This is a genomic window from Nocardia sp. KT25-26, from assembly GCF_056627695.1.
On the sequence record NZ_CM152813.1, the window covers coordinates 4,183,086 to 4,296,925 of the forward strand.

General features: G+C 68.9%; 105 protein-coding genes, 1 tRNA gene and 1 other RNA gene (2 of these 107 cut by a window edge). 53 read left to right on the forward strand and 54 right to left on the reverse strand.

Annotated elements, in window-relative coordinates:
* Together AC1HFH_RS19060 and AC1HFH_RS19065 are read left to right on the forward strand one after the other, a co-directional pair.
* On the forward strand, positions 1-1,701 hold the 3' portion of the coding sequence (locus tag AC1HFH_RS19060) for a hypothetical protein (RefSeq protein ID WP_480244146.1). It extends 1,014 nt beyond the left edge of the window; the window shows 1,701 of its 2,715 coding nt (coding positions 1,015-2,715); its start codon lies beyond the left edge, outside the window; its stop codon occupies positions 1,699-1,701.
* Positions 1,698-3,197 (forward strand): AAA family ATPase, encoded by a 1,500-nt coding sequence (locus tag AC1HFH_RS19065; RefSeq protein WP_480244147.1) that lies wholly within the window; start codon positions 1,698-1,700, stop codon positions 3,195-3,197. The genes AC1HFH_RS19060 and AC1HFH_RS19065 overlap by 4 nt, the downstream gene beginning before the upstream one ends.
* A 404-nt stretch (positions 3,198-3,601) precedes the next feature.
* On the opposite strand, the gene AC1HFH_RS19070 is transcribed toward AC1HFH_RS19065, so the two are convergent.
* Positions 3,602-4,759 (reverse strand): helix-turn-helix domain-containing protein, encoded by a 1,158-nt coding sequence (locus AC1HFH_RS19070; RefSeq protein WP_480244148.1) that lies wholly within the window; start codon positions 4,757-4,759, stop codon positions 3,602-3,604.
* A gap of 345 nt (positions 4,760-5,104) precedes the next feature.
* Between AC1HFH_RS19070 and AC1HFH_RS19075 the strand changes: the two genes are divergently transcribed.
* Together AC1HFH_RS19075 and AC1HFH_RS19080 are read left to right on the forward strand one after the other, a co-directional pair.
* Positions 5,105-5,647 (forward strand): DUF3558 family protein, encoded by a 543-nt coding sequence (locus AC1HFH_RS19075; RefSeq protein ID WP_480244149.1) that lies wholly within the window; start codon positions 5,105-5,107, stop codon positions 5,645-5,647.
* A 45-nt stretch (positions 5,648-5,692) separates the two neighbouring features.
* Complete coding sequence (locus AC1HFH_RS19080) at positions 5,693-6,196, forward strand: hypothetical protein (RefSeq protein WP_480244150.1); 504 nt, start codon at positions 5,693-5,695, stop codon at positions 6,194-6,196.
* A 209-nt stretch (positions 6,197-6,405) separates the two neighbouring features.
* On the opposite strand, the gene AC1HFH_RS19085 is transcribed toward AC1HFH_RS19080, so the two are convergent.
* The 4 genes from AC1HFH_RS19085 to AC1HFH_RS19100 all read right to left on the reverse strand — a co-directional run bounded on the left by AC1HFH_RS19085 (position 6,406) and on the right by AC1HFH_RS19100 (position 10,777).
* Positions 6,406-6,669 carry a hypothetical protein gene (locus AC1HFH_RS19085; protein WP_480244151.1) on the reverse strand — a complete coding sequence of 88 codons (264 nt, stop codon included), beginning with the start codon at positions 6,667-6,669 and terminating at the stop codon, positions 6,406-6,408.
* A 39-nt stretch (positions 6,670-6,708) separates the two neighbouring features.
* The gene (locus tag AC1HFH_RS19090) at positions 6,709-7,248 is read right to left on the reverse strand and encodes a hypothetical protein (RefSeq protein WP_480244152.1); all 540 of its coding nucleotides are present in this window, start codon (positions 7,246-7,248) and stop codon (positions 6,709-6,711) included.
* 255 nt (positions 7,249-7,503) lie between these two features.
* Entirely contained in the window at positions 7,504-7,743 is a 240-nt protein-coding gene (locus AC1HFH_RS19095) for a hypothetical protein (RefSeq protein WP_480244153.1), read from the reverse strand.
* 196 nt (positions 7,744-7,939) lie between these two features.
* Positions 7,940-10,777 carry a tetratricopeptide repeat protein gene (locus tag AC1HFH_RS19100; RefSeq protein WP_480244154.1) on the reverse strand — a complete coding sequence of 946 codons (2,838 nt, stop codon included), beginning with the start codon at positions 10,775-10,777 and terminating at the stop codon, positions 7,940-7,942.
* A 246-nt stretch (positions 10,778-11,023) separates the two neighbouring features.
* On the opposite strand from AC1HFH_RS19100, the gene AC1HFH_RS19105 reads away from it, so the two are divergent.
* Entirely contained in the window at positions 11,024-11,269 is a 246-nt protein-coding gene (locus AC1HFH_RS19105; protein WP_480244155.1) for a hypothetical protein, read from the forward strand.
* 274 nt (positions 11,270-11,543) lie between these two features.
* Here AC1HFH_RS19105 and AC1HFH_RS19110 read toward each other — a convergent pair whose 3' ends face one another.
* Complete coding sequence (locus tag AC1HFH_RS19110) at positions 11,544-11,891, reverse strand: hypothetical protein (RefSeq protein ID WP_480244156.1); 348 nt, start codon at positions 11,889-11,891, stop codon at positions 11,544-11,546.
* A 284-nt stretch (positions 11,892-12,175) separates the two neighbouring features.
* Here AC1HFH_RS19110 and AC1HFH_RS19115 point away from each other — a divergent pair, with 284 nt between their 5' ends.
* Both AC1HFH_RS19115 and AC1HFH_RS19120 read left to right on the forward strand, forming a co-directional pair.
* Complete coding sequence (locus AC1HFH_RS19115) at positions 12,176-13,069, forward strand: NAD(P)H-dependent flavin oxidoreductase (protein ID WP_480244157.1); 894 nt, start codon at positions 12,176-12,178, stop codon at positions 13,067-13,069.
* A 134-nt stretch (positions 13,070-13,203) separates the two neighbouring features.
* The gene (locus tag AC1HFH_RS19120; RefSeq protein WP_480244158.1) at positions 13,204-13,593 is read left to right on the forward strand and encodes a hypothetical protein; all 390 of its coding nucleotides are present in this window, start codon (positions 13,204-13,206) and stop codon (positions 13,591-13,593) included.
* Between the two features lie 61 nt (positions 13,594-13,654).
* Here the strand turns inward: AC1HFH_RS19120 and AC1HFH_RS19125 are convergent, their stop codons facing one another.
* Positions 13,655-13,993: a rhodanese-like domain-containing protein gene (locus AC1HFH_RS19125; RefSeq protein ID WP_480244159.1), complete on the reverse strand. Its 339-nt coding sequence runs from the start codon at positions 13,991-13,993 to the stop codon at positions 13,655-13,657.
* 87 nt (positions 13,994-14,080) lie between these two features.
* Here AC1HFH_RS19125 and AC1HFH_RS19130 point away from each other — a divergent pair, with 87 nt between their 5' ends.
* Positions 14,081-14,599 (forward strand): MarR family winged helix-turn-helix transcriptional regulator, encoded by a 519-nt coding sequence (locus AC1HFH_RS19130; protein ID WP_480244160.1) that lies wholly within the window; start codon positions 14,081-14,083, stop codon positions 14,597-14,599.
* Positions 14,600-14,612: 13 nt separating this feature from the next.
* On the opposite strand, the gene AC1HFH_RS19135 is transcribed toward AC1HFH_RS19130, so the two are convergent.
* The 3 genes from AC1HFH_RS19135 to AC1HFH_RS19145 all read right to left on the reverse strand — a co-directional run bounded on the left by AC1HFH_RS19135 (position 14,613) and on the right by AC1HFH_RS19145 (position 17,311).
* A complete protein-coding gene (locus AC1HFH_RS19135) occupies positions 14,613-15,461 on the reverse strand; it encodes a hypothetical protein (RefSeq protein ID WP_480244161.1) in 849 nt (282 codons plus the stop codon).
* A gap of 25 nt (positions 15,462-15,486) precedes the next feature.
* Complete coding sequence (locus tag AC1HFH_RS19140; protein ID WP_480244162.1) at positions 15,487-15,801, reverse strand: type VII secretion target; 315 nt, start codon at positions 15,799-15,801, stop codon at positions 15,487-15,489.
* Between the two features lie 151 nt (positions 15,802-15,952).
* Positions 15,953-17,311: a TerD family protein gene (locus tag AC1HFH_RS19145; RefSeq protein WP_480244163.1), complete on the reverse strand. Its 1,359-nt coding sequence runs from the start codon at positions 17,309-17,311 to the stop codon at positions 15,953-15,955.
* 160 nt (positions 17,312-17,471) lie between these two features.
* Here AC1HFH_RS19145 and AC1HFH_RS19150 point away from each other — a divergent pair, with 160 nt between their 5' ends.
* Positions 17,472-19,064 (forward strand): AMP-binding protein, encoded by a 1,593-nt coding sequence (locus AC1HFH_RS19150; RefSeq protein ID WP_480244164.1) that lies wholly within the window; start codon positions 17,472-17,474, stop codon positions 19,062-19,064.
* On the opposite strand, the gene AC1HFH_RS19155 is transcribed toward AC1HFH_RS19150, so the two are convergent.
* Positions 19,057-19,887, reverse strand: coding sequence for a helix-turn-helix transcriptional regulator (locus AC1HFH_RS19155; protein ID WP_480244165.1), 831 nt, complete (start codon positions 19,885-19,887; stop codon positions 19,057-19,059). The two genes, AC1HFH_RS19150 and AC1HFH_RS19155, sit on opposite strands and share 8 nt — an antisense overlap.
* A 100-nt stretch (positions 19,888-19,987) precedes the next feature.
* On the opposite strand from AC1HFH_RS19155, the gene AC1HFH_RS19160 reads away from it, so the two are divergent.
* Positions 19,988-20,530, forward strand: coding sequence for a YceI family protein (locus AC1HFH_RS19160; protein ID WP_480244166.1), 543 nt, complete (start codon positions 19,988-19,990; stop codon positions 20,528-20,530).
* A gap of 360 nt (positions 20,531-20,890) precedes the next feature.
* Here the strand turns inward: AC1HFH_RS19160 and AC1HFH_RS19165 are convergent, their stop codons facing one another.
* The 4 genes from AC1HFH_RS19165 to AC1HFH_RS19180 all read right to left on the reverse strand — a co-directional run bounded on the left by AC1HFH_RS19165 (position 20,891) and on the right by AC1HFH_RS19180 (position 25,679).
* Positions 20,891-23,428 carry a GmrSD restriction endonuclease domain-containing protein gene (locus AC1HFH_RS19165; protein WP_480244167.1) on the reverse strand — a complete coding sequence of 846 codons (2,538 nt, stop codon included), beginning with the start codon at positions 23,426-23,428 and terminating at the stop codon, positions 20,891-20,893.
* A gap of 100 nt (positions 23,429-23,528) precedes the next feature.
* Positions 23,529-24,845, reverse strand: coding sequence for a hypothetical protein (locus AC1HFH_RS19170; protein ID WP_480244168.1), 1,317 nt, complete (start codon positions 24,843-24,845; stop codon positions 23,529-23,531).
* 113 nt (positions 24,846-24,958) lie between these two features.
* Positions 24,959-25,414 carry a PTS sugar transporter subunit IIA gene (locus AC1HFH_RS19175; RefSeq protein ID WP_480244169.1) on the reverse strand — a complete coding sequence of 152 codons (456 nt, stop codon included), beginning with the start codon at positions 25,412-25,414 and terminating at the stop codon, positions 24,959-24,961.
* A 34-nt stretch (positions 25,415-25,448) separates the two neighbouring features.
* Entirely contained in the window at positions 25,449-25,679 is a 231-nt protein-coding gene (locus tag AC1HFH_RS19180) for a PTS sugar transporter subunit IIB (RefSeq protein ID WP_480244170.1), read from the reverse strand.
* 172 nt (positions 25,680-25,851) lie between these two features.
* Between AC1HFH_RS19180 and AC1HFH_RS19185 the strand changes: the two genes are divergently transcribed.
* From AC1HFH_RS19185 to nagB, 5 genes are all read left to right on the forward strand, one after another.
* Positions 25,852-27,195, forward strand: a complete 1,344-nt coding sequence (locus AC1HFH_RS19185) for a PTS transporter subunit EIIC (protein WP_480244171.1) — start codon at positions 25,852-25,854, stop codon at positions 27,193-27,195.
* 3 nt (positions 27,196-27,198) lie between these two features.
* Positions 27,199-27,468 carry an HPr family phosphocarrier protein gene (locus tag AC1HFH_RS19190; protein WP_480244172.1) on the forward strand — a complete coding sequence of 90 codons (270 nt, stop codon included), beginning with the start codon at positions 27,199-27,201 and terminating at the stop codon, positions 27,466-27,468.
* Entirely contained in the window at positions 27,468-29,132 is a 1,665-nt protein-coding gene (ptsP, locus tag AC1HFH_RS19195; protein WP_480244173.1) for a phosphoenolpyruvate--protein phosphotransferase, read from the forward strand. Before AC1HFH_RS19190 ends, ptsP begins: the two co-directional genes overlap by 1 nt.
* A gap of 166 nt (positions 29,133-29,298) precedes the next feature.
* Positions 29,299-30,489 carry an N-acetylglucosamine-6-phosphate deacetylase gene (locus AC1HFH_RS19200; protein WP_480244174.1) on the forward strand — a complete coding sequence of 397 codons (1,191 nt, stop codon included), beginning with the start codon at positions 29,299-29,301 and terminating at the stop codon, positions 30,487-30,489.
* Positions 30,477-31,256 carry a glucosamine-6-phosphate deaminase gene (nagB, locus tag AC1HFH_RS19205; protein WP_480244175.1) on the forward strand — a complete coding sequence of 260 codons (780 nt, stop codon included), beginning with the start codon at positions 30,477-30,479 and terminating at the stop codon, positions 31,254-31,256. Before AC1HFH_RS19200 ends, nagB begins: the two co-directional genes overlap by 13 nt.
* A gap of 369 nt (positions 31,257-31,625) precedes the next feature.
* Here nagB and AC1HFH_RS19210 read toward each other — a convergent pair whose 3' ends face one another.
* Together AC1HFH_RS19210 and AC1HFH_RS19215 are read right to left on the reverse strand one after the other, a co-directional pair.
* Complete coding sequence (locus AC1HFH_RS19210; RefSeq protein WP_480244176.1) at positions 31,626-32,288, reverse strand: HD domain-containing protein; 663 nt, start codon at positions 32,286-32,288, stop codon at positions 31,626-31,628.
* A 181-nt stretch (positions 32,289-32,469) separates the two neighbouring features.
* A complete protein-coding gene (locus AC1HFH_RS19215; RefSeq protein WP_480244177.1) occupies positions 32,470-33,129 on the reverse strand; it encodes a class I SAM-dependent methyltransferase in 660 nt (219 codons plus the stop codon).
* A gap of 101 nt (positions 33,130-33,230) precedes the next feature.
* On the opposite strand from AC1HFH_RS19215, the gene AC1HFH_RS19220 reads away from it, so the two are divergent.
* The 7 genes from AC1HFH_RS19220 to mmsB all read left to right on the forward strand — a co-directional run bounded on the left by AC1HFH_RS19220 (position 33,231) and on the right by mmsB (position 41,103).
* A complete protein-coding gene (locus AC1HFH_RS19220; RefSeq protein WP_480244178.1) occupies positions 33,231-33,779 on the forward strand; it encodes a TetR/AcrR family transcriptional regulator in 549 nt (182 codons plus the stop codon).
* A gap of 162 nt (positions 33,780-33,941) precedes the next feature.
* Positions 33,942-34,646 carry a hypothetical protein gene (locus AC1HFH_RS19225; RefSeq protein WP_480244179.1) on the forward strand — a complete coding sequence of 235 codons (705 nt, stop codon included), beginning with the start codon at positions 33,942-33,944 and terminating at the stop codon, positions 34,644-34,646.
* Positions 34,647-34,813: 167 nt separating this feature from the next.
* Positions 34,814-36,115 carry a hemolysin family protein gene (locus AC1HFH_RS19230; protein WP_480244180.1) on the forward strand — a complete coding sequence of 434 codons (1,302 nt, stop codon included), beginning with the start codon at positions 34,814-34,816 and terminating at the stop codon, positions 36,113-36,115.
* Between the two features lie 372 nt (positions 36,116-36,487).
* A complete protein-coding gene (locus AC1HFH_RS19235; RefSeq protein ID WP_480244181.1) occupies positions 36,488-38,011 on the forward strand; it encodes a CoA-acylating methylmalonate-semialdehyde dehydrogenase in 1,524 nt (507 codons plus the stop codon).
* Positions 38,012-38,015: 4 nt separating this feature from the next.
* Positions 38,016-39,155, forward strand: coding sequence for an acyl-CoA dehydrogenase family protein (locus tag AC1HFH_RS19240; RefSeq protein WP_480244183.1), 1,140 nt, complete (start codon positions 38,016-38,018; stop codon positions 39,153-39,155).
* Positions 39,152-40,225: an enoyl-CoA hydratase/isomerase family protein gene (locus AC1HFH_RS19245; protein WP_480244184.1), complete on the forward strand. Its 1,074-nt coding sequence runs from the start codon at positions 39,152-39,154 to the stop codon at positions 40,223-40,225. Before AC1HFH_RS19240 ends, AC1HFH_RS19245 begins: the two co-directional genes overlap by 4 nt.
* A complete protein-coding gene (gene mmsB / locus AC1HFH_RS19250) occupies positions 40,222-41,103 on the forward strand; it encodes a 3-hydroxyisobutyrate dehydrogenase (RefSeq protein WP_480244185.1) in 882 nt (293 codons plus the stop codon). The genes AC1HFH_RS19245 and mmsB overlap by 4 nt, the downstream gene beginning before the upstream one ends.
* A 22-nt stretch (positions 41,104-41,125) precedes the next feature.
* Here mmsB and AC1HFH_RS19255 read toward each other — a convergent pair whose 3' ends face one another.
* Positions 41,126-41,425: a hypothetical protein gene (locus AC1HFH_RS19255; RefSeq protein ID WP_480244186.1), complete on the reverse strand. Its 300-nt coding sequence runs from the start codon at positions 41,423-41,425 to the stop codon at positions 41,126-41,128.
* A 9-nt stretch (positions 41,426-41,434) separates the two neighbouring features.
* Positions 41,435-42,325: an NAD-dependent epimerase/dehydratase family protein gene (locus AC1HFH_RS19260; protein ID WP_480244187.1), complete on the reverse strand. Its 891-nt coding sequence runs from the start codon at positions 42,323-42,325 to the stop codon at positions 41,435-41,437.
* A gap of 84 nt (positions 42,326-42,409) precedes the next feature.
* Here AC1HFH_RS19260 and AC1HFH_RS19265 point away from each other — a divergent pair, with 84 nt between their 5' ends.
* Positions 42,410-43,069: a TetR/AcrR family transcriptional regulator gene (locus AC1HFH_RS19265; RefSeq protein WP_480244188.1), complete on the forward strand. Its 660-nt coding sequence runs from the start codon at positions 42,410-42,412 to the stop codon at positions 43,067-43,069.
* An 80-nt stretch (positions 43,070-43,149) separates the two neighbouring features.
* Positions 43,150-43,623: a DUF1772 domain-containing protein gene (locus AC1HFH_RS19270; protein ID WP_480244189.1), complete on the forward strand. Its 474-nt coding sequence runs from the start codon at positions 43,150-43,152 to the stop codon at positions 43,621-43,623.
* Positions 43,624-43,628: 5 nt separating this feature from the next.
* Here AC1HFH_RS19270 and AC1HFH_RS19275 read toward each other — a convergent pair whose 3' ends face one another.
* The 4 genes from AC1HFH_RS19275 to AC1HFH_RS19290 all read right to left on the reverse strand — a co-directional run bounded on the left by AC1HFH_RS19275 (position 43,629) and on the right by AC1HFH_RS19290 (position 46,895).
* Complete coding sequence (locus AC1HFH_RS19275) at positions 43,629-44,546, reverse strand: NAD(P)-dependent oxidoreductase (protein WP_480244190.1); 918 nt, start codon at positions 44,544-44,546, stop codon at positions 43,629-43,631.
* Positions 44,543-45,265: an SDR family NAD(P)-dependent oxidoreductase gene (locus AC1HFH_RS19280; protein ID WP_480244191.1), complete on the reverse strand. Its 723-nt coding sequence runs from the start codon at positions 45,263-45,265 to the stop codon at positions 44,543-44,545. Before AC1HFH_RS19280 ends, AC1HFH_RS19275 begins: the two co-directional genes overlap by 4 nt.
* Before the next feature lie 28 nt (positions 45,266-45,293).
* Complete coding sequence (locus AC1HFH_RS19285) at positions 45,294-46,253, reverse strand: LysR substrate-binding domain-containing protein (protein ID WP_480244192.1); 960 nt, start codon at positions 46,251-46,253, stop codon at positions 45,294-45,296.
* 84 nt (positions 46,254-46,337) lie between these two features.
* Positions 46,338-46,895 (reverse strand): TetR/AcrR family transcriptional regulator, encoded by a 558-nt coding sequence (locus tag AC1HFH_RS19290; protein WP_480244193.1) that lies wholly within the window; start codon positions 46,893-46,895, stop codon positions 46,338-46,340.
* 39 nt (positions 46,896-46,934) lie between these two features.
* Between AC1HFH_RS19290 and AC1HFH_RS19295 the strand changes: the two genes are divergently transcribed.
* Positions 46,935-47,285 (forward strand): darcynin family protein, encoded by a 351-nt coding sequence (locus AC1HFH_RS19295; protein WP_480244194.1) that lies wholly within the window; start codon positions 46,935-46,937, stop codon positions 47,283-47,285.
* Positions 47,282-48,031 (forward strand): SDR family oxidoreductase, encoded by a 750-nt coding sequence (locus tag AC1HFH_RS19300; protein WP_480244195.1) that lies wholly within the window; start codon positions 47,282-47,284, stop codon positions 48,029-48,031. The genes AC1HFH_RS19295 and AC1HFH_RS19300 overlap by 4 nt, the downstream gene beginning before the upstream one ends.
* Before the next feature lie 48 nt (positions 48,032-48,079).
* Here the strand turns inward: AC1HFH_RS19300 and AC1HFH_RS19305 are convergent, their stop codons facing one another.
* From AC1HFH_RS19305 to glnA (AC1HFH_RS19320), 4 genes are all read right to left on the reverse strand, one after another.
* Complete coding sequence (locus AC1HFH_RS19305) at positions 48,080-48,541, reverse strand: DUF1254 domain-containing protein (protein WP_480244196.1); 462 nt, start codon at positions 48,539-48,541, stop codon at positions 48,080-48,082.
* A 178-nt stretch (positions 48,542-48,719) separates the two neighbouring features.
* The gene (locus tag AC1HFH_RS19310; RefSeq protein WP_480244197.1) at positions 48,720-49,049 is read right to left on the reverse strand and encodes a DNA-binding protein; all 330 of its coding nucleotides are present in this window, start codon (positions 49,047-49,049) and stop codon (positions 48,720-48,722) included.
* A 95-nt stretch (positions 49,050-49,144) separates the two neighbouring features.
* Complete coding sequence (locus tag AC1HFH_RS19315; protein ID WP_480244198.1) at positions 49,145-49,429, reverse strand: hypothetical protein; 285 nt, start codon at positions 49,427-49,429, stop codon at positions 49,145-49,147.
* Positions 49,430-49,609: 180 nt separating this feature from the next.
* Positions 49,610-51,046: a type I glutamate--ammonia ligase gene (gene glnA, locus AC1HFH_RS19320; protein ID WP_480244199.1), complete on the reverse strand. Its 1,437-nt coding sequence runs from the start codon at positions 51,044-51,046 to the stop codon at positions 49,610-49,612.
* Between the two features lie 289 nt (positions 51,047-51,335).
* On the opposite strand from glnA (AC1HFH_RS19320), the gene AC1HFH_RS19325 reads away from it, so the two are divergent.
* Both AC1HFH_RS19325 and AC1HFH_RS19330 read left to right on the forward strand, forming a co-directional pair.
* Positions 51,336-51,791, forward strand: a complete 456-nt coding sequence (locus AC1HFH_RS19325) for an RDD family protein (protein WP_480244200.1) — start codon at positions 51,336-51,338, stop codon at positions 51,789-51,791.
* Positions 51,792-51,828: 37 nt separating this feature from the next.
* Complete coding sequence (locus AC1HFH_RS19330) at positions 51,829-52,221, forward strand: YrdB family protein (protein WP_480244201.1); 393 nt, start codon at positions 51,829-51,831, stop codon at positions 52,219-52,221.
* A gap of 10 nt (positions 52,222-52,231) precedes the next feature.
* Here the strand turns inward: AC1HFH_RS19330 and AC1HFH_RS19335 are convergent, their stop codons facing one another.
* The gene (locus AC1HFH_RS19335; RefSeq protein ID WP_480244202.1) at positions 52,232-52,975 is read right to left on the reverse strand and encodes a DUF4191 domain-containing protein; all 744 of its coding nucleotides are present in this window, start codon (positions 52,973-52,975) and stop codon (positions 52,232-52,234) included.
* Positions 52,976-53,020: 45 nt separating this feature from the next.
* On the opposite strand from AC1HFH_RS19335, the gene AC1HFH_RS19340 reads away from it, so the two are divergent.
* Entirely contained in the window at positions 53,021-54,466 is a 1,446-nt protein-coding gene (locus tag AC1HFH_RS19340; protein WP_480244203.1) for a M20/M25/M40 family metallo-hydrolase, read from the forward strand.
* 9 nt (positions 54,467-54,475) lie between these two features.
* Entirely contained in the window at positions 54,476-54,943 is a 468-nt protein-coding gene (locus tag AC1HFH_RS19345) for a 6,7-dimethyl-8-ribityllumazine synthase (RefSeq protein ID WP_480244204.1), read from the forward strand.
* Between the two features lie 108 nt (positions 54,944-55,051).
* On the opposite strand, the gene AC1HFH_RS19350 is transcribed toward AC1HFH_RS19345, so the two are convergent.
* Together AC1HFH_RS19350 and AC1HFH_RS19355 are read right to left on the reverse strand one after the other, a co-directional pair.
* Complete coding sequence (locus tag AC1HFH_RS19350; RefSeq protein WP_480244205.1) at positions 55,052-56,503, reverse strand: neutral zinc metallopeptidase; 1,452 nt, start codon at positions 56,501-56,503, stop codon at positions 55,052-55,054.
* Positions 56,504-56,589: 86 nt separating this feature from the next.
* Entirely contained in the window at positions 56,590-57,537 is a 948-nt protein-coding gene (locus AC1HFH_RS19355; protein WP_480244206.1) for an endonuclease/exonuclease/phosphatase family protein, read from the reverse strand.
* 88 nt (positions 57,538-57,625) lie between these two features.
* Here AC1HFH_RS19355 and AC1HFH_RS19360 point away from each other — a divergent pair, with 88 nt between their 5' ends.
* The gene (locus tag AC1HFH_RS19360; protein WP_480244207.1) at positions 57,626-58,033 is read left to right on the forward strand and encodes a hypothetical protein; all 408 of its coding nucleotides are present in this window, start codon (positions 57,626-57,628) and stop codon (positions 58,031-58,033) included.
* Here AC1HFH_RS19360 and AC1HFH_RS19365 read toward each other — a convergent pair.
* The 3 genes from AC1HFH_RS19365 to AC1HFH_RS19375 all read right to left on the reverse strand — a co-directional run bounded on the left by AC1HFH_RS19365 (position 57,976) and on the right by AC1HFH_RS19375 (position 63,922).
* Positions 57,976-60,987 carry a bifunctional [glutamine synthetase] adenylyltransferase/[glutamine synthetase]-adenylyl-L-tyrosine phosphorylase gene (locus tag AC1HFH_RS19365; RefSeq protein ID WP_480244208.1) on the reverse strand — a complete coding sequence of 1,004 codons (3,012 nt, stop codon included), beginning with the start codon at positions 60,985-60,987 and terminating at the stop codon, positions 57,976-57,978. The genes AC1HFH_RS19360 and AC1HFH_RS19365 overlap by 58 nt on opposite strands.
* A 41-nt stretch (positions 60,988-61,028) precedes the next feature.
* Positions 61,029-62,369 (reverse strand): type I glutamate--ammonia ligase, encoded by a 1,341-nt coding sequence (glnA, locus tag AC1HFH_RS19370; RefSeq protein ID WP_480244209.1) that lies wholly within the window; start codon positions 62,367-62,369, stop codon positions 61,029-61,031.
* A gap of 77 nt (positions 62,370-62,446) precedes the next feature.
* Positions 62,447-63,922 (reverse strand): alpha/beta fold hydrolase, encoded by a 1,476-nt coding sequence (locus AC1HFH_RS19375; protein WP_480247902.1) that lies wholly within the window; start codon positions 63,920-63,922, stop codon positions 62,447-62,449.
* A 244-nt stretch (positions 63,923-64,166) separates the two neighbouring features.
* Between AC1HFH_RS19375 and panB the strand changes: the two genes are divergently transcribed.
* The 4 genes from panB (at position 64,167) to AC1HFH_RS19395 (ending at position 67,366) form a co-directional block, all read left to right on the forward strand.
* Positions 64,167-64,988, forward strand: a complete 822-nt coding sequence (gene panB / locus AC1HFH_RS19380; RefSeq protein WP_480244210.1) for a 3-methyl-2-oxobutanoate hydroxymethyltransferase — start codon at positions 64,167-64,169, stop codon at positions 64,986-64,988.
* A 100-nt stretch (positions 64,989-65,088) separates the two neighbouring features.
* On the forward strand, positions 65,089-65,556 hold the full coding sequence (locus AC1HFH_RS19385) for a hypothetical protein (protein WP_480244211.1): 468 nt from the start codon (positions 65,089-65,091) through the stop codon (positions 65,554-65,556).
* Positions 65,556-66,518 carry a prolyl aminopeptidase gene (gene pip / locus AC1HFH_RS19390; protein WP_480244212.1) on the forward strand — a complete coding sequence of 321 codons (963 nt, stop codon included), beginning with the start codon at positions 65,556-65,558 and terminating at the stop codon, positions 66,516-66,518. Before AC1HFH_RS19385 ends, pip begins: the two co-directional genes overlap by 1 nt.
* A gap of 2 nt (positions 66,519-66,520) precedes the next feature.
* A complete protein-coding gene (locus tag AC1HFH_RS19395) occupies positions 66,521-67,366 on the forward strand; it encodes a CHAD domain-containing protein (protein ID WP_480244213.1) in 846 nt (281 codons plus the stop codon).
* Between the two features lie 137 nt (positions 67,367-67,503).
* On the opposite strand, the gene AC1HFH_RS19400 is transcribed toward AC1HFH_RS19395, so the two are convergent.
* Positions 67,504-67,872, reverse strand: a complete 369-nt coding sequence (locus tag AC1HFH_RS19400; protein WP_480244214.1) for a hypothetical protein — start codon at positions 67,870-67,872, stop codon at positions 67,504-67,506.
* A gap of 225 nt (positions 67,873-68,097) precedes the next feature.
* Here AC1HFH_RS19400 and AC1HFH_RS19405 point away from each other — a divergent pair, with 225 nt between their 5' ends.
* Together AC1HFH_RS19405 and AC1HFH_RS19410 are read left to right on the forward strand one after the other, a co-directional pair.
* A complete protein-coding gene (locus tag AC1HFH_RS19405; RefSeq protein WP_480244215.1) occupies positions 68,098-68,430 on the forward strand; it encodes a hypothetical protein in 333 nt (110 codons plus the stop codon).
* 4 nt (positions 68,431-68,434) lie between these two features.
* The gene (locus tag AC1HFH_RS19410) at positions 68,435-69,883 is read left to right on the forward strand and encodes an RNB domain-containing ribonuclease (RefSeq protein ID WP_480244216.1); all 1,449 of its coding nucleotides are present in this window, start codon (positions 68,435-68,437) and stop codon (positions 69,881-69,883) included.
* Positions 69,884-70,122: 239 nt separating this feature from the next.
* On the opposite strand, the gene rnpB is transcribed toward AC1HFH_RS19410, so the two are convergent.
* Positions 70,123-70,537, reverse strand: an RNA gene (gene rnpB / locus AC1HFH_RS19415) — RNase P RNA component class A.
* A gap of 36 nt (positions 70,538-70,573) precedes the next feature.
* Between rnpB and AC1HFH_RS19420 the strand changes: the two genes are divergently transcribed.
* The 3 genes from AC1HFH_RS19420 (at position 70,574) to AC1HFH_RS19430 (ending at position 73,393) form a co-directional block, all read left to right on the forward strand.
* Positions 70,574-71,461, forward strand: a complete 888-nt coding sequence (locus tag AC1HFH_RS19420) for an alpha/beta hydrolase (protein WP_480244217.1) — start codon at positions 70,574-70,576, stop codon at positions 71,459-71,461.
* Positions 71,462-71,517: 56 nt separating this feature from the next.
* Entirely contained in the window at positions 71,518-72,777 is a 1,260-nt protein-coding gene (locus AC1HFH_RS19425; protein WP_480244218.1) for a TMEM143 family protein, read from the forward strand.
* A gap of 64 nt (positions 72,778-72,841) precedes the next feature.
* Positions 72,842-73,393, forward strand: a complete 552-nt coding sequence (locus tag AC1HFH_RS19430; protein WP_480244219.1) for an NUDIX domain-containing protein — start codon at positions 72,842-72,844, stop codon at positions 73,391-73,393.
* A gap of 54 nt (positions 73,394-73,447) precedes the next feature.
* On the opposite strand, the gene AC1HFH_RS19435 is transcribed toward AC1HFH_RS19430, so the two are convergent.
* The 7 genes from AC1HFH_RS19435 to cobC all read right to left on the reverse strand — a co-directional run bounded on the left by AC1HFH_RS19435 (position 73,448) and on the right by cobC (position 88,794).
* Positions 73,448-74,137 (reverse strand): S1 family peptidase, encoded by a 690-nt coding sequence (locus tag AC1HFH_RS19435; RefSeq protein ID WP_480244220.1) that lies wholly within the window; start codon positions 74,135-74,137, stop codon positions 73,448-73,450.
* Positions 74,138-74,237: 100 nt separating this feature from the next.
* The gene (locus AC1HFH_RS19440) at positions 74,238-81,506 is read right to left on the reverse strand and encodes an amino acid adenylation domain-containing protein (protein WP_480244221.1); all 7,269 of its coding nucleotides are present in this window, start codon (positions 81,504-81,506) and stop codon (positions 74,238-74,240) included.
* A gap of 166 nt (positions 81,507-81,672) precedes the next feature.
* Complete coding sequence (locus AC1HFH_RS19445) at positions 81,673-84,144, reverse strand: FAD-dependent monooxygenase (protein ID WP_480244222.1); 2,472 nt, start codon at positions 84,142-84,144, stop codon at positions 81,673-81,675.
* 368 nt (positions 84,145-84,512) lie between these two features.
* Positions 84,513-85,688, reverse strand: coding sequence for a bifunctional RNase H/acid phosphatase (locus AC1HFH_RS19450; protein ID WP_480244223.1), 1,176 nt, complete (start codon positions 85,686-85,688; stop codon positions 84,513-84,515).
* 4 nt (positions 85,689-85,692) lie between these two features.
* Entirely contained in the window at positions 85,693-86,430 is a 738-nt protein-coding gene (locus tag AC1HFH_RS19455) for a zinc ribbon domain-containing protein (protein WP_480244224.1), read from the reverse strand.
* Between the two features lie 65 nt (positions 86,431-86,495).
* Positions 86,496-87,617, reverse strand: a complete 1,122-nt coding sequence (locus AC1HFH_RS19460; RefSeq protein ID WP_480247903.1) for a Nif3-like dinuclear metal center hexameric protein — start codon at positions 87,615-87,617, stop codon at positions 86,496-86,498.
* Positions 87,618-87,702: 85 nt separating this feature from the next.
* Entirely contained in the window at positions 87,703-88,794 is a 1,092-nt protein-coding gene (gene cobC / locus AC1HFH_RS19465) for an Rv2231c family histidinol phosphate aminotransferase CobC (RefSeq protein ID WP_480244225.1), read from the reverse strand.
* A 125-nt stretch (positions 88,795-88,919) separates the two neighbouring features.
* On the opposite strand from cobC, the gene AC1HFH_RS19470 reads away from it, so the two are divergent.
* Positions 88,920-89,354 carry an arsenate reductase/protein-tyrosine-phosphatase family protein gene (locus AC1HFH_RS19470; protein ID WP_480247904.1) on the forward strand — a complete coding sequence of 145 codons (435 nt, stop codon included), beginning with the start codon at positions 88,920-88,922 and terminating at the stop codon, positions 89,352-89,354.
* On the forward strand, positions 89,354-90,283 hold the full coding sequence (locus tag AC1HFH_RS19475) for an SURF1 family cytochrome oxidase biogenesis protein (RefSeq protein WP_480244226.1): 930 nt from the start codon (positions 89,354-89,356) through the stop codon (positions 90,281-90,283). The genes AC1HFH_RS19470 and AC1HFH_RS19475 overlap by 1 nt, the downstream gene beginning before the upstream one ends.
* 375 nt (positions 90,284-90,658) lie before the next feature.
* On the opposite strand, the gene AC1HFH_RS19480 is transcribed toward AC1HFH_RS19475, so the two are convergent.
* Positions 90,659-91,591: a cobalamin biosynthesis protein gene (locus tag AC1HFH_RS19480; protein WP_480244227.1), complete on the reverse strand. Its 933-nt coding sequence runs from the start codon at positions 91,589-91,591 to the stop codon at positions 90,659-90,661.
* A 96-nt stretch (positions 91,592-91,687) separates the two neighbouring features.
* Between AC1HFH_RS19480 and sigJ the strand changes: the two genes are divergently transcribed.
* A complete protein-coding gene (gene sigJ, locus AC1HFH_RS19485) occupies positions 91,688-92,635 on the forward strand; it encodes an RNA polymerase sigma factor SigJ (protein WP_480244228.1) in 948 nt (315 codons plus the stop codon).
* Between the two features lie 38 nt (positions 92,636-92,673).
* Here the strand turns inward: sigJ and ald are convergent, their stop codons facing one another.
* Positions 92,674-93,780, reverse strand: coding sequence for an alanine dehydrogenase (gene ald / locus AC1HFH_RS19490; protein ID WP_480244229.1), 1,107 nt, complete (start codon positions 93,778-93,780; stop codon positions 92,674-92,676).
* A gap of 77 nt (positions 93,781-93,857) precedes the next feature.
* Here ald and AC1HFH_RS19495 point away from each other — a divergent pair, with 77 nt between their 5' ends.
* From AC1HFH_RS19495 to AC1HFH_RS19505, 3 genes are all read left to right on the forward strand, one after another.
* Entirely contained in the window at positions 93,858-94,373 is a 516-nt protein-coding gene (locus AC1HFH_RS19495; protein ID WP_480244230.1) for a gamma carbonic anhydrase family protein, read from the forward strand.
* A 123-nt stretch (positions 94,374-94,496) separates the two neighbouring features.
* Positions 94,497-94,682, forward strand: coding sequence for a hypothetical protein (locus tag AC1HFH_RS19500; protein ID WP_480244231.1), 186 nt, complete (start codon positions 94,497-94,499; stop codon positions 94,680-94,682).
* 83 nt (positions 94,683-94,765) lie between these two features.
* On the forward strand, positions 94,766-95,407 hold the full coding sequence (locus AC1HFH_RS19505; RefSeq protein ID WP_480244232.1) for a TetR/AcrR family transcriptional regulator: 642 nt from the start codon (positions 94,766-94,768) through the stop codon (positions 95,405-95,407).
* Here the strand turns inward: AC1HFH_RS19505 and AC1HFH_RS19510 are convergent.
* The 8 genes from AC1HFH_RS19510 to aceE all read right to left on the reverse strand — a co-directional run bounded on the left by AC1HFH_RS19510 (position 95,386) and on the right by aceE (position 106,463).
* Positions 95,386-97,203 (reverse strand): Eco57I restriction-modification methylase domain-containing protein, encoded by a 1,818-nt coding sequence (locus AC1HFH_RS19510; RefSeq protein WP_480244233.1) that lies wholly within the window; start codon positions 97,201-97,203, stop codon positions 95,386-95,388. The two genes, AC1HFH_RS19505 and AC1HFH_RS19510, sit on opposite strands and share 22 nt — an antisense overlap.
* A gap of 286 nt (positions 97,204-97,489) precedes the next feature.
* Positions 97,490-97,954, reverse strand: a complete 465-nt coding sequence (locus AC1HFH_RS19515) for a winged helix-turn-helix transcriptional regulator (RefSeq protein ID WP_480244234.1) — start codon at positions 97,952-97,954, stop codon at positions 97,490-97,492.
* A 106-nt stretch (positions 97,955-98,060) separates the two neighbouring features.
* Positions 98,061-99,506: an acyl-CoA carboxylase subunit beta gene (locus AC1HFH_RS19520; RefSeq protein WP_480244235.1), complete on the reverse strand. Its 1,446-nt coding sequence runs from the start codon at positions 99,504-99,506 to the stop codon at positions 98,061-98,063.
* Positions 99,507-99,633: 127 nt separating this feature from the next.
* Positions 99,634-100,830, reverse strand: a complete 1,197-nt coding sequence (locus AC1HFH_RS19525) for a KasA/KasB family beta-ketoacyl-ACP synthase (RefSeq protein WP_480247905.1) — start codon at positions 100,828-100,830, stop codon at positions 99,634-99,636.
* Positions 100,831-100,893: 63 nt separating this feature from the next.
* Positions 100,894-101,199, reverse strand: coding sequence for a meromycolate extension acyl carrier protein AcpM (gene acpM / locus AC1HFH_RS19530; protein ID WP_480244236.1), 306 nt, complete (start codon positions 101,197-101,199; stop codon positions 100,894-100,896).
* Between the two features lie 85 nt (positions 101,200-101,284).
* Positions 101,285-102,199, reverse strand: a complete 915-nt coding sequence (locus AC1HFH_RS19535) for an ACP S-malonyltransferase (RefSeq protein WP_480244237.1) — start codon at positions 102,197-102,199, stop codon at positions 101,285-101,287.
* A 128-nt stretch (positions 102,200-102,327) separates the two neighbouring features.
* Positions 102,328-103,629 (reverse strand): PucR family transcriptional regulator, encoded by a 1,302-nt coding sequence (locus tag AC1HFH_RS19540; protein ID WP_480247906.1) that lies wholly within the window; start codon positions 103,627-103,629, stop codon positions 102,328-102,330.
* A gap of 44 nt (positions 103,630-103,673) precedes the next feature.
* Positions 103,674-106,463, reverse strand: a complete 2,790-nt coding sequence (aceE, locus tag AC1HFH_RS19545) for a pyruvate dehydrogenase (acetyl-transferring), homodimeric type (protein WP_480247907.1) — start codon at positions 106,461-106,463, stop codon at positions 103,674-103,676.
* Between the two features lie 357 nt (positions 106,464-106,820).
* Between aceE and AC1HFH_RS19550 the strand changes: the two genes are divergently transcribed.
* The 4 genes from AC1HFH_RS19550 to AC1HFH_RS19565 all read left to right on the forward strand — a co-directional run bounded on the left by AC1HFH_RS19550 (position 106,821) and on the right by AC1HFH_RS19565 (position 108,500).
* Complete coding sequence (locus tag AC1HFH_RS19550; protein ID WP_480244238.1) at positions 106,821-107,345, forward strand: hypothetical protein; 525 nt, start codon at positions 106,821-106,823, stop codon at positions 107,343-107,345.
* A 136-nt stretch (positions 107,346-107,481) separates the two neighbouring features.
* Positions 107,482-107,904 (forward strand): DUF3052 domain-containing protein, encoded by a 423-nt coding sequence (locus AC1HFH_RS19555; RefSeq protein WP_480247908.1) that lies wholly within the window; start codon positions 107,482-107,484, stop codon positions 107,902-107,904.
* A 27-nt stretch (positions 107,905-107,931) separates the two neighbouring features.
* The gene (locus AC1HFH_RS19560; protein WP_480244239.1) at positions 107,932-108,396 is read left to right on the forward strand and encodes a peroxiredoxin; all 465 of its coding nucleotides are present in this window, start codon (positions 107,932-107,934) and stop codon (positions 108,394-108,396) included.
* A 32-nt stretch (positions 108,397-108,428) separates the two neighbouring features.
* A tRNA-Val gene (locus AC1HFH_RS19565) sits at positions 108,429-108,500 on the forward strand.
* A 323-nt stretch (positions 108,501-108,823) separates the two neighbouring features.
* Here the strand turns inward: AC1HFH_RS19565 and AC1HFH_RS19570 are convergent.
* The gene (locus AC1HFH_RS19570; RefSeq protein WP_480244240.1) at positions 108,824-109,468 is read right to left on the reverse strand and encodes a TetR/AcrR family transcriptional regulator; all 645 of its coding nucleotides are present in this window, start codon (positions 109,466-109,468) and stop codon (positions 108,824-108,826) included.
* 87 nt (positions 109,469-109,555) lie between these two features.
* On the opposite strand from AC1HFH_RS19570, the gene AC1HFH_RS19575 reads away from it, so the two are divergent.
* Positions 109,556-110,638, forward strand: a complete 1,083-nt coding sequence (locus tag AC1HFH_RS19575) for an epoxide hydrolase family protein (protein WP_480244241.1) — start codon at positions 109,556-109,558, stop codon at positions 110,636-110,638.
* Positions 110,639-110,686: 48 nt separating this feature from the next.
* On the opposite strand, the gene AC1HFH_RS19580 is transcribed toward AC1HFH_RS19575, so the two are convergent.
* Positions 110,687-111,847 carry an alpha/beta fold hydrolase gene (locus tag AC1HFH_RS19580; RefSeq protein ID WP_480244242.1) on the reverse strand — a complete coding sequence of 387 codons (1,161 nt, stop codon included), beginning with the start codon at positions 111,845-111,847 and terminating at the stop codon, positions 110,687-110,689.
* A 245-nt stretch (positions 111,848-112,092) separates the two neighbouring features.
* Here AC1HFH_RS19580 and AC1HFH_RS19585 point away from each other — a divergent pair, with 245 nt between their 5' ends.
* Together AC1HFH_RS19585 and AC1HFH_RS19590 are read left to right on the forward strand one after the other, a co-directional pair.
* Positions 112,093-112,581: a hypothetical protein gene (locus tag AC1HFH_RS19585; RefSeq protein WP_480244243.1), complete on the forward strand. Its 489-nt coding sequence runs from the start codon at positions 112,093-112,095 to the stop codon at positions 112,579-112,581.
* Between the two features lie 20 nt (positions 112,582-112,601).
* Positions 112,602-113,840, forward strand: partial view of a hypothetical protein gene (locus tag AC1HFH_RS19590; protein WP_480244244.1) — the 5' portion only. It continues 120 nt past the right edge of the window; 1,239 of the gene's 1,359 nt are visible here — the first part of the coding sequence; it begins with the start codon at positions 112,602-112,604; its stop codon lies beyond the right edge, outside the window.

Here is a 113,840-nt window from a genome sequence, read left to right on the forward strand (position 1 = left end):
GGGGTGGCCCAGCCGACGGGCCAGCGGCGGATCGACCCGGCGGGGCTGCCCGGCACGATCAATGTGGTGGTGGCCAAGTCCGATACAGCCGCGCTCGGGATCCACGGCATCGCGTTGCAACGGGTCACGATGCAGGGAAGGGAGCCGTGGCAGCTCACTGTCTTCCGGGACCGTCAGTCGTCGCCACAGACTCGCCGGGAGGTGATGCGGCTGCTCGGGGTGCAGCTCCGGGCGGCCATGGACGAGCAGATCGCGGTGGACCCGACGGCGCCGGACCCGGTGCATCTGGTGGTTCCGGACCCGACGACGGCCGATGTACTCGCCTCGATCGCCGACAATCTGGCCGGCATCGAACTGAGCCGGCTGCGGTGGGAGCACGATCGCACGCAGGGCCGCACCCCGCTGACCTTCGACGGCGAACCGGCGGAGATCCCGGAGGCACTTCCGGCCACCACCCGCACCGCGGTGTCGTTCCTGCTCGAGGAGGACCGGGCGCGAGCACTCGAGCTGCGCGCACCGGTGGTCGATATTCGGGAAGCGTTGGCACGCCATTTCGTCGCCGGTGGCCCAGCCGTGGCGGCCGGCCGTTTGGACTATTTGCTGGGGTGGGCGGAATCGGGTGGCGCACACCGGCTGAACCCCGACGAGTTCGAAGACCGGATCGAGGCATGCGTGCACACCCCCGGCGCCCGGTTGACAAGCCGGCAGTCGGATGCCATCTATGCCGCCCTTGTCGGAACAGACGGGCAGCCCGCCGACCCGGCAGCCTACGAGGCGCTGGTCACCGAGGAACTGCGCTACAAATGCTCGGTACTCGAACGCGCCCTGGACGTGCTCGACTCCGTGCCGGATTCGATACTGCGTCCCGTGCACCGGGTGATCGAAGGTGATGCGCAGCAGGTGTGGCGTCGGCGACTCACCCTGCACGCCTCGGACCTCGTCCGATTCGGCCGCACCTACCGGCATTGGCGCAATTCCTTGGTTCCGGTGATCGAGAGCGATGGAAAGTGCCGGGACCAACTACTGGTGCTGGGGAATCCCCAGGTTGCCGCCGATCGTGCCGCGGCCGCCGGCGAACGTGCTGTTGCCGAGGCGACCGTGGTGCAGGTCGACCCGATCGTGCTGAATGTCCGGTCTCGGCGGATCGGCGAGGACACGCGGATCGTACTGCTGCATATCAACGACGATCCCTGTGTCGAACACCCGGATATCGAGCTCGCCGTGCAGAAGGGCAGCTTCAAGTTCACCGGGCTGGCGATCGGACCATTGGCAGGCTCCGACGACTCCGACCGCACATTCAGGTGGACGCCGGCATGTGAGCCAACACTTTCGGTCGGCGATCGGCTGGTGATCTCAGACTTCGAGTGGTTCTCCAGCAACAAGGGGAACAAGGCCCTCAATGTGGTGCGGCCGAAGGCCGACCAGATCTCGGCCCCCAAGCCCGACTGCGAACCCGGCTCCTACACCGACGACCCCGAGACACACCAGTACTGTTGTCGGCCACACGAAGACTCGGAGGCCGACTGGGCGGATCGCCTCGCCGAACGTCGTGCCAACGGCGAACTCAATCCGCAGGTGTGGCCCCCGGTCGTGGATGCGGACGCATTCGAGGTGACGCCGTCCGGTGCACCCACAGCAGCGTCCGCCGCACAGCCGGCGACGACCGTGCCCGACACCGTGACGATGGACGATCTCGAATGACACTCGAATTCACCCCGCCGCGCCGACAACTCACCGATCGGGTGCACCATGCCCGTGCCGCGGCAGGCAACGCGGCGGTCGCGGACGAGGCGATCGGGGTGCTGCGCGACGCCCTGACCGGACACGCGGAAATCGATCGGATCCTGCTCAAAGCGGCGGCCGGTGCGGGCAAGTCGTTCATCTTGCGGCAACTGGTCACCGAGGCCGTCACGGGCCCAGGCTGCGCGCGCGTCGCGGTCGTCGCTTTCACCAACAAACAGATCCACCCGCTGGCCAAATCGCTCGGCAGCAAGCTCGGCAAAGATCGAGTGTGCCTGTTCGTCTCCAAGGAGCGGGTGAACGATGTACCCAGCGATGCCGCCGAACACACGACCGTCGCCACCACCACATCCGACATTCCGCCCGAATGCGCGGTTGTCGTGTCCACGTCACACAAGCTCGGGGCGATCGGCGAGGCCAACCGGATGCGTACTCATTTCGGTCCTGCCGCGCACGAAGATTTCGTCTTCGATGTGCTGTTCGTCGACGAGGCATGGCAGCTGCCGCATCACCTGTTCGCGAAGGTCGCGAACGTCGCACCGATCACGGTCGGCGTCGGCGATGTCGGGCAGCTGCCGCCGCTGGAGGTCGGCACGAATCCGTGGCGCGGCGACCCCGGATACAACCCGTACCGGGCCTGGCCCACCGCCTACGACGGCGACGAACGCACCTGGTCGAAGGAGCTTCCTGCCGTGTGGCGGCCGACCGCCGAGCACCTGGATCTGTGGCGGGCGTTCTATCCCGAATGGGGTGAACTCCACTGTGTCGCTGCCCCTGGCGACCGGCGCCTGGTCGTCGGCAACGAACTGCCTACGCAGATCGCGCAGATCTGGGAACAGGTCGGAACCGGGGTGCCGACCCTGCTCGAGATCGCCGGCCTGCCGGAGCCCGAAGCCGCCGACGTCGACCTACCACTGATGCAAGCGATCGAATCGCTGCTCGACGGTCTCTTCTCGGCCGGTTTCGCACTCGAACACGCTGACTACGACAGCACCGGGACACCCACCGGGGCCGTGCACACACGCCGACCGGGCCACAGCCAGGGCGATCCACTACTCACGATCCTGGCGACCCGCAACCAAGCCGTCGACGACGCAACCGACCTCGTGGCGCGACTACGCACCGAATACGCACTCGACGACACCGATCTCGTGGCATCGACGGTGGATTCCTGGCAGGGACAGACGAACGGGATCACCGTTGCCGTGCACCCACTCAACTCGGCCGTCGCCCTCGACGAGTTCAACTCCGCCTTCGGTCGACTGGCAGTCACCTGTACCCGCGCCACCCACGGCCTGCTGATGGTGACCCGGCCCGGGCTCGACCAGCTCCTCGGTGAGTCCCCGGCCCGACCCGGAACCCCGTTCGGCGAACCCGGAAACCGGCAGCTGCCCCGGCAGACCCATCAACGCATCGTCGGAACCTTCGCTCGCGCGACGTTGAATCTGCGGCAATAGGCTGGGCGTACCACATCCTTCCAACGGAACGAAGGTGGGCGCCAAACCTGTGCGGGGCATCGTGACACCCATCAACGGGAACGTACACACCCACGATCTGGATCTGTGCCGCGAACATTCCCTCCTGTCCGTTACCTGCACCCGGGCTCGGGAGCTGCAGGTCAGCTGGCACGGACCGCAGAGTCCATTTCTCACCGCAGGATCTCGGACAACTAGCAGGTTCCCCGACTTCAGGCACCGTGAACTCTGCCGAATAATACTCTGCGCCTCACGTTCCCAGTGTCTGGGATGCGGCAGCTGCCGACCACCGGCACTCCGAGGCCGATCGGACGTACACGTGAAACTTTGCAGTTCTTTCGCCCCACGGCGGTCGGTGATGGTCGACCAGACTATCTCTGCCGGGTTCACCGGGCGGCTCGGGCGTTCGCCACCAGCCATGCATCCAATTCGGCACGGCTCGGCGGACTGTCCATTCCACGTTCGAGCGCCCGCGAGAGATCCTTGTCATCATCCGGTTCCGGGAAATCGATCTCATCGATGGACACACCCAGCGCCGTCGCAAGATACTCTGGCGAGATCTCACCGTCTTCCACACGTTGTTCGAGAGCATCGATCAATGTCGACGGAACGGCTCGTGCCGATGCACCCTGCTGCCGAACAATCATTTCCTTACGGGAAACCGACGAATCGATTTCGCGAGATGCACGCTCGCGCAGTGCCACCGGAGTCGTTTCCTGCAACACTGAAGCCACCTCGGCGGAGGGAGTTATTTTCAGTCTGTCCAGGCGGTTCCGCAGGGCTACAGTGGAAACTCCGGTATCCCATAAGAATTGGGCGACACTGCAGGCATCCATGGCCAACCAATCCTGGTCGCGGACATGCGATTCCGGCAACAACAGTTCCGCCGCGAAATCGTCGGCCGGCAACTCCTCCGATTCTCCGGGGTGCCGACCTCCACTGTGGTGCCCCAACGCCAGGTGAGCAAGTTCATGCGCCAGGGACCAGTTGCTCCGGAACCAGTTCGGTGTGGTTGCGAGCATGATCACCGAACGGTCACCGATCTTCAGCGAATAGTCGGTCGACAACTTCGGTAGGCGAATGATGTCGATACCCAGCTCCGTCTCGACAGCCGCACTGAACCTCGGAACGAACCCTTCCCCCAGCACCCTGCGCAGCTCCCCCGGACTGTCCGACAGGTCGGCACTGGGTGGCGGCCCATCCGGAAACGCCGCGTGATAGGCACCGGTCACCTGCGCGAGGTATTTCTCGTCGCGATCCCGCCCCGGGTTGGCATGCACGCCACGCCCCCCATCCCACACGTGCCGGGCAGCCACCGTGACCCGCCGTGGATCGGGTTCACCGGTGATGAGCCAGTGCAGGTCGGCACCGATCTCATCCGAAATACGCGCAAGCTCGTGGGACGAGAAGCCTCGCTGGCCGTTCAACGCCCGAGACAGCGCATCGGGCTTCATCCCAGCCTGCTCAGCGAGACCACGCTGAGTCATGCCGTCCGGCATCCGCGACCGGATCCGCTGACCGACTGCCGCCAACTGCTCATCCATGTGAATCAGCTTACCTGCAGAGTTGGGAAATTCCCAACGATCGGGAGGGGTGGTCGTCGGCGTTCACCTGCCAAGGTCGTGAACACTCACCGGACACGGGTGCCGCGGCGATGCCAGCCGGGACAGCGTTGGAACGGGGACCGCACCAAGGCCACCCAGGCGAGCCGCCCGCCTATGTTCACACCTGGGCTCCACTCCGGCACAGCACCGGCTCGCATAAGCGCCGAGATGCCGGGGAACAGCACCACCGAGGGAGCTGCGGTAGGCTCCTCGGCAGTCGGGCGGGGGATCCCGCTGTTCGATGGAAGCGGGGAGAGACTTCACATGCTGCGAAGGTCCGGATTGGTGGCAGGCGTCCTCGCCGTAGGAGCGTTGATACTCGGCGGGTGCGGAGACGACACCCGGGACGCGGATCCGGCGGCCGGTCAGGCAACGACGACCGACGTGCCACTGCCTACCGGGTTCGACGGGTGCGATCTGCCACAGCAGGTGATCGATGCCGAGAACCTGAAGATGGGGCGGGTGGACGACAATTGGAACACTCCCGGCGTCCCCCGCAAGTGGAAAGGGTGTTCCTGGATTCAATCGTCCGGGTTCAGTACCACCATCACGGTGACTACGGTCACGCTACCGATGATTCGGGAGTCCGATCGGTGGGTCTTGGGGGAAGAACTGACGATGGACGGCCGGCCCGCACTCACCTACTGGATGCCCTCCCAGGGCGATGGCGCTGAGGGATGCGCACTCAATGTCGAGATGGTGGGGGGCTCCATGGAGGTGTCGGTCACCAATACTCCATCCAGCCGAGTGTCGGCGGGCCGGCACTCCTGCGATATCGCAAAGAACCTGGGAGAGATGCTGGCGCCGACGATTGCTGACGGCCGCTGACTCGACATCGGAAAGACTGACCTCGGAGAAAACAGAGTAGCTACAATGGCAGACGATACACCTCTGGCCGGGCTCATCGCCGAAGCCGCGAACGGCCAATTATCGGTCGGGTTCAGTAGCGACGTCATGGTCAACGCGGCGGAGTTCGCCTACATCGAGCGGGATTGTCAGGCATTCATCGACGAGATTCAGAAGATGCAAGAGGTCGCACAACAGATCTCCCGCCGTGAGAACTGGGGACTGGGCGAACTCGTGGAAGGCTTGACCTCCGCGGAAGTGCTCGTCGGCCGATTCCGAAGCAAGGCGATGAACACTGGCTCACGATTCGATTCGGACAACAACGTTTTCGACATCCTGGAGCAGCACAAAGCCATCCTCGAAGACCTCAAAACCCTCCACCACACGATCGCCCAACGATACCGCGAACAGGACGAAGCCTTCGCCGCCGAGTACGACCGCCTGATGGCAGACATGCCGGAGAGCCGGATATCCACCGGCAGCGGCCCGATCCAGTCCGGAATCACCACTGTCGGTTTGGGGCAGCCGTGAACACGGAGCCGAAGCGCTAAAGCACGGGCACCATCACCATCTCGAGCGTGCTGTATCGAACTGCCCCGATATGGTGAATTGTAGTCGATTATCAAGCCGTTCCTGCCGGGCGAATCCAGCAGGAGAACAAGACCCCGCCCGCCACGGTGGACCGCTCCGAAACCGGCTCCGAACTCCACGTGATGCATACTGGCGGATTCGTCAGATCGTCAATCGCCGCTGAACCACAGGTACCCATGACGATCGATCGCATCCTGCGCCGCATCCTTCAGAACTTCCACAACCTCGACTTCCTGGTCGTTCCGCATTGTCATGCACGATAGTTCGTCCAGAAACAGGTGGAGCTGGAAAGAATTGAACATGGTATCTGCATAGGCGTGAATCTCACCCAGCATTGTCCCGGCAGGCGCTTCCAGGACCATCTCCGAGAGGACTGTCGCGACCTCGTGGACTATTTTCACCCGCTCATGCATCTGATTCTGAACAATTATCGACACCCCCATTTGTACCCCCTAGGGAAGCGGGAACATATCCACCTTCTGCACAATCGACTCGATATACCCTCGCTGCGAGTCACAGCTGGCACCCGAGGTGTCTCCTACTGAAACGTCGGTGCGCCTGGGGTCGATTCCGATGGTGACGTAGGCATCGCGGAAGTAGCTGACAGCGGTGCATCGGCCACTCCGTTCCTCCGTGACAAGAATATCGCGTCCTGCAACACTCGAGAGCTTGCGCACTTCGCGTAGTCCACCCTGCTCGTCGATCCGACTCTCGGGCACTCCGACCAACCCGATGGTCACCGACCAGAGGACTCCATCACCCCATTTGCACCGATGTGAATCCGCATCGTATTCTTTTACGGGAGAAACCGAGTCACCTTCCTCGGAGCGAACAGCTGCCGCCTGCTCTACCTCATCGACAGTTGACAGTGCACAGACATCGACTTCTCTCCAACTCTTATCGGCACTTTCATCCGAGGTGCAACTGCTTACAAAGGCAGCACTTGCCGCAAGAGTTGCTGCCACACAGAACGGGATCGTCCTGCTTCCCACCGCTCATCTCCTTCAGGTCCCGTGTATGTGCTGGACGAGGCATCGACGACCGCTGGCCCGAATCCGCTCGAACGTGTCTCGACCTCGGTAGACCCCCACGGGGTCGGACCTATGTTCCAGTCGACCTCGAGGACGAAAGCCAACCTACCGAGTGGGCGGCGACCGCCCCGATCTTGCCCACCTGGAGGCGGATTCATGCCGCTTGCCGGGCCGAATAGATTCTTTCGCCAACCGGTTCGGTGCCGAACCGCTCTGTCACCCCGGCATCGCATCCTTGACCGGCTTGTCCTGCACATAGTCCGACAGACACATCAGTTCGACCATGCTGACCCGGTCGTCGTTCATCTCCGGATCGTCGCCGTAGATCGCCACGATCACCTGCAGCTGACTTTCCTCGTCGAGGTCACTGAACTCACCGCAGGTCACGGCCAGCGGGTCGTCGAGGGTGGTGGGTGTCGGCCGGGTTGTGGCGGCCGGAGCCGTAGTGGCCGACACCGACGCGGTGGTCGATGCCGGTTCCTGAGCCGAATCTGCTTCCTCTGCCGAACAACCGCCCATCACGGCGGCTGTCAGGCCGAGGAAGCACAGTCGAGCGATGCGTATCAAGGGAACCCCCCATTTGTCTGCACAGTCTGTGTCCGTTCGCAGCATATATCGGTGTGCAGGACGGTGGCCCGGTGAGACCTTCGCCTCACCGATCCAACTCGTCCAGCATCCGCCGAACCCGGTCGGCCAGCGGCACACCGATCTCGCTGTAATGCCGGTGCGCAACCAGCAGTTCGTTGCGGGCGGTGGTGTTACGCCCGCGGGCGGCCCAGATCCGGGCGGTGGCGCGGTGGGCGTCGGCGATGCCGTAGGGGTGGGCTACTTTCTCGGCGATTTCGCGGGATCTGCGGTACCAGTCGAGGGCGTGGTCGTCGCGGCCGCGGATGCGTTCGAGGTGACCGAGGACGCGGTAGGTGTTGATCCGGCCGAGGGAGACGTTGCTGCGGTCGAAGATGATGCGGGCGTTCCAGTAGCAGCCTTCGGCTTTGTCGTAGCGGCGGTCGGCTTGTTCGACCTTGCCGAGGCCCCACAGGGACCAGGCTTCGCCGTAGCGGTCGTAGAAGCGCTGGGCCAGGTGCAGGGCGTCCTGGTAGTAGCCGCGGGCTGCGGCGGTGTCGCCGACGAGCCGGGCGACGTGGCCGAGGCCGCGCAGGGCGTCGCCTTCGTTGATCGGGTCGTTGGCGAGGCGGGCGGATCGGAGGGCGGCGGCGTAGCTGAGCTGGGCGGTGCGGAGGCTGCCCATGCGGCGGACGACTTCACCTCGGCCCCAATGGGCGTTGGATTGCCGGCGCCGGTCGCCGAGGTCGCGGGCGATGCGCAGGGTGGTTTCGAATTCCGCTACGGCTTCGGGGTATCGGCATTGCAGCCGGCGGACGTGGCCGAGACCTTTGCGGGCGTCGCATTCGCTGTCGCGGAAGCCGTGGTCGGTGGCCAGGCGCAGGGCTTCGGAGTAGTAGGACTCGGAGTCCTGGTGCTCGCCGAGCAGCCAGGCGTTCTGGCCGAGGTCGCAGAGCGCTTCGGCGATGCCGCGCGGGTTGTCGTCGGCTTCGGCGAGGTCGCGGGCTTCGGTGAACGTGGTCCGGGCGGTTTCGAAATGTCCGGTGATCTGGTCGATTCGGCCGATGGCGAGCACGGCGGCGACGCGGCGCCGACCGTCGGTGAGGGCTGCCGCCTGGTCTCGGACGAGTTCGTGTAATCGGCGGGCATCCGACCAGGTGCCGCGGCGTCCCGATGCGGCGGCCAGGATTTCGGCGAGTTCGGCAGCGGCGGTCGAGGGCGGGGACGCTTCCAGGCAGGCCACCAGGTTGGTGTGCTCGTTGTCGAGCCACGCCGTCGCGGCGCTGATGGTGCCGGCGGTGGCGGCGCTGTGCGGCCGTTCGACGGGTTCGCTGGGTTCGGCACCGTCGAGGGTGTCGAGGCCGAGCAGCCGGACGGTTGCAAGGTAGTGGTCGATGAGGCGCTGCAGGCGTTCGGGGAAATCGGCGGCGGAATCGGTGAGTTCGGCGTGCCGGCGGGCGCACAGCCGGGTGACCTCGTGGGTCAGGTATCGGTTCGGGTCACGTTCCGAACGTTCCAGGATTCCGGCTTCGAACAACTGCAGCAGCGCGTTCTCTGCGGTGCTGCGGGAGATTTCCAGCAGGATCGACAGGACGTCGGCGGTGATCTCCGGGCCCGGGAATCGGCCGACGGTGTGCAGGACCCGGTGTTCGAGTTCGTCTTCGATCCCCTGGTAGCTGAGTTCGAATGCGGCGAACAGGGATTTACCCTCGGCGGCGAACTGGCCGAGAATCGAGGCCGCGGCGGTCTCGGCGCCACCGGCGGCGACATCACGGCGGAATTCGGCGATGCGGCGCTCGATTTCCTCCGCCACCCTCGGAAGCCGACCGGCACCGAGGTAGGAGAGCTGACCGGCAATGAGTTTGATGGCGAGGGGCAGGTAGCCGACAGCGGCGACGATACCGGCCGCCGATTCGCGGTCGTATTCTTCACGCAGACAGGCCAGTCCGGTGAGCATGTCCTCGGCCTCGGCGGGTTCGAGGGGTTTCAGGGAGATCGGCTCGGCGTGCCCCAGGGCGGGCAGCGGTTTGCGGCTGGTGACGATCACCATCGACCTGGAGCGCCGCGGCAGCAGTAACCGGACCTGGTCGCTGTCGCGGACATTGTCGAGGACGATCAGTTTGCGTTTCTCGCTGAGCAGCAGTTGCCAGCGGTGGGCCCGGTCGTGCAGTGTGCCGGGGATCGGGTGGCCGGCGGGGTCGGCTTCGAGGAGTTCCTCCAGCAGGTCGGCGGGGTCGCGCGGGTCCCGCCAGTTGGAGTAGCCGTGCAGGTCGAGCCAGACGACACCGTCCGGGAACAGGCGGCCGTACTTGGTGACGACATGCCGGGCGAGGGCACTCTTGCCGATCCCGGGCGGCCCGTGCACGACCTGGACGGACCTCTTGGACGATGCGCTGAGTTCACCGATCCGGGTCCGGATCGCATCGAGCAGGGCTTCGCGACCGACGAATTCGTCGACCTCGACCGGGATTCCACGGCCGATCGGCGCCCGGGTGACGGCGGGCCGGTGCAGGCTGTGCACGGCTTCCGCGTATTCGAGGCGTTCGACGGGTTTCATGGCAGCCAGATCCTTGGCGTCGATCAGGCGGTACCAGAGGGTGCCGTAGATGGCGGCCAGATTGCGCAGAGTTTCGACCGAAGGCTTGCGGGCGCTCGCCGGGCCCGGCCAGCGCTCATAGGCCGAGATCAACCGGCCGGTCATCAGGAAATCGGCGCCCGGGTCGCGGAGGTTGTACCGGTCGGCAGCCTTGTCCTGGCTCAGTTCGTTGGCGAGCCGCCAGGCTGCGCGTGGCCGGCAGCCGTTCTGGCGCAGTTCGCCGGCCATGGCTTCGACCAAGGCCTCCCCGGTCAGGCCCGCTTCCCGAAGCAGTGCCAACAGTTCGCGCCGAGCGTCGGCGCTGAGATCGCATTCCGCCACCGTGATCACCCCCGTACTGCTGGATTCCAGAGTAGCGAGCGCCGGCACCGGCGGGCGGGGATCGACGAGAAACGGTCCGGAAGCTTGTGGTGGAATTTTCCGAAGCTCGGGCATCTGCCGAGGTAGCTGCCGGTTTCACGTGGGGAGAACCCGACGAATCAATCCGTCTGAACACAGGGATGTTTCGCCGACGATGGCGGTTCATGCTGGTGGTGTCGGCAAGATCCACGCCGACCGGCACGAGAGGTGACAACGATGTTCATTCTACCGATCAACCAGCGATCGTTCGGTCACGGCGCCCTCGGAATCCTGTTCATGGTGGTTCTGGCCATCATGGTCATCGTCGGATTCGAGGTCCTGGACGTCGGTTCGTACGACACAGATCTGTTCGCGCCGGAGCGAGCGTACCCGACCGCCCCGGCACCCGATCCGCACCCGGCCGGGTGCGTGATGTTCTGCCCGGCCGCACCCACACCGGCCGAGACCGAGGCTCTGGTCTGACCCGCAGACTTCACCGGGATGTGCTGCGCAGCCCAGGGTTTCCCTCGCATCGCATCCCGGACCTGCCGGTCCGGTCCGCACCCAGTGGTCACTGCCGATGTTCACTCGGACACACCCCGACCGACGACGGGTTTCCCTCGCTTCGGGTCGCGCCGCGGTACGCAGTGCCGTCGGCTCCTGGACTGCGCTACTCGCACACTATCGGAGCAGAATGCGCAGATTCGCACACCGACGGCACGATAGTGTGCGAATAGCGCAACCCGGGGCCGGTCCCCTACGCTTTTGAACGCCCTGACTTGGACTTCCCCGCCCGCATCATCACCTTCGCCGAGAGATCCGGCCACGGTGGCCGGCGCAGCAGGGTCAGCGTGGCGAGGGTCGCGGCGACCAGGCCGATGGTCTGGCCCATCAGGGCGACGCGGGTGCTGTCGACGGCGGGGGTCCAGCTGGCCTGGCCGTCCTTGATGACGAAAACACCCACCGAGCGGAAACTGTTACCGGTGCGGCCGACGCTGGTGACACAGATGACTGCGGAGCCGTCGGGCATCACCTCCGGCTCGCTGTAGACGAGTGCCGGGTCCGCTACCTGCACGAGCTGTGTCAATCGTTCCGAAACAGTCATGGGATCCCCGTTCCTCTTCGGCTGGAACATCACATTACGGGCAGGGAGCGCGCGCGGGAAGTACTCGGCGATCAGGTTTCGCCTGCCGATTCCGACCGACCCAGCGGTAATGAGCTGCGGTTTCCTGGCGATCGGTATTGCATACCGGCCGCCGAGTCGGCTCGCACGCCGTCATGGCACAGGGCGCAATCCTGTCCCGATGCCCGGCCCGGTCGTTTTCGCTGTCCCGGGCGCAACGCGCCACAATGTGATCGCGCCGATTTCGAGAACACGGAGGTCCGCCGATGCCGACGCAGTTGTCGACCGAATGGTCTCGGGCGATGGGCCTGCGGCTGCCCGTCGTGAACGCGCCGATGGGCGGTGCCGCCGGTGGCCGGCTCGCGGCGGCGGTGACCGCGGCGGGCGGACTCGGCATGATCGGGATGGGGAGTGCGGGCTCGGCCGAGGCCCTGCAGCGAGAGCTGGAACATGTGCGCAGGATCCCCGGTCGCTTCGGGATCGGCCTGGTCGACTGGGTGGTCCGGCGCCGGCCGGACCTGTTCGAGCTCGCCCTCGAAGCCCGGCCGCTGCTGCTGTCGGTGAGTTTCGGGGATGATCCGCGTTGGGTGTCGCGGGCGCACGACGCGGGCATCCTCACCACCACTCAGGTGTACGACGCGGACGGGGCCCGGCGCGCCCAGGACACGGGAATCGACGTGCTCGTCGCGCGCGGCCGGGAAGGTGGTGGCCACGGCGCCGACCGGATGTCGACGCTGCCGCTGCTCGACGCCGTGCTGGACTGTGCGACGGTGCCGGTGCTGGCGGCGGGCGGGATCGGTTCGCCGCGCACCATGGCGGCGGTGCTGGCGGCAGGCGCCTCAGGCGCCTGGTTGGGCACCTGCCTGGCCGCGGCAACCGAATCGCTGCTCAGCGAGGAAGCCCGGCAGGCAATGCTGGGCGCGGACGGGACGGACACCATCGTCACGACGGCGTTCGACGAGGCCATGAGCTTGCCTTGGCCCGCGCAGTACCCGGCTCGGGTGCTGTCCGAGGAGCCCGGGCAGTCGCCGGCGATCCCAGGGGCCGAGGGCCCTGTTCCGTCCCCGGTAGACGCCGGGCAGGGGGTCGGCCTGGTCACCCGGGTCGAATCGGCCGCCGAGATTCTTGCCCGCCTGTGCGATGGAGTCCGGTCCGAATAGCCGCCCATGCGTTCCGGCACGTCCCAAACCCGACCGCTACTCTGCGGTACCCCTACAGATGCGCCGTCGATGCCGAATTCCGGGACTTCTCACCGATACTGGGACCCGCAATATCCGAAGATTGGAGCAAGAACGTGCGTATCCCAGGCCTTCTCGGGGCAGCAGCCGGTGCTGTCGCCGCGGCGGCATTCCTCCTCCCTGCTCAGGCCGGTGCCGACCCGGTGAACGACATGCTGTGCCAGAGCGGGTCCAGCCAGTTCTGCGCCCCGGCGCCCGCACCTGCACCGGCACCTGCCCCGGCGCCCGAGCCCGCCCCGGCACCGGCGCCCGCACCTGAGCCGGAACCGGCCCCGCAGGCGGGGTGCCACCCGTCCTACGACCCGTGCCTGCCGATCGTCAGCGATGTGGACTGCGAAGGCGGCAGCGGAAACGGACCGGTCTACACCGGTCCCGTGCGGGTGATCGGCCCGGACGAGTACGGCTTGGACAACGACGGCGACGGATACGGCTGCGAGAACAGCTGAGCCGTCGACAGCACGCGGGCCCCGCCGGACAGCCCCCGACGGGGCCCGCGTCGTCGAAATCTCAGACAGCAGGCTGCCCGGATTCGATCGGCAGCCCGGCCGCCGCCCAGTCGGCAATCCCTTCGCGGTACTTCCGCACGTTGACGTAGCCCAGTGCGGTCAGTGCGGTGGCGACCTGTTCACTGTTCCCGCAGGCGGCGTTGGCACAGTAGGTGACGATCGCGGCTGCCTTGTCCGGCAGCAGTTCCGCCGCGCGAACCGGAACGTCCTCGGCGACCAGGTTCATTGCGCCGGGCAGATGCTGCTTCGCGAAGTACTCCGGCCCCAGCGTATCCAGTACGGTCACCTCCCCTGCATCCAGTGCGGCGGACAGTTCCTGGCGAGTGATGAGCTCGGTCATTGCTTTCCCTTCCTCGGGCACACTTTTATGTGCGTGCGCACGCTATTATATGTGTGCACGCGCACACAACCAGTAGGATCGGCAGATGTGACCGAGGAGAACCATCGGCGGCGGGCCGCGAGCAGCGCCTGGGCGGCCCTCATCCGCACGCACGCCACCCTGGTACCGCAACTGGACAACGACCTGCGCCGCACCACCGGACTCCCCCTGGCCTGGTACGACGTGCTGCTCGAACTCGACGGCGTCGACCCACTGCGCATGTCCGACCTCGGCGACCGCGTCGTCCTCAGCCGCACCCGGGTGAGCCGGCTGGTCACCGATATGGCGGCGGCCGGCCTGGTCACCCGGCAGGCCAACCCGGACGACGGCCGGTCGGCTTTCGTCGCCATCACCGACGAGGGGCGGCGGCAGCTTCGAGAAGCCGTGCCCAGCTATCTCGCCGGGATCGGCCACCGATTCGCGGATCGGCTCACCACCGGGGAGCTCGATACTCTCGCAGGCCTACTGCACAAGACACTCGGGCCCACCGACCTCGACGTTCCGGACGCACCTGGGAGGGCGCCCGCTCGCACCCGGCACGGTAGGACATCACCGCGCAGAAAGTAGCTTCGGCATCAGGTCAGGGGTACTCCGTCGCCGGTTCCGCACGATAGAACCCGTCGATGAGGTCCTTGAAAACGACCGCCCAGGTCTTGAGGTCCTTCACGACTGCGAAAAGATCCTTCATCAGTTTGCTTACCCGGTTAACCACGTCGGCGATCTTGATGGTCGCCTGAGTCATCACGAGCGGGGTCGCAGCGCCGACAGTGCAAGCCAATTCGAAGGTCCAAGCGATCATGGCGCCGGCCAGCGCCGACAGCAGATCGCGGACAGCGGTTCGCACGCCATTCACTACCTCGGCCATCTTCTCGGTGGCGACCGCCGCACCGTACGCCGCGCCTGCCGCAGCGTCCGCCTGGCCGATGAGTGTGTCGGCCTTTGCTCGGTACGCAGTCGCTGCCGCACCTTCCCAGCCGGTGATCTCGTTCTGGACGGCTTTGGCGAGATCGTCACGCACCCCGAGCATTTGGGTCTGAATGTTCTCCCAGGATGCGGCATAGGCCTTCACCATGGCCGGATTTCCGGTCACCGATTCGAGCGCTTGCCGGGCGGGCTCGACATGCTCGAGCATCCACGAGGCAATCTGGCCACTGACGTAGGAGAGTGGGTCGCTCATCGCCGAGGCGACGTCGAGCGAACCCGCAATCGCCCCGAGGATGACCAGGTTCATGTCCCCCTTGGCAAGCCCTTCTCCCATCTCCCATCCGGCTTCGAATGCCGTGATGCCGGTCATGAACCCCAAGCCGTCGGCCGATGGGTTTCCGGTGTTGGTGATGAACCAATCGTCGGTGCCGTTCTGGTACGCGTTGCGGTGATCGGTGCCGGTGTCGACCAGCGTGTTTTCGGTGCTCGGATCGTCGAATCCCATGGGTCATCCCTCCTTCGACGCCGGGCTACTGCGCGCCGTCCACGTCGCGTGTGGTGCTGTCCAGCTTCCGCGCCCAGTCGTCGTCCTTGCCTTCATACACATCTGCGCAGGTGACGAGGTTCCCGGATACTTCGGCTAGCGAATCCCTGAGCTCGGTCAGCACGTTCACCGCACTGGTGTGCACCTCATCGAGAGTGGCGGCAAACGGCTGGCAGAAGACCCCGTACGCATCGTCGAGGCTGGTGATGTGTGTCGCCGCAGCCAAGCCATAAGCGGTATCCGCGCGCAGCGCATCGACCGTCGCCCCATGAGTTCGCAATTCTTCGGTGTCGACCGACACCCGATCTCCGGAGTCACCGGAACTCTTTCTCATCCCCACCCTTCCGAGCCGTGGGAGCAACCGATCGGATCAGGTTGGCCCCGGCACGAACAATAGCAGCAGACCGTAGCCATGACTATGTATCGAGCCCGGTGGACGACGCCACCGGTAGCTACGCCTTCCCCTCGACACATCGCCCCGAGTAGTGCGAGAGCCCTTCCCCGTGCGCCTTCTTGCTACGCCCGGTCGGGCCACTCTTCGGTGACCGCACCCAGGCACCGGCGGTGTCCAGGCCGGGCATGCGTTCACTGAAGATGCGGCTGTAGCGGGTGGTGCCGTCGACGGTGAGGATGCCGTCGCGGACGTCGATATGGGCGACGGTGGCCCAGAAGGAGTTCTTGCCGTTGCCGATGCGGACGGTGATCTGGTCGGCGTCGGGGCCCGGCATGCCGTCGGGGCCGGGGCGGCCGTAGCGGACGCGGACGCGGGGGCGGCCGAATTTGTCGATGGCGCCGACGCCGTTGTCGACGGATTGGTAGACGTTCAGGAGCAGGTCGCCGTTCTCGGTGGGCCGGACGACGACCTGTTCGGTGGCGGGGCTGTTCCCGGCGCCGGGACCGCGGCTGTCGCCCTGATGGTGGATGTAGGGCCAGGTGTTCAGATCGCCCTGCCGACCCGGCTCACCGCTGAGGACGACGTAGTCGCCGGTCTCCTCGTTGCGGCAGAAGAAATAGACGTCCAGATCGCCGGTGCCGAAGCGGGTGACGCGGCCCGAGGCATCGTATTCGGCGCCGCGGCCGTCCCATTCGAGGCCGACGGTGAGGACATAACCCGGATCGCCTTTGCGCAGATCGATGCGGGCGGTCTTGTCGGGTGTGTCCTTGGTGAGGACCACATCGACCTTGCGCAGGTCGACCGCACCGGCGGCGGACGGTCCCGGGCCCTCCGGCGGTGGGGCGCAGGCGCCGCATACCCCGGCAGCCATCGCTTCTGCGGTCTTGTCGGCATCGGCCGCCGGTTCCGTGTCCGGTTCCTCGTCGACGTCGATCCCGTGGTCGGTGGCAAACGCCGCCAGCCCGGCACTGTATCCCTGCCCGATCGCGTCGAGCCGCCACCGCCCGTTGCGCCGGTACAGCGCCACGGCCTGCAGCACGGTTTCGGAGTCCAGGCCGGGCGGGGTGAAGGTGTGCTGTTCGGTGTCACCCGCCACCACGACCCGCAGCCCGGTGACGGCGCCGAACGACACCCCCTGCGCCTCGGTGCTCCCGGCGACGAGCACCCGGTCGATATCGGCGGGGACGTCCGCCAACGAGATGGATACCGCGGCGTCCGATTCCAGCCGGACTCCGGGGGCGGCAGGATTGTTGAAGAAGACGAAATCCGCGTCGGAGCGCACCCGGCCGGAGGTGTCGAGCAGCACGGCGGAGATGTCGACCGCCCCGGCGGGACCGTCGGCTTCGAGGACGACCCGATAGCGCTGATCGGCGAGATCGGTCTTCGACCCTTTGGCCAACACGGCTGCAGTACTCATCCGAAATCCTCTCCCCTGGGTGCTCGCGACTGTTTCCACGATTCCACAACGGGCATATCGACGGGTATCTCCGGCCGAACCCTTCCGGCACCCCTTGCCGAGGACTAGAACACGTTCTAACTTAGGTGTGGCTCCCGACGCAGGCTCGAAAGGCACACCCATGAACTCTGAACTGCACGGCACCGATGTCGACCGGCTGCATCAGGAGCCGTACCCCGTCGACCAGCTGATCCGGTCGCTGGACTACTACGCCGAGCGCACTGCCGTCCACATCGGCGAAACGAGCCTCACCTACGGCGAGATCCGCGACCGGATCAGCCGCTTCGCCCAGGCCTACACCTCGCTCGGGCTCGGAGTGGGTTCCCCGGTGGCGATCCTTTCCGCGAACCGGCCCGAGGTGCTGATCGCCCAGGGGGCGAACGCGGTGACGGGAGTCCGGTTCGCCGCCCTGCATCCGATGGGGTCGGAGGACGATCACGCCTACGTGCTGGAGGACGCCGGGATCGAAACCCTGATCTACGACCCGGACAAGTACGAACAGCGCGCGGCGGCACTGGCGGCGCGGATACCCGGGCTGCGGAATCTGCTCGCGCTCGGGCCGACCGCAGCCGGAACCGATCTGCTGGAGGTGGCGCAGCGGTTCGCCCCCGCCCCGCTCACCGCGCCGGAGGTATCGCCCGACGACACCGTCAGCCTGGCCTACACCGGCGGTACCACCGGCAAATCCAAGGGCGTGATGCTCAGCTTCCGGGGCAGCGCCACCCTGCTGCGCATCCAGATGAGCGAATGGGAATGGCCGAGCGAGACCCGATTCCTGGTCTGCACGCCGCTCAGTCACGCCGGCGGGGCCTTCTGGAACCCGACCAGCCTGCAGGGCGGTTCCATCGTGGTCCTGCCGGGCTTCGATCCGGCGGCGGTGCTGGCCGCCATCGAGAAGTATCGGATCACCGCAACGATGCTGGTGCCGACCATGCTCTACGCCCTGCTCGACTACCCCGACCTGCACAAATACGATCTGTCCAGCCTGCAGACGGTGTTCTACGGGGCGTCGGCGATCTCGCCGACCCGGCTGGCCGAGGCGATCGAGAAGTTCGGCCCGATCTTCTTCCAGTTCTACGGGCAGGCGGAATGCCCGATGACCATTTCGGTGCTGCGCAAGGCCGACCACGACCCGGCCCGCCCGGAACGCCTGGCCAGCTGCGGCCGCCCGGTGCCGTGGCTGCATGTGGCGCTGCTCGACGACGACGGCAACGAGGTGCCGCGCGGCGAACCGGGCGAGGTCTGCGTCCGCGGCCCGCTGGTGATGAAGGGCTACCTGAACAAGCCGGAACAGACCGAGACCGCCACCGAACACGGCTGGCTGCACACCGGCGATATCGCCCGTCAGGACGACGAGGGATTCCTCTACATCGTCGACCGCAAGAAGGACATGATCGTCAGCGGCGGTTTCAACGTCTTCCCCCGCGAAGTCGAGGATGTGCTGTCCACCCATCCGGCGGTGAGCGCCGCCGCAGTGATCGGCGTCCCGGACGACAAGTGGGGTGAGGCCGTGAAGGCGGTTGTCGTGCTGCGCAACGGATCCGCCGTCGAGCCCGCAGAGCTGCAGGCACTCGTCAAGGAACGCAAGGGCGCGGTCTACACACCGAAGTCGATCGACTTCGCCGACCGGATCCCGGTGAGCCCCCTCGGCAAACCGGACAAGAAGGCCTTGCGGGCCCAGTACTGGTCGGACACCGAACGTCAGGTCAACTGACCCGTCCCGAGGCCGACACCAGTGCGCCCCCGGCCAGCGGGGTGCGATCCAGCAACCACACCTCGACGGTCTGATCGACCGCCGAGGTCAGGGTGGTCACCTCGACAGAGGTTCGGCCGGCGCTGGGGTGCGCGAGGGTGAGGGTGCCGGAACGGGACAAGGCGACTCGGTGTTCGTCCCAGCGGCAGGCGAATTCCGGATAGCGGTGCAGATCCCGTACCAGGGAGTCGATATCGGGATCATCGGGCCATTGCGAGCGGGCGGTACGCAGGGCCGACACCACCATCTCCGCCGCGACCGGCCAGTCCGGCCAGTGCTCGACTGCCTGCGGCTGGGAGAAGAAATAGGTGGCCAGGTTCCCGGCGCCGGTATCGTCGAGGATGCCCAGGGGCTCGACGAACTCGCGCCAGGCGGTGTTCCAGGCCAGGATGTCGAGCCAGCGGCCGACGACGAAAGCCGGAGTGGGGTCCATGGCGTCCAGCACTGCCTGGACCGCGTCGGAGACCTTCTCACGCGCCTGGCCGGACGACGGGCAGTCCTTGCCGCGTTCCGCCGCGACCGCCAGCGTGCCGAGGTGATGCCGTTCCACCTCGTCGAGCTGCAATGCCTCGGCCAGGGCGTGCAGGACGGAGGCCGAGGGGTTGGTATCGCGCCCCTGCTCGAGGCGGGCCAGGTAGTCGGCGCTGACCCCGGCCAGGGCGGCCACCTCCTCGCGCCGCAGGCCGGGCGTGCGGCGGCGACGCCCGGCGGGAAGTCCGACATCCCCGGGTTGCACACGGGCACGCCGAGCGATGAGAAACTCGGCCAACTCCGATCGTGACACGCCACCCTCCTGTCCGGCTCCGGACCGGTTATCCGCGCCCCAGCAGTCCCAGGATAACAACGGTGTGGCTAACCGGACCACGGTCCGCGAGCCTGGACATATGACGACTTCCGAACAGACCACCCTGACCGCCGGCTCCTGGACCCTGGACCCGGCACATTCCGCCGTCAACTTCACCGTCCGCCACCTGGGGATCTCCAAGGTCCGCGGCCGGTTCAACCGGTTCGAGACCGGCTTCGTGGTCGACGAGTCCGGCGCCGCCGCCGTCAGCGCCACCGTGTACCTGGATTCCTTCGACACCGGCAATGCCCAGCGCGACGAGCACGTCCGCAGCGCCGAACTCCTGAACGTCGACCAGCGGCCGACCCTGCGCTTCGAGGCCACCGAGCCGTTGCGGGTCACCGAGGAGTTCGAGGTCACCGGCCTGGTCACGCTCGGTTCGGTCAGCAAGCCGGTCACCCTGGACGTCGAATGGGGTGGCATCCAGGTCTTCGCGCAGACCGGACAGCGGCACGCCGGCTTCACCGCCACCGGCACCATCAAGCGCAGCGAATTCGACGTCGCACCCGCGCTGCCCACCGCGATGCTCAGCGACAAGATCGCCATCGAACTCGATATCCAGTTGGTGGAGCCGCAGGGCTGACCTGCCCCTCGCCCGGGGCCGCGGTGGACCACTACCGCGGGTTCCGGGGCTGGGCCGACGCCCGCCCACGCCCGTTCGAGTGGGAGCGGCGCCCGATCGACGTAGGCTTGGTGGGCCGTAACATCGTCACCACCACCGACGCACTGTTCCGACACGTCGAGGACGACGCCCACGCCGACGCCGCGACCAGGGAGACCCTGCGTTACCGGCACGCCTTGCGGACCGGCTACGACCACACTGTGGCGCGGGGGCTCACTGCAGCGACCGCGGTCGAGGTGTGCGGGATCATCAAGAATCGTCAGATGCGACTGCGCGATCTGCCGGGTACTGCTGACTGCGCCGTGACACCACCGTGCCCGGTCATCCGGCCAACGGCATACCTTCCTCGATCCAGCTGTAGGCCTGGATCTTCGCGGGGGTCGGATCGCTGACGACCTCGCTGACCAGCTCGCCGATCTGCTCGGTGGTGAGCGGATAGCCGCGGTCGGCGGCGCCACCGGCCGCCGACCACAGTGAGGCGAACAGTTCGGCGCCGCCGAGCCGGGCGGCGAGCGCGCCGGCGACCTCGGTGGCGGTTTCGGTGACCCGCCGAACCAGGGTGAGCGCCAGCTGTTCCGGCGACGGATCCGTGCTGCCACTGTCGAGCTGGGCGTGCAGCCAGTCGCCGGGGATGCGCGGGTGCGGCCCGACCACTTCGCCGAGGTAGTACCGCCATTCACCGATTTCCCCCTCGCCGAAGGCGTGGGCGAAGAAGGTGCGGGTGAGCGCCCACAGGGCGATGTAGCGCAATGCGATCCGCTCGGGTTCCGGTTCGGCGCCGCCGGCCAGGCGCGCGTTCTCCAGCAGCGTCCACGCGTATCCATACCAGAGCGGTTCGGCGTCACCCAGCCAGGTGGCGGGCAGCCGGTCGGTGAGTTCGGCGATCGTCTCGACCGGCACGGCGCGCGGATCCTGCGGCAGGGCCGCCCGGCCGGCGGACGGATCGCCGGACACCTCGGCGCGCAGTTTGTCGACGTAGCCGCGCAGCGCCTCGATCGAGGTGAACACCGCATAGCCGAGTTGCCCGAACCGGGCCAATTCGGTGGCGCCGGGGTCGAGTTTCAGCACCACCGGCATGCCCATCCCCTGCTGCAGCCCGTCCGGCCAGAACGCCTCGGCCACGGTGAGTTCGTGGCCGGTCGCCGGGTCCGGAACCTCGCTGTCGAGCAGCGGGTAGGCGAATCCTTCGGCGACGAGCGCATCCACCAGCGCACCCACTTCCGCGGCGATGGCGTCCTCGACGGCCACCACCTCCACCCGGACCGGGGCCAGCACCGGCTGGTCGACATCGCCGTCGCGCAGCCGGCCCAGGAACCGGTTCGCGGCGGCGGACAGCAGTTCCCGGCGGGCGGCGAGAAAGTCTCGGTAGCGTTCGATCCGCCACAGCTGCGGATCCATCGGAATCCACTGCGCGGCAAGCGCACCGGGATGCCGCCGTTCCACCTCGGCGAAGTAGTCGCTCGGCGCCCGGTCGGTGAAGTCCGGGTCGCCTTCGCGGGTGAGGAAGCAGAAGTTGGCGATGGCATTGATCTCGTTGCGGTCGTAGCCTGCGGCCCGCAGCTGCTGTTTCGGGAAGATGTGGTGGACGTGCAGCGCACCGTGGTCACCGAGGGTTTCGGCCCGCAGCTCCACACCGGTGCCGAAATCGCGGGCACCGGCCACCCGGGTCAGCAGGTACAGCAGCGGGTAGAAGCGGGAACCGCGGGTGGCACCGCCGAAATCGTCGGCGGTGATGGTCAGATTGCCGCCGCGCAGCCGTTCCAGCCCGGTGATCAGGGCGTCGACGCCGCCGTTCGCCGCGGTGTCGTAGTCCTGCTGCAGATAGGTCTCGGTGGATCCGCTGAACCGGCCCCACAGTGCGGAATGCACGTACCAGTAGAGCACCCGGTCCAGATGGGCGCGGTCGGTGAACGATCCGCCGGCGAGCTGCAGCAGCCGGGTCACCACCGGAACGGCATAGCGGCCCATCAGCACCCGGTCGTGGTCGAGCCCGAGACGACCGGACGCCGCATCGAGGAAGGTGTCGACGTATCCGGAGGCCTCGTCCAGGGCCTGTTCGAAGGCCTTCGGCGAAACGTCGCCGAGGGCGGAGAACGGCGCCCGGCCGGTGGCCACCGCGGTGACATTGCGGAGCAGCCAGTCCAGGGTGAACGAATACCCGGCCTTGTCCCAGCGCAGCAGGTGGTCACGCAGATTTCCGCGGGCGGCCGGCCATTGTGCGCAGAGCGTGGCCAGCGCGAGATCGCCCTTGGAGAGTTTGGTACCGCCGGAATTGACCCGGTTGAAGATGTCGACCACTTCGTCGACGGTCCGGTCCGCCCCGGTGATGGTCTCGATGTTGAACTCGCGATTGGTGATCTCGCGCACCGTGTTCAGCCGGTCGAGATAGCCGGACAGGGTCTGCTGGTCGATATCGGTGAACCGGGCCAGATAATGCATCGGGCCGCGGGCGAACAGCTCGGTGACCTCGACCCAGGCCGGATTACCATCCATCCGGGCGGGCGTATAGAACTCGAATGCCTCGCGTTCGACATCGAAGCAGAGCCCGGAGAACGCCGACGAATCACCTTCGAAGAAGGGGGGTTCGGCGCCCCGCAGGATGCCGTACAGGGTGGTCACCCGCTGCTGGCCGTCCAGCAGCAGTTGCCGCAGGCCCGGCGCGGTGCCGCCGCTGCCGCGCACCGCGACCTCGTCGGACCCGGTCTCCCACACCAGCAGACTGCCGACCGGATACCCGAGGTACAGCGACCGCATCAGGCCGCGCACCTGGTCCCGGGTCCACACATATCCGCGCTGGAACTCGGGCAGCAGCACCGCACCTGAATCGATCTGGTCGAGCAGTGTGGAAAGACGGGTCACCGGCAGCCTTTCGGATCGCGTTTTGCTCGGCAGCCTACCGTTGGTCACGGTATCGATGCCCGGCGATCGACCCGAGGTATTTCTCTCCGGCGACGGCGCCTCACTCCGCGGGCACGGAATCGCGTGCCGCGCGGGCGATCACTTCGACGGCGAACAACGCCACCACCGTCAGCACGGCGATCCAGGCGACCACCGCGCCGGTCGGATAGGGCCAGAAGATCAGTGCCAGGGCGGCGACCGCGAACACCGTCAGGCGCAACACGATGACGTTGCGGGCGGCGAACCGTTCGAATGCGGTCGCCGGCCGATCGGAGTGCCGCGCCCGCTCGGCCAGCCGGCCGATGCCGGCGCGGACCGCGAGTGCCGAGCGCGACGATCCACCGAGGAATCCGATCGCCGCCAGTACCAGGCCCAGCACCGCTACCGCCCGCAGCGCCAGTCGCAAGGGGTGCGCCGCGGCGTCGAATACCGCCCGGACCGTGTCCGGGGCCACCGCATCGGACGGGATCGTCGCCGGTGCCCGGGCACCCGCCACCAGGAGGGACACGGCCAGCAGCAGCATCGACAGCACCAGGGATACGCCGACCAGCCCCAGCGCGGTGAACCACCGGCCACGAGGCGCCGCGAGCACGGCACCGGCGGCGAGACCGACGCACAACCACGGCAGGACCGCCGCCAGACCGTCCAGCCAGCGCACCCACAGTTGGGCACGGACCAGGTCCGGTGATTGGAACAGCACGAATTCGCCGTCGAGATCTCCGATGCGGTCGGCGAACCGGAAGCCGCGGTCGTCGAGCTGTTCCCGGACCACGGCGAGGATGTCACGCAGCGGCACGCTCACCGTGCCGTCGGCGTCGACCTGCACGGTGCCTTCGCCGGTGAGGACGTTCACCACCCGGGTGTGGGCCTGCCGGTTGGCGGCGGTCCACAGGTCGGCGAAACGGTCGCTGCGGACCGTGCGCAGGGCCACCTCGTGCACGAAGGTCTCCGACTGCGACGCCACCAGCGCGGGCAGCGAATCCAGGGCCCGTTCGGCGGCCGGGCGTTGCACTCGCCCGGCGGCGATATCGTCGAGCGCGGTGGCCGTCAGTTCGCGCACGTCCACACGGTCGAGGATCTCGCGGGTGATCCGGTCGGCGAGGGCGTTCTGCACCTCGGGGTCGTCGGGCAGCGGCGCCACCACCGCGACATAGCGATCGGTGTCCAGCACGACGCTGCGCAGATAGCGGGCGAGTACCGCGGCATTCGCGCTCAGCACCAGCAGGACCAGCAGGACCGCCGTCGTCGTCCAGCGCAGGGTCCGCCGGCGGCGGCGTGGCCGGTCCTCGAGTGCGGACCGCAGGCGCTGCAGTTCGGCACGTTCGTCGTCGCCGAGCGGCTCGGTGCCGGGTGTCGCTTCGAAATCGTCCGACGTCATCGCGTCCCCGTCCTCGCGTGGTCGCGTGATCTTCCCACTGCGCGACCCCGTCCGGCCGGGTGCCACGCCGGGACTGTCCGGTGGTGCCACCCGCCGGCACCACCGGACCCGGTTCACGGTGAATCGAACAGCAGCGCACCGGCTTCCACATCGGTACCGACCACCGCGGAAGTCACCGCGTCCTTGGCTGAATCCATCACCACGATCGGGCAGATCGCCGAATAGCCGGTCAGATCGATCTCGGTCGGGTCGAAGCGCACGATCGGCGCCCCGGCGACCACCTCATCGCCCTCGGCGGCGAGCAGTTCGAATCCGGCCCCGGCCAGTCTCACGGTGTCGATGCCGAGGTGTACCAGGACGCCGGCACCGCCGCCGAGGATCACGAAGGCGTGCGGATGGAGCTTGACGATTTTGCCGTCGATCGGCGCGACCACCTCGAGCGGGCCGCGGTCGCGGTCGGGATCCACGGCGACGCCGGAACCCACGAGCTGACCGGCGAACACCGGGTCCGGGGTCTGCCCGATGTCGAGGACCCGCCCGGGCAGCGGAGCCAGTACGGGCACACTCATGCGATCACCCCGCCCGGCCCGGTCGCCCGCGTGTTCACAGCAGGTCCTCGATATCCTCGGCCAGGGTGTCGGCCTCGGGGCCGACGACGACCTGGACCACGGTGCCGGACCTGAGTACACCGTGCGCGCCGGCGGCCTTCAGCGCGGCCTCGTCGACCTTGCTGCCGTCCTGTACCTCGGTGCGCAACCGGGTGATGCAGGCTTCGATCTCGACGATGTTGCCGGCGCCGCCGAGGCCGTCGACGATCGCTTCCGCTTTGGACATCCGATTCTCCCTTTCCACGGGTTCGACCGCACCAGTATGCGAGCCGCTCGGTGTTACCTGCGCCATATTCGCCGGTTGACATCCGGCTCCCACCTGGTCAAACTGACAACTGGTTATGACCGGATAGTACCCGTTGGCGCAGCGCCGGACCACCGGCACGAAGAAGGTCGATATGACAGCGGTAGACAGCCCGAAGAAGGAATCGCCGGTGTTCGCCGGATTGCAGCGACTCGGCCGCAGCCTGATGCTGCCGATTGCGGTACTCCCCGCGGCCGGCATCCTGCTCCGGATCGGCCAGGACGATCTGCTCGGCCGATTCAGCGCACTCGAGACGCCCGCAGCCGTCATCTCTGCCGCCGGGCAGGCCGTGTTCACCTGGCTGCCGCTGATCTTCGCGGTCGGCATCGCGATCGGCTGGGCCAAGAAGGCCGACGGTTCCACCGCACTGGCCGCCGTGGTCGGGTACATGGTCATCGACGGCGTCTTCGACGCCATGTCACCGGTGGTGCTGGCCGGGAAGACCGACCCGGCCGGCGACCAGGCGATGATCGACTACGGCGTGCTGGCCGGCATCGTGATGGGCCTGCTCTCGGCGATCCTGTGGCAGCGGTTCTACCGCACCAAACTCCCCGAATGGCTCGGCTTCTTCAACGGCCGCCGCCTGGTACCGATGCTGACCGCGGTGACCGGGCTGGTCGTCGGCGTCGGGATGGCGTTCCTGTACCCGGCGTTCAATGCCGGGCTGACCTGGGTCGGCGAGACCGTCGCGAACAACTCGGTACTCGGCGGCGGCATCTACGGCACCGCCAACCGGCTGTTGATCCCCACCGGGCTGCACCACATCCTCAACACCACCGTGTGGTTCCTGGTCGGCGACTACACCGACGCCTCCGGGCAGCTGGTCCGCGGCGACCTGAACCGGTTCTTCGCCGGCGATCCGACCGCCGGTACGTTCATGACCGGCTTCTTCCCGATCATGATGTTCGCCCTGCCCGCCGCGGCGCTGGCGATCTACCGCTATGCGCGGCCCTCGCAGAAGAAGCTGGTCGGCGGCATCATGCTGTCCACCGGGCTGACCGCGTTCGTCACCGGCATCACCGAACCCCTCGAGTTCTCCTTCATGTTCGTGGCCTGGCCGCTGTACGTGGTGCACGCGATTCTCACCGGCACCTCGATGGCCCTGGTGAATGCGCTCGGTATCCACGACGGCTTCCTGTTCTCGGCCGGCGCCATCGACTACCTGCTGAACTTCGGCAAGTCCACCGACGCGTGGCTGCTGATTCCCATCGGGCTGGGCTACGCGGTGGTGTACTACCTGCTGTTCAGCTTCGTCATCCAGAAGTGGAATCTGCGGACCCCGGGCCGGGAACCGGAGACCGACGCCGAAGTGGGCCGGCCCGACACGGCCGCGGCCGAAGCCGAGACGGCGATCACCGCGACCGGGGACACTCGGGTGGACGCACCGCTGGTCGCCCAGGTCGAAGCGGATCCGGACAAGAAACTGGAAGGTAAGTGACTCATGACCACACGTACCGTCGTCATCGGTTCACCCGTCGGGCTGCACGCCCGCCCGGCCGCCACATTCGCCCAGGCCGCCGCGGCCGCCCCGATGCCGGTCCGGATCTCGCTGGCCGGCGGCGAACCGGTCGACGCGACCAGCATCCTGTCGGTGATGACCCTCGGCGCCGAACACGGCGCCGTCGTCACCCTGCACGCCGACGGACCGGACAGCGACCGGGTGCTGACGGATCTGTGCGAACTGCTGGCCACCGACCTGGACGCCGCCTGATGGCCGAGCAGACGATCACCGGCCTCGGCGTGAGCCCCGGCACCGTGTGTGCGCCGTGGCTGCGGTTCGGCAACCCGGTCGAGACCTCCCCTGCCGATCCGGTCGGCGACTCGGTGCCCGAGGAACTGGAACGTGCCAAGGCCGCGTTGCACGAGGTGGCCGACGAACTGACCGCCCGCGCCGGCCGAGTCGAAGGCGTGGCCGCCGACATCCTCGCCATGTCGGCCACGATGGCTCGCGACCCCGGCATCATCGCCGCCACCGAGAAACACCTGGCGGACGGGATGCCCACGGCGCATGCGGTGCATCTGGCCTTCGACGGATTCTGCGCCAGGCTCACCGAGATCGGCGGCTACATGGCCGAACGGGTGACCGATCTCCGCGATATCAGTGCCCGCACCGTCGCGGTGCTGCTCGGGCAGCCGATACCCGGTATCCCCGCACCGGGCCACCCGTTCGTCCTGGTCGCCCGGGACTTGGCGCCTGCCGATACCGCACTGCTCGGGGACAGCGAGGTGGTCGGGCTGCTGACCACCGAGGGCGGGCCGACCAGTCACACCGCGATCCTGGCCAAATCGCTGGGCCTGCCCGCCGTGGTGAACTGCCCCGATACCGACCGGCTGATCGAAGGCGCGCCGGTGCTGCTCGACGGCGGCACCGGCGAGGTCGTCATCGACCCGACCCCGCAGCGCCGGGCCGCGGCCGCCGAACGGGCCGCCGCGCAGGCCGCCCGGATCGCCGCCGCGCACGGGCCCGGCCGTACCGCCGACGGCACCCCGATCCGGTTGCTGTGCAATATCGGCACCGTCGACGACGCCCGCCAGGCCGGGGCCGCCGACAGCGAGGGTGTCGGACTGTTCCGCACCGAATTCATGTACCTGGGCCGCACCGAAGCCCCCGGCCTGAACGACCAGATCGCCGCGTACACCGAGGTGTTCGAGCAATTCTCCGGCCGCCGCGTGGTGGTGCGGACCCTCGACGCGGGTTCGGACAAGCCATTACCGTTCCTCGACCTCGGTTCCGAGGAGAATCCGGCCCTGGGGGTGCGCGGGCTGCGGGTCGCGGGCGTCTACCCGGAGGCGTTGACCACCCAGCTCACCGCGCTGGCCCGGGCCGGCGAAGCCACCGGTGCGGATCTGTGGGTGATGGCGCCGATGGTGGCCACCGCCGGGGAAGCCGCGGACTTCGCCGCCCGGGCCCGCGCGGCCGGGATCGCGAAGGTCGGCGCCATGATCGAGATCCCCGCCGCGGCACTGCGCGCCGCGGACCTGCTGGCACATCTCGACTTCGTCAGCATCGGCACCAACGACCTCAGCCAGTACACCTGCGCCGCCGACCGGATGGCCGGTGGCCTGGCCACCCTGCTGGATCCGTGGCAGCCGGCGCTGCTCGACCTCATCGGCATGGTCGGCGCCGCCGGCGAGGCCGCCGGAAAACCGGTCGGCGTCTGCGGTGAGGCCGCCTCCGATCCGGCCCTCGCCCCGGTGCTGGCCGGGCTCGGCGTCACCAGCCTGTCCATGGCGGTTCCCGCGCTCGGGCCCGTCCGGGCCGCGCTGGCAGCCGTCGACCTGGACACCTGCCGATCCGCCGCCGACCACGCCGGCGCCGCCGCCGACCCGCAGTCGGCCCGCGCCGCCGCTGCTGCCGCCCTGGGGTCCCGGTGAACCTCCGTGCCCAACCCGGCGGGCAGCACCTACTGCTGCCCGCCCCCAGGCCGGGGCTCACCGCCGACCACGACTGCGGGCCGGTCGCCGGAGGGGCCGAGTCCACCAGCCGGGACATGGCCGGCCCGCCGCCGGGGCGAGGCTCCGGGGGACTCGGGAAGACCCGATGACCGGCCGCGTGCAGCTGCTTCGCGGGCGGGTGGTCGGCACGTCCGGTGGTGAGCTGGCCGACGGGATCGTGGAGATCACCGGTGCGCGGATCTCCTGGGTCGGTCCCGTGGCTGCCTACGGTGCGCCGGAGCTGGTGCCGGAACCGACGGCCGAGCTGGTGCTGCCGGGGCTGATCGACCTGCACTGTCACGGCGGGGCCGGGGCCAGCTTCCCCGATGCGGACGACGAAGGGGCGCGGCGGGTCGCCGCCCACCACCGTGCGCACGGCACCACTGCGATGCTGGGCAGCCTGGTGTCGGCACCGGCCGAGATGCTGGTGCGGCAGGCCGGGGTCCTGGCGGGCCTGGTGGAGAGCGGGGAACTGCTCGGCATCCATCTGGAGGGTCCGTTTCTGAACACCGTGCGCTGCGGTGCGCAGGATCCCGCCGCGATCGTGCCGGGCGATCCGGAGCTGTTCGAGCGGATCTGCGTCGCCGCCCGCGGCACGGTGCGGTCGATGACGGTGGCGCCGGAAACCCCGAACTTCGAGGCACTGCTGGCGGCCATGCGCCGGCACGATGTGCTCCCCAGCCTCGGCCACACCGATGCGGACGCCGCCACCACGAGCGCCCGGATCGCCGAAGCGGCCGGGGCGCCGCTGACCGCCACCCACCTGTTCAACGGGATGCCACCACTGCATCATCGCGCGCTCGGCCCTGCGGGCGCCTGCCTGGCCGCGGCCGGGCGGGGCGATCTGGTGGTCGAACTGATCGCCGACGGCGTGCATCTCGCACCGGACACCGTTGCCATGGTGTTCGACACGGTCGGACCGCACCGGATCGCCCTGGTCAGCGATGCGATGGCGGCCGCCGGGATGCCCGACGGCGACTACCGGCTCGGCGCCCTGGACGTGCGGGTGCGGGCCGGCGTCGCCCGGCTCACCACCCCCGACGGCGGCAGCGGCTCGATCGCGGGCGGTACCGCACGACTGCTCGATGTGCTGCGCTGGACCGTCCAGCAGGCCGGGGTCCCGCTCTCGGACGCGGTCACCGCCGCCACCCGGACCCCCGCCCGGCAGCTCGGCATCGACGGCGAGCGCGGGGTCATCACCGCCGGGGCCCGGGCCGACCTGGTCGTCACCGGCGCCGATCTGCAACCCCGGCGGGTATTGATCGCCGGAACGGAAGGACAGCCATGGAAATCGTGATCCGCCCGACCGCCGAAGCGGCCGCCGCCACGGTCGCCGATATCGTCGAGGACTATGTGCGCCGCGGTCCGGCCACCCTCGGGCTGGCCACCGGATCGTCGCCGCTCGGCGCGTACACCGAGCTCGCGCGCCGGCACCGGGAGAACGGCCTGGACTTCTCCGGCTGCCGTGCCTTCCTGCTCGACGAGTATGTCGGCCTGCCGAAAAGCCATCCGCAGTCGTACATCTCGGTGATCAGGTCCGAGTTCACCGAACATGTGAACATCGACCCGGATCTGGTGTTCGGCCCGAACGGGGAGGCCGACGATATCGCCGCCGAAGCGCACCGTTACGACACGGCCATCGCCGCGACCGGCGGCATCGATGTGCAGTTGCTGGGCATCGGCACCGACGGGCACATCGGCTTCAACGAACCGGGCTCGGCGCTCACCTCCCGCACCCGGGTGAAAACCCTCACCGCACAGACCCGGCAGGACAACGCCCGCTTCTTCGACGGCCCCGACGCGGTCCCGCACCATGTCCTCACCCAGGGGCTCGGCACCATCTGCGAAGCCCGGCACCTGGTGATGATCGCGCTGGGCCACGGTAAAGCCGCCGCCATCGCCGCGGCCGCCGAAGGACCGCTGGCCGCCTTCTGCCCGGCCTCGGTCATACAGTGGCACCCCCATGTCACGGTCGTCATCGACGAACCCGCTGCGAGCGAGCTGCAACTGGCCGACTACTACCGGTATGCCGAGGCCAACAAGCCCGCCTGGCAACGATTCTGAACCCGGCCGCTGCGCCGGACCGGAACCGGTCCTGCTGCCGGCGCCGCAGATTCGGCGGAACGCCCGCCACGCACCGGAGTGCGCACTGCTCCGCCCCAGCACGCGCCCACGGACCGGCGATTCGCCCACGTCGATACTCGTGGAATGCGGCCACCACGAAGGACGCCCGAGCCGACCCGGTCCGTGGCCTCGGCTCACTGCCTGTGGTCGGCTCGCCGTCCTTGCCGCCCGGGTAGCACATCGAGGCGGAACGTCCGATCTGCCGGGCAGCTACGCCGGCGCGCCCGCGACCACCGCATCGCCACGTGTACGGCCGCCGCCGCGAGCCGTTCGACGGGCGAACCCGCGCACGAAGTCGTGGCGATGACCTCAACTGCGTTCGTCGGCGACCCGTTCCGCTTCGCCGCGGTCGCAGCCGAACGCCGATTGGATGGCCCGGACCGCTTCCTCGTGGGATCCGGCGGAAAGCAATCGATCGATCTCGTGCCAGTCCGGTCCGTTCGCCCCGGTGCGCGGCGGGTCCTCGGACAGGCGCCGGTCCAGACGCTCCCACATCCGCGCGACCGTCTCGTCGCCGGCCAGCAAAGGTCCCAGATGCTCCCGGAACGTGGCGTATTCGCTGCGGTACATGCCCATCCAGCTGCTGTCCGGCGGGCTGGCCTCGGCGTTGGCGATGCGGTCGGCCAGTTTCAGGATCACCGCCGGTGGGTGCGCGGCGATCTTGCGATAGGCGTCGAGGTTGCGCTGCTTGCGGTCCGGCCCGACTCCGGTGACCGCCCAGACGAGGTGCCGGACCTCGGTGCCGAAACGGTCCTCCACTTCGTCGACGGTGACCGGGGTGTCCTCGACGACATCGTGCAACCAGGCTGCCACCGCGACATCACCGTCGTAGCCGAAGTCCGCCAGCACGCCGCGCACCGCAGCCAGATGCGTGACATACGGCTCGTCGGCGCCGAATTTCTGGTCACCGTGCGCCGCTTCGGCGAACTGCCGGGCCGTCGGCTCCAGTCGTGTCTCCTGCTGCGATTCCATCCAGCACCCCCGATCCGAGCGGTTCTGCCACTGCGGGCCAGCGTAGCCGAGCAACCTCCCCCGGGTGGCGAACTCGGCCACCGGAGCTCCTGGGTTGCGCTATTCGCACACAAACGTCCGGCCAACGCGATTTCTGCGGTTCTCTCGGCGGTCGTGTGCGAATAGCGCAACACCGCACCGGTCACGCAGATGGCTTGCGAATCGTGAGCAGCCCGCTCCACCGCCGCACCGTGAACTGTTCGTCCACGAAACCGGTGTCCTGCAAAGCTGCCCGGTACTGCCGGATATCGATCGCTTCGAAGGGATCGATATCGGCTCGGGTGACAATCCGGAACACGGACCGCACCAGGGCCGGCGGGTGCGCGTCGGCCAGCAGCAGATGCCCGCCCGGGCGCAGCACCCGCCACATCTGCCCGATCGCCGGGAGCCGCTGCTCCTCGGGTATGTGGTGCATGACGAACGTACAGGTCACCACATCGAATTCGCCGTCGCCGAAGGGCAGCTCCTGGGCCACGCCCGATTCGTATCGGTGGTGCCCGGCGCGATCCCGGCGGCGGCAGTCGGCTACCGCTTCCGGCGACGGATCAACACCCACCGCGGTCCCGGACGGGCCCACCACGGCACCGAGAGCACGCACCAGCTTGCCCGGGCCGCAGCCGACATCGAGCGCCCGGTCACCCGGGCGGGCCCCGGCGGCCGCAGCGAGCTCGGTGATCAACCGGCCGTGCCGACCGAGGAAGAACACGTCGGTGAAGAGGTTGTACCGGCGCAGGCCGTGCAGGACGAGACCGTCCGGTTCACCGGCGAACATGGGGACGCGCGAGCTGGTCGTGGTAGTCATGAACCCATGGTCGGCAGCCACCCAGCCCCGGACCAGACGCAATATCGGCCGGGATGTCCGTTACCGGACACTTCCGGTGGAATTGTCCCGCGGAGGATCCGATGAACGAGCACCCCGACCGCCGGGTCCGGCGCACCCGCGATGCCCTGCACCGGGCCCTCATCGAATTGATGATCGACCGCGGCTACGAGCGCGTCACCGTCAGCGACATCATCGCCCGTGCCGATACGGGCCGCTCCACCTTCTACGCCCACTATCGGGACAAGGACGACCTGCTGGTGGTGAGCTGCACCGAATTCCTGCACCGGGAGATGAACGCCACCCCGCCCGGCGACCCCCCGCTGACGCCGCTGCGCACTATGTTCCGCCTCGCCGCCGGCTATCCGGAGGTCTACCGGCCGCTGATCGGCCCCAAGAGCTCCGCGACCGTGCTGCGCGCCTACCGGCAGTCGACGGCCACCCTGCTCACTGAGCAGCTCACCGGCCACCTCGACCTGGGCGAGGACGACTTCGCCGAAACGGTGACCTTCCTGTCCTGGGGCCTGCTGGGGCTGCTGGGCACGGTCATCACCCCGACCGGGCCCACCCCGGCCGACACCGCCTGGCGTCGTTTCGAAGCGCTCTGCCGTACCGGGCTGCCGCTTCGCTGATTCCGCACCCGCGCCACCTGTCGCCCGGCACCGGGAAACCGAACAGCAGGGCGGCGGCGACCTGCGCACCGCGAGCTGTTCACGGTGCATTCATCTTCGGCCAGTAACCACATCGGGAGGATTCGACAGAATTTCGTTGCCGATGAGGGAAGTACCGAAACGATGACCGCACGTCACGCAAAGCCGAGCACAAGTATCTGGTCCACCACCGTCGCTGTGCCGATCGCCACGGCGTTCACCACAGTCGGTGTGGCCTCTGCCGCACCGCTGGGCCCCGACGCCCCCGGTGCCGTCGTGCACACGATGCCTGCCGAGGCCGAGGCGGCGACTGCCGCTGCGGCCCCGCAGCCGGGCCGTAGCGCCACCTCCGGCTACACCCAGGTCGCGGCTCAGCCGCTGATTCCGCCCGTGTACCTGGAATCGGAGTATCCGGAAACCGAAGTGCCCGCATCGCCGGAAGCCACGGCGCCGCTGCCGGCCGCGCCGGTCGCGTACGCGGCCGAGCAGGTAGCCGAGGAGCGGCTGCCGGCGTGGCAGGACGGTGGCCGCGGGGCGATCGAGAATGCCGCGGCGATCGGCGCCGGTATCGGCACTGCCGCCGGAGCCGTCGGCGGCGCGGCGCTGGGCGTGGCGGCAGGCGCGGTCGTCGGCGGTGTCGTCGGGGCTTCCCCGGCGCTCACCGGGGTCGGCGTCGCGGTAACCCCCGCCACCGTTCCGGCCGGAATCGTCGTCGGCGGCGTCGCGGGTGGCGTCATCGGTGGTACCGCCGGAGCGGCGGCCGGTGCCACTGCGGGTGCTGCCGCCGGTGCCGGCATCGGCGCCGCGGCCGGCTGGGCATTCCCCTCCAGCGTCCCGCGGGTGCTCTGACCGAGCCGGCGACCGGAGCGGCCGAGCCTTCCTGCGCTGCCGGGAAGGCCGGTCGGCCGAATTGTTCGACTACACTGGTATGACACTGCGTGCAATTCCGGCGCGGGGGAAAGGACGATGGACGACTACGAAAGACCCGGACCCCGGAGTCGCCATCGACGACGGCCATGACTTCGGACACGCTCGTCCATGTCACCATGGTGCTGATCTTCGTTCTGATCGGCGGCGTATTCGCCGGGGCCGAGATCGCCCTCGTCACGCTGCGGGAAAGTCAGATCCGCGGGCTCGCCCGGCGCGGGAAACGAGGCGCCCGCACCGCCGCGCTGGCACGCAATCCCAATCGCTTCCTCTCCGCCGTGCAGATCGGCGTCACTGTGGCCGGCTTCCTTTCGGCTGCTTACGGCGCGTCAACCATCGCCCCGGATTTCGTTCCTACCCTGCAGAATTGGGGATGGTCCGCGAGCGTCGCCAACACCGTGGCCTTGGTTGGCACCACACTGGCGATCTCGTATCTGTCGCTGATCCTCGGTGAGCTGGTGCCCAAACGAATCGCCATGCAGCGCGCTGCCGGATTCTCGTTGGTGACGGCCTCGACACTGGACCGATTCGCGACCCTCATGACTCCGGTGATCTGGCTGCTCTCGATTTCCACGAATGTGCTCGTGCGACTCCTCGGTGGCGATCCACAACACAAGCGCGAGGAAATCACCCGAGAAGAACTACGCGATATGGTGACCGGGCATCACGATCTGCCCGATGAGCAGCGGCAGGTACTCACCGACGTGTTCGATGCCGGAAAACGATGTCTCGCCGAGGTGATGCGGCCGCGGACCGAGGTCGATTTCCTGCGGATGCAGACGCCGGTCACCGAGGCCTGCGATCGGGCGATCGAACTCGGCCACAGCAGATTTCCCGTCGCCGCGGACTCACTCGACGATGTCACCGGTTTCGTCCATCTACGTGATCTGCTGCGCGCCTCCGGCACCGGAGCCGCCACCGTCGCCGAGCTACGCCGGCCGCTGCTCGAATTGCCCGGTTCCAAATCCGCACTCGCCGCGCTCACCCGGATGCGCCACGACAACATCCAGATGGTGCTGGTGGTCGACGAATACGGCGGCACCGCCGGGATCGCCACCCTGGAGGACATCGTCGAGGAACTGGTGGGCGAGATCCGCGACGAATTCGACCCGCATCCCGCTGCCGGAGAACGAGCACCGGACAACCCGTCGGACCGGCGGCTCGACGGCCTGCTGATCGTGGAGGACGCGGAGAAGATCATCGGTGTCGAACTCCCCGACGGACCCTACGAAACGGTGGCGGGCTGCGTCCTGGATCATCTTCAGCGGCTACCCGGGCTCGGGGACAGCGTGGTCATCGCCGGCCACCGATTCACGGTCAGCGAGCTCGACGGCAAGCGGATCGCCGAACTCCGGGTAGCACCGGCACCCGCCGCGGATCCCGGGCGGTGACCGCCCGCTCTCCCCACCGGCCGGCCTCGGTCCGAACGCCCACCCGTCGGACGCCAGGGGCCGTCAGCAGGTACTCACCTCTTCCAGGTCCGACCAACCTCTCGGACCGCCCCAACAGCACTACTGACTGCGAGTCAACATAGCCACGCCGTCGCGCCGCTATCGTCGATTCGACGAGAAATGCCTGGTAACAGCCACGTGCCGACAGCCCGGCGATATGTGACGCAGCACACTCTCGATTTACTTGGATATCCAACTATAGGATGGCCGAGCACTGCTGCAGCGCGTGGACCCACCACGGCAACTGCAGTGGCCGGGTAGGCGCACCACGACCTCCGGCCATCCGGTATCCGCAGCGAGAACAGGACTGGCATGGTTCGCGAACTGACACACTTCATCGGCGGCACACTCGTCCCCGGCACGTCGGGCAATTTCGGCGAGGTCCACGACCCGAACCTGGGCCGGGTACAGGCCCGGGTACCCCTCGCCTCCGCCTCCGAGGCCGCGGCGGCCGTGGCCGATGCGGCGGCGGCACAGCCCGGCTGGGCGGCGACGAATCCGCAGAAGCGGGCGCGGGTGCTGATGAAGTTCCTGACCCTGGTGCAGGACGAGATGGACGATCTCGCGAAGCTGCTCTCCGCCGAGCACGGCAAGACCGTGCCGGACGCCGCAGGCGATATTCAGCGCGGCCTGGAGGTGATCGAATTCGCCTGTGGTATCCCCCATCTGATGAAGGGTGAGTACACCGAGGGCGCGGGTACCGGTATCGATGTGTATTCGATGCGGCAGCCGCTGGGCGTGGTCGCCGGAATCACCCCGTTCAACTTCCCCGCCATGATCCCGTTGTGGCAGGCCGGCCCTGCGCTGGCGTGCGGCAATGCGTTCGTCCTCAAACCGTCGGAACGCGATCCCTCGGTGCCGCTGCGGCTGGCCGAGTTGTTCCTGGCAGCGGGCCTGCCGCCGGGTGTGTTCAATGTGGTCAACGGCGACAAGGTGGCGGTCGATGCGCTGCTGCACGACGACCGGGTCAAGGCGGTCGGCTTCGTCGGCTCCACCCCGATCGCGCAGTACATCTACGAGACCGCGACGGCGAACGGTAAGCGGGCGCAATGTTTCGGTGGCGCCAAGAACCATGCGGTGGTCATGCCCGATGCGGACCTCGACGATGTCGCCGACCAGTTGATCGGCGCCGGATACGGCTCGGCCGGTGAACGGTGCATGGCGATCTCGGTGGCGGTGCCGGTGGGTGAGCAGACCGCGGACCGCCTGGTCGCCGCGCTCACCGAGCGGGTACACAAGCTCAGCGTCGGTCGCTCCGACGATCCGGGCGCGGATTTCGGCCCGCTGGTCGGCCGGGATGGCGTGAACCGGGTCGAGAAGTACGTCCGAACCGGCGTAGACGAGGGGGCCGAACTGGTGGTGGACGGGCGCGGCCGCACCGTCGAGGGCGCCGAGGACGGCTACTTCGTCGGCGCCACCCTGTTCGACCGGGTCACCCCGGATATGCGGATCTACCGCGAGGAGATCTTCGGCCCGGTGCTGTCGGTGGTGCGGGCGGCCGACTATGAGGAAGCACTGCGGCTGGCCGATGAGCACGAATTCGGCAACGGTGTCGCCATTTTCACCCGGGACGGCGATATCGCGCGCGATTTCGCCACTCGGGTGAACGTGGGCATGGTCGGGGTCAACGTGCCGATTCCGGTGCCGATCGCCTATTACACGTTCGGCGGCTGGAAGCGTTCCGGGTTCGGTGATCTCAATCAGCACGGCCCGGATTCGATCCGCTTCTACACCAAGACCAAGACGGTGACGCAGCGCTGGCCGGAGTCGGTCGAAAGGAATGCGGCGCCGTCGGGTCCCGGGCAGAACGCATTCGTCATCCCCACGATGGACTGAGGCGATGTTCCAACTCGACGACCACGAAACGGCGATCACCGACACCGCCCGTTCCTTCGCCGACGAACTGCTGGCCCCCAACGCCCTCGAATGGGACGAACAGCAGCATTTCCCGCTGGACGTGCTGCGCAAGGCGGGTTCGCTGGGCATGGGCGGTATCTACACCGGCGAGGATGTCGGCGGCTCCGGGCTGCGGCGCCTGGATGCGGTGCGTATCTTCGAGCAGCTCGCCACCGGGTGCCCCGCGATCGCGGCCTACATCTCCATCCACAACATGGTGGCCTGGATGATCGACAGCTACGGCACCGAGGAGCAGCGGCACCGCTGGCTGCCCCGGATGACCTCGATGGAATGGCTCGGCAGCTACGCACTCACCGAACCCGGGGCCGGGTCGGACGCTGCAGCCTTGACCACCCGCGCGGTGCGCGACGGCGACGACTACCTGCTCACCGGCGTGAAGCAGTTCATCTCCGGGGCCGGCAGCACGGATGTGTACGTGGTGATGGCCCGCACCGGTGCGGCCGGGCCGCAGGGCATCTCGGCCTTCATCGTCCCGGCCGACACCCCGGGCCTGTCCTTCGGCGCCGACGAGAAGAAGATGGGCTGGCATGCCCAGCCCACCCGTCAGGTGATCCTCGAGGCGGCCCGGGTGCCCGCGGCGAATATGCTCGGCGCCGAGGGCAACGGTTTCCGGATCGCCATGAACGGACTCAACGGCGGCCGGCTCAATATCGCCGCCTGCTCGCTGGGTGGCGGCCGGTCGGCGCTGGACCGGACGGTCAGCTACCTGGGCGAACGCCGCGCCTTCGGCGACCGGCTGCTGGACAATCCGGTGCTGCGGTTCGAACTCGCCGATATGCGCACCGACCTGGAAGCGGCCCGCACCCTGCTGTGGCGGGCCGCGGCGGCCCTGGACGCGGACGCCACCGACAAAGTGGAGCTGTGCGCCATGGCGAAACGGTTCACCACCGACGCCGGATTCCGGGTGGCCGACAAGGCACTGCAGCTGCACGGGGGGTACGGCTATCTCACCGAGTACGGCCTCGAGAAGATCGTCCGGGATCTGCGGGTGCACCAGATCCTGGAGGGAACGAACGAAATCATGCGGGTGGTCATCGCCCGCTCGGTAGTGGGAGCAGCATGAACGAGCCCGAAATCCTCATCGAACAGCGCGACGGCCTGGGCCTGATCACGCTGAACCGGCCGAAAGCCATCAACGCGCTCAACCATGCCATGGCGACGGCCATGCTCGACGCGCTGCGCACCTGGGCCACCGACGACCGGGTGCACGCCGTCGCCGTGACCGGCGCAGGTGACCGCGGCCTGTGTGCGGGCGGCGATATCGTCGGCATCCACAACGATGCGAAGAACTACGACGGCGAGGTGCCGGCGGACTCACCGACCGGGCGGTTCTGGCGCGACGAGTACATCCTCAACGCCCTGATCAACCGCTATCCGAAGCCGTACGTCGCCGTCATGGACGGCATCGTGATGGGCGGCGGGGTCGGGATCTCCGGGCACGGCAGCCACCGCATCGTCACCGAACGCTCCAGGATCGGGATGCCGGAGGTCGGGATCGGTTTCGTCCCCGATGTCGGCGGCACCTACCTGCTCTCGCGGGCCCCCGGTGAGATCGGCACCCATATCGCCCTCACCACCGCCCGGATGGACGCCGGCGATGCGATCGCCGCCGGTTTCGCCGACCACTATGTGCTCGCCGAGGACCTTCCGGCGCTGCTGGAGGCGCTGCGCAGCGCCGACCCGGACGTGGCGATCGTCAAATTCGACCGGCCCGCACCGGAATCGCACCTGGTCGCCCAGCGGGACTGGATCGACAGCTGTTATGCCGCCGACCGCGTCGAGGAGATCGTCGCCCGGTTGCGCGCCGCCGACGCGCCGGAGGCGGCGAAGGCAGCCGAGGATCTGCTCGGCAAGTCCCCGGCCGCCGGCAAGGCCACCCTCCGTGCCCTGCGCTCGGCGCGCGCGCTCGGCAGCCTCGAGGAGGTGCTGAACCAGGAATACCGGGTCTCCATCGCCTCGCTGGGCACCCACGACCTGGTCGAAGGAATCCGGGCCCAGGTGATCGACAAGGACCGAAACCCGCAGTGGTCCCCCGCCACCCTCGACGAGGTCTCCGGCGACCGGGTGGCCGCTTACTTCGCCGGACTCGGCGACCGCGAACTGGGCCTGGCGGCCCCGGAAGGAACCGAATGACCACCACGATCGGATTCCTCGGGCTCGGCCATATGGGCGGCCCGATGGCCGCCAACCTGGTCCGGGCCGGATACGACGTCCGCGCCTACGATCCGGCCGCCGACGCCCTGGACCGGGCCCGGGCCGACGGCGCCACCGTCGTCGACACCCCGGCCGCGGCCGCCGAAGCCGAGGTCGTGGTCACCATGCTGCCCAATGGGCGTATCGTCCGCGACGTCTACCGCGACATCCTGCCCGCGGCGAAACCCGGCACCCTGTTCGTCGACTGCTCCACCATCGATGTCGCCGATGCCCGGGCCGCCGCGGCCGATGCCGTCGCCGCCGGTCACCGCGCCCTCGACGCACCGGTTTCCGGCGGGGTGGCCGGCGCAGCCGCCGGTACCCTCACCTTCATGGTGGGCGGCGCCGCTGCCGATTTCGCCGATGCGCTGCCGATGCTCGAGGTGCTGGGCGGCAAGGTCGTGCACTGCGGCGACGCCGGGGTCGGACAGGCCGCGAAGATCTGCAACAACATGATGCTCGGCCTGTCCATGATCGGCCTGTCCGAGGCGATCGTGCTCGGCGAGAAGCTGGGGCTGACCAACGACAAGTTCTACGAAGTCGTGTCCACCGCGTCCGGGCAGTGCTGGTCGCTCACCTCCTACTGCCCCGTCCCCGGACCCGTGCCGACCAGCCCCGCCAACAACGACTACCGGCCCGGTTTCGCGACCGCGCTCATGGCCAAGGACCTCGGTCTGGCCGCGGACGCCCTGCGCGACAACGGGATCGATGGGCAGCTGGGCCTGCTCGCCGCCGAGATCTATCGTCGGTTCGACGAGGAGTCGGCCGGTCGGGATTTCTCCGCCATCGTCACCGATATCCGCAGCCGGTCGCAGTAGCGCGGCACGGCACCGGACGCGGTCACCGCGTCCGGTGCTCAGGTCGCCGGCGTCCCGGCGGTGGACGGCAGGGCCCCTGGGCTTCGACGGCGCGCCGGTCCCGTTCGGCGGCAGCTTCGAAATTGCCGCCTGCGAAAGCGAGTTCGTGATCGAAGGCCAGGTGTACGACGCCGTCCGCCTCGGCCGCGGCGGCACGCAGGGTGGCGAGGTCGCCGAGACCGCCCCGAATCGGTTCGACGGCGGCGGCAGCGAGCGCTGCGGCAGTGGCATCCGATCGGGCGAGCCCCGCGACCGTGTGACCGGCGTCGTGGAGTTCCGGCACGACGGCCGATCAATCGGCCCCGAGTTCCTCCAGCAGCGTCGGCCGGCTCGGGGACCAGCCCAACTCCTTTCGCGCCCTTGTATTGTCGGCGACCTGGTCGAGCAGGAACGCGTCCACCATGACGCCCCACTGCGTCCGCGCATCCTCCGGATCCCACGCTTCGACCCGGCTGCCGGTCCGCTCGGCGGTCACGTTCACCGCAGCGCTCACCGCTACCGATTCCGGCAGTGCACCCAGGTAGACCGCCCCCGCCGGAGCGGACTCGAGCGCCAGCGCGTAGAGCTCACCGAGGTCGTCGGCATGCACGACCGACCAGCGAGTCGACCCGTCGCCGAGCCGGCGGACGACCGTTCCCCCGCCGGATTCCTGCGGACTCAACAGCATCGGCACATAGCCGCGCCCACCGCCGTACACCAGACCCGGCCGGATCCGGATGGTCCTGACGCCACGCGCGACTGCCGCAGCGGCCACTACTTCCTCCACCGCCGGACGCCAGGACACCACGAGCGGCGGCACGAACTCCGACTCCTCGGTAGCCGGGGTATCTCCGGTGTGGCCGTGCAGCCACAGCCCGCTCGTATAGACGAACGGTTTGCCGGTATTCGCGAACGCATCCAGCACACCGCCAACGACGGTGTCGTCGAGTTCACCGGATCGCTCATCGTTACTCGAAGCCGCATGCACTGCCGCATCGACGGTCGGCAGCACCTCGTCGAGTGCATCGGCCTCGAAGAGGTCTGCGACAAGCGGCTCGACACCGAGTGGAACCGGCCGCTCGACACCGGTCACCGTGCCCACCACCGCATGCCCACGCCGCATGACGGCCCTGGCTACTGCACTGCCGATCGTTCCGGAAACACCGGTCACCAGCACTCGCATCGAATACGCCTCCCCATCCATGATTTCTATCAACGTTAGAAATCAACCTATCCCCGAGGCGCTACGATTGTCTAGCCCTGTTAGAAATCGACCGGCAGGAGAGGCGTGCCACGCGACGGCAAACGAATCAAAGGCACTGCAGACGAGCGCACCGAGGCACGGGCCCGGCTGCGTTCGGAGTTGCTCTCGGCAGCCCGCACACTCGCCGACCAGGCAGGCGGATACGACGGGGTGACCGTGCGATCGGTGGCCGATCGCGTCGGATACACCGTCCCGATCGTCTATCAGTACTTCGCCGGCAAGCGCGCCCTGCTGGTCGACCTGGTCGACGTCGGGTTCACCGAGCTCGCCGAGCGGCTCGGACGAGCACAGTGCCCCGAGATTCAGCAGCACGAAGGCGGCGCCCTGCCGGCGATCGCGGCAGCCTATTGGGATTTCGCCATGGCCGACCCACACCTGTACCGGCTCATGCACAGCCTGCCGGAGATTCCGTTCGGCACTGCCGATGCGCCGGAGTCCGCCCGTGAATGCTTCGAGATTTTGCGACACACCGCTGCGACGGCCATGCCCGGCCTCGGCGAAGTCACCCGCGACCCGGACGCGGCCGCCGACCTGCTCTGGGCACACCTGCACGGACTGGTCGGACTCGCCCTCGACGGGCGGATGAAGGGCGGCCCCGAGCGCGGGCGAGAGCTACTCGAGGACCTGACCCGCTGGTTCGGCGCACCGAAAGTGCCGCAACCCGCCAACGGTGCACCCGAATAGGCGGGCCACCCATGGACTTAGCGACGAAATAAGTTCTATCATCGCTAGGGTCATGATCTCGAGGCCAGGAGAAAAACGCTGTGGCACATGCAGCTCTGATCGGCACCGCCCTGCTCACGGTGGGAATCATCTACGGCACCGACGTATTCTGCGCCGTCGTCCAGCGTTCGGCGATGGCTCGCGTCACCGATGAGACCCTCACTGCGGCAATGGGGTACATCCACCTCTACGGCGATCGACGGTTGCGGGTTCCGGGCATGCTGGGACTACTGGCCTGCGCTGCCGCCACCGTCACTGCGGCAGTCACCGGAGCCGGCACGATCTCGGTGGCGACCGGTATTCTCGCGGTCGTAGCACTGCTGGTGTGGTTCGCCATCTACGGCACGATCAGCGCCCCGGTGAACCGGGAGCTGACCGCGGCCGCCGAGACCGGCCGGATCCTGCCCGAGGCACGATCGCTCCAGCAGCGCTGGGATTCCGTCATCGGGCTGCGTTCCGCACTGCAAGGGTGCGCGATGGTGCTGTTGTTCGTCAGCGCCGTCACTGCCCGGTAGTTGCGCTACTGCGACAGCGCCTGGTCCGGTCCGGATCCATCTGCCGCGGAACCGAAGACGGCCGCGATCGCGGTCAGGTCGGCAGCGCCGTAACCGCCGGATTCGGCCCGCCGGTAGCCAGCCAGCGCAGCCCGGGCCATCGGCGCCTCCGCGTCGAGGTCCGTTGCCAGTGCCGCCAGGTAGTCCAGATCCTTGGCGACGAGCTCGACCGGGAAGTTCGGCGCGAAGTCACCGGCGGTCATGACGCCGATCGCGCGGGCGACGGCCGGGCTGGTCACCGGTAGTTCGGTCAGCAGGCGCAGCGATTCGGTGCGGTCGAGGCCGGATCGCTGCACGATGCCGAGAAGTTCTGCGGTAGCGGCGATCTGGGTGGCCAGGGATGCGTTGACGACCAGTTTCAGGGTGGCTGCGGTGCCGTAGTCGCCGGTGTGATGGATACGGGCAGCGCCGACCTCCAGCACGTCCCGGGCGTCGGCCAGGACCCCGGACGGGCCGCCGGCGAGGTGGACCAGGGCACCCGCTTCGGCCTGCGGCCGAGATCCGATCATCGGGGCTTCGAGGAAACGCAGACCGGCCCCGCCGGCGACTGCGGCGAGCCGCCGGACCCACCCCGGGGACAAAGTGCTGGCCTCGATGGCGAGGGTGCCGGGTGACGCCCCGGCCAGGATCCCCGTGTCCGAGTCGAGCCACACCCGGTCGGACGCGTCGTCGTCACGCACTGCGACCAGGACGATCTCGGCCACCGCGGCGGCTTCGGCCGGCGATTCCGCCGCGGCGGCCCCCGCCGCGACCAGCCGCCGCACCGGCTCCGGCGACCGGTTGGCCACCACGGTCGGGTAGCCGGCAGCGCACAGATTCTGCGCCAGCCGGGCTCCCATCGCCCCGAGCCCGACCACCGCGACGCGCGGCTGTGCCCCGGTCACTGCGCTGCCCCGGAGAAGGCGAGTTCGAATCCCTTGGGATCGGACCACCACAGCGCCGACATCTCGGTGGCGGTGGGGTCCGGGAAGATGTCCGGATGCCCGGCGGCGACACCCGCCAGGATCCCGTCGGCGACGGTGCGCGGTGCCGCCTTGGCCATATCGTCGAATCCGGCGACCATATCGGTGTCGATACCGGCCGGGTACACGCCGTGTACGGCGATGCCGCGTGCCTGCAGGCCCGGGCGCATGGCCTGGGTGACCGAATGCAGAGCCGCCTTCGACGCGGAGTACCCGGCCATCGGCGGGGTACCGGCCAGGGCCAGCAACGACAGCACATTGACCACGGCACCGCCGCCGGCGGCTTCGATGCCGGGCACGAAGGCGCGGATCAGGTCGAGGGTGCCGGTGAAGTTGGTGGCCAGCTCGGCGGCGATCTCCGCACGGCGGGCGGTGAACGGATCGGCGAAGTGGGCGGCGCCGGCATTGTTGATCAACAGAGTGACGTCGGGCGCCCGGTCGGCAGCGGCGGCGATGTCGGCCGGGGACGTCAGGTCCAGCCGGAGCGGGATCACCCGGTCGTCTCGGCCGGTCAGGGATTCGATGTCGCGCACCGCCGCGTATACACGCCGGGCGCCGCCCGCGAGCAGTGCTTCGGTCAGGGCGCGGCCGAGGCCACGGTTCGCGCCGGTCACCAGGGCTACGGAGTCGTGAATGTCCATACCGGAAACGCTATGGACCCTGCTGTTATCAGTCCAATACGAATTCTTCCTGCTGTGATTTGTCCATTCGATAACTGCAGGTGTCCAGGATGATGTCGTGCAGCAACGCCGCACCCGGATGCCCGCTTCCGGCGAGCCGGACCGGGCCGGTGACCAAGCGCGGCGCCACACCGGTCAACGGCCGGAACACCACCCCGGCGCGGTCGAGGGTGCGGGCCACGGACCGCGCCACGAATGCGACGCCCGCACCGGCCGCGACGAGCGCCAGAATGGTCTGCAACCCGGTGGCCTCGTGGGCGATCCGGGGCGCGAACCCCGCTGTCACACAGGCATCGGTGTAGCGGTCGTAGGTCTGCGGCTCCAGTTCGCGCGGAAACAGCACGAACGCGTCCTGCGCCAGATCGGCCAGGGCGATCGATTCCGCACCGGACAACGGATGTTCGGCCGGGAGCGCAATCCCGACCGGCTCCTCCAGCACCGGGGTGGCCGTCAACCCGGCCCGCGGATCCACCGGCAGGTGCACCAGACCCAGGTCCAACTGACCGAGCCGCAACAGCCGCACCTGGTCGGCCGTCTTGCGTTCCTCGACCCGCACCTGCAGCGCCGGATAACGCTCCCGGGCCGTCCGCACCACATCGGGCAACAGGCTGTACAACGCCGTCCCGACGAATCCGACGCGGACCGTCGCCAGTTCACCGCGCGCCACCCGGCCACCGTCGTCGACGACCCGGTGCGCCTCCCCCAGCAACCGGTGCGCACCGGCGAGCAGCACCTCCCCGGCCGCCGTGAGCCGCACCTCCCGCCGGTTCCGGGCCAGCACCTGATAACCCAGTGCATCCTCCAGCGCCTTGACCCGATAGCTCAGCCCCGGCTGGCTCAGATGCAGCCGGGCCGCAGCCCGGCCGAAGTGCAGCTCATCGGCCACCACCGCGAACAACCGCAGGTCATCGAGGTCGACCGCGATTCCCTGCTCCCCGACTTCCGGCACGCCTATCACCCTCTCCGCACGTCTGCACTGTCCACAACGTAGCGGGCTCCGTACATCGCCAGGCGCGGAGCTGCCGAGCTTCGGTCACCCCCCCGCGACAGGTGCCACCACCGCATCGATCAGACGTCGCGCCGCCGCGTCACAGCGCGCGGTGTCACCGGTCAACATCCGATCGAGCAGCACACCTTTGAGACCGGAGGCCAGCACAGTGGCGTCGACCCGCGCGGATTCGGCATCGCGACCGGTCGCGATGAGCAGGTCGGTCGCATAGTCGACCCACGCGAGAACGGCATCAGCAGCCACGGACCGCTCGGGCGCTTCGGGAGTGAGACCGGCCGCGAGCAGATGGAACATGACGGTGAAGTGCGTGCGCTGCTCCGGCGCCGTCATCGTCACCCAGGCCGAGGCGGCGGCACCGGCCGGCGACCGGTCGGGCGCGGCGGCGAGCTGCTCCTGCACCTGGCGACGATGTTCGGCGAATGCCGCCGAAAGCAGCTGTTCACGACTACCGAAGTAGTGGACCAGCATTCGTGCGCTGGTCCCGATCCGCCCGGCCAATCCGCGCAGGGTGAAGTCGACCAAGCCGTGGCGGGCGAAATCCGTGAGGGCCGCCTGGAGGAGTTCGTTACGCCGATCGGTCACCCATTGACTGTAACATTTGCTTCATCTAGGGTCGCCGGCATGGATGTAACAAATGCTTCACCACCGTCGCTGTCGACCGAGTACACGGCGTTCATGCTGCTCACCGCGCTACCCGGCTGGCTGTCGCTGAGCCGGGAAGAACGACGGAAAACTGCCGACACGGCCCTCGACCAGGCACTCGGCATCTGCACCCGCACCACCATGAGGTTCTACGACGCGGAGGCATTCAGCGCTCGGTGCAGCGATATCGCGGTCTTCACCACCACTGATCTCGCCGAGTACTACCTGGCGATCGAACACCTGCGCGACTCCGCATTGTTCACCGTGCCGTACTTCCGGCTCGACGATCTGATCCTCGCCGTGGAAGAAGGGCATCGGGCCGCGGAATGAACGAAACATCCACCACCCGGACCGCATTGATCACCGGCGGCGCCGGTGGCGTCGGATTCGCATTGGCCCGGCAACTGACTGCCGGCGGATACCGGGTCCTGATCTGTGGACGCAACCGCGACCGACTCGCGGCAGCAGCCGACAACATCCCCGGCCTGGAAACCCTGTGCACCGACCTGGCCGACCCCGCCGGGGTGGACCGGCTGGCCGCCAGAGCCGCCGAACAGCCCGGACTGGACCTGGTCGTCAACAATGCCGCCGTGCAGTTCGCCCGGCAATGGACGGCCACCGACAACGACCGGCTGGTCGAGGACGTGACTGCAGAGCTGGCCGGAAACCTCACCGGGCCGCTCCGCCTGACCGCCCGGTTGCTGCCCACGCTGACCTCCGCGCCGAATGCCACCATCGTCAACATCACCTCCGCCCTCGGCGTCGTACCGAAACGATCGGCACCGGTGTACTGCGCGACAAAGGCAGGACTCATCGCCGCTACCACGTCCCTGCGATACCAGCTGGCCGCCGACGCACCGACCGTCCGGGTAGTCGATGCGATGCTGCCGCTGGTCGATACGGCGATGACCGACGGCCGAGGAAGTGGAAAGATCAGCCCCGACGCCGCGGCAGCGGCGATCCTGGCCGGAATTCGCGACCCGCACCGGCACACCATCCGAGTCGGGAAAGTCGGCCTGCTACTGGGTATTCACCGACTCGCGCCGGCACTGGCCGCCCGCATGGTCGCCGACTGAGCACCCGGCAGGCCAGTCGACTGCCTCGATATCGGAAGGCTGCCAGGACTAACCCGGGCCGGTGAACACGTACCGGCCGCCGTGCCCACGATCCGCGCCCGGAATGCCGAAATCGGTGATCCATCGCCACCACATGTCGTCGGCCACCGCCAGCACACCCTCGGGGACGTCCACTGCGATCGGCCCGCCGGAGAGGTCGAGGTAGGTGATGAAGTACACGGTGTCGGCGTTCGCGGTGAGGAACAGCGAGTTGCAGTCCATGAGTTCCGAGAAGATCAGCACATCGCCGTCGTGCACACCGATCCGGGCGAATCCGTCTCGGATCGCCCACTGTGATACCGCCGGCAGCCCGGCGATGAAGGCTTCGATGCCATGGATGCGGTCGAGCAGTTCATAGGCGGCGGCACCGGTCGCCGCAGTCGGGTAACCGTCGTCGAAGGTGAAATCGGCCAGGGCGGTGGTCACCCGATTCGGGGTCGAGACAGCGGACGGATCCTGATCGGTCATCATGTGCCGTTCCCTCACTGGCATCTGGTCGGCTGCCGCGACCGTAGGCCGTCGCCTCGCCGCCTCTCCTCACCCAACGCGGGTGAAGTCATCCGGTACCGGCACCGGGCAGCACCGGCCCCGGCGGGGACCCGCGACCACCACAGGCACAGCCCTCGATCCGACGGGCCGCCCGGCCGGATCAGATCGGAATGATCCGGACAGCAGGACCACACAGGGTGGCCATGTCCTCGGGGTCACTGGTCAGCAGGACCACAGGAGCTGGTTGCCGAGCGGCCATTTCCGCGACGACCGCGTCGATTGCGTACTTGTGGCCGTGCAGCCCGGCCTCGGTGAGGAGCATCGAGGCAGCCTTCGCGGTCCGTTCATCGACGTGCTCGACCCGTACACCGGACAACAACCACGTCAAGCGGGCGCAGTTCGTCTTGCGATGCGTGGCCTCGATGATCGTGAGCGCACTGATCGCCACTTCCATCCCGCGGGCACGCGCCTCGGCGACCAGCGCAACCACTGATGCTGCATCATCGGCAAGCCGCGAGAGCCCCTGACAGTCCAGCACCGCAGTGCCGCGGTGCGTGACGTCCGTGCGACGGGAGGCCGGCCGGTTCAGCCGGCCGCGGGCCACTGCCCGGGCTCCTGCATCGCGCCGTCGAAGGCATCCCTGGCCCGCTGCCGCTCGTCGGCAGGAATCGGGCCCCTGCGGCGCTCATGGTCGGCGAGGTACTCGTCGAGTACGAGACCGCGCAGCTCACGCTCGACAGCCGAAGCGACGAACGACGAGAACTCCCGCTTACCCACCCGCCGACGGACCGCCTCGGCGGTGCCTTCGGGCAACGACACGCTCATTCGCGTCGCCTGCCCCTCACCGATGCCCAACTCGCCGTCGCCCATGCCTGCCAGATTATCAAACCGAGTAGGAATTCTCTGGTGACGGCGCCGAAACACAGAAGAGTCCACCCGCTCCGCAAACGTAATCGCGGAACGGGTGGACTCGAAACGACCTACTGCGGACCGCCCGCGGTCGAGCGCCCTACCGGGCCGCCTCGACCGCAGGTCGAGATCCGATTCGGATCACACGTCGTAGTAGAGCTCGAACTCGTACGGGTGCGGCCGCAGGTTGACCGGGGCGATCTCGTTCTCGCGCTTGAGGTCGATCCAGGTCTCGATCAGGTCCGGGGTGAACACGTTGCCCTCGGTGAGGTACTCGTGGTCGGCCTCGAGGCGGTCGATGACCGACGCCAGGCTGGTGGGGGCCTGCGGAATGTTCTTGGCCTCCTCCGGCGGGAGCTCGTAGAGGTCCTTGTCGACCGGGGCCATCGGCTCGATCTTCTTCTTGATGCCGTCCAGGCCGGCCATCAGCATGGCGGCGAAGGCCAGGTACGGGTTGCCCGAGGAGTCCGGCGCGCGGAACTCGATGCGCTTGGCCTTCGGGTTGTTGCCCGAGACCGGGATGCGGACCGCGGCGGACCGGTTGCGCTGCGAGTACACCAGGTTGATCGGGGCCTCGTAGCCCGGCACCAGGCGGTGGTACGAGTTGATGGTCGGGTTGGTGAACGCCAGCAGCGACGGCGCGTGGTGCAGGATGCCGCCGATGTAGTAGCGGGCCAGGTCGGACAGGCCACCGTAGCCGGCCTCGTCGTGGAAGAGCGGCTTGCCGTCCTTCCACAGCGACTGGTGCACGTGCATGCCCGAGCCGTTGTCACCGAAGAGCGGCTTCGGCATGAAGGTGACGGACTTGCCTTCCTTCCATGCCGTGTTCTTCACGATGTACTTGAACAGCTGCAGGTCGTCGGCAGCCGACAGCAGGGTGTCGAACTTGTAGTTGATCTCGGCCTGACCGGCGGTGCCGACCTCGTGGTGGCCGCGCTCCAGCTCGAAACCGGCGTTCTGCAGGTTGGTCGAGATCTTGTCGCGCAGGTCGACGTAGTGGTCGTACGGGGCCACCGGGAAGTAGCCGCCCTTGTTGCGGACCTTGTAGCCCAGGTTGCGGGTGCCGTCCGGGTTGAACTCCTCGCCGGTGTTCCAGGAACCCGAGATGGACTCGATCTCGTAGAACGAGCCGTTCATCGCCGAGCCGTAGCGGACACCGTCGAAGATGTAGAACTCGGCCTCGGGGCCGAAGAAGGCGGTGTCGGCGATACCGGTCGAACGCAGGTACTCCTCCGCCTTGCGCGCGATGTTGCGCGGGTCACGGGAGTAGGCCTCGCGGGTGAACGGGTCGTGCACGAAGAAGTTCAGGTTCAGCGTCCGCGCGCTGCGGAACGGGTCGATCCGCGCGGTGCTGAAGTCGGGCAGCAGCAGCATGTCCGACTCGTCGATCGACTGGAACCCACGAACGGACGAACCGTCGAACGCCAGGCCCTCTTCGGCCAGGTCGGCGGTGAAGGCCTTCGCCGGGATCGAGAAGTGCTGCTGCACACCGGGCAGATCACTGAAGCGAATGTCGACGTATTCGACGTTCTCTTCCTTGATGTACTGAATGACCTCTTCGGCCGTGCTGAACGTCACTTGTTCTCCTTACGGATCGGTTCCCAGCCCTTGTCGATGCTGGCCCTGTCGAGCGCCTGCAGGCAGTCGCTACGGTCGGGTTCGTCGCGATCTGACGCTATGGACGCGGTGTTTCCCTACAGTCAAGGCTGTGTTTCGCCGGTGTTACGCGTGGAGTTGACCAGGGTGATTCCGGCCATCCACTGCTCCACCTGCTGACCCCATCTTGCCACCTCGGTCTCGGGCCGCCACGTCTGACCACCGGTTATGCGGTGTCGGTCACTTCGTGGCCGGGCCGTATCCTGGGTGCATGGCTCGCATTACCGGATCCTGGTTGACCGGCGCTTCCCCCGACTCCGGCGCCGACGATGCCGTCGGCTACCGCGGCGAGATGTACGGATTGCCCAAGGAGGGCGTGGGATCACTGGTCGGGATGGGCCGCCGTTGTCTCGCGATGCTGATCGACTGGGTCATTGCGCTCGGCCTGTCGATGGTGGCGGTGCAGGGCATCTACTCGCCCACCCTCACGCTGGTGTTCTGGTTCGTCATCGGCGTGGCGGCGGTCACCCTGTTCGGCTTCACGCCCGGACAGTACTTCCTCAAGCTGAAGGTGGTCCGGATCGACGCGCCGGTGGTCGTCGGCTTCGTCCGGGCCCTGGCCCGCCAGGTGCTGCTGGTGTTCGTGGTGCCCGCGCTGTTCACCGATGCGGACGGCCGGGGCATGCACGACCAGGCCACCGGAACCGCGCTGGTACGCGCCCGCTGAACCGGCCGGCGCGCCGCTCCGGCGATACGCTGCTGCCGTGTCGCTGAATCCGGCCCTGCTGGCCGTGCGTTTCCTGCTCGAACTGATCGCCTTCGCCTCGATGGGCGTGTACGGCTGGCGGGCGTTCGACTCACCGTGGCGCTATCTGCTGGTCGTGGTCCTGCCGATCGCGGCCGCCGCGCTCTGGAGCACGTTCGCGGTACCGGACGATCCGAGCCGCGGCGGCGCCGCCCCGGTGCCGGTCCCCGGCCCGGTGCGGCTGGCAGTGGAGATCGTCGTGCTGTTCGGTGGAGCCGCGGCGCTGTGGGGCGCCGGGCTGCCTACCGCCGCCCTGGTCTCCACGGCCGTGCTCGTCGGCTACCACCTGGCGGCCTACGACCGGGTGCGCTGGCTGCTGACCGGCGAGCTGACCGGCGAGCCGGCCGACTGAGACGACCGGCTCAGCGGCGCCGCATGGTGCGCTGCATACCCCGCATCTTGGCGCCGGTGGGCATCGGCCCCTTCGGCATGGCGGGCCCGCTCCGGGAACCGAGCGCCGACAGCCGACCCTCGATCTGGTCGATCCGCTTGGTGTCGATATTGCGGGGCAGCTTGGTGAGGTGGCGCTGCAGCCGCTTCAACGGCACCTGGCCTTCCTCGTTCCCGACGATCACCTCGTAGATCGGGGTATCACCGACGAGACGGGCGGTGCGCTTCTTCTCCTGGGCGAGCAGCGACTTGAGCCGCTGCGGCGCGCCTTCACCCACGAAGATCACGCCGGGCAGCCCGATCACCCGGTGCACGGCGTCGAGCTGGGTGGTCGCGGCGACCCCGTTGCTGACCCGCCACTTGCCCTGCAGGTTGTCCAGCACCCAGGCCGCGGCACCCGCCTGGCCCTCGGCCTTGCTGTACACGTTCTTCTGTACCCGGCGCCCGAAGATGATGAACGCGGCCAGCACGCCGAGCAGCAGCCCGAGCGGCAGCAGGAACCATTGCAGGCCGAAGAACAGCCCGACCACGAAGAAGACGACGGTGATGCCGACCAGGGCGCCGATCATCAGCGGCAGCAGCAGCTTGTCTTCCTTGCGCTGCATGTTGAACGCCTGCCACAGCTGCTGACGGCGTTCCCGCGACTGCTGCTTCCGGGCCGCCTTCGCGGCGGCCTTCGCTTCCTTGGACGGCTTGCCGCCCTTGCCTCCTGCCATGACTCCCAGCTTAGTTGGCGGCCCGCCGGGTGCGACGACAGGCCGGTGCCGTTCTCCGCTTCCGGTGCGGCTGCCCGGCATCCGGGTGACAATGCCGGGATGGAATCCGTCGACGACAAGACCGCCGAACGCCTGGCAGCTGCCCTGCGGTGCGCAACCGTCTCGACCGACGACCCCGCCGAAACGCCCGATGCGCAGTTCCGGGCCCTGGGCGAACATCTGGAACGCGAGTTCCCGCGGGTGCACGCCGAGCTCGAGCTGACCCGGTTCGGGCACAGCCGGCTCTACCGCTGGGCCGGTGCCGAGCCCGAGGCGACCGCGGCGATCCTGCTCGCCCACCAGGACGTGGTCCCGGCCGCCGACCCCGGCAGCTGGACCCATCCACCGTTCGCCGGGGTGGTGGACGACGAGTTCATCTGGGGTCGCGGCGCGATCGACGACAAGAGCCGGGTCCTGGCCCTGCTGGAGGCGGTGGAGCAGGCCCTGGCCGCCGGGCTCCGGCCGCAGAAGACGATCTACCTGGCCTTCGGGCACGACGAGGAGGTGTTCGGCGATGCGGGGGCGATGCGGATGGCCGAGCATCTGCGCACGGCCGGGGTGCGCGCGGACCTGCTGCTCGATGAGGGCGGAGTGATCACCGCCGGGGTGGCCGACGGGGTGGACCGGCCGGTGGCGGGCATCATGCTCGGCGAGAAGGGCTACCTGACGGTGCGATTGTCGGTGGCCGACGGCGGCGGACACTCGTCGATGCCGGGCCGGCAGACGGCGGTCGGCCGGCTGGCCCGGGCGGTGGCCCGGTTGCAGGACCACCCGATGCCGTTGCGGCTGCCACCGGTGACCGCCGATATGCTCACCCGGCTGCGGCCCGCACTGGATCCGGTCCGGCGCCGGTTGCTGGGCCTGACCGAGGGCACCGCACTCACCCGGATGAGCACTCCCCTGCTGACCCGGCTGCTGGCCGCCCGCCCGCAGACCGAGGCACTGGTGCGCACCACCACCGCACCCACGGTGTTCCACGGCGGCGTGAAGGCCAATGTGCTGCCCGCGAGCGCCGAGGCACTGATCAACTTCCGGATCCTGCCGGGCGATTCCGTCGCGGATGTGCTGAAACACTGCCGCCGGATCGTCCGGGACGACGGGATCGGGATCGCACCGGTCGGGATGGCCTCGGAACCGTCCGAGGTGACCGGCCCGGGCCCGGCGTTCGCACTGATCGCCGAGCTGACCGCGGACCTGGTGCCGGAGGCCGCGGTGACGACCGGCCTGGTCCCGGGGGCCACCGATTCGCGGCACTACGACGACCTGGCCGGCACCCGGTGCAATTTCGCGCCGATCGTGCTGACCGCCGCCGACCTGGCCCGCATCCACGGCGTCGACGAGCGGATCTCCCGGCGCGACTACGCCCGGCTGATCGAATTCGACCGGCGGCTGCTGCAGCGACTCGCCGAGCCCGTCCGGCGGGGTGTTCCCAGCCAAGTTACCGGAAAGTAGAATTCCGCCATGGATTCCTCATCTACCGGTGCCGTCGCGTTCATCCGCGCCAGCTGGCACAGCTCGATCGTCACCAAAGCGCACGAGGGTTTCCTCACCGAGTACACCGATCTCGGGTTCGACCCGGCCGGGGTCGAGGTGTTCGATGTGCCGGGTGCGTTCGAGATCCCGCTGCACGCGCAGCGGCTGGCGCGTACCGGCCGCTACGACGCCGTCGTCGCGGCCGCGCTGGTGGTCGACGGCGGGATCTACCGGCACGACTTCGTCGCCTCGGCCGTGATCGACGGCCTGATGCGCGTTCAGCTCGACACCGATGTCCCGGTGTTCTCGGTGGTGCTCACACCCCATCACTTCCACGAACACCGCGAGCACGTCGATTACTTCACCGAGCATTTCGTGACCAAGGGCGCCGAGGCGGCGCGGGCGGTCGCCAACACGCTCAGTTCGCTGCGGACGCTGCCGACCACGACGGGCTGAGGCACGCCGGCACCTCGCCGGGTGGTCCCCGTGACCACGACCGAGGACACGACGACGGGTACCTGCCACCGATCACCCCGGGGCAGGTACCCGTCGTATCGTCACGGATCAGGCGAAGCGGTCGTAGCAGGCCTGTTCCCCCTCGAAGACGCCCGTGCGGAACGCTTCGAGCCGCTGGTAGCCGGCCGCCACCACGTTGCCGTCGACATCAGCCGCGGCAGCCCCATCGGTGAGCAGACCGGAGATCGCCTCGTCCAAGTCGTTGGCGGACAGATGCGGATCGCTGCCCGGTTCGCTCAGTTTCGTGGTGACCGCACCGGACAGGCAGGCCGTGCGGAGTCCGGCGGTGGCGGCACCGGTCAACGACAGCCCCTTCTCCTCCTGCACGGCCAGCATGTACCGGGAAATGAAGACCACGAACGCGTTGTAGTCACCTTCGACGATCGCCGACAGCGGTTCGTCGGCGCCCGGCTGCTCCCCGGCCCGCGCCGCGAGGGCGGGGATATCGACACCGATGGTCCCCGAGTCCGGGCAGTACGACACCGGCTCGGTGGTCTCCACGCCGCGACAGTTCTCGGTGACCCCGGAATAGTCGTAGGCCGGGGCCTCGGGCAGCGGGAACATGTCCTCGAGCGCCCCGGCCAGGCTGTCGAGGTTCGTCTCGTTCACCTCGAGCTGGGTAGTGCGTTCGTCCTCGCTCTCGAAGGTGACCGGCAGACCGGCCCGGCGCTGCTCGATCTCCTCCTCGGTGATGTTCTTGCAGGCCTCGGCGCCGTCGGTGTAACCCATCTGCACGGCGGTGATCCGCTCGAATGCCGAGCCGTGCACATTGTCCGGGTTGTCGGGGTCACGGTCCCGGACCGCTACGGTGGCGCCGAGCACGCCGTTGAGCCCCTCGGCGGTGTTCAGCGTGAAATGCGCCGAATCGCCCTCGGCGACGTGCCGGATGAACACCCCGGCCAGGCAGTCGGCCTGCTGTTCCTTCATCAGCGCATCACCGAAGAAACCGCGCAGCCGGCCGGCCATCCCGGCCCGGCCCTGGATCGCATGGCCGTACTCGTGCGCCATCACCATGACCGCGGCTATATCGCCGAACTCCTCCTGCAGCAGCGGCATCAGGACCCCGCGGTCCCAGCCGATGGTGTGGTTGAGTGGGCAATAGGCCGCGTTGACCAGCCGGTAGGTGCTGCTGAACCAGCAGAAGGTGACCGCCTCGTCCTCGGGCGCGGTCGCATCCCAGGAGATGAGACTGTCGGCGGGCACGAACTCGTCGTCGAAGTGGTTGCCCCACTCCGCTGCCCAGAATTCCTCGATATCGGCGACGGCATTGAGCACCAGCCGGTCCACCGGGCCACCGTCGCCGTTCTCGGCGGTCAGCGGTGCGTCCGGCACCCCGGCGCGCGGCCCGCTGGGGCCCTCGTTGGACGTTGCACCGGCAATCGCCCACGGATTGTCCACTTCCTGCCCGGCGACCGCCGACGTACCGGAGCAACCGGCCACGAAGGTGGCTGCACTCAGCAACAGGGCAGCCGCCATCGGCGCGAATCGTGTTTTCCTCATCCGGATTTCCTCCCCATACATACCGATCCGGACACACTCCGCGATCGAATGCAGGCGATCGTAGTCGACCGCCCCGATGCCGTCGCCTACCGCACCATCCGGACCCGGGCCAGCAGCGCGCGGTGATCGGTGTCCGGAATGGTCAGCGAGCGCACCTGTTCGGCGACTCCGCCGGACACCAGGACGTGATCGATGCCGATCACCGGACCCCACGATCGACCGGCCGGATAGGTGGGCAGCAGCCCGGCCCCGGCCTGATCTGCGGCACTGTGCCAGTCACCGGTGAGCAGGGCGCGGTAGGCCGAATGGTCCCGGGTGGCATTGAAATCGGCACCGACGATGCCCGGTCCCGATGCCGAAGCCAGGATCTCCCGGGCCCGCCGCATCTCGGCGGACCAGGCCGGAAAGTCGAGTACCGGCGGCACCGGATGGAAGGCGAACACGGCGAGGTCGCCGACCTGCGGGTGTGCCACCGTGGCAGCGAGGTTCGCCATGTAGAAGCCGTCGAACTCCCGGGTCTCGCGCAACGGGTAGCGGCTGTAGATGCCGGTGCCGTCGGCCGCGGCCCCGACCTGGCGCAGGTAGCGGTACGGCAGTTCGGCAGCCAGTCCGGCCGCATCGAGCGCCGTCACGGCCTGCGTGGTCAGTTCGTTCAGGGTGAGCACATCGACCTGCTCGCGCCGCACCAGTTCGGCAACCGTCACCGGATCGGCGTTGCCCACCCACAGATTGGCCTGCAGTACGGTCAGTTCCGGGCCGTCGGCGGCGTGCCCGTCCGGGACGAACGGCGGCACCAGCGTCCACGCAGTGGCCACCGCGACCAGCGCGGCCGGTGCGGCGCTGCGCCAGGCCCGCCCGCAGAGCAGCAAGGTCAGGCCGATCGGTGCCGCCACCATCAGATAGGTCGCCCCGGAGGCAGCGAGCACCAGCGGTTTCCGCTGCCAGTCGATGGCATACAACGCCACGCCGGCCGCACCGGCCAGCACCCCGCACCAGCCCGCCACCAGCAGTGCCCGCCGCAACCAGATCCACATGACGGCCAGCCTAGAACCCGGACCTGTGGCAAATCTGTGACCGCAGCGCACCTGGACAGCGATGGCGGCGCGGGTAAGGATCACCCGCATGTACATCGAGGAATGCCGCGCCGGCGGACCGCTCACCGAGGCTGCCGTCGACGACCTGCTCGCCGTTGCGAGCCGGCATCGATCCCGTTTGACCCTCACCGTCTCCGGCCGGACCGTGCAGCTTCCGGTACTCGGGGTCTGCTGGTCCGAACTGGGAGTCACCGCAGGGACTCCGATCACGGTCGAGGCCGGCTACGGCACCGACCCCGAAGCCCGGGACGCCCTGGCCGACTTCACCCGCACACTGCACCTGGTCACCGGTGATGGCGACGCCGAACGCCCGGGAGCATCCCGCCTTCCGGCGCACCCGACCCGGCACACCGGGGCCGGCCGCCGAGCTGAGCCCCTTCAGACGCCGAACACCTCCTCGACCACGGCTCTGGCCCGCCGAGTCACCCGCAGGTAGTTGTCCAGGAAGGCGCTGCCGTCCTCGATCGGCCAGCCGGCGACCTGGGCCACTGCCGACAGCAGGCGGCCCGGGGCCGGCAACTGGTCGGTGGGCTTGCCGCGCACCAGCACCAGCGCGTTGCGTGCCCGGGTGGCGGTGAGCCAGGCGTCCCGCAACAACGCCACGCTGCCCGGGTCCAGGATGCCGTCGGATTCGATCACGTCGAGCGCCTGCAAGGTGGACGTGTTGCGCAACCCCGGATGGTCGTGGGCGTGCCGCAGTTGCAGCAACTGCACCGTCCACTCGATATCGGCCAGGCCGCCCCGGCCGAGTTTGGTGTGGGTCGCCGGGTCGGCGCCGCGCGGCAACCGCTCCGAATCCACCCGCGCCTTGATCCGCCGGATCTCGCGCTCGGTGTCCGGCGAGACCCCGCCGTCCGGGTATCGGATCGGGTCGACCGCCCGCAGAAAACGCACCCCGAGCTGCTGGTCTCCCGCGACCTGATGGGCACGCAGCAGTGCCTGCACCTCCCACGGCTGCGCCCACTGCCGGTAGTAACTCTGATAGGCGGCGAGGGTCCGGACCAGCGCACCGCTGCGCCCCTCCGGACGCAGGCCCGCATCCACCTGCAGCGGCGGATCGGTGGTGGGCGCGCCGAGCAGGCGCTGGACCTGTTCGGCGATCCCGGTCGCCCATTTCACCGCCACCGTCTCGTCCGCGCCCGGGCGCGGATCGCAGACGAACAGCACATCGGCATCGGACCCGTAGCCCAGCTCCATCCCGCCGAGCCGGCCCATGCCGATCACGGCCAGATCGGCCGGCGCGGGCTCGCCCCGTTCCGCCTCGGACGCCCGAATCAACGCGCGCAGTGCGGCTTCCAGCACCGCCACCCACACCGATGACAACGCCCGGCACACCTCGGTGACATCCAGCATGCCCAGCAGATCCGCGGAGGCCACCCGGGCCAGTTCGTGGCGGCGCAGCGACCGCGCCGCAGCTACCGCGCGTTTCGGGTCCCGATGCCGGGCCGCGGCGGTGAGAATGCCGCGGGCGACCTCTTCGGGCTGCGGATCGACCAGCCGTGGACCGGCCGGGCCGTCGGCGTACATCCGGATCGTCTCCGGCGCCTTGATCAGCAGATCGGGCAGGTATTCCGAGGAGCCGAGCACGATCATCAACCGCTGCGCGATCGCCCCCTCGTCCCGGAGTTCGCGCAGGAACCAGATCTGGTCGATCAGGGCCTCGGACAGGCGGCGGTAGGCCAGCAGCCCGGCGTCCGGGTTCGGGGTGTCCCCCAGCCATTCCAGCAGCGTCGGCAGCAGTAACGCCTGGATACGCCCTTTCCGCGAGACGCCGCCGGTGAGTGCCTTGAGGTGCCCCAGGGCGTTCTCCGGCGCGGCGTAGCCGAGTGCGGCGAGCTGCCGGACGGCGGCGCTCGGACCCAACCGCAGCGCATCGGAATCCAGCCGGGCCACCGAATCCAGCAGCGGGCGATAGAACAGTTTGGCGTGCAGTCGCCGCACCCGGACCGCGTTGCGGCGGATCTCCGCATCGAGCACCCCGATCGCGCTCTGCCGGCCGTCGGGATGGATCGCGGCGGCGCGGGCCAGCCAGCGCATCCCTTCCTCGTCGTCGGCGGCCGGCAGGGTGTGCGTGCGTTTCAGCCGCTGCAGCTGCAGCCGGTGTTCCAGCAGCCGGAGGAATTCGTAGGAGCGGGTCAGGTTGGCGGCGTCTTCGCGGCCGACGTAGCCGCGGCGGGCCAGCGCCTCCAATGCTTCGACGGTTCCGGCCACGTGCAGGGCGTCGTCCACTCGGCCGTGCACCAGCTGCAGCAGCTGGACCGCGAACTCGACATCACGCAGGCTGCCCGCACCGAGTTTGAGTTCCCGTTCCCGCAGATCGTCGGGTACCAAGTCCTCGACCCGGCGGCGCATCGCCTGCACATCGGGTACGAAGTCGGGGCGCTCGGAGGCGGTCCACACCATCGGCATCACCGCGTCGCGGTACTGCTGCCCCAGCTCCAGATCGCCGGTCATCGGCCGGTTCTTCAGCAGCGCCTGGAATTCCCAGGTGCGCGCCCACCGCTTGTAGTAGGCCAGGTGCGAATCCAGGGTGCGCACCAGCGCTCCGGCCTTGCCTTCGGGCCGCAGCGCGGCGTCGACCTCGAAGAACGCCTGGCTCGCGACGCTCATCATCTCGGCGGCGAGCCGGGTCGCGGTCGCGTCGGCCGGTTCGGCGACGAAGACGACGTCCACGTCGGAGACGTAGTTCAGTTCCCGCGCACCGCATTTGCCCATGGCGATCACGGCCAGCCGCACCGGCACCGGGCCGTCCTTGCAGACCCGGGCCACCGCCACCGCCAGGGCCGCGGTCAGCGCGGCATCGGCCAGGTCCGAGAGGTGGCGGCCCACCACGGGATACGGCGGCGCCGGTTCGTCGCCCACCGTCGGCGCCACGTCGACCGCGGCCAGCAGCATCAGCTGATCCCGGTAGCGCTGCCGCAGCAGCGGGATCGCCTCCGGCCCGGAATCACCGGCCCGGTACAGCATCCCGGCATCGCCCCGGTCGTCCGCCGGAACCGCCGCGACCGCATCGAGCAGATCGGCCAGCACGTCCGCCGCGGACGGCAGCTCCGGCCGGAGCAGCAGGCGCCAGCGGTCCGGGGTCGCCACCAGATGGTCGCCGAGCGCCGTGGACGAACCGAGCAGGGCGAACAACCGGGCGCGCAGCGTGGTGTCGGCGCGCAGGGCGGCGTCGAGCTCGGACCAGTCGCCGGACAGTGATTCGCGCAACCGCATCAACGTCGCGAGCGCCAGATCGGCGTCGGGAGCGCGGGACAACGACCACAGCAGCGGGACACTGTCGACGTTGTCCCAGCCGAGTTCGCGCAACGAATCCGACGCCGACGGCTCGAGCAATCCGAGCCGGCCGACGCCGGGCACAGCGGGACGGGCAGACGAGGGCCGGACCATGATTCAAACCTACCCGGTCGGCCGCCGCCCGGCGGAGCTCCCTACAGCCCCAGGTACTCCTTCAGCTCCCACGGCGTGACCTGGCTGCGGTAGTCGGCCCATTCCCGGCGCTTGTTGCGCAGGAAGAAGTCGAAGACGTGCTCGCCCAGCGTCTCGGCGACCAGTTCGGACTTCTCCATCGACTGCAGCGCCTCGTCGAGGGTGCCGGGCAGCTCCCGGAAGCCCATCGCCCGCCGCTCGGCGGAGGTCAGCGACCACACGTCGTCCTCGGCCTCCGGCGGCAGCTCGTAGCCCTTCTCGACCCCGCGCAGACCGGCGGCGAGCAGCACCGCGAAGGTCAGGTACGGGTTGCAGGCGGAATCGGGGCTGCGGATCTCGACCCGGCGCGAGGAGGATTTGTTCGGCGTGTACATCGGCACGCGCACCAGCGCCGAGCGGTTCGACCGGCCCCACGAGGAAGCGGTCGGTGCCTCACCACCGTGGATCAGCCGCTTGTAGGAGTTCACCCACTGGTTGGTGACCGCACTGATCTCCGGTGCATGCTCCAGGATGCCCGCTACGAAGGAACGCGCGGTCTGCGACAGGTTGTCCGGATCGTCCGGGTCGGCGAACGCGTTGGTCTCGCCCTCGAACAGGCTCATATGGGTGTGCATCGCCGAGCCGGGGTACTGGGAGAACGGCTTGGGCATGAACGTCGCCCGCACACCCTCGTCGATCGCCACCTCCTTGATGAGGTAGCGGAAGGTCATGACGTTGTCGGCCATGGACAGCGCGTCCGCGTACCGCAGGTCGATCTCCTGCTGCCCGGGCGCACCCTCGTGGTGGCTGAACTCCACGGAGATACCCATCGACTCGAGCGCGTCGATGGCGTGTCGGCGGAAGTTCGGGGCGGCGTCGTGCACGGCCTGATCGAAGAAGCCGCCGTTGTCGGCCGGCTGCGGCTGTGCGCCGTCGTAGGAGCCCGTCTTCAGCAGGAAGAACTCGATCTCGGGGTGCACGTAGCAGGTGAAGCCGACATCGCCGGCCTTGTTGAGCTGCCGGCGCAGCACATGCCGCGGATCGGCCCAGGAGGGCGACCCGTCCGGCATGGTGATGTCGCAGAACATCCGGGCCGAATGCTGATGCCCCTTGGACGAGGCCCACGGCAGCACCTGGAACGTCGACGGATCGGGCCGCGCGACCATATCCGCCTCGGACACCCGGGCGAAGCCCTCGATGGCCGAACCGTCGAAGCCGATGCCCTCTTCGAAGGCGCCTTCCAGCTCGGCGGGGGCGATGGCGACCGACTTGAGATAGCCGAGCACATCGGTGAACCAGAGACGCACGAAGCGGATGTCCCGCTCTTCGAGCGTCCGCAGCACGAATTCCTTCTGGCGATCCATACCGGCGAGCGTAAGCATGCGGCGTTAAATCCGTGTTACATCCGTGCTCAGACTTGCGATCCGTGCGCGTAACGCGCTCAGCAGGTGAGCCCGTCGGCGGGCAGCTCCAGCCGCACCAGATAGTCGATGACGGCCGAATCGACGCATTGGACTCCACCCACCAGCGCCACGGTGTGCTGATTGCCCCGATAGGTGATCAATGCCGCATCCAGTTGCTCGGCCAGATCGACACCGGCCCGGTACGGGGTGGCCGGATCGTCGGTCGTCGAGACCACCACGGTCGGCGGCAGCCCCGGCACCTCGATCCGGTGCGGCTCACCGGTGTTGGGCACCGGCCACGCCGCGCACACCTCCAGCGGTGCGGCCCCGGTGCCCAGCCCGTCGTCGAGGAACGGGGCGGCCCGCCGGTACTCGGCGTCCTGGCGAGCCACCACCTCGCGGTCGGTGATCGGCGGGTCGTCCACACAGCGGATCGCGTTGAAGGCGTCCTGCACATTGGTGTAGGTGCCGTCCGGCAGCCGGCCGTCGTAACTGTCGGCCAGCGCCAGCAACGTGTCGCCCCGGCCGTCCTGCAGCTCCACCAGGCCCTGGGTGAGGACATTCCACAGGGATTCCGAATACAGCGCCTGCTGCACGCCGGTGATCGCATCGTGGTAGCTGAGACCACGCGGATCGTCGGTGACCGCGGGTTCGGACATCAGCGGATCGACCAGCTCACGGAACCTGGGCACCGCTCGCGCCGGATCCGGCCCCAGCGGGCAGCTCGACTGCTCGGCGCAGCCGGCGGCGAAGGCATCGAACACCCCCTGGAAGCCGGCGGCCTGCCGCAGCGATTCCTGCACCGGGTCCTGGGCCGGATCCACGGCACCGTCCAGGACCAGAGCGCGGACCCGGTCCGGGAAGCGCTCGGCATAGGCGGAGCCGAGCCGGGTCCCGTACGAGTAGCCGAGGAAGGTGAGCTTCGGGTCCCCGAGCACTGCCCGGATCACATCCATGTCCTGCACCACCTCGCGGGTGCCGAGATGGGCGAGGAAATCCGCACCGGTGCGCGCCACGCACCGCTCGACGTATTCGCGGTTGTCCGCCTCGGCTGCCGCGATCCCCTCCGGGGTGTTCGGCAGCGGCGGTTCCGCGCGCTCGGCGTCGGCCTCCGCAGGCGTGAGGCAGGTGACCGCCGGCACCGACGACCCCACCCCGCGCGGATCGAAACCGACCCGGTCGAACCGGCGCGCCAACTCGGTACCGGTCCCCAGCGAGGACATCGAGAGCCCGGAGACCCCCGGGCCGCCCGGATTCGCCAGCAGGGAACCGATCGGCGTCCCCTGCGCCCGCACCCGCGACAGCGCGATCTGTGCGACCTCCCCGCCGGGATCGGCATAGTCGACCGGGACGGTGATGCGGGCGCATTCGGTGTTCGGCGGAATCCGGTCACCCGGGTTGCCGAAGCCCTCGCAGGAGCCCCAGGCGACCGGCTGCTCGTAGAACTCCGCGAGCCCGTCCGGGGCCGGCGGCAGCGGGCCGTGGTCCGGCTCCGCCCGGGTACACGCCACCATCAGGGCCGGCACCACTGCCAGCAACACGACCAGCCTGCGACGCCGCACCCGCCCACCTCTTCCGCTCCGCGCCTGCCGGCGCAGTTCCCGACTCCCGTCCCGGACGAACCTACCCGGCGGCACGTTGTGACCAAGACCACCCGGTATCGCCCTTAATCCGGTGGTCGCGCGGGTGGCACACTGAATTTCGTCACCGACACCCGGGGACCCGATCCGGGCCTCGAGGAACACGACGAAAGGGACGATGATGTCCGTCCATTCTGCCGAACCCGCTCGGAAGACCCGCGTCCACCATCTGCAGCAGATGAAGGCCGACGGGCAGAAGTGGTCGATGCTGACCGCCTACGACTACTCCACCGCACGCATCTTCGAGGAAGCCGGCATCCCGGTGCTGCTGGTCGGCGATTCCGCGGCCAATGTGGTGTACGGCTACGACACCACCGTGCCGGTCACCGTCGACGAGATGATCCCGCTGGTGCGCGGCGTGGTCCGGGGCGCGCCGCATGCCCTGGTGGTGGCCGACCTGCCGTTCGGCACCTACGAGGCGTCCGCCGAGCAGGCCCTGGCGACCTCGGTGCGGTTCCTGAAGGAAACCGGCGCGCATGCGGTGAAGCTGGAGGGCGGTGAACGGGTCGCCGCGCAGATCGCCGCGATCACCGCGGCGGGCATCCCGGTGATGGCCCATATCGGCTTCACCCCGCAGAGCGTGAACACCCTCGGCGGGTTCCGGGTGCAGGGGCGCGGCGACGCCGCCGAACAGCTCATCGCCGATGCGCTCGCCGTCCAGGAAGCCGGCGCCTTCGCGGTCGTGATGGAGATGGTCCCGGCGGAACTCGCCGGCCAGGTCACCCGCAAGCTCACCATTCCCACCGTCGGCATCGGCGCCGGCGCCGACTGCGACGCCCAGGTGCTGGTGTGGCAGGACATGGCCGGCTACACCAGCGGCCGGACCGCCAAGTTCGTCAAGCGGTTCGCCGCACTGGGCGACGAGCTGCGTTCCGCCGCCGCCGGGTATGCCGAGGAGGTCCGCGCGGGCACCTTCCCCGCCGCCGAGCACAGCTTCTGAGCCATCCGCTCCCGCCGGGCCGGAGGAGGAACAGCGGCCCGGCGGAGTACCGGAAGATGGCAGACTCGATATCGAGATGTCGAGTCGAGCAGAGGTATCGATGACCGAGAGCGTCGCGGTGGCGAGCGGCCGATGGGGCCGGCGCCGATGGATTGTCCGAAGCGCAGCGCTGGTCGCGGGCATGGCGTGTACCGCCGCGCTGACCGCGTGCCAGGGTTCCGACGAGGCGGATTCCGGCAGCGCCGGTGCCGATTCGACGACCACCACCGCCGCCCCGCGGGAGACCGATCCGGCTTCCGGCACGGTCACCGACGCCGCTGCCGCCGATCTGTGCGCAATGATCGAACCGCAGCTCTCCCACTTCCGGGTGCAGGGCCCCACACTCGGCCGGATCGGCCTCAACGCCCTGGTCCACGAGTGGGCACTGCGCAACGGCGGCCTCAACGCCGCGGTCCTGGCGGACAAGGCGATGGTCGACCGGGCCACCGAAGCGGCCTGCCCACAGGTGCACGACGAAGCGGTGACCGCGCTCGAACTGCCCGACCTGGCCGCCGGATTGGCGTTCTGATGCGCACCCTGTACCCGGCGATCGAACCCCACGAGCAGGGCACGCTGGCGGTCGGTGCCGGACAGTCGGTGTACTGGGAGGTCAGCGGGAACCCGGCCGGTAAGCCGGTGGTGTTCGTGCACGGTGGCCCCGGTGGCGGCACCAACGGGCTGCAACGGCGGTTCTTCGATCCGGCGGTGTATCGGATCGTGCTGTTCGACCAGCGTGGCTGCGGACGTTCGACCCCGCATATCGCCGACGGCGCCGACCTGACCGACAACACCACCGAGCAGCTGATCGCCGATATGGAGCAGCTGCGCACCCATCTCGGCATCGACCGCTGGCAGGTGTTCGGCGGTTCCTGGGGCTCCACGCTGGGACTCGCCTACGCGCAGCGATACCCGGACCGGGTCACCGAACTGGTGCTACGCGGCATCTTCCTGTTGCGCCGCAAGGAGATCGACTGGTACTACAACGGCGCCGCCGGCAATGTGTACCCGGAACAGTGGGAACGTTTCCTCGCGCCGGTTCCACCCGCCGATAGGGACGGCGACCTGGTGGAGGCCTATCACCACCTGCTGCATTCGCCCGACCCGGAGGTCGCACTGGCCGCGGCCGTGGCCTGGTCGACCTGGGAGGGCGCCACCAGTGCGCTGCGCCCGCAACCGGACCGGGTCGCCGAAACCGGTGAGCCACGATTCGCCCTCGCCTTCGCCCGGATCGAGAACCACTACTTCCGGCACGGCGGTTTTCTCGACGAGGGGCAGTTGCTGCGCGATATCGACCGGATCGCCGGCATACCCGGCGTCATCGTGCAGGGCCGCCACGACATCGTCTGCCCGGCGGTCAGCGCCTGGGAGCTGCATCGGGCCTGGCCGGGATCGGAACTGCACATCGTCGACGACGCCGGGCACACCGCTCACGAACCGGGTATCACGCACCACCTGGTCGAGGCCACCGACCGATTCGGCAAGGAGAACTGATCATGGCCAGCCGGGCGGCCACCGCCATCACGGGCCCGCTGCGCGCCGATATCGACCGGCTGCTGGCGGCCGAACCCGAGGTGCGCGCCGACGAGTACGACTCGGTGCACCAGATGCGGGTCGCCACCCGGCGGCTGCGCAGCGTGCTGCGGTCCTATCGGCCCCTGTTCGCTCGCCGGCCGGCCGATTCGCTGCGGGCGGAGCTGCAGTGGCTGGCCGGGCTGCTGGGTGTGGCACGGGATGCGGAGGTGCGTGCCGACCGGTTCACCGCCCTGCTCGCCGAGTACCCCGAGGCGCCGGCCGGGGTGGCGGAAACACTGGTCGGCGGCGCACGTGCAGAGTACCGCCGGGCGCACTCCGTGGTCCTGGACGAATTGGACGCGCCCCGCTACGCCGCATTGCGCACCGACCTCGGCGCCTGGCACGCCGACCCCCCGAGTAAGCACACGACCGGCAAGAAGCCGGCCGCCACCCTGTTCGCGCGGATCGTGCACCGCGACCGCGAGCGAGTGGCCGAGCTGGCTCGCGCCGAAGCGCATGCCGACCCGGCCGAGCGGATCGAGATCCTGCACGACATCCGCAAGGCGGCCAAACGGCTGCGCTACTGCTGCGAAGCCGCGACCCCGGTCCTCGGCTCTGCGGCCGCAGACCTGGGCAAGCAGGCGAAGACTCTGCAGACGGTCCTCGGTGACCACCGGGACGCCGTCGAGGCGAGCACCGCGCTCCTCGGCCACGCCCAGGGCTCCCCGGCCGCCGCCTTCTACCGGACCCTGGCCGAGGCCGAGTCGCGGGCCGCGGGCACCGCACTGAGGCGCTACCCCGATGCGGTCGCCTTCCTACACGATTGACCTCACCTCCGGGACCCAGCATCGAAACCGCCCACCTCTGAGCGACAATTGGCCGTTCCAGTTGGATGACACGTCGGTTGTCGCTCGCAGGCGGGCGCTGAGAAATGTACTTCCCCGGCGAATTGTCCGCGGTGTGGTCAGCAGGTGAGGTCGGTCATCCGGTAGATCGCTACCGCTTCCTCACGGGTCGGGACGGTGTCGCCGTTGGTGGCGTACCCGGTGATCTCGGCCACGACCTCGTCCTCGGTACCGCCGGCGGCGATATCGGCGCAGGTCGTGGTGAGGATCTCGCGCAGTGCCACGTCGTCGCGCCCCTCGGCCAGTGCCGGGAAAGCGCTGCGGAAGCCGACTACGAACGACGCCGCCCGGACATCGTCGACGGTGGCGGTGGCGGCTGCCGGTGCCGACGTATCGGCGGCCGATGCCGAATCCTGGTCGTTGCACGCCGACAGCAGCAGCGCTGCGGCGGCGATGCCGGCGGCCAGGGCGCGGGTCGTTGTTCTCACGAAGGCGGATGCTAGCGCGCCGAGCCGATCGGTGCCCGCCCGGTCCGGCGCGGCACGGCTCGCCCCCCCGGCTACGCGGAACACGCGGCACCCGACCGGGGAATTGCGGTGTGATCTGCAGCGTAACTGGCACAGAACGTGATCGACGTCATACAGTGTTCGCGTCGGACGGACGTACAAGCGTTCCGTCATTTCCCATCGATCGCGGAAGCAGGTCACACATACATGCGGGTAGTTCGTTCCATCGTCGCCGGTGCGCTGATCGCCGGGGCCACCTCGATCGCCGCGGCCGTCGGCGCCGGTAATGCCGGTGCCGTCGCCGTCACGCCGCTGCCGGGCGGTGTGCAGGTCGATCTGAGCCCGGCCGACACCCAGTGGGTGCACCAGAACCAGTTCGGCCGGACCGTCGCGGCACTGCCGCACCCGTCGGCGGCATCGTTCGGGCAGGCCCTCGACGCGGCGGCCGCGGTGTCGGCGGCTGTGCCGAACGGCCGGGTCACCTTCACGGTGTTCGGCCCGCTCGACCAGCTCAACGGCACGATGCTGGCGTTGCAGTAGCAGCGTGCAGTTCCGGCAGCGGATCGGATCGGCGCCGGTGGATTTCGGCGCCATCCGATCCGAATTCGGCCTCACCGCGGACTATCCGGCCGCGGCGGTCGCCGAGGCCCGGGAGGCGATCGACGCGTTCGCCGCCTCCCGGGCCGACCGCACCGCCCTCCCCTTGGTCACCATCGATCCACCCGGCGCCCTGGATCTGGACCAGGCGCTGCACATCGAACGCACCACCACCGGTTTCACCCTGCACTACGCCATCGCCGACCTGGCCGCCGTGGTGCCCGCCGGCGGCGACCTCGCCCGGGAAACCTTCGCCCGCGGCCAGACCTTCTATCTTCCCGACGGAGCCGTCCCGCTGCACCCGACCGTGCTTTCCGAGGACGCCGCCAGCCTGCTGCCGGAACGCACCCGGCCCGCCGTGCTCTGGACGATCGAACTGGACAGCTCGGCCGAACCCGTGCACTGGACGGTGCGCCGGGCGTCGGTGCGTTCCCGTGCCCGCTACGACTACGCCCGGGTACAGGCCGATGCCGATGCCGGCACCCTGCCCGCCGCACTGGCCGCCCTGCCGGAATTCGGGCGCCGACGCATCGAGGCCGGCCTGGCACGCGGCGCGATCGAACTTCGACTGCCTGCGCAGGATGTGGTCCGGGCGGACGGTGCGGACGGACACTGGCGGCTGCAACTGGAACCCCGGACCGACGCCGACGACTGGAACGAGCAGGTATCCCTGCTCACCGGCATGTGCGCAGCACGAATCATGTTGGACAGCTATGAAACGCACGGTTCCGACGACGGCCCCGCCGGTCTGCTGCGCACGATGCCGGCGCCACCGCCCGGCGCGATCGCCGCCATGCGCCGGACCGCCGCCGCCCTGGACGTAGACTGGCCCCAGGAGCAGTCGGTGGGCCGGATGCTGGCCGGCCTGGAACCACACACCCCCGCTGCCCTGGTGCTGATGTCCGAGGCCACCGGATTGCTGCGCGGCGCGAGCTACACCGTGCTCGACGGCAGCCGGAGCCCCGACGAACTCGCACACAGCGCCATCGGCGCCCCGTACGCGCACGTCACAGCACCACTGCGGCGCCTCTCCGACCGTTTCGCCACCGAGATCTGCCTGGCTCGGTGTGCCGGCGAGCCGATCCCCGGCTGGGTGCGCACCGGCCTCACCGAGGCAGCGGCCACCATGCGCCGCACCGACGCCCTGGCCAACCGCGTCGACCGCGCCTGCCTCGACCTCACCGAGGCAGGCGTGCTCGCCCCGCGAATCGGCACGATCTTCGAGGCCGTAGTGCTGCGCGAGGCCAACGGCACCCGGCCCGCCGAGATCTTCGTACCGGATCCACCGATCCTGGCGAAGTGCAGCGGCCGTCCCCCGGAGAGCAGCCGGGTCCGGGTCCGATTGACCGAAGCCGACCCCGACTCCCGCACCGTGCAGTTCGCGTACGAGGATTGACCGCCCGAACAGCACCGGCTCCCCATATCGCACCGGATCACTCCACGCCGTCCCCACCCACCTCGCAAGATCCGCACCTACGAAACCCTGCACGGAGCGACCTCGAGGAGCGACGTTCCGGACCGCCCAGCGAATCGGTACTCGAAAGCGCATGAGCCGAAGGCTCGAGTCCCGAGTGCCGATTCGCTGGGCAGAAGAGGGCCGGAACACGCGCAGGCGGAGCCTGCGCAAATCAAACACAGACGAGTCGGCCTGTAAGCCGGATCCTGTCCCCGGTGCGGGCACCGGGTGGTGACCATCCATCTGGACACACCGTCGCCGGGTGCCTCGAGCGGTTCACCCGCAGGCTCGGGCGAGCAGCCCTCGAACACCTGCGCAACCGCACCGCGAGCGGTGCGGCCTTCAACCTTGCTCCGGGCGGGGTTTACCGAGCCGCCCCGGTCACCCGGGGCGCTGGTGCGCTCTTACCGCACCGTTTCACCCTTACCGCACGGCCTGGGCCGTGGGCGGTCTGTTTTCTGTGGCACTTTCCCGCGGGTCACCCCGGGTTGCCGTTAGCAACCGCCCTGCTCTGCGGAGTCCGGACTTTCCTCGACGGCGGGCGGCGGCACTGTCCGTGCCCGTTCCCGCTGCCGCGATCACCCGGCCGACTCGTCTGCCCCTACAGCGTACTCGGTACGGTTGCATGCCATGGAACGTGTGGAGGTCAGGTTCCCTTCGGGGGATGAGCAGTGCGCTGCGTGGCTGTACCGGCCGGAGGGGGCTCCGAAACCTCGGCCGCTCGTTGTCATGGCGCACAGCCTGGGGGCGAATCGCGAAATGGGGCTCGATCGGTATGCGCGGCGCTTCGCCGCGGCCGGGATGGGCGTCCTGGCGTTCGACTACCGGCATTTCGGTGCCAGCTCGGGAACGCCGCGGCAGGTGCTGAAGATCGCGCGGCAGCGGGAGGACTGGAAGGCGGCGATCGGCTATGCGCGCAGCATCCGGGGTTTCGATGCGACCCGGATCGCACTGTGGGGCACGGCGTTCAGTGGCGGGCATGTCCTCGCGATCGCGCCGGAGGACGATTACATCGCCGCGGTGGTCGCCCAGGTGCCGGTGACGAGCGGCTGGGCGGCGGCGCGGGCGAAGGGCCCGACCAGCCTGACCAAGGTGGCGACCGTCGCCGCCACCGACCTGCTGGTCGGCCCGGTGATGCGGCGTCCGGTGCGGATCCGGATCGCCGGACGCAAACGGGCGGCTGCCCTCGTCTCCGCACCGGACGGTCCCGAGGGGTACGGCCGGCTGGCCGAGGACAGCACCACCTACGAGCCGAAGATCGCTGCGCGAGCGGCGTTCTCGGCGATGTTCGACAAGCCGGGCCGGCGGGCGAAGGCGCTGAAGATGCCGGTGCTGTACGCGATCGCCGACAACGACGTGGTCGCGCCGCCGAAGGCCACGGAGAAGGCTGCCGGACGCACCAAGCACGCAGTGGTGAAACGCTATCCGGTGGGGCATTTCGACGTGTACTTCGACGACGTGTTCGAGCAGGTGGTGCGCGACCAGACCGATTTCCTGGTGTCGGTGCTGCGGCCCTGAAGACGGCCGTAGCCCCGGTTCGCGCGGCCGTGGCCCCCCACCTAGGGTGGGAGGCGATGAGCCGTGAGCACTATATACCGTTCCGCAAGCAGGCGATCGTCGGGATGTGCACCGAGGAGCTGCCCGCCGCCGAGCGGGCGACCTTCGCGGAGTTCACCCGAATCCTGGCAGCGCTGCTGCACCAGGGATACCACGATCGGCTGGAAGCACTGCTGGACGCCTACCATCGGGTCGATCCGGCCGGGGATGTCCGGGTGGTGTCCGAGGTGGACGACGAGCAGCGGGCGGCGGCCCGCCTGCGGGTGGAGCAGGAGCTGGTGGCGCTCGCGGAGGCCGCCAACTTCACCCGGGTGACCGAGGCCGAGCTGGCCCGCGCGTTCGATGAGCATTCGCTGGTCAAGGTGCGGATGGAGGTCGACGACGAGGGCATCGACCGGGTGTTGTTCTTCCGTCGGGGCGTTTCGCAGCGCACCCATGTCGCGAAGTCGCTGTTCGGGTTGCGGCGCCGGACGGTGGAGTTCACCAACTACGCCAAGGTCCTGATCTTCGTGGTGTTCTCGGCCGGCCGCGCGGCGCCGGACCGGCCGGGTGAGCCGGGATCGGTGCTGGTGAAGTTGTTCCGGGACGTACCGCGTGACGATCTGGAGATGCTGTACCCGAATGTCCGGGTGCGGATGCGGATGCTGGACAAGCTGCTGATCGGCGTCCCCACGGTGGTGTCCGGCATCGTCGTGGTGGTCACCAAACTGATCGCTTCGCTGGGCCTGCTGATGTTGCTGGTCGGGTTCTGGGTGGGGTTGCACGACGACCCGGTGGAGCTGGATCAGACGGCGCTGGTTTCGATCGGCGCGGGCCTGGCCGCGTTCGGCGGTTACCTGGTGCGGCAGGTCACCAAGTTCAAGAACCGCAAGATCAGGTTCATGAAGGCGCTGTCGGAGAACCTGTATTTCCGCAATCTGGCCAATGACGCCAGCGTGTTCCATCATCTGCTCGGTGCCGCGGAGGAATCCGAGGTCAAGGAGGCGGTGCTGACCTACCACTTCCTGCACACCGCCTCGGGACCGCTGTCGGCCGCCGAGCTGGACCGCCGGGTGGAGGCGTGGTTCGGCGAGCGCTGGGATGAACGGGTCGATTTCGAGGTCGAGGACGGCCTGCGCAAACTGCGGGACTTCGACCTGGTGGACGAGACCGAGCCGGGCCGCTGGTCGGCCGTGCCGTTGCCGACGGCGATGCAGCGACTCAACCGTGCCTGGGATGCGGTGTTCCGGTTCGACCCCGCCGGCAGTGACCACGAACTCACTTCCCGCAACGCCTGACCGGCAGCACCTTGCCCGGGCGGATCCCGGCGCGTCCGGCACGGGCCGCAGCTATGGTCGAGGCATGGAGTCGCTCGGGTCGCGGACGGTGTACACGAATCCTTGGATGCGCCTGCGGGAGGACACGGTGCGCCGGGCGGACGGTTCGGTCGGGATCTACGGCGTCCTGGACAAGCCGGATTGGGCACTGGTCATCCCTTACGACGGGTCCGGGTTCCACCTGGTGGAGCAGTACCGCTATCCGATGGGCCGACGCTGCTGGGAGTTTCCCGCGGGCACCCCGCCGCCCGGCACCGACGCCGGCCCGGAGCAGCTGGCACACAACGAACTGCGCGAGGAGACCGGCCTGCGAGCAGCAGCGATGACGCTACTGGGCAGCGTGTCCACCGCCCCCGCCCTGACGAATCAGCGCGGCCACTGCTTCCTGGCCACCGAACTCACCACCGGCACACCGGAACGCGAGCTCGAGGAGCAGGACATGCGCACCGCACGATTCGCCCGGGACGAGTTCGAGGACATGCTCGTCCGAGGCGCGATCACCGACGCCCACACCGTGGCCGCCTACGGCATGTTCCTGATGTACGAACGCAGAGCGCAGGCCCGAGCGGCGCGGTGACGCGGGAGCCGGGCCCCACTCAACCCCGCACGGAGCCTGCGCCATCAGACACAGCTAGATAACACTGAAGCCGGCGCCGACGCCACCGGCGGCGTCCAGTTCGGCGAGGATGACCTCGATCGGCTGGAAGTAGGCCGGTGAGTGGACCGGGTTGAGACCGCCGGTGCAGGGGATGTTGAAGTCGATCAGCCCGTAGCCGGTCAGCCGCCCCTGATTCATCCCGACCAGGGTCTCGCCGACGGTGACCGGGCCGCCGGAGTCGCCGGGCTGCGAGCAGTACTGGTTGATGCTGGTGCCCGCCAGTTCGCCCCAGACGACGCCGCAGGTGCGGCCGGAGGTCCGGCCGTCGGCGCAGACGGTCGCTCCCGATCCGGGTGCGGCACCGATGCCGGTGACGGTGGTGTGCCCGACGGTCCGCACCGGGGTCACCCGATCCGGGTCGAATTCCACGACCGCGTAGTCCAGAAACTCGGCGTCGTCGGAGAAGGCGACCTTCCCGACGACGCCGGCCTCCAGGGTGGCCTCGGCCCCGACCCGGGACCCGGTGGGGGCGCAGTGGCCGGCAGTCAACCCGACCAGCCGACCGGCGGCGTCATGACCGATGGCGGTCAGTGAGCAGCCGGCGTTGTTGTCGAAGACGATGCCCGATCCGGCGCCGAGTACCGCCTTCGGTGCAGCCTGCGCACCACCGATTCCGGTGACCGCAGTCATCACCCCCGCGATGGCGGCCGCTGCGGCCACCATCCTCGCGAACCTCATGTGAACCCTTTCCTACCGACAGATGTCTGCAACGATTGCGGACCCATTCTGCCGCACGAGGTTTGCTGTGGGAGCCGAACGATGGTCAGGCGTCCGAGAGCTGTGCCCCGAGTTCGCGGTCCGGGTCGGGATCGCCGGCAGCCAGCACCGCATCGAGTTGCGCAGCGACCGCTCCGACGTGCGGTTCGGTCATCATGTGCAGGTGGTCACCGGGTACCTCGATCACCTGGAATCCGGCATCCGCGTACTGTTCCCAGCCGTTGTTGGCACTGTCGAACATGCTGCCGACCGTCTGGTGCGCGAAGTCGATGCCCGGCGGTAGGCCGTCGCGGGCCCGCAGCAGGGTGATATCGGCCTCGTACGGTGCCAGCCGATAGTCGAGGAGCGCCCGGTAGTTGGCGTCGAACACGTCGTAGAGGCGCCGGATGGCCTGCGGCGAACTGCCTTCCGGCATGATGCCGGAACCGATCGCCTCGGTCAGCATGGCGTCGAACAGTTCGTCGGGGTCGGTCACGTCCGGCCGGAAGTCGTCCATCGGTGTCTCGGCACCCCGGGCGTACCAGAGCAGTTCGAGGAAGAACCAGCGAATGAGCTGCTCCCGGGCGATCGGGGCCCGCTGCTGCCCTTCGTCGACCTGCCGCAGCGCCATGGTGTCCAGCAGGGTGACGCTGCAGACCTCGGACCGGCCGAGCTGCCGGGCCATCTCCAGCGCCACATTGCCGCCGAACGACCATCCGGCCAGATGGTACGGGCCGGATGGGTGGGCGCGGCGCACCGCCTCCAGGTAGCGGGCGGCCATCTCCGGCACCGAATCGACCGCAGTGGAGCCGGTGTCGGCGCCGGCGGCCTGCAGCCCGTACACCGGGCGGCCCGGCGCGAGGTACCGGGCCAGCGGCAGATAACACAGCACGTTGCCACCGATCGGGTGCACCAGGAACAGCGGGGTTCCGGTGCCGCCTTCGGTGATCGGCACCAGCGGATCGAACTCGGTGGTGGCGCCCCCGGCACGAATCAGTGCGGCCAGTTCGGCGGCGGTGGGTGCCGCCACGAACGCGGACAGTGGGATGTCGACGCCCCAGCGCCGGGACAGGCCCATCACCACGCGCATGGCCCCGATCGAGGTGCCACCGGCGGCGAAGAAGTCGTCGTCCGGGCCGATTTCGCGCAGTCCGGCGAATTCGGCGAGCAGGTCGACGGCGGACCGTTCGTATTCGTCGGCGGGTTCCCGGCCCGCGGCGACCGGCTCGGGCGCACCGAGGGCTCGTAGCCGCCGGTCGTCGCGCTTGCCGCTGGGCGTCAACGGGATCTCGTCGACCCAGTGGAAGCGGCTGGGCACCAGGTACCCGGGCAGTTGTTCGTGCAGGGCGCTGCGCAGCGCATTCCGGTCGACGTCCGGCTCGGCGCCCACCAGATACGCGTGCAGGGCACCGTCGATGCCGCCGAAGCCGTGGGCCAGGACGGCGGCATCGGTGAGGCCGGGGAACTGTTCGGTGAGACCGAGCAGCGCCAGCTCCACCTCGGCCGGTTCCACCCGGTAGCCGCGGACCTTGACCTGGCTGTCGCTGCGGCCCAGGCAGATCAGGTCGCCGGAGCCGAGCCGCACCCCGAGATCGCCGGACCGGTACCGGACCGCACCGCCGGGGGCGGCCACGAACCGCTGGGCGGTGAGCCCGGGCCGGTCGACATAGCCGGCGGCGATGGAGGCACCGGACAGGTACAGCTCACCGATGACGCCGTCGGCCACCGGACGCAGGGCAGCGTCCAGCAGTTCGACATCGGCACCGGCGACGGGGCGCCCGATCGGTGGCAACGCCGGATGGTCGGCGGCGGCGCCGGTGAGCGGCAACGTGGTCACCACATGCGATTCGGTGGGGCCGTACTGGTTCTCCAGCAGCATCCCGGGCACCATCTCGCACAGCGTGCGGATCTCATCGGTGATCCGCAGCTGTTCACCCGAGGAACCCAGCACCTTCAGGCTCGCCGGGAACAAGGCTCGGGCCCGGGCGATCTCGGCAAAGGCCTGCAAGGCGACGTAGGGCAGGAAGATCCGCTCGATGCCCTCGGCGACCACCGTGTCGAGCAGCGCATCCGGGTCGGCGCGCAGGTCGGTTTCACTCACCCGGAGCGTGGCTCCGGCCGCGAGCGTGGTGAAGATCTCCTGGAAGGCGACGTCGAAGCTGAGCGGCGCCAGGTGCAGGGTGCTCCGGAGTCCCCGGCCGGAGTCGGTCCGGTTCTGCCAGTCGATCAGCGCGGTGAGCCCGCGGTGCGGCATCGCGACGCCCTTGGGTTCCCCGGTGGATCCGGAGGTGAACAGGACGTAGGCGATCGATTCCGGATGTACCGTCGCTGCCGGCGCCGGTTCGGCGGTTGCCGCGGCGGCGAACAGTTCGGCGGCGTCGATCGCGGCCGGCCCGGCCAGTTCGGTGAGTTCGGCGTCGGCCACCACGCGGCGCGGCGCGGCGCGGTCGATCATGGTGGCCAGCCGGGCCCGTGGATATCCGGGATCGAGCGGGACGCAGGCCGCACCGAGCCGGGCGAGCGCGACGACCAGCAACACCCGCTCCAACCGGCCGCGCAGCAGCACGCCGACCCGGTCACCGGGCGCGACCCCCGCGGTCCGCAGCCGGGCGACCAGCCGGTCGGCGGTACCGATCAGCTCCGCGTAGGTGAGCGTGCTGTCGTCGCCCGCGAGCGCGATCGCCTGCGGGTGCAGTGCGGCGGTCTCGGCGATCAGGGTGCCGGCATCGCGGGCGGCGGCAGCACCGGCGCCCGGATCGATCGTCGCCGTCGGGTCCGCGACGATCGCGGCGAGCATCCGCAGTTCGGTCCGTGCGATCGTCTCGCACTGTTCCTGGCTCAGCGTGGTGTCCCCGTCGACCCGGATCCGCATCCCGCCGTCGCGCGGGTCGGTGGCGGCGGTGACCAGCACACCGAAGTTGGTGTCCTCCCGCACATCGAAGTCGGCCAGGGTCACCGCGCCGGTGTCGAGGACCTCGGCGAAGACGTGGTAGTTGACGAAGTTGAACGCGGTGTCGAAGGCGGGGCCACCGTCGGCCAGGATCGAGCGCAGCGGGTACCGGCGGTGCGGGTAGGCGGCACGTTCCCGTTCGGCGACCTGGTCGACGGCGGACTGCCAGGTGGTAGCGGTGGCATCCAGCCGCATCGGCAGCGTGTTGAGGAAGAGCCCGGCAGCGCGTTCGGCTCCGGTGCGGTCCGGGCGGCCGTGCCCGACGACGCCGGTGGTGACGTCGCCACGGCCGGTGAGGGCGCGCAGGGTGAGGCAGTGTGCCGCCAGGTAGACCGCTTTCTCGGGGAGCTGCCGGGCAGCCGCGAACGCGCTGACCGCGGCCGCGAGCGGCCGGCCGACCTGTGCCTCGGCCCGGCGTGGCTCCGGGGTGCCGCGCTGGTAGGCGCCGAGCGCGATGAGCGCGGTGGCGTCTGCACCGGACAGGGTTTCGCGCCAGAAGTCCCGATCGGCGTCGGAATGATCCGCGGTGATCTCGGCTTGCGCGTATTCGGCCAGCAGGGTGGCCGGGACCGTTGCGGGCTCGGGCACATCCACCACGCCGAGGTCGTTCAGGTAGTCCAGCAGCAGTTCCAGCACCGAGCTGGCCACGCTCCAGCCGTCCAGGATCGCGTGGTGGAAGCTGAACACCAGGTCGATGCGATGCTTCGCCGGAGCGTCGGATCCGGTGCCGGCCACCGACCGGACGAACACCTTGGCCGCATGCAGCGGGGCGCGCTCCAGGTCGTAATCGGCGTGCCGGCGTTCCTGGATGTAGGCCTCGACGAGTTTGTCGGCGGCTTCGGTTCCGGTTCCGGATTCGACGAAGTCGACGATCTCCAGATCGTCGGCGACCTCCGCATGCACCAGTTGCAGCGGGACCGAGTAGCGGCCCAGGTCGAACGAGGACCGCAGGGCGGGCTGGCGGGTCACCAGGCGGTCGAACGCGGCCCGGAACCGGGCGGGCTCCCAGGGCAGTTCGAGCCGGTACCGGAAGACGTCCTTGTAGGTGACCGAACCGGCCCGCTCCCGGCTGTGGAACAGCATGCCCAGCTGCAGGGCGGTGGCCGGGAAGGCATCGGCCACCTGCTGCAGCGCCGCGCGGTCGATGAGCGGGACGGTGGCCAGCGGCTCGGTGACGTGTTCGGGGGCTTCGGCGGCTGCGGTGCCGAGCTGTTCGGCCAGGCCCGCGATCGTCGGATGGTCGTAGAAGGCGTCGACCGCGAAGGCGTAACCGGCCCGTTCGGCCGCGGTGCGCATGGTCAGCGCCAGGATCGAATCGCCGCCGTGAGTGAAGAAGTTGTCGTGCACGCCGATCCGGTCGATGCCGAGCACCCGGCACCACACCTCGGCCAGTGCGGCTTCCACCGTGTTCCGCGGTGCGACGAACTCCGTGGTGCGGGTTCCGGCCGCGTCGGCCGCCGTGCGGGCGAGGGCTCGCCGGTCGGCTTTTCCGTTACGGGTGAGCGGGATCTGCGCGACCCGGTGCAATTTGGCGGGAACGAGGTAGCGCGGCACCCGGTCGCCGAGTTCGGCGATCAGCGATTCGGCGGTGACCGTGTCGTCGTCGGTGACGTAGTAGCCGACCAGGTGCCTGCCGAGGGTGTCGGAGTCCTCGTCCACCACGGCCACGGCCCGCACACCCGGGCAGTCCAGCACAGCGTTCTGGACCTCGCCGAGGGTGACCCGGTTGCCGCGGATCTTCACCTGGTCGTCGAACCGCCCGAGGTATTCGAGTGCACCGTCGGGCAGCCGGCGCACCAGATCGCCGGTGCGGTAGCGGCGCCGGCCCGGGACCGACAGGTCGTCGACGAACGCCGCCGCGGTCTGCTCGGGCCGGTTGCGGTAACCCCGGGCGAGGCCGACACCGGCGATGTTGAGCTCACCGGCCATGCCGACCGGCACCCGGCGGCCGTGCTCGTCGAGCACCTGCAGATCGATGTTGTCGATGGGCCGGCCGATCGGCACCACGGCCGGAGCCGGGCCGGGCGGGCAGTCGAACCAGGAGACGTCGACGCAGGCCTCGGTGGGGCCGTACAGATTGACCAGGTCCGGTGCCGGCAGGCCGGCAGCGGCGAACACCGTGTGGAAGCGCCCCACCAGGGCGGGCGGCAACGCCTCACCGCTGCAGAACACCCGGCGCAACGAGCGCAGCCGGGCCACCGCGGCCCGATCGGTTTCGAGTTCGTCGAGGAAGGCACCGAGCATCGAGGGTACGAAATGCACGACGGTGACCTGCTGCCGGTCGATCGCGTCCAGGATCCGGCGCGGATCGCGTTCGCCGCCCGGCGCCAGCAGAGCCACCCGGGCACCCTCCAGGGCCCACCAGAACAGTTCCCATACCGAGACATCGAAGGTCGCCGGGGTCTTCTGCAGGATCACGTCGTCGGCGCCGAGCGGATAACGGCGCTGCATCCAGGCCAGCCGGTTGACCACCGAACGGTGCTCGATCATCACGCCCTTGGGCTTGCCGGTGGACCCGGAGGTGTAGATCAGATAGGCGAGGTCGGCCGGATGGGATCGTTCGGTGACCGGGTGCAGTGCCGGTTCGATATCGGCGATCGCCAGCCGGGTGACGCCGAGCCGGGCGAACACCTCCCGATGCCGGGGTCCGGCCAGCACGAACCGGGCGCCGCAGTCGGCCAGCACGGTTTCGATGCGGCTCGCCGGGTATTCGGGGTCCAGTGGCACATAGGCGCCGCCGGCCCGCAGCACGCCGTACATGGCGACCAGCATGTCCACGCCGCGTTCGGCGATCACCGGGACACATTCGTTCCCGTCGAGGCCCAGTTCGCGCAGCCGGGCGGCGACTCCATCGGCGCGGGCGGCCAGCTCACCGAAGGTCAGGGCGCCATTGCCGGAGGCGGGCATGATCGCCGGACGATCCGGATGCCGCACGCTCCGGTCGGCGAACAGCCGATCCAGGGTGGTGTACGGGAAGTCGACGCGCGGGCCCGGCTCGAACTCCGCAACGATCTGCTCGTCGCGGGCCGGCATCAGCGGCAGCTGCGAGACCGGCGTCTCCGGGTGGTCCAGTGCGGTCCGCAGCATGGTGGCGACGCTGCGGAAGGCGCTCTCGATGGACAGGGCTTCGCCGAAGACGTCCTTGTCGTAGTACAGCTGGAAGACGACGGACCCGTCGCCGCCGTCCTCGGCCGCGATGATGGTGAGCGCATCGGATACGCCGCCACCGGTCAGCGCGACGAACTTGGCCAGCATCTGCCGGATGCTTTCGACGTCCGGGGTTTTGGTGAAGGAGTAGCTGACGTCGTAGAGCGGTGGTGCCGCCGGGTCGGGATCGAAGGCTTTGGCCAGGTCACCGTACGGGAACTGCTGCCGCTTCTTGGTCGCCTTGATCCGGGCGGCCACCTCGGTGGCGACCTCGGCCAGGGTGGCACCCGGCGGGACCGGAACCCGCAGGGGCAGCACGTTGGCCCGGTGCCCGGCGGTGCGCAGGGTTTCCGGGGTCGCACGGTTGAGCATCGGGCAGCCGATGGAGACCTCGTCGGTGCGATGCAGGGCCGCGAGGTAGGCCGCGACCACGGCGGTCGTGTAGGCGAAGACGCTCACTCCGGTTTCGGTGCGCACCCGGTGCATCACCTCGCCGGGGACATGTACCCGGTGGTAGCCGCGGACCACGCTGGGTAGCGCCGATTTACGGGCGAACAGCGCGGGCGTGAACCCGTCGAAGGCCGCCAGGAGCGCGTCCCGGTCCTCGGCGAACTGCTCGGACTTTCGGTAGCCGGCTTCGGCGGCCGCGATCGCACGGTAGGTCCGCGCCGTACGATCGGCCGATTCGTCCTGCAGCTCCAGCGCATGCAGATCGGCGATGCCCAGGTGCGTGGCCTCGCTGTAGTAATAGGTGATGGTTCCGACGGCGGGCACCATGCCGAAGCCGTCGGTCATCGCATGGTGCACGGAGAAGTACAACCAGAACCGGTCCGCACGGTCCACGACGGCCGCCATCCGGGCCGGCCGGTCGGGATGTTCGGGTGCCGCGACCGCCCGCTGCATCCACTCCTGCGCAGCGGCTTCGGGATCCGGCTCCCCGGTCACGTCGACGATCTCCACCGGTGCCGTCGTGTCACTGAGCCACTGGACGAAATCGCCGTCTTCGAAGCCGAATCGCAGCCGCAGTGCGTCGTCGCTGCGGACGAGCAACTGCCACACCGCCTCCAGCCGCTCGGCGTCGAGGGCTTCATCCATCCGGAAGGTGTAGGTCTGCTGGGCCACCGGATCCGGTGCCAGCCGGAACGCCTGAGCCAGAACATCGCGCTGGTAGGCGCTGACCGGCCAGGCGGCACCGGGTTCACTACTGCTGTTTTCGGAGGTCCCGATATCGGAGGTCACTGCACAACTCCTGTCCCCCACCGTGCGCCGCACGTCTTCCGATGCGTTCCTCAGGGTCGCAGCATCGCGGACGGACCGTGACTTTACGGTGTACAAGACCGATGTGCGACGGCACCTCGGTCGCACATCGGTCGCGGCGAACGGTGAATAAGTACGTCGAAAGGTCTTACAGCACCGAAGTCAGCGCCTGCACTGCGGCATCGGCCAGGCGTTCGGCGCGTTCGGCCGAAACGGCCGGCTCCACGTAGCCCACATTGAACGACAGTTCGCCGTGGCTGGCGTTGGCGGTCGCCATGATGAAGCCACTCACCGACATACCCGAGACGAACTGTGCACCGGACAGCCGCCAGGAGCCCACCTTGTCCGGGAAGTCGTAGTCGCCGAGATAGGTCATGCACAGGTGGCCGGGCCCCTGGGTGTCCATCATCTTCACCGCGGAATCGCTGGCGGCCACCGACTTCGGTGCGGCCAGTTGCAGCAGGTTCAGCGCGGCCAGGTGATCCCGGGACCGCATCCGCTCGGCATAGCCGGATTCGATCTCCGCGGCGACCTCCCACAGCGGGGTCCACGGCGCGAACTGCGCGGGGGTGGCGATCATGCCCTGGTAGGTACCGACCTCGGTATCGGACACCGCACCGTCGAGATGGGACCGGAAGTTCACCGAGCTGCCCACGGTGTAGCGGGCCGACTTCTCGGTGCCGGCCTCCCGCGCCGCCGCGACCAGCAGCGCCGCCGACAGTACCGACTGCAGGCCGACACCGCGCTCCCGGCAGCCGGCCGTCAGGAGCTCGAGCTGATCACCGGCCAGACCGCGGTGCACCACGCGGCTGCGCCGCTCGGCGGGCGGGGCGAGCCGGGTCGGTTCCAGACGGCGTGGCCGACGCAGCTGGGCCAACTGGTCACGCAACAGCGTTCCGGCCGTGCGGGCCACTCCCTGTACACCCTTGAACTTCGCCGGGAACAGGTCCTCCGGGCCGGGCCGTACCGGCACCGGATCCATCCGCGGCCCCTCCCCGGAGGCCACCTGCAGGACCTGTTTGGCCACCGACATCGCGCTCTCGCCGTCACCGATCGAGTAGTGCAGGGTGATCACCAGATCGCTGGTGCTCCCGTCGGTGATCAGCACCGCCCGGGCCAGCGGGCCGTTGCGCCAATCGAACGGCTCGGCCAGCTCCACCTCGTCCACTTCGGCGAGCCAAGCCTGTGCATCGGACGATTCCACGATGCGCAGCGGAATCTCCCGGTCGGGGACCGATACGAAGCGCGGTTCGGTGCCGTCGTCCTTGGCACTCACCGCAACCCGCAGCAGCGGGTGGCGGCGCTGCACCTCGTCCAGACCGGCCCGGATCTCCGCCGGCCGGACGTCTCCCTCGATCCGGACCCGCGCCAGGATATGCAGCGGGGCCAGCTGATCGGCGATCCAGTGCCACCGTTCGACCGGGGTGAGCGCGCGCGGCAACTCGGCGGTGGGGCCGGTGGCGGGCGGGAACGACATCGGCTTGGACAGTTCCTTCAGGAAGAAGTCGGTGGGCGCGACCCGGAAATAGAGGTTGCGGGCGGTCACCAGGCGCGGGTCCATGGTCTGTTCCATTTTGCCGAGCGCCCACGAGCCGTTGACGAACATATCGGTGCGCTCTTTGCGCAGCTGCTCGTAGCGCCGCAGGCCGGTGACCGGATCCAGGGCGTCACGCAGCGACCGGGCCAGCACCACGGCGTCCTCGATGGCCGAGTTGCCGCCCTGCCCCAGGCTGGGCAGCATCGGATGTGCGGCGTCACCGACCAGGGTGACCCGCCCGGCGCCCCACTGTTCCACGGGCGGCCGGTCCTGGGCGGGAACCGCCAGGACATCGGCGAAATCGGTCTGCTCGATGCAGGCGATCACTTCCGGCGCCCAGCCGTCGTAGAGACGCAGCAGATCTTCCTTGGTGCCGGTCCAGTTCGCGGCCTCCTCGGCCGGCATGGTCATGGTGCCCCACCAGTAGACCCGGCCGTGACCGATATCGTGGATCCCGAAGCGCTGACCGGTCCCCCAGTAGTGCGCCGAGTACCCCTCCGGCACAGCGGAATGCTCGAACGGAATGCAGGCCAGCCAGCAGACGAAGTTGCCGGGGCGCGGTTCCGAGCGGCCGTGCAGCTGGGCCCGCACCATCGAATGGATGCCGTCCGCGCCGACCAGCACATCGCCGGAGGCGGTGCGGCCGTCGGCGAAGTCGACCCGCACCCGATCGCCGTCGTCGGTGAAACCGATCGCCTTGGCGCCGGTGAACGTCGGTGTGTCGCCGAGCGCTCGAACCAGCGTGGCGTGCAAGTCTTTCCGGTGCATCGCGATGCTGGGCGCGCCCAGCGATTCGTCCTGCCGGTGCCAGGGCAGCACCCGCAGCGGTTTGCCGTCGGGGTAGCAGAACCGGAAGGTCTGCATCCGGCCGCCGCGCTCGAGTAGTTCGGTCTCGATGTCCGTGCCCAGGTCACGCAGCGCCTTCACACCGTTGGCCTGTACGGACAACCCGAAACCCTGACCACGCAGTTCCGGTGCCGATTCGTAGAGTTCGACCTGAAATCCCGCTTGCCGCAGGGCCACCGCTGTGGTGAGGCCTCCGATCCCTGCGCCGAGAACAACTACCTTGACCGGACTACCCATCAATCCTGCACTTCCGTCGAACCACCCAAACGGCCGGGCGCGTCGCGGTCACGCGCGCAGAGAGTCCATCGAAGGCTGCGCTGCCCACCGGTCCCCGGAGAACCCGACCGCTGGCGAGCCTACCCCTTCGGCCGTGATCGAAACGATACCGAGTGAGATCCGTCGCAAGATTCCCGGTCCGCCCCACCGAAAACAGTGCGATGAGCCATAATTCGCACCCTTTTCCGTACTTCGTACTGCGGGTTACCGACTGGTATCGGTTACCCCAACGGCACCGGAACGAAACGGGCGGCAACGGATTCGAGGTGCGGCGGGCGCAGGCCGCTGCAGGTCGGCACCGGTGGCAGGTGACGCAGCGCCCGGGCGGATCAGAGGTACGAGGTGTCGTTGACGAGCCGCACCGACGATCCGCCGTCGGGGTAGAACTCCGCGATCGACAGGGACGCCAAATCCAGGTGCAGCCGGTACAGCAGGGCCGGCCCGACCCCGAGCGCCAGCTGCAGCAGCGTCTTGATGGGGGTGACATGACTGACCACAACGACATTGGCACCCGGATACAGGCCCACCAGATCGCTGCGGACCGATTCCACCCGGGCCCGCACCTGATCGAAGCTCTCGCCGTCCGGAGCCGGTACCGAGGGATCACCGAGCCAGTCGGCGTGCAGTTGCGGATCCCGCTGCGCCGCCTCGGCGAAGGTCAAGCCCTCCCAGGCGCCGAAATCGGTTTCGGTCAGCCCGTCGAGCACCCGCACCGGCAGATCCAGAGCTGCTCCGGCGGCCTCGGCGGTGCTGCGGGCGCGCTCCAGCGGCGAACTGACCACCGCCGCGATATCGCCCTTGGCGGCCAGCATCTTCGCGGCCCGGCCGGCCTGTTCGCCGCCGAGTTCGGTCAGTGGCGGATTGCCCCGCCCCGAGTAGCGCCGCTGCACCGACAGCTCGGTCTGGCCGTGCCGGAGCAACAGCAGCCGAGTGGGACGCCCGGTGGCACCGGTCCAGCCCGGCCCCGTCGCGGCCGCAGCCCTCGGTGCGCTGTCCGGCCGACACTCGGTCGCCGGTGCGGTTCCGGCGGGCCGGCCCACTTCGTCACCGGGACGATGCCCGGCCGCCACGGCCTCGCGGACCTCACCCACCAGATCACCGTCGTCCATGGCCTCGTTGGCGAGCCGATCGGCGTGGGCGTTCTCGGCACGCGGAATCCAGTGGAACCGCACGTCGTCGAAGCCGGCCGTCAGGGCGCGGGCCCGCTCGGCCAGCGGAATCATGCTGGGGTGTTTCACCTTCCAGCGCCCGGACATCTGCTCGACGACCAGTTTGGAGTCCATCCGCACCCGGACCACGCGCGCACCGAGTTCGGCAGCCGCCTCCAGCCCGGCGATCAGGCCCCGGTACTCGGCGACGTTGTTCGTGGTGACGCCGACGTATTCCTTGCGTTCGGCGAGCACCCGGGCGTGCGCGGCGTCGTAGACCGCCGCACCGTACCCGGCCGGACCGGGGTTGCCGCGGGAGCCGCCATCGGCCTCGACGATCACCTCGGTGACGGTCATCGGATCACAGACCCGACTGTTTGGTCCGCACCAGGATGGCGCTGCATTCGGGGCAGCGCACCACGATCTCCCGCGCGGTCTGCGCAATCCGCTGGATCTCGCCGCGGTCCAGCTCGATCCGGCAGGCGCCGCACCGGCGGGCCTGCAGCAGGGCGGCACCGATTCCGTGCGCAGTGAACTGGCGGTCGTAGATCGCCAGCAATTCCGCCGGGAAGGCATCGATCAGCCCGGCGCGCTGGGTCGCGCACCGTTGTTCCGCCACATCCAGATCGGCGAGTGCTTCGTCGCGCTGCCGCTCGGCATCGACGAGATCCTGCTCGGCCTTGCTCAGCCGGGCGCCGGCGTGATCGTGATCGGCTGCGGAGGCCTCCCGGCGTTCCATCACCTCCAGCAGGTCGTCCTCCAGCGCACCGCGCCGCCGTTCCAGCCCGGCCAGTTCGTGCTGGAGTTCGGCGAGCTGCTTGGCACCCACCGAACCGGCGGTGAGCATGCCGCGGTCCCGCTCCTCGCGCTTGCGCAGCGCATCGATCTCGCCCTCCAGTTTGGCGATATCGCGATCCAGGTCGTCCAGGACGATCTCGACGGCCACCGCCGCATCCTTGTGCGCATTGCGCTCCTGCAAGAGGCGGTTCACCTCCTGCTGCTCGGGCAGCGCGGTGCGCCGATGCGCGATCCGGGTCGATTCGGCATCGACATCAGCGAGCTCCAGCAGCTTGGCCTGGACCGACGGTTCGACATTCAACGGGCACGAACTCCTGCGCAACGAGGGGATAGGCGTCGATCAACCGTACCGGATCGGCCACCGGGTCAGGCGGACAGTGTCCAGGGGTCGGTGCGCAGACCGGACACCCGGGTGTCCAGGTGTGGCAGCGCCGCCCGCACGACGGCTTCGGCCTGTGCACACCACGGGAATTCGGTCGCCCAATGGGCGGCGTCGATCAGGGCCGGGCCACCGCGGCGCAGGTGTTCGTCGACTGGATGATGCCGCAGGTCGGCAGTGAGATAGGCGTCGACGCCGTGCCGGATGGCGGCCGGCAGATACGAGTCGCCGGCACCGCCGCAGACCGCCACCCGGCGGATGATCCGGTCCGGATCCCCCGCCGCACGCACCCCCCACACCGTCCGCGGCAGGCCGGCACCGATGCGCGCGGTGAAATCGCGCAATGTTTCCGGTTCCGGAAGTTCGCCGACCCGGCCGAGCCCGCGCCGAGCCGGCAACGCGGCCCGTTCGGTCACGTGGAAGGCGGGCTCCTCGTACGGGTGTGCGGCCCGGACGGCGGCCAGCACCCCGGCCCGGGCTGCCGGTGCGGCGACCACTTCGATGCTGTCCTCGGCGACGGCGGTCAGCTCGCCCACCGCGCCCACGGCCGGATCGGAGCCGGTCAGCGGGCGGAACTGTCCGGTACCGCCGGTATGCCAGGCTGCCTCCCGGTAGTCCCCGACGGCTCCGGCTCCGGCGCCGAACATCGCCGCCAGCACCGCATCCGTATGCGACTGCGGCACCTGCACGGTCCAACGGTCCAGCGCGGCCACCGGTTTCGGGTCCAGCGGGCCGGTGACGGTGAGCCCGACCGCGGCAGCCAGCGCATCGGAGACGCCGGGGTCGGCGGAATCGGCATTGGTGTGCGCGGTGAACAGGGCGCAGCCGGAGCGGATCAGCCGATGCACCAGCGCACCCTTCGGGGTGTCGGCGGCGACGCTGTCCACCCCACGCAGCAACAGCGGATGGTGCACGACGAGCGCATCGGCTTCGCCTGCGATCGCCTCGTCGACGACCGCCGCGGTCGCATCGACCGCGAACACCACCCGGCGCACCGGGCGATCCGGATCCCCGCAGACCAGGCCGACGGAATCCCAGGATTCGGCCAGGGCCGGCGGGTAGGCGGCGTCGAGTGCTCCGATCAGTTCGGCCAGCGTCGTCACACGGATCTCCTGTGTTCGAGGTGCCGGAACGTCGCGCGCAGGACTCACTTCCGACGGGGTTTCGCAGGGGCGGCGGCTGAGGCCAGGACGCTCAGCCGAACGAACGTAGCGCAGCCAGCAACCGGACTCTCTCGTCGGGGCCGCGGACGGCCACGCGCAGGTGGTCCGGTCCCAAGCCGGGGAAGGTGTCCGCACGGCGGACGGCGATCCCTTCGGCCGCCAGGTGGGCACGCAGGCCCGGCCCGTCGACAACGAGCAACAGCAGGAACGGACCGGCGGCCGGGGTGTGCACGGCGATACCCGGTCCGGCCAGCTCGGCGGCCATGGCGGCGCGGTCGGCGGCGATCCGGCCGGCCTGTTCCTGCGCGGCCCGGACCGCTTCCGGGGTGGCGGTCGCGCGGATCGCCTCGAGCTGCAGCGTCCCCAGCGGCCAGTGCGGGCGCCCGTGGGCCAGCCGGGCCAGTACTGCGGGGTCGCCCAGCAGGTAGCCGCAACGCAGACCGGCCAGGGCCCATGTCTTGGTGAGACTGCGCAGCACCAGGACATCGGGCAGCCGGGATTCGGCCAGCGACTCCGGTTCACCGGGCACCGCGTCCATGAACGCCTCGTCGACGACGATCACCCGGCCGGGCCGGCGCAGTGCCGTGATCAGCTGCGCCGGATGGAGCACCGAGGTCGGATTGGTCGGGTTTCCCAGCACCACCAGATCGGCTTCCTCGGGCACCGCGGCCGGATCGAGCCGGTACGGCGGCGGCAGCACCACCCGGTGCACCGGAACACCCGCGTCCCGCAGTACGAGATCCGGCTCGGTGAACGACGGGTGCAGCAGGGCCGCTCGGCGCGGCGCCAGCCGCGGCAGCAGGGCGAAGCCCTCCGCCGCACCGGCGAGCAGGAGCACCTCGTCCGGATCCCGGCCGTGCCGCGCGGCGACCGCGGTCCGGGCGGCCAGTTCGTCGGCGGCGCCCGGATAACGGCCCAGATCGGCCAGCCGGTCCCGCAGCCGCTGCTGCAGCCACTCCGGCGGCGCGGTCCCCTGCACGTTCACCGCGAAGTCGACCATTCCCGGCCGCGCTTCCACGTCCCCGTGATGACGGAGCAGGGCCCGGTCGTCCACGGCCGCCGCCGGGCCGTCCAGCGGTGTCCGGCTCCGAGCGGATCCGATGGTGCGGCTGGTGGAGGTCATGGTCACGCATCCTCGCATCCGCGGGTCGACCCGGATGCCACCCCCGCAGCCGCACCGGCCAGAATGGACACGTGGTTGCGCTACACGTGTCCTTCGTCTGTACCGGGAACATCTGCCGCTCCCCCATGGCCGCGAAGATGTTCGAGGTGCACCTGTACCGGGCCGGGCTGGCGCACCGGGTACGGGTGAGCAGCGCGGGTACCGCCGACTGGCACGTCGGGCGGCCCGCCGACCCGCGCACCGATGCGACCCTGCGCCGATTCGGCTACCCCACCGGACACACCGCCGCGGCCTTCGGACCCGAACACGGCGCGGCCGATCTGGTCGTCGCCCTGGACACCGGCCACGAGCGCGAGCTGGCCCGGCGCGGCGTACCCACCGAACAGCGGCGATTGCTGCGCAGCTTCGACCCGGACGCCGACGGTACCGATGTGCCCGACCCGTACTACGGCACCGACGACGACTTCGACCTGGTCCGCGATCAGATCGAGGCCGCGATTCCCGGCCTCCTCGACTGGGTGCGCGCCGAACTCGACGCCCGCGCACCCGCCGCACGCTGATGTCCGCCGCAACACCGGACCGTCCGGCACCGCGCCGGAAATTCGGCCTCCGGTTTCTGCTCCGCCCGAGCTGGCTGGTTCTGGCCGCGCTGGTGGCCGCCTTCGCCTACCTGTGCTTCACGGTCCTCGCGCCCTGGCAGCTGGGCAAGAACACCGACACCGAGCATCGCAACCAGCTGATCGCCGATTCGGTGGACGCGGCACCGGTCCCGGTGACCACCGTCCTGGACGGTCCCGGCACCGAGCACACGGAATGGCGCCGGGTGACCGTGACGGGCAGTTTCGTGCCCGATTCGACGGTATTGGTCCGACTGCGACATCTGGACGGCGCGCCCGCGTATGCGGTACTGGGCGCCTTCCGGCTCGACGACGGCCGGACCCTGCTCGTCGACCGCGGGCTGGTCGCCGCGGTCGACGGCACCCGCCCGCCCGAGATCGATACGCCACCCACCGGTGCACAGGACCTGGCCGCGCGGATCCGGGCCTCGGAGGGCGTCGCCCCCGACAAGCAGCCGAACTCGCAGGACGGCTACCGGCAGGTGTACTCGATCGATGTCGGCCAGGAGAGCGAGGTGCTGGGCATCGACCTCACCGCGATACCGACCGGTGCGGAACGGGCCGGCTATCTGCAGCTCGCCGAGGGTCAGCCGGGTGTCTTCACCCCGTCCCCGCTGCCCCAGCTGGACGCGGGACCGTACCTGTCCTACGGCCTGCAGTGGCTGGCCTTCGGGATCATGGCCCCACTCGGCCTGGGGTACTTCGTCTTCGCCGAACTCCGCGCCCGCCGCAGCGAAAAGTCCGGAACAGCCACGCCCGATCCGGTGACGACCGGCGCGCCCGCCCTCGGATCCGGCGAAACCGGTAAAAGCGCCCGGACCACCGAATCCACCGAGAGCAGACTCGCCGACCGCTACGGCCGCAAACGCTGATCACCGCTCACCGGCAAGACGCGGGAACGTCACCCGCACTGCATCGCAGACCGGTCTCTTCCGGGCTCACCGTCCCCGAGCGTGCCACAGGGCTCGAATACCGGACCACCACCTACGAGCGACACCTGAGGCGCGACGCCCCTGGATCGTCGCTCTCGGGTCGGCAGAACCGCCAGCCCGTATGTAACAGCAGCTGCCACCGGTCCACTGCGTGGCGGGCCGAATATGCCGACAACTGCGGCGCCCCACCGGCAGCCGATAGCGGATCCGGGCAGCGTTTCCAGCGACCGCACGCAAGTCCGACCGCCCGGACCGGCGGCGCATGGCACCGGAGCACCGTCCGAGGCATCGGATGCCCGGCATCGTCGGCACACCTCAGGTCCGGCGGCACCGCCGACCGATCCCGGACAGTCCGACCGCCACCACCAGGGCACCGAACTGGACGGCGCGGGACAACCGGATCGCCCGGCGCAGATCGGCGGTCTGCGGGGGCCGGCCGGTGCCCAGCACTGGGCGTTCCTCCACACCGTGCCGGTATTCGGTGCGGCCGCCGAGCCGCACTCCCAGTGCGCCGGCTGCCGTCGCCTCGCACACGCCGGCATTCGGGCTGGGGTGGCCGGCGGCGTCGCGCCGCCAGGCGCGGAGAGCGTGCCGCGGCGATCCCCCCACCAGCGGGGCCGCCGCCACAGTGAGCAGCCCGGTGAGCCGGGCGGGCAGCAGATTGGCCAGGTCGTCGGTGCGGGCTGCCGCCCAGCCGAAGTTCCGGTAACGAGGGTTGCGATAGCCGACCATGGCGTCGAGCGTGTTCACCGCCCGGTAGCCGAGCAGCCCCGGGACCCCCGCGACGGCACCCCAGAACAACGGTGCCACCGCGGCGTCCGAGGTGTTCTCGGCGATCGATTCCAGGGCGGCGCGGGCCAGACCGGCGCCGTCCAGCGATTCCGGGTCCCGGCCACACAGTGAAGGCAGCAGCTCCCGGGCACCGCGCAGATCCCCGGCATCGAGCCGGTCGGCGAGATCGGCCCCGACCCGGGTGAGGCTGTGCCCGCCGAGCGCGATCCAGGTCGCGGCGGTGGTCGCGAGGAGGCCGCCGCGGCCGAGGAGGACGGAGACGGCGAGTACGGGGCCGACACAGGCGAGTTCGTGGCCGACACCCGCACCACGACGATCCGCGTAGGTGTACTGCTCCACGGTGGCCGCCGCGCTGCCGAACACCGCCACCGGATGCCCGCGCTGTGGATCCCCTGCGACCCGGTCCAGGAGGAACCCCAGCGCCAGACCGGCCGCCGTCGATGTCGCTTTCCGCACCGGGCGAGGGTATACCCCGGCAATGTCACACTCGTCCCGGCCGGTTCGTCAGCAGGACGACGACCGCAGCAGATGCCCGAAAGGTACGTGAGATCAATGGCCGAAGAAACGCCCGTCCCGGCAGCCACCGACGAGACGGAGCTGGCCCGCCAGTTCGAGGAGCAGCGCCCGTACCTGCGCCGGCTGGCCTACAGCACCCTCGGCAGCCTCACCGACGCCGACGATGTGGTGCAGGACGCCTGGCTGCGGTTGCACCGGCAGTTCACCGCCGGTCGGACCGGGGAGATCGAGAATCTGCGGGCCTGGCTGACCACGGTCACCGGGCGGCTGGCGCTGGACCAGCTGGGGTCCGCGCGGGCCCGACGGGAACAGTATGTCGGTGAATGGCTACCGGAACCGGAGGTCACAGATTGGGAGGATCCGGCCGACCGGATCAGCCAGGACGAGCGGGTGACGACCGCGCTGCTGGTGGTGCTGGAATCACTGTCGCCGGCCGAACGCACCGCCTTCGTCCTGCAGGACGTGTTCGGGATGAGCGGCCCGGAAGCCGCAGAGGTGGTGGGCCGGACTCCGGCGGCCGTGCGGCAGCTCGCGTCCCGGGCCCGAAAGCGGGTCGAGGACGGCACCCCGCGCTTTCCGGCGGGCGCGGCCGAACAACAGCAGGTGGTATCGGCCTTCTCGCTGGCCTGGCGCTCCGGCGATATGAGTGCGCTGCTGGGCATCCTGGACGACCGGGTCGTGCTCACCGCCGACGGCGGTGGCAAGGTGCCCGCGATCCGGCAGCCGATGCGCGGCGCCGAACCCATCGCCAAGGTGCTGCTGGGCTGGTACAACTCGCCGGCGACCGTGGGCGCGTGGAGCAAGCTCGTCCAGGTGAACGGCGCGCCCGGGCTGCTGGTGTTCGACGGCACCCACACCGGGGTGTTCTCCTTCGTCATCGATGCCGGGCGGATCGTCGCCATCAATGTCATCCGGAACCCGGACAAGCTGCGCGACCTGCCGGTCAGCGGTGACTCGGAGGCGTTCCATCCCGACCGGGACTGAGCCGGCTCCCGCACGGCCCCGCCGCCGACCCACGCCGCTCAGCCCGCGGGGTGGGTCAGCGGCAGGTCGTGGGCGGCGGCCACCTCGGCCGACAGCAGGTGACCGGCGGTGGCGGTGAGCCCCCGGGACAGGCCGGGGTCGGCGGCGCACGCACCGCGCCAACCGTGCTCGGCCAACGTCCGGACGTACGGCAACGTCGCGTTGGTGAGCGCGACGGTGGCAGTGTGCGGGACGGCGCCGGGCATGTTCGCCACGCAGTAGAACAGGCTCTGCGCCACCCGGAAGGTGGGTTCGGCGTGGGTGGTCGGATGCGAGGCGGCGAAACAGCCACCCTGGTCGATGGCGATGTCGACGAGCACCGAACCGGGTCGCATCCGGGCGACCAGGTCGTCGGGCACCAGAGTGGGCGCCTTGGCCCCGGGTACCAGGACCGACCCGATCACCAGGTCCGCCGCGGCCACCGAACGCTCGATCTCCTCGGTGTGCGACGCCAGGGTCGCAACCCGGCCCGCGAAGCGTGCGTCCAGTTCCCGCAGCCGGGTCAGGTCGGTGTCGAGCACGCTCACCCGCGCGCCCATCCCGGCCGCGACTGCCACCGCATTGCTGCCGGCGACACCGCCGCCGATCACGACGACATGCGCCGGCCGTACCCCGGGTACCCCGCCGAGCAACACCCCGGCGCCGCCCAGCGGAGCCATCAGGTGGTAGGCGCCGGCCTGCACGCTCAACCGGCCGGCCACCTCGCTCATCGGCGCCAGCAACGGCAGCGAACCGTCGGCGCCGCGCACGGTCTCGTAGGCGATCGCGGTGATCCCGGCCGCCAGGATCGCCTCGGTGCAGGCCCGCGACGCTGCCAGATGCAGATAGGTGAACAGCACCTGGTCCCGTCGCATCCGCCGGTATTCGGGTTCGATCGGTTCCTTGACCTTCAGGACCAGTTCTCCTGATGCCCACACCACCTCGGCGGTCGGCACCAGTTCCGCACCGGCGGCGAGATACTCGTCGTCGGTGAATCCGGACCCGAGCCCGGCTCCGGTCTGCACCAGCACTTCGTGCCCGTGCCGGACCAGTTCGCGGGCGCCCGCCGGGGTGAGCGCGACCCGGAACTCCTGTTCTTTGATCTCCCGTGGCACCGCGATCCTCATGCCGCCATCGTCCCGCAGCGAGCGGTCCGGGTCGGGCAACCACGCCGCGGCGCGCGGCGACCCATAGACTCGCGCTCATGATCATCAAGGTGACCGGATTCGCCCCGGAGATCGACGACACCGCATGGGTCGCCCCGAATGCGACCGTGATCGGCCGGGTGCGGCTCGGCCCCGAGGTGGGCGTCTGGTACTCGGCGGTGGTCCGCGGCGATGTCGAGCAGATCGAGATCGGCTCCGGGAGCAATATCCAGGACGGTTGTGTACTGCACGCCGATCCCGGGCAACCGCTGACCGTCGGTTCCGGGGTGTCGGTGGGACACAATGCAATTCTGCACGGCTGCACGATCGGCGACGATGTCCTCGTCGGCATGGGTGCCACAGTGCTCAACGGTGCGGTCGTCGGCGCCGGATCGCTGATCGCCGCCAACGCGCTGATCCCGGAAGGCGCACAGATTCCGCCGGGTTCGCTGGTGGCGGGCGTGCCGGGCAAGGTGCGGCGCGAACTCACCCCCGAACAGCGGGACGGGATCAAGCTCAACAGTGCCGTGTACGTGAACCTGGTCGCGAGTCACCGCGACGCCGAGGTGCTGTGAAGCCTGACACTGGTCAGTTGACCAGTGTCAATCGCTGATACCATTCGACCTGCGTACGGCGTTGGCGCGCACACCATCTCCATCGGTGCGGCGACGCTGCTACGTGAGGTAGGAGGTATCACGGTGGCATACGTGCAATCTGGTGTGCACCGGCAGACGGGGCGGATCAGCGTGGCCGACATCGCGGCGCAACCGGGCGGGATCGAAGCGCTCCGCCGTCGCGTGCACGAGCTGCGGTCCCGAGGTGTGGACTTCGCGGCCAACGCGATCGAACACGAGATGGCGGCGCTGGATCTGCCACGGGACTGAGCGGGTCTCCGGCGGGCCCCGGCCGGGCTGCGATAATGGGGCCGCCCTGTCCTGCCCCCGACCGTGACTCGACCGGAGACCTGATGCCCACCATTTCGTCGCTGCTCGCCCGGATCCGTGCCGCACCGGTACCCGACAGCGAACGGCTGCTGGACAGCGCCCTGTCGGCGTTTCTGGACTTCGGCATCAAGCGCTCCAGCATGGGCGAGGTCGCGCGCCGGGCCGGGATCAGCCAGGCGACGCTGTACCGGCGATTCGAGTCGAAGAACGATGTCATCGAGGCTGTCGCCGTGCGGGAGGCGCAACGGCTGGTGGCCGGCGTCGACGAGCGCGTGCAGGCGGTACGCGGCCCGGTGGCGCAGCTGACCGAGATCTTCGTGGCCTTCATCAGTGCCATGGCCGGCAACGCCCTGTTGAGCCGGCTGCTGCGCACCGAACCGGAGACGGTACTGCCGCGGCTCACCGTCGACGCCGGCCCGATCCTGGCGGTCGGCCGCGAGTATCTGGCCGAGAAACTGCGTGAACTGGGGCCGGCCGCGCACGCCCAGGATTTCGACGCCGACCTGGTGGCCGAGATCATGGCCCGGCTGGCACTGTCGCTGGCGCTCACCCCGGACGGACTGATCCCGCTCGGCGATCCGGCGGCGGCCCGGGAGTTCGCCCGCAGCACCCTGTTGCCGATGATCGGGGTCCAGCCGTCCGATCAGGCCGATGCCACACCCTGAGGGGCGCCCGGTGTCACACCGAAGGCTGCCGCGACCGACTCGTCCAACCGCCCTTGCCAGTGCTCATCCGGCGCCCCCTCGGCGAACTGCGCAGCGAGGGTGATGATCTCACGGGCCGCCGCAGTGTCCGGATCGGGCAGCGGCAGCCGGGAGACGTATTGGGTGATCCAGCGGCGCCGTCCGGCATAGAGCCGGTTTCCGCAGACCGCATCGTAGAACCGCAGCCCCACATCGGAATTCGCCACACCCATGAGCAGATGGGCCAGCCGCGCGGCATCGCCACCGGCGCCCAGATCGGCCAGCGAAATCCAATAGCAGTCGCCGTTGACCACCGCACCCGAACGGTCCAACGCGAACCGGGGCCGGACGCTGATATCGGGGAACACCACCTTCGGGATACGCCACAGATGCGGCCGCTGCGGGACCCAGATCTCGAACCACTGCCGGCCACCCGCGAGCACATAGCGCCGGGCCGACAGCAATTCCCGATGTTCGTCCAGATAAGCGGCGGCGCCCGGATACCGGCGCAGGTCCACCGGTGTCCGCCGGATGGCATCGGTGTCGTACGGATACAGCACCCGGTGGCCACGGTCCGGACCGATCCGCCAGGGTTGCAGATCGCGGTGGGTGAGCAGCGGCAACAGCAACTCCGGTTCGGGACACGGCCGTCGACCGGCCCAGGAATCGGAGATGAACACCGCATCCGCGGTGGTCTTGATCCCCACCCGGATCCGGGCCACCTCGCCGAAGGTCCGCCAGGTCCGCTCCCCCACCCGGCGCAACCAGTCGTCGGTGTCCGGCCGCGACATCCGCCACGGTCCGCCCGGATCCGCCCCGGCCGGACCGTCCGCCGCGGTACCGCCCGCACCCGGCACGACCGCACGAGGCACCCCGTCACCGCCCGGAACCCGCACCATCGAACCAGCGGCGTCCGGACTCGATTCACGCGATCCGCCCTCGCCCGGCCACTGCGCCCGAGCGAGAGTTCCGGCATCGACGGTGAAGTTGCGCCCGCAGTGCCGGGCTGGACCGGACATCCCGGCGGCAAGTGCGGTGAACAGGTCGGGCGCGGTCGCCGGAGCAGGCTCCGGGGATTCGTATGCGGAGACATAGCGGCAGGCGCCCGCAGCGGCGTCACGCCGGGCAATGGTGATCGCAGGCAGCACGGCGGCGCGGAACAGTTTCGTATCGCCGAGGTCGAAGAGTTCCACCGGAGGAAGGTCACACTGCAGCAGCGCCCGGACGTTCGCACCCGCCCGGGTGGTCAGGAACCGGTTGGCGCACAGCAGCCCCAGCACGCCGCCGGGGCGCAGCAGCCGGGGCGCCGCGGCGACGAACGGGTGGGTGAGATCGATCCGGCCGCTGAGTCCGTAGCGGCGGCTCAGCAGCCGCGCGGTCGCCGCGCCGAGCTGCTGGGTGCGCACATACGGCGGATTGGTGATGATCGCATCGAACGAACCGGGCCGCAGCCGCGGCTCGGCGCCCAGGAAGTCGGCGGCGCGCAGATCCAGGGATTCGCCCGCCTCCCGGGCACACTGCCGGGCCCGGGCGATCGCGTCGCGGTCGACGTCGTAGCCGACCAGCTGCACCCGGATTCCCGGGTACCGGGCCCGCGCGGCGCTCGCCGCCGCCAACAGCAGCGCACCGTCCCCGCAGGCAGGGTCCAGCAACCGCAGACAGGGCCGCTCCGGCAACTGCGCGAGCACCCGGCCGGCCAGGAATCCGGCCAGCTCAGGTGGGGTGTAGTGCCTGCCGTGCCGCTTGCGCTCCCGCGCCGCGGCGGTCTCCGCAGCCATACCGGGCAATTCTGCCGGAGTCCGGGCACGGATCCGCTGATCGGCGTGCGAACACGCCGGAGCGAAGTCGAGCGGACCTAAGGTGATCGCCGACCGTTCCGCTCGACGCGGGCAGATGCGGGACCTGCCGGCAGTTCCTGCCCGATCACGTCCCGGACCGGACCCTGGCGACCTGTTCGAGCTGGCGCAACGCACCCCGTCCTGGTGCAACACCCAGCCCTGTCAGATCGAGGTGACCACCGGCGCCGGCACCGACCGGTCCCGCAGGAGCCGCAGGCCGCACGCGTCAGGATGCGTGCGGCCGCTCCGCCAGCCCGGGGCCGAGCTCGGGAACCACATCGCGCGCACTGATCTCCTGCCGGCAACCGTCGCATTCGAGCCGCACATGGGCCTCACCCGAGCAGTCCAGATGCGCATACCGCACCGGCGGCCCGTCCGGCGCCATGTAGGTATCGCCCCAGTCCCGGATCGCCATCAGGATCGGATAGAGGTCGTGCCCCTTCTGGGTGAGCCGGTACTCCTCGCGGGCGCCCACCTCCGCTTTGCGTTTGACCAGGATCCCGTGCTCGATGAGCCGGTCCAGCCGGTCCATCAGGCGGCTGCGCGAGATACCCAGGGCACTCTGGAACGCATTGAACCGGCGGACGCCGGCGAAACAGTGTTTGAGAATGAGCAGTGTCCAGCGGTCGCCGAAAACGACGAGCGGTCGCGTGATCGAACAGGGCTCATCGGCCAGTTCCTCGTAGCGCACACCTCGATGCTACTGGGCACCCGAGGCCGGGCATCTGCACGTACCCGGACATTCGTCCCCACGCAACCCCGCACGGAGCGAGTCTTTACGAGCGAAGCTCGGCAAATTACAACGGGATGTTCTTGTGGTGGCTCTTCCGGGCCGGGGCGGCGGCGAGTGCGGACGCCAGCTTGCTGCGGGTATGCGCCGGGTCGATGACCTCGTCCACCACACCGATCGCCAGGGCCCGCTCGACGCCACCGGCGATCTGCTCGTGCTCGGCGGTGAGCTTCTCGTGCAGTGCCTCGCGCTCCTCTTCCGGGGCGGCCGCGAGGGCCTTCTTGTGCAGGATGCCGACGGCGGCCTTGGCGCCCATCACGGCGACCTCGGAGCCCGGCCAGGCATACACCGCGGTCGCGCCCAGGGCGCGGGCGTTCATCGCGATGTAGGCGCCCCCGTAGATCTTGCGGGTCACCAGGGTCACCCGGGGTACCCGGGCCTCGGCGAAGGCGTGCAGGAGTTTCGCGCCGCGGCGCACGACACCTTCCCATTCCTGGCCGACACCGGGCAGATATCCGGGGACGTCGGTGACGACGATCAACGGGACACCGAAGGCATCGCAGAGCCGCACGAAGCGGGCGGCCTTCTCGGCGCTCTCGGAATTCAGGCAGCCACCGAGCCGCAGCGGATTGTTCGCCAGCACACCGACGGTGCGGCCGCCGAGCCGGCCGAAGCCGATCACCATGCTGCGGGCATAACCGGCCTGGACCTCCTCGAACGAGGATTCGGTATTGCCGTCGGGGGATTCGATGTTGTCGAGAAGTTCGTGGATGAGGGGTTTCACATCGTAGGCGCGCTTGGCCGATTCCGGCAGCATCGCCTTCAAATCGACGTCGCCGTGTGCGGCGGCGACCAGGTCGAATTCGCCCTGTTCGGCGAGCATCGAGACCAGTTTGCGGGCGCGGTGCAGGGCGTCGGATTCGTCGTCGGCGACGATATGGCAGACACCGGATTTCTTGCCGTGCGTCTCCGGGCCGCCGAGGGTGGCCATGTCCACCTGCTCGCCGGTGACGCTGCGCACCACATCGGGGCCGGTCACGAAGACCCGCCCCTCGGGCGCCATGATCACCAGGTCGGTGAGTGCGGGGCCGTATGCGGCACCACCGGCCGCGAAACCGAGCACCACCGAGATCTGCGGTACCTGACCGGACGCCCGGACCATGGCCTCGAAGACCAGGCCGACCGCGTGCAGGGCCTCGACCCCTTCGGCCAGGCGTGCGCCACCGGAGTGCCAGATCCCGACGACCGGAATGCCGGAGTCGATCGCGGTATCGATCGCGTCGACGATGTGCTTGCAGCCCGCCACGCCCATGGCACCGCCCATGACGGTGGCATCGGAGCAGTAGGCCACGGTGCGGACGCCGTCGACCTCGCCGATGGCGGCGAGCACGCCCGACTTGTCCCGTGGGTGCAGCGGCAGGATCGTCCCCGGGTCGAAGAAACGCTGGAGCCGACCGAGCGGGTCGCGCGGATCGGTCGTCGTGTCCTGGAACGCGGGAGCAATGATTGTCATCGCGTTGACTCCTACCTCGAAGAGCTCTGCCGCTACCGCGGCTGCGAAAGTCGAACCACGGCGATGGGGCCGAAACTTGTTGAGTTGGCCGGCCCCATCGCCGGTGTTCGTTGATGCAGTCGGAGGGCTAGGCCCGACCGAAGGCGAGCGCCACGTTGTGCCCACCGAAACCGAAGGAGTTGTTGATCGCGTACTCGATTTCCTGGTTGCGGGGTTCACCCTTCACCACATCGAGGTCGATCTCCGGGTCCTGATTCTCCAGATTCAGCGTCGGCGGGACGACGCCGTCCCGGATGCTGAGCACGGTGAGCACGGACTCGAGGGCGCCGACGGCGCCGATCGAGTGGCCCAGTGCCGACTTCGGTGCGTACACCGAAGCGTGGGTTCCCACCGACTTGTGGATCGCGTTCGTCTCGGCAGTGTCGCCGACGGGAGTCGCGGTCGCATGTGCGTTGATGTGGGTGATGTCCTGCTTGGACAGACCGGCGGTCTGCATCGCGCGGGTCATCGCCCGGGCCGCACCGGTGCCCTCCGGATCCGGCGCCACCAGGTGGAAGCCGTCCGAGGTGATCCCGGCGCCCAGTAGACGCGCGTGGATGGTGGCCCCGCGCGCCTTGGCGTGTTCCTCGGTCTCGAGGGTCATCAACGCGCCGGCCTCGCCGAAGACGAAGCCGTCCCGATCCTTGTCGAACGGACGCGAGGCGCCCTTCGGATCGTCGTTGCGGGTGCTCATGGCCCGCATCATGGAGAACGCCGCGATCGGGATGTCGGAGATGTAGCCCTCGACACCGCCGGTGACGACCATATCGGCGTCACCCATCACGATCATCCGCCACGCATTGGCGATGGCCTCGGAGCCCGACGAACATGCCGAGACCGGAGTGACCACTCCCGCCCTGGCCTTCAACTCGAGTCCGACGACGGCCGAGGGGCCGTTCGGCATGACCATCTGAACAGCCAGCGGGGAGACCTTGCGGTACCCGCCGTTCTTCAGCTTGTCGACCGAGTCGATCAACGCGTCGCCACCGCCGAGGCCGGTGCCGATGGCCACACCCAGGCGGTCGTTGTCGACCTCCGGGCTGCCCGCGTTCTTCCAGACCTCACGACCGAGCACGGTCGCGAGCCGCTCGACATAGGCCATGCGACGAATCTCGACCCTGCTGAGCAGGGTGTCGGGGCTGACCTTCAGGTGGCCGCCGATGCGGACCGGAAGGTCGTACTCCTCGACGAAGGAATCCTCGAGAACGTCGATACCGCTCTCGCCGTTGAGGAGTCCCTTCCACGTCGCATCGACGTCGCCGGCGATCGACGTGGTCGCCGCCATGCTGGTTACGACGACGTTGGGGAAGTTCCCGTTCAAGGTGGAAGGAGTGGTCACGTTTCGGCCCTACTCGGCGTTGTTCTCGAACTTGGCCTTGAGCTCGGCGGCGATCTCGGAGTTCTCGGCCTCGAGCTTCTGCACGTAGGCGACGGAGTCACCGACGGTCTTCAGGCTGGCCAGATCCTCGTCCGGGATCTTGACGCCGTACTTGTCCTCCATCTGCACGGCGATCTCGACCATCGACAGCGAGTCGATGTCCAGGTCGTCGACGAAGGACTTCTCGAGGGTCACCTCGGACGGCTCGATGCCGGTCACTTCCTCGATGATCTTGCCGAGTTCCTCGACGATCTGTTCCTGGGTCAGAGCGGCCACGTCGTGGCTCCCTTCTTGGTTACTTGGTAGGGCTCTATGTGTTTGTTCGCAGCTACGCGCCGATGCGTAAACCGCCGGGGGAAAGCTAACCGTTACCGGTGAGCTCGGCCAACGCGGGGAGGTCCGCGGGAGTCTTCAGGGCGAGATTGGGGGTGCCCTTCAGTTCCCGCTTGGCAATTCCGACGAGGGTCCCCGCCGGTGGCAGCTCCGCCACCGCCGAGACACCGGCAGCCCGGATGGTCTCGGTGCACAGGTCCCAGCGAACGGGCCGGGTGACCTGTGCGGCGAGTTTGTCGATCGCGTCCTTCCCGGAGGACACCGGCTTGCCGTCGAAGTTCGACAGCAGCGTCCGGGTCGGCTCTCCGGGCACGATCGTCGCGATGGCCTCGGCGACAGCTTCCTGTGCCGGAGCCATGAACGCGGTGTGGAACGCTCCGGCGACGGGCAGTGCGCGGACCCGTGCCTTCTCCGGCGGGTTCGCAGCGAGCTCCGCCAGGGCGTCCTTCCGGCCGGCGGCGACGATCTGGCCTGCCGCATTGCGGTTGGCCGGGACGAGATCGAGCTCCGCGAGCCGGGCGAGCACGGCGGCTTCGTCGCCACCGAGCACCGCGGACATTCCGGTCGGCTCCAGCGCGCACGCCTTGGCCATTTCCCGGCCGCGGATGGCGGCGAGGGTCACGGCCTCGTCGGCGGTGATCACACCGGCGACGGCGGCGGCGGCGAATTCGCCGACCGAGTGTCCGGCGACGATGCTATCCGCCGGAACCGTTTCCGGGGCGATTTCGGAAAAGGCGAGCAGCGCGGAAGCCACGACCAGCGGCTGGGTGACTGCGGTGTCGACGATCTCCTCCGCCGTCGCGGTGGTGCCGAGACGGACCAGGTCCAGGCCGGCGGCCTTGGACCACAGAACGAGGCGATCGTTCGCACCGGGGAGGTCGAGCCAGGGCGCGAGCATGCCGGGTGTCTGGGACCCCTGTCCAGGGGCGTACAACGCGATCACATCTCTAAGAAAACACTGTGAGGCAGACCGCACGAGATGTCGGCGTGAATGAAGCTTGCCGGAGCGTTTTGTGGGGGTCCCACAAAATCCGAGGTGGAGTGTCCCGATCGACCGATTCCCCGAATTCGTTACAGCCCTTCTTCCCCCACAGTGACAGGTGGGATACCTGTAACTTGATGTGACGATTCGTTACGAGTTCGTGTCAAACGACCCACTGTGGCCGCGATCCGGAGCACATACGCATCCCGCGGATTCATCGGATCACGTCCGGTCGTCTCGGCGATCCGCTTCAGTCGATACCGGACGGTATTTGGATGTACGTACAGCTGACGCGCGCATGTTTCAACTGCGCCGCCGCAATCCAGGTAGGCATCCAGAGTGTCGGACAGCGCCGAACCGGCAGCCGCCAACGGGAGCACAACATACTCGTTCAGCGCCTCGACCGCAGCTCGATCACCCAGCAATGCACGCTCGGGGAGCAGCTCGGCGGCATGTACCGGCCGTGGCGCGGCCCGCCAGCCCACCACCGCCTCCATCCCGGCGAGAGCCTCCACGGCACTGGCATGCGCTGCGCCCAGTGTCCGGGTGGTCGGCCCGATCACCACCGGACCGTCCGAGAAAACCTCCGTGAGCAGGTCGGTCAGGAAGGCCGACACCTGGGCGGGCTCGCCCAGATGTCCGCTCACCACCATCACCAGCCGGGCCCCCTGCACCACCGCCAGCGCCGCACGCCCGTGCCGCGCGGCGATGTTGTGCACCGTCCCGACCGTCGAGACCCCTTGATCACTCGGCGGGGTACCGACCAGGACCGTGGCCGGGGCAGTGGCATCCCAGTTCAGCGTCGCGGCCCGGGACAGCATGTCGGCACCGGTGTCGCCGCGGACCACGGCGTCGACGACGAGGGCCTCCAGCCGGGTATCCCACGCACCGCGGGATTCCGCCGCGCTGGCGTACACCGAGGCGGCCGCGAAACCGAGCTCACGCCCGTATCGCAGCACCGCCTCGGTGAGCGCCACCAACTGCCGGTCGTTGCGCGCCAGCGCCGGCAGCCACTGCTCGAAGAACTCCATCGCCACCCGGACCATGTCCACGGTCTGGCGCAGCGTCAGCCGCCGCGCCAGATCCTGCGGGATCACCTGGAACGCGTCCAGGCTGAACCGGATGTCGCTGTCGGGATCCTGCAACCACTCCAGGAAGTTCACCACCGCCGTCTGCACCAGCATCTGGACGCCGGCGCGCTGCGCGGCGTCCAGATCGGCGAAGAACGGCAGCCGATCCTGCATCGACCCCACCGCCTCGGTGGACAAGCGTCCCGAGAACTGCTTGACGCGCTTGAGCAGCGTGTCCGGGAGCGGGTCACGGGTCTGCCGGTTCGGGGAGAGCGCACCGGTCGGCAAATACACCTCGTGCTCGCCCGAGCTCTCGGTGATCCGACGCGGCCGCGGAGGTTTACGATCCACAGTCCAATGTTGCGCTATGCGAGTTGGTCATCGGTGTTCGCGGTCGACTTCGGCGCGGCGGACACGTCATCGATGCCGTATCGCGACGCCGCCTCGGCCGCCCGGGCCCGGTCGATCCGGCCCGTCCGGGCCAGCCCGGCCAGCACCGCGACCACGATGGATTCGGCGTCGACATTGAACACCCGGCGGGCCGCCGGGCGGGTGTCGGAGAAGCCGAAGCCGTCGGTGCCGAGCGTCGTGTAGTCGCCGGGTACCCACTGGCGGATCTGGTCCGGCACCGCACGCATCCAGTCCGAGGCGGCCACGAACGGCCCCGGCGCACCGGTGAGCACCTCGGTGACATACGGCACACCGGGATCCGCACCGGGCGCATGCAGCGCGGCGATCTCCTTCGCGATCGCCTCGCGGCGCAGCTCGCTCCACGAGGTCACCGACCACACATCGGCCTGTACGCCCCAGTCCTGCGCCAGCAGTTCCTGCGCGCGCAACCCGTCCGGCACCGTGACTCCGGCGACCAGGATCTGTGCCCGCAGGTCCCCGGCGTCACCGCGGCGGTACCGGTAGATCCCCTTGAGCAGTCCGGCCACATCCAGGTCGTCCGGCTCGGCCGGCTGCTGGTACGGCTCGTTGTACAGGGTGATGTAGTAGAAGACGTTCTCGCCGCCGAAGCTGCCGGACTCCGGGGGATTCGTCCCGGGCAGCGCCCCGGGCTCCGGGGTACCGCCGCCGTACATCCGGCGCAGGCCGTCCCGCACGATATGCGCGATCTCGAACGAGAAGGCCGGGTCGTAGCTGACCACCCCGGGATTCGCCGAGGCCAGCAGCAGCGACTGGCCGTCGTTGTGCTGCAGTCCCTCACCGGTGAGCGTGGTGCGGCCCGCCGTGGCGCCGAGCACGAAGCCGCGGGCCAGCTGGTCGGCGGCCGCCCACAGACCGTCACCGGTGCGCTGGAAGCCGAACATCGAATAGAAGATGTACAGCGGGATCATCGGCTCGCCCTGGGTGGCGTACGAGGTGCCCGCGGCGGTGAACGAGGCGGTCGACCCGGCCTCGTTGATGCCCTCGTGCAGGATCTGCCCGACGGTGCTCTCCTTGTAGGCGAGCATCAGCTCCGCGTCGACCGAGGTGTACAGCTGCCCGTTGCGGTTGTAGATCTTCAGCGACGGGAACCAGGAGTCCATACCGAAGGTGCGGGCCTCGTCCGGGATGATCGGCACGATCCGCTTGCCGATCTCGGGGTCGCGCAGCAGTTCCTTCATCAGCCGCACCAGCGCCATCGTGGTCGCGACGTTCTGCTTGCCGGACCCCTTGCGCACCGATCGGTAGGCCTCGTCACCGGGCAGCTTCAGCGGCTGCGCCGCGGTCCGCCGCTCCGGCAGGAAACCGCCCAGCGTATTGCGCCGCGACAGCATGTACTGGATCTCCGGGGCGTCCATCCCGGGGTGGTAGTACGGCGGCAGGTAGGGGTCCTTCTCCAGCTCGGCATCGCTGATCGGGATGCGCTGCAGATCCCGGAAGTCCTTGAGGTCCTGCAGCGTCAGCTTCTTCATCTGGTGGGTCGCGTTACGGCCCTCGAAATGCTTGCCGAGGGTGTAGCCCTTGATGGTCTTGGCCAGGATCACCGTCGGCTGGCCCTTGTGTGCCATCGCGGCCGCATAGGCGGCATACACCTTGCGGTAGTCGTGGCCGCCGCGCTTGAGGTTCCAGATCTCCTGGTCGCTCATGTTCTCGACCAGAGCCTTGGTCCGCGGGTCGCGGCCGAAGAAGTGGTCGCGCACATACGCGCCGTCGTTGGCCTTGTAGGTCTGGTAGTCGCCGTCGGGGGTGGTGTTCATCAGGTTCACCAGCGCGCCGTCCCGGTCCGCACCGAGCAGGGCGTCCCATTCCCGGCCCCAGATCACCTTGATGACGTTCCAGCCGGCACCGCGGAAGAACGATTCCAGCTCCTGGATGATCTTGCCGTTGCCGCGCACCGGTCCGTCCAGGCGCTGCAGATTGCAGTTCACCACGAAGGTGAGGTTGTCCAGGCCTTCCTGCGCCGCGACCTGCAGCAGGCCACGCGACTCCGGCTCGTCCATCTCGCCGTCACCCAGGAACGCCCACACATGCTGATCGGAGGTGTCCTTGATGCCGCGATCGTGCAGATAATGGTTGAACCGGGCCTGGTAGATCGCGTTCATCGGGCCCAGGCCCATCGATACGGTCGGGTATTCCCAGAACTCCGGCATCAACCGCGGATGCGGGTAGGAGGGCAGGCCGTGCCCGGGGCCGCCGTGGCTGTACTCCTGCCGGAAGCCGTCGAGCCGGTCCGCGGTCAGGCGGCCCTCCAGGTAGGCGCGGGCGTAGATACCGGGTGAAGCATGACCCTGGATGAAGATCTGGTCGCCGCCACCCTGGTGGTCCTTACCGCGGAAGAAATGGTTGAAGCCCACTTCGTAGAGTGCCGCCGAGGACGCGTAGGTGGAGATGTGCCCGCCGACGCCGATACCGGGACGCTGGGCACGATGCACCATGATCGCCGCGTTCCACCGGATCCAGGCCCGGTAGCGGCGTTCCACCTCCTCGTCGCCGGGGAACCACGGCTCGTTCTCGGTCGGAATGGTGTTGACGTAATCGGTGGAGGTCAGGGCCGGAATCGCGACCCGGCGCTCACCGGCGCGCTCCAGCAGGCGCAGCATGAGATACCGCGCGCGGCCGGGGCCTTCCCGGTCGAGCATGTCGTCGAAGGACTCCAGCCATTCGCTGGTCTCCTCCGGGTCGATATCGGGCAGATACGAAGCCACCCCCTCACGGATCACCCGCACCCGCTCGCCGGCGGTGCGGCCGGGGCGGCCGGGGTCGGCGGCGCTGCTCGGTGGGGTGCTCGTCGAGCCTGGGCCGGTCGTATCGTTCGCTTCGTGATGGTTCGGGGAACCGGTCGGAGCTGCAGGATGAATCAGGTCGGTCAAATCCGCTCCTCGTACGGGGGTCAACTAGCTGATGGCGTCGTTTCCCCGGGCGCGCCCGCTGGGTGGGCGGGTGCGCCCGCTACGCAAGGTCCGGGCGCTGGTTCCATCCTTCCCGATGGCACGCCCCAGGTCACTATGTCAGCTGGATATCCAGTAGGTTCACCTGCGAACGCGCTACGCGTGAGTAGGAGTTGACGAGGGAGTCGATCAGCCATGAGACTGCTGCGCCCCCGCGGGTTCGGACCGGTCGGTTCGATCGTGGCGATCACGGTCGGGGTGGTACTGGCCGGATGCGCCGAGCAGGTTCCGGGTACCGCCACCGTCGACCCCGCCGAAGTCGCCGCATACCAGACCTCCGTCGCGCGGGCGGCGGAGGCCGCCGCCGTCACCGATACCTGTGACCGGTTCCCGGAAACCACCGGTCCCGCGGTAACCGTCTACAACGAGTTCATCACCGCGCACGACGCCAACGCACCGGACTACCTGGACAAACGTGAGCAGGCGGCCGGCGCCCTGGAGGCGGCGGCCGATACCGTCGCCGCGGGCATCACCGGGGCCGGTGCCGAGCTGCCGCCCGAGCTGAGTGCCAAGCTCACCGAGTACATCGACGCCGCCCGTGCCCTGGCGACCGAGACCCGCGAGATGAGTTTCAATTCCTGGGTCGACGACCTCAACGCGGCCAGTGTGCGGATCAACGATGCCCGTTCGGCCGTCCGCGAGGACTGCCAGGGACGCTGACCTGCACCGGAGCCGCGGCGACATCGGATCGTCACACGACATGCGCGGAGTTTTCTGGCCGATCGGCTTGCGTTGAGGGCGATAACCATGTTCGCTGGCAACTACCAAATTGTCGGGAGTTGAGGAGGACACCACCGTGGTCGCCGCGGCGGACGCGCAGAACTACGCTCAGAAGCTTGGCATCGCACACGGGATGGTGGTCCAGGAGCTGGGTTGGGACGAGGACACCGACGACAACATCCGCGCTGATGTCGAGGAATCAGCCGGCAGCGAGATGGTCGACGAGGACTCCGACGAGGTCGTCGACGCCGTGCTGCTGTGGTGGCGAGACGGGGACGGCGATCTCGCCGACGAGCTGATGGACGTCATCAGCCCGCTGGCCGACGACGGCTTCATCTGGGTCCTCACCCCCAAGACCGGACAGCCTGGCCATGTAGAGCCCAGTGAGATCGCCGAGGCCGCGCCCACGGCGGGACTCACCCAGACCTCCGCGATCAGCCTGGGAGACTGGTCCGCCAGCCGGCTGGTCCAGCCGAAGGCGCCATCCAAGCAGCGCTGAGCGCCCACACCCACGGAGGTTCACCGAATGCCGCTAGAGGTCGGCACCCTCGCCCCGGACTTCACCCTGAAGGATCAGAACAACCAGCCGGTCACGCTGTCGGACTACCGCGGCAAGAAGAACGTGCTGCTGGTGTTCTATCCGCTCGCCTTCACCGGCATCTGCCAGGGTGAGCTGTGCAAGGTCCGCGACGAGCTGCCGAAGTTCCAGAACGACAACGCCGAGATCCTCGCGGTCTCGGTCGGCCCGCCGCCCACCCACAAGATCTGGGCGGCCGAACAGGGCTACACGTTCCCCCTGCTGTCGGATTTCTGGCCGCACGGCGAAGTCGCGCAGACCTATCAGGTCTTCAACGACAAGTCCGGCTACCCGAACCGCGGCACCTTCGTCGTCGACCGGGACGGCTACATCCGTTTCGCCGAGATGAACGGCCCCGGAGAGGCCCGTGACCAGGCGGCTTGGGAGAAAGCGCTCGCCGCGCTAGATTCATAGACCGATCCCGCCGGCACCCGCCGGCGGGACCCGGGCGTATAGCTCAGTGGTAGAGCTCTGGTTTTACACACCAGCGGTCGGGGGTTCGAACCCCTCTGCGCCCACCGATACGAGGCATGACGGGTTGCCCCACGCCGGAGTCGTGGGGGCATTTGTGGGGCAACCCACACCGGAGTCCTTCAACGCTACCGCTGCGAGAAGTGAGGGCGGCCGACTCGACTCCGGCCGTGGCGGACACGTCGATGCTCGCCCACTCGCTTGTTCGCCGCACGCAGCTCGAACAGAACGGGCTGGGAATCCGATCGCCTCGGACGACGGCACGATGCGCGCGGCGACCAGCGGGGCCGAATGCGCGTCGTACAGCTCGATGGCCCGCCGATCGGATGGCAGGTGGCTACCCGGAGTGGGGGGATCGGCCGAGACCGAATCAGGATCGATGCCAACGGCAGGCGAATTCGTCCGGCCGGGTGGGCGGACCGGGTAGCGGATCGGCCGAGGACAGGCCGGCGACGAGCAGCGCAAGAACCCGGCGACGCAGCTGCACGGTCCGTTCCGGGTCGGGAACGGAGACGGCCGCGCAGGATTCGAGGATCAGGCCCAGGTCTGCGGTGGTGACGTCGGGTCGCAGCCGGCCGGATTCCCGGGCGCGCCGGATCAGCGCGTCGTTGAGTTCGACGGAGCGTTGCACATCGGCGCGGATCGAATCCTCGGGGTCGAAGGTGCCGGCGAAGCGGACGGCCAGCGAGTGGACGTCGGCGTCCACGACCCGCTCCAGGAATCCGACCAGCGCCGCCCATCCGTCGGCGACCTCGAGCGCGCTCTCGGCTTCGGCGTTGTAGCGGCGCAGCCCCTCGTAGCAGAGGGTGCGCAGCAGCGCCTCCTTGCTCGGGTACCGCCGGTAGAGGGCGCTGATGCCGACGCCGGCCGCCGCCGCTACCGCGGAGACCGGAGCCTTCGGGTCGCCGAGGAAGACCGTCCGGGCAGCCTCCAGGATGCGGCCGTCATTGCGCGCGGCCTGTGCCTTGCGCCCGGGTAGCGCCTTCGAAGCTGAGGTAGCGGCAGTCGTCGACATGATCTCCAGTCTAGCCCTTGAAACGGAATGATCTGTTCCGGTAGATTCTAATGGAACAAACCATTCCGTTCCAAGTGGAGAATGCTCATGACCGCACTGCGCCCCTTCCGCATCGAGATCCCCCAGGCCGACCTCGATGATCTGCAGGACCGCCTGGCCCGCACCCGCTGGGCCGACCAGATCCCGGACTCGGGCGACACCTACGGCGTGAGCGTCGACCGGGTCCGGCATCTGGCCGACTTCTGGCGCAACGGCTTCGACTGGCGCAAGGTCGAGGACGAGCTCAACGCGTATCCGCAGTACCTCACCGAGATCGACGGACAGGACATCCACTTCCTGCATGTGCGGACGCCCCGGGAAGGCGGTTTCCCACTACTGCTCACCCACGGATGGCCGGGCACCTTCGTCGAATTCCTCGCCCTGGTCGAACCACTCACCGCCGCCGGGTTCGATCTGGTGATCCCTTCTGTTCCCGGCTACGGATTCTCCGGACCGACCACATCGACGGGCTGGAACGACACCCGGATCGCCCGGGCGTGGGCCGAACTCATGAACCGGCTCGGCTACACCCGCTACGGCACAGTGGGCAACGACGGCGGATCGCAGATCTCCCCCGAAGTCGGCCGGGTCGACCCGGACCACGTGGTGGGTGTGCATGTCACCCAGGTGTATTCGTTCCCGTCCGGTGACCCGGCCGAACTGGCCGACCTGACCGAAGCCGAACAGCAGGCGCTGGAAACGCTGGACTGGTTCGTGAAGAACAAGATGGGCTTCAACATCCTGCAGTCTCAGCAACCGCAGACCCTGGCGCACGCGATCATGGACTCCCCCGCCGGGCTGATCGGCTGGAACGGCCAGCTGCTGGGCCCGGATCTGGACGACGAATTCGTGCTGACCAATATCGCAATCCACTGGTTCAGCGGCAGTGCGGGATCCGCGATCCGGCACTACTACGAGAAGGACAAGGCAGACAAGCCCACCGCACCGACCACCGCACCGTTCGCCCTGTGCGGCTCGAACGGCGACTTCCACGGCATCCGGCGCTTCGCCGAACGCGACCACAACATCGTCTCCTGGCGCACCCACGACGTATTCAGCCACTACCTGCATCACGCTGCCCCGGATCTGATGGCCCGCGAGATCACGGAGTTCTTTGCGCAGTACCGGTGAATCGGCAGCCCCGGCCGGGTGACACCCGCGACCGGGGGCTGCGGTATCTCAGCGCTGGGGCGGTGCGGCGTTCACACGGGTGACGAAGTCGTGCAGCGCATCCCGCATCTGCGGGTTCATCACCGTGTGCTGACCGAAACCGGTGACCGTTTCGAAGTCGACACCGCCCGCGGCGAACTGGCCGACCAGTGCGGCGTGCAACGGCGACGGGACGACCATGTCGGTTGCATTGAGCAGCAGCAGGATCGGGGCGTCGTAGCCGGAGGTCGGCAGGGTCATGTAGTCGGTCAGTGCGGCTTGCAACGGGCCTTCGGAGAGGGGGCGGCTGAACATGTCACCCATCGCCGTGCCGGTGACGTTGCGGACGGTTTCGTCGATGCATTCGGTGCCGACGGCGTCGACGAGTTGCTTACCGAGAGGTGTCAGGTAGGAATCGACCTGCGCCTCGGGGTGGGTGGCGCGCAGACCCGCCAGGATACTCAGGGTGAAGCCGGTGATACCGGCGGTGCCCTCGATCTCCGGAAAACCGGGGCCGAGCAGCAGCGGCAGCACCTTCTCGACATCGGAGGCCGGGTCGAGTGCGACGGTGCCGCGGAAGTCGAGTTCGGGAGCGTAGCTCGCCTGGACGTGGGCGGCGCTCAGTGCGGCATGCCCGCCCTGCGAGGCGCCGATGACGCTCCAGGTGCGCGACAGCCCGGGTTCGGCGGCACGGGCGGCGCGTACCAGGTCGATGGTGGCGGTCGCCTCGCTGCGCACCTCCAAGTACGGGTGCGGGCCGGTGTCGAAGCGCCCCAGGCCGAGGTAGTCGGGGGCGACGACGGCGAACCCGCGGTCGACCAACTCGGCCATCAGGGCGTCCTCGGCGGCACGGTTGGCGGGCATCGGCGCTAGGTCGGGGTCGGCCTGGCCGCCGCAGCCCGGTCCGGAGCCGAGGGTGCCGTGGTCGTAGGCGATGATCGGCCACCCGGTCGCGGGCGGCTCGCCCGCGGGCAGGAACAACGCCCCGCTGGCCGGACGTTCGATCCCGGCCGAGTCGACGGTGCGGTACTCGACCACCGATCCGCGAACCATGCTGTGCCAGCCCTCGGACCGGGATTCGACGGCGATCACCTCGCCGGGGGCAGCTCCCGCCGGCGCGTGGGCGGCAGCCGCCAGCGCGGCGGCGGCGAGCGCGGCCGCGAGGACGGCGCGGGTGGTGGTCTTCGGCATCACGGGTACCTTTCGGTCCGGTTGACAGAGCGAACTGGACGACCGTTCAGGAATCGGTCACGCAGCAGTAATCAGCGGCGATTCGGCAATCGTTACCGTGCCCTGCATCACCTGACCGTCGACCTCCGGCCCATCCCGGCCGATTCCCGCGACCGAGGATGCTACCGGCCGGCCGCCGGAACCCCGGGCAACGACCCGAACCCGGCCACGCGTCCCTGACCTCCGGGATGTGCCATCATCCGTGTATGACTCATGGTGGGGGGCAGACCCTTTCGCAGCGGCCGGCGGCGCGATATCACGGCGTGGAGGGCGACCGGCGGTATCCGTCGCCACGGAAGCTGCGCAGTACGATCGCCGCCGTCGTCGACCTGGCCGTCCTGTGCTCGGCTGCAGTGGTTGTGCTGCTGCCGATCGCGGTGTGGCATTCGGACCTGATCCGGGAACACCCGGCGCTGACCCCGCTCGGTGGTGCGGCGGCCATCTTCGTCGTGTCCATCGCGAACAATGTCGTGCTGCCTTACCGGACCGGCGGAACGATCGGCCAGCTCGCCACCGGAGTGGTGTGGATCCGTGGCGCGGATGGTGCCCGTCCGACGGCCCGCGAGCTGGTGAACGCCTATTTCCGGCATCGCGGGCCGCGCCTCGGAGGCGTGTTCTCGTACGCACCGGACATCGTCGTCGTCCGCCGGGCCGATCTGGTGACCGGCACACCGACCTCCTACACCGAGTACTGAAGCGGCCCTGGGCTCGAACAATGATGTGGGTTGCGGTCGTGGCCTTCGGGCTCGCGTGGTGGCTCGGTCTGTACCTGCCCGCGCGGGATCCGGGGAAGCCGGTGCTGCGGCGGGCCGGCGCCGGGCTGGTGTTGTACGCGCTGGCAGTGCTGACGGACCAGTTGACCGCCGATATCGCCCGATTCGACACGGTGCGGGAAGTGCTGGTCGGACTTCCGGCACTGGCCTGGAGTGGCGTATTCGTCCGGCTGCTGCCGGACGAATACGCCGGCCGGGCGGACCGGTGGTGGCGATTCGGGCTGCTGCCGGTGAGCGCCGTCCTGGCGGTGGCCGCCGTGGCCGGCGTCGAATGGACCGGGCCGCTGCTGGGCACCCTGGCGATCGGCGCCTTGTTCGGCACCTTCATCGCGGTCGCGCTGCGGCATCGGGCGGTCCACGTGCGGCCCCGGCTACGGCCGGCAGCCGGGCTGCTGATCGTCGGGACGATGGCGACCGGGTTGAGCACGGCACTGATCCTGCTGGGGTTCGGTCTCGTTCCGCCCACCCTGATGCTGTCGGGAATCGCGGTCGACCTGGTGTTGCTGGGCATCGGGATCGGCGTGCTGGATGCCTTCGACGAAGGTGAGGCGCTGCGGGCCGATATGTTCCGGTCGCTGCTGGTCTCGGCCGCGACGGCGGTGGTGTTCGGCGGGCAGGTCGCGGTGGCGCTGGTCCTCACCGGACCGCGCCCGGCCCTGATCGCCCTGCTGTTCGGCACCGTGGCCGCGGCCATCGCGATCCAGGTGTGGCAGACGCCGATCCAGGCGGGCGTGGACCGATTCGCCTTCGCCTCGGCTCCGGAATTGCGGGCGGCCCGCGGGGACCTGCGCACGGCTGCGGCGGCACTCTCCCGCAAGGAACCGGAGACCGGACTGCCGGCACTGTCGGAGGATGAATTCGCCCGGCTGACCCGCCGGGCATTGAGCCACTACGCCGATCTCGGCAAGCTGGTGTCCAGCCCTCTGATCGACCTACCGGCGATCGACGAACGCCTCCGGGGCCACGAGGCGGGCCCGCTCGCCCGCGCCACCGAACTCAAGGCACTGCTGACCGAACGCATCGCCGCCCTGAAACCCCGGTCCGGGGAGGAGTTCGGCACCAGCGAGGAGTGGCAGCACTACAACGCCCTGTACTTCTACTACGTGTGCGGGATCCGTCCGTACAGCGTGCGCACCAAACGAACCGAGCTGGATCCGGTGTCCCGCCGCGCGCTCGGCTGG

What these genes read in the sequence shown, in the direction of transcription:
- AC1HFH_RS19200 (WP_480244174.1), top strand. Translation starts at nt 29,299, where the DNA reads ATGACCGGCCGCGTGCAGCTGCTTCGCGGGCGGGTGGTCGGCACGTCC.
- AC1HFH_RS19315 (WP_480244198.1), bottom strand. Translation starts at nt 49,429, where the DNA reads ATGGGCGACGGCGAGTTGGGCATCGGTGAGGGGCAGGCGACGCGAATG.
- AC1HFH_RS19585 (WP_480244243.1), top strand. Translation starts at nt 112,093, where the DNA reads ATGACTCATGGTGGGGGGCAGACCCTTTCGCAGCGGCCGGCGGCGCGA.
- nagB (WP_480244175.1), top strand. Translation starts at nt 30,477, where the DNA reads ATGGAAATCGTGATCCGCCCGACCGCCGAAGCGGCCGCCGCCACGGTC.
- AC1HFH_RS19110 (WP_480244156.1), bottom strand. Translation starts at nt 11,891, where the DNA reads ATGACTGTTTCGGAACGATTGACACAGCTCGTGCAGGTAGCGGACCCG.
- AC1HFH_RS19510 (WP_480244233.1), bottom strand. Translation starts at nt 97,203, where the DNA reads ATGGCTGCGGAGACCGCCGCGGCGCGGGAGCGCAAGCGGCACGGCAGG.
- AC1HFH_RS19435 (WP_480244220.1), bottom strand. Translation starts at nt 74,137, where the DNA reads ATGGTGGCCGCAGCGGCCGCCATCGCGGGGGTGATGACTGCGGTCACC.
- AC1HFH_RS19305 (WP_480244196.1), bottom strand. Translation starts at nt 48,541, where the DNA reads ATGATGACCGATCAGGATCCGTCCGCTGTCTCGACCCCGAATCGGGTG.
- AC1HFH_RS19135 (WP_480244161.1), bottom strand. Translation starts at nt 15,461, where the DNA reads ATGGGATTCGACGATCCGAGCACCGAAAACACGCTGGTCGACACCGGC.
- AC1HFH_RS19145 (WP_480244163.1), bottom strand. Translation starts at nt 17,311, where the DNA reads ATGAGTACTGCAGCCGTGTTGGCCAAAGGGTCGAAGACCGATCTCGCC.
- AC1HFH_RS19570 (WP_480244240.1), bottom strand. Translation starts at nt 109,468, where the DNA reads ATGTCGACGACTGCCGCTACCTCAGCTTCGAAGGCGCTACCCGGGCGC.
- AC1HFH_RS19385 (WP_480244211.1), top strand. Translation starts at nt 65,089, where the DNA reads ATGACCGAGAGCGTCGCGGTGGCGAGCGGCCGATGGGGCCGGCGCCGA.
- AC1HFH_RS19230 (WP_480244180.1), top strand. Translation starts at nt 34,814, where the DNA reads ATGACTTCGGACACGCTCGTCCATGTCACCATGGTGCTGATCTTCGTT.
- AC1HFH_RS19365 (WP_480244208.1), bottom strand. Translation starts at nt 60,987, where the DNA reads ATGGTCCGGCCCTCGTCTGCCCGTCCCGCTGTGCCCGGCGTCGGCCGG.
- AC1HFH_RS19190 (WP_480244172.1), top strand. Translation starts at nt 27,199, where the DNA reads ATGACCACACGTACCGTCGTCATCGGTTCACCCGTCGGGCTGCACGCC.
- AC1HFH_RS19335 (WP_480244202.1), bottom strand. Translation starts at nt 52,975, where the DNA reads ATGGCAGGAGGCAAGGGCGGCAAGCCGTCCAAGGAAGCGAAGGCCGCC.
- AC1HFH_RS19505 (WP_480244232.1), top strand. Translation starts at nt 94,766, where the DNA reads ATGCCCACCATTTCGTCGCTGCTCGCCCGGATCCGTGCCGCACCGGTA.
- AC1HFH_RS19300 (WP_480244195.1), top strand. Translation starts at nt 47,282, where the DNA reads ATGAACGAAACATCCACCACCCGGACCGCATTGATCACCGGCGGCGCC.
- ptsP (WP_480244173.1), top strand. Translation starts at nt 27,468, where the DNA reads ATGGCCGAGCAGACGATCACCGGCCTCGGCGTGAGCCCCGGCACCGTG.
- AC1HFH_RS19125 (WP_480244159.1), bottom strand. Translation starts at nt 13,993, where the DNA reads ATGACCGAGCTCATCACTCGCCAGGAACTGTCCGCCGCACTGGATGCA.
- AC1HFH_RS19425 (WP_480244218.1), top strand. Translation starts at nt 71,518, where the DNA reads ATGAGCCGTGAGCACTATATACCGTTCCGCAAGCAGGCGATCGTCGGG.
- AC1HFH_RS19225 (WP_480244179.1), top strand. Translation starts at nt 33,942, where the DNA reads ATGACCGCACGTCACGCAAAGCCGAGCACAAGTATCTGGTCCACCACC.
- AC1HFH_RS19085 (WP_480244151.1), bottom strand. Translation starts at nt 6,669, where the DNA reads ATGCATGAGCGGGTGAAAATAGTCCACGAGGTCGCGACAGTCCTCTCG.
- ald (WP_480244229.1), bottom strand. Translation starts at nt 93,780, where the DNA reads ATGAGGATCGCGGTGCCACGGGAGATCAAAGAACAGGAGTTCCGGGTC.
- AC1HFH_RS19160 (WP_480244166.1), top strand. Translation starts at nt 19,988, where the DNA reads ATGACGACTTCCGAACAGACCACCCTGACCGCCGGCTCCTGGACCCTG.
- glnA (WP_480244209.1), bottom strand. Translation starts at nt 62,369, where the DNA reads ATGGATCGCCAGAAGGAATTCGTGCTGCGGACGCTCGAAGAGCGGGAC.
- AC1HFH_RS19280 (WP_480244191.1), bottom strand. Translation starts at nt 45,265, where the DNA reads ATGGACATTCACGACTCCGTAGCCCTGGTGACCGGCGCGAACCGTGGC.
- AC1HFH_RS19525 (WP_480247905.1), bottom strand. Translation starts at nt 100,830, where the DNA reads ATGGCGGCGACCACGTCGATCGCCGGCGACGTCGATGCGACGTGGAAG.
- AC1HFH_RS19405 (WP_480244215.1), top strand. Translation starts at nt 68,098, where the DNA reads ATGCGGGTAGTTCGTTCCATCGTCGCCGGTGCGCTGATCGCCGGGGCC.
- AC1HFH_RS19260 (WP_480244187.1), bottom strand. Translation starts at nt 42,325, where the DNA reads ATGGATGGGGAGGCGTATTCGATGCGAGTGCTGGTGACCGGTGTTTCC.
- AC1HFH_RS19325 (WP_480244200.1), top strand. Translation starts at nt 51,336, where the DNA reads ATGGCTCGCATTACCGGATCCTGGTTGACCGGCGCTTCCCCCGACTCC.
- AC1HFH_RS19105 (WP_480244155.1), top strand. Translation starts at nt 11,024, where the DNA reads ATGTTCATTCTACCGATCAACCAGCGATCGTTCGGTCACGGCGCCCTC.
- AC1HFH_RS19210 (WP_480244176.1), bottom strand. Translation starts at nt 32,288, where the DNA reads ATGGAATCGCAGCAGGAGACACGACTGGAGCCGACGGCCCGGCAGTTC.
- cobC (WP_480244225.1), bottom strand. Translation starts at nt 88,794, where the DNA reads ATGACCTCCACCAGCCGCACCATCGGATCCGCTCGGAGCCGGACACCG.
- AC1HFH_RS19430 (WP_480244219.1), top strand. Translation starts at nt 72,842, where the DNA reads ATGGAGTCGCTCGGGTCGCGGACGGTGTACACGAATCCTTGGATGCGC.
- AC1HFH_RS19185 (WP_480244171.1), top strand. Translation starts at nt 25,852, where the DNA reads ATGACAGCGGTAGACAGCCCGAAGAAGGAATCGCCGGTGTTCGCCGGA.
- AC1HFH_RS19360 (WP_480244207.1), top strand. Translation starts at nt 57,626, where the DNA reads ATGTACATCGAGGAATGCCGCGCCGGCGGACCGCTCACCGAGGCTGCC.
- AC1HFH_RS19170 (WP_480244168.1), bottom strand. Translation starts at nt 24,845, where the DNA reads ATGACGTCGGACGATTTCGAAGCGACACCCGGCACCGAGCCGCTCGGC.
- AC1HFH_RS19520 (WP_480244235.1), bottom strand. Translation starts at nt 99,506, where the DNA reads ATGACAATCATTGCTCCCGCGTTCCAGGACACGACGACCGATCCGCGC.
- AC1HFH_RS19245 (WP_480244184.1), top strand. Translation starts at nt 39,152, where the DNA reads ATGAACGAGCCCGAAATCCTCATCGAACAGCGCGACGGCCTGGGCCTG.
- AC1HFH_RS19355 (WP_480244206.1), bottom strand. Translation starts at nt 57,537, where the DNA reads ATGTGGATCTGGTTGCGGCGGGCACTGCTGGTGGCGGGCTGGTGCGGG.
- AC1HFH_RS19215 (WP_480244177.1), bottom strand. Translation starts at nt 33,129, where the DNA reads ATGACTACCACGACCAGCTCGCGCGTCCCCATGTTCGCCGGTGAACCG.
- pip (WP_480244212.1), top strand. Translation starts at nt 65,556, where the DNA reads ATGCGCACCCTGTACCCGGCGATCGAACCCCACGAGCAGGGCACGCTG.
- AC1HFH_RS19295 (WP_480244194.1), top strand. Translation starts at nt 46,935, where the DNA reads ATGGATGTAACAAATGCTTCACCACCGTCGCTGTCGACCGAGTACACG.
- AC1HFH_RS19070 (WP_480244148.1), bottom strand. Translation starts at nt 4,759, where the DNA reads ATGGATGAGCAGTTGGCGGCAGTCGGTCAGCGGATCCGGTCGCGGATG.
- AC1HFH_RS19470 (WP_480247904.1), top strand. Translation starts at nt 88,920, where the DNA reads ATGGCCGCGAAGATGTTCGAGGTGCACCTGTACCGGGCCGGGCTGGCG.
- mmsB (WP_480244185.1), top strand. Translation starts at nt 40,222, where the DNA reads ATGACCACCACGATCGGATTCCTCGGGCTCGGCCATATGGGCGGCCCG.
- AC1HFH_RS19240 (WP_480244183.1), top strand. Translation starts at nt 38,016, where the DNA reads ATGTTCCAACTCGACGACCACGAAACGGCGATCACCGACACCGCCCGT.
- AC1HFH_RS19375 (WP_480247902.1), bottom strand. Translation starts at nt 63,922, where the DNA reads ATGGTGGCGTGTACCCGGGCGGAGCCGGACCACGGCCCGCTGCCGCCG.
- AC1HFH_RS19445 (WP_480244222.1), bottom strand. Translation starts at nt 84,144, where the DNA reads ATGGGTAGTCCGGTCAAGGTAGTTGTTCTCGGCGCAGGGATCGGAGGC.
- AC1HFH_RS19345 (WP_480244204.1), top strand. Translation starts at nt 54,476, where the DNA reads ATGGATTCCTCATCTACCGGTGCCGTCGCGTTCATCCGCGCCAGCTGG.
- AC1HFH_RS19350 (WP_480244205.1), bottom strand. Translation starts at nt 56,503, where the DNA reads ATGAGGAAAACACGATTCGCGCCGATGGCGGCTGCCCTGTTGCTGAGT.
- AC1HFH_RS19175 (WP_480244169.1), bottom strand. Translation starts at nt 25,414, where the DNA reads ATGAGTGTGCCCGTACTGGCTCCGCTGCCCGGGCGGGTCCTCGACATC.
- AC1HFH_RS19450 (WP_480244223.1), bottom strand. Translation starts at nt 85,688, where the DNA reads ATGACCGTCACCGAGGTGATCGTCGAGGCCGATGGCGGCTCCCGCGGC.
- AC1HFH_RS19550 (WP_480244238.1), top strand. Translation starts at nt 106,821, where the DNA reads ATGAGACTGCTGCGCCCCCGCGGGTTCGGACCGGTCGGTTCGATCGTG.
- AC1HFH_RS19575 (WP_480244241.1), top strand. Translation starts at nt 109,556, where the DNA reads ATGACCGCACTGCGCCCCTTCCGCATCGAGATCCCCCAGGCCGACCTC.
- AC1HFH_RS19220 (WP_480244178.1), top strand. Translation starts at nt 33,231, where the DNA reads ATGAACGAGCACCCCGACCGCCGGGTCCGGCGCACCCGCGATGCCCTG.
- AC1HFH_RS19235 (WP_480244181.1), top strand. Translation starts at nt 36,488, where the DNA reads ATGGTTCGCGAACTGACACACTTCATCGGCGGCACACTCGTCCCCGGC.
- AC1HFH_RS19180 (WP_480244170.1), bottom strand. Translation starts at nt 25,679, where the DNA reads ATGTCCAAAGCGGAAGCGATCGTCGACGGCCTCGGCGGCGCCGGCAAC.
- AC1HFH_RS19420 (WP_480244217.1), top strand. Translation starts at nt 70,574, where the DNA reads ATGGAACGTGTGGAGGTCAGGTTCCCTTCGGGGGATGAGCAGTGCGCT.
- AC1HFH_RS19395 (WP_480244213.1), top strand. Translation starts at nt 66,521, where the DNA reads ATGGCCAGCCGGGCGGCCACCGCCATCACGGGCCCGCTGCGCGCCGAT.
- sigJ (WP_480244228.1), top strand. Translation starts at nt 91,688, where the DNA reads ATGGCCGAAGAAACGCCCGTCCCGGCAGCCACCGACGAGACGGAGCTG.
- AC1HFH_RS19580 (WP_480244242.1), bottom strand. Translation starts at nt 111,847, where the DNA reads ATGCCGAAGACCACCACCCGCGCCGTCCTCGCGGCCGCGCTCGCCGCC.
- AC1HFH_RS19115 (WP_480244157.1), top strand. Translation starts at nt 12,176, where the DNA reads ATGCCGACGCAGTTGTCGACCGAATGGTCTCGGGCGATGGGCCTGCGG.
- panB (WP_480244210.1), top strand. Translation starts at nt 64,167, where the DNA reads ATGATGTCCGTCCATTCTGCCGAACCCGCTCGGAAGACCCGCGTCCAC.
- AC1HFH_RS19065 (WP_480244147.1), top strand. Translation starts at nt 1,698, where the DNA reads ATGACACTCGAATTCACCCCGCCGCGCCGACAACTCACCGATCGGGTG.
- AC1HFH_RS19150 (WP_480244164.1), top strand. Translation starts at nt 17,472, where the DNA reads ATGAACTCTGAACTGCACGGCACCGATGTCGACCGGCTGCATCAGGAG.
- AC1HFH_RS19475 (WP_480244226.1), top strand. Translation starts at nt 89,354, where the DNA reads ATGTCCGCCGCAACACCGGACCGTCCGGCACCGCGCCGGAAATTCGGC.
- AC1HFH_RS19560 (WP_480244239.1), top strand. Translation starts at nt 107,932, where the DNA reads ATGCCGCTAGAGGTCGGCACCCTCGCCCCGGACTTCACCCTGAAGGAT.
- AC1HFH_RS19495 (WP_480244230.1), top strand. Translation starts at nt 93,858, where the DNA reads ATGATCATCAAGGTGACCGGATTCGCCCCGGAGATCGACGACACCGCA.
- AC1HFH_RS19080 (WP_480244150.1), top strand. Translation starts at nt 5,693, where the DNA reads ATGGCAGACGATACACCTCTGGCCGGGCTCATCGCCGAAGCCGCGAAC.